At 63.0% G+C, this 115,343-nt stretch carries 98 protein-coding genes and 1 pseudogene (2 of these 99 only partly in view); 37 read left to right on the top strand and 62 right to left on the bottom strand.

Annotated features, from left to right (window positions below; genetic code table 11):
• The 8 genes from P9272_RS07685 to P9272_RS07720 form a co-directional block, all read left to right on the top strand.
• Positions 1 to 17: the 3' end of an amino acid synthesis family protein gene (locus P9272_RS07685; RefSeq protein WP_278160045.1), read on the top strand. The gene continues 571 nt to the left of window position 1, outside the view; the window shows 17 of its 588 coding nt (coding positions 572-588); its start codon lies off the left edge, out of view; it ends in the stop codon at positions 15 to 17.
• Complete coding sequence (locus tag P9272_RS07690; RefSeq protein WP_278160046.1) at positions 10 to 1,818, top strand: alpha/beta fold hydrolase; 1,809 nt, start codon at positions 10 to 12, stop codon at positions 1,816 to 1,818. The genes P9272_RS07685 and P9272_RS07690 overlap by 8 nt, the downstream gene beginning before the upstream one ends.
• A 5-nt stretch (positions 1,819 to 1,823) precedes the next feature.
• Positions 1,824 to 2,876, top strand: coding sequence for an LLM class flavin-dependent oxidoreductase (locus P9272_RS07695; protein WP_128256501.1), 1,053 nt, complete (start codon positions 1,824 to 1,826; stop codon positions 2,874 to 2,876).
• Entirely contained in the window at positions 2,873 to 4,345 is a 1,473-nt protein-coding gene (locus P9272_RS07700; RefSeq protein ID WP_278160047.1) for an aldehyde dehydrogenase, read from the top strand. Before P9272_RS07695 ends, P9272_RS07700 begins: the two co-directional genes overlap by 4 nt.
• Positions 4,346 to 4,410: 65 nt before the next feature.
• Entirely contained in the window at positions 4,411 to 5,415 is a 1,005-nt protein-coding gene (locus P9272_RS07705; RefSeq protein WP_278160048.1) for an ABC transporter substrate-binding protein, read from the top strand.
• A gap of 70 nt (positions 5,416 to 5,485) precedes the next feature.
• The gene (locus P9272_RS07710; RefSeq protein ID WP_278160049.1) at positions 5,486 to 6,346 is read left to right on the top strand and encodes an ABC transporter permease; all 861 of its coding nucleotides are present in this window, start codon (positions 5,486 to 5,488) and stop codon (positions 6,344 to 6,346) included.
• Positions 6,346 to 7,146, top strand: coding sequence for an ABC transporter permease (locus P9272_RS07715; RefSeq protein ID WP_278160050.1), 801 nt, complete (start codon positions 6,346 to 6,348; stop codon positions 7,144 to 7,146). Before P9272_RS07710 ends, P9272_RS07715 begins: the two co-directional genes overlap by 1 nt.
• Complete coding sequence (locus P9272_RS07720; protein ID WP_278160051.1) at positions 7,143 to 8,219, top strand: ABC transporter ATP-binding protein; 1,077 nt, start codon at positions 7,143 to 7,145, stop codon at positions 8,217 to 8,219. Before P9272_RS07715 ends, P9272_RS07720 begins: the two co-directional genes overlap by 4 nt.
• A 9-nt stretch (positions 8,220 to 8,228) precedes the next feature.
• Here the strand turns inward: P9272_RS07720 and otsB are convergent, their stop codons facing one another.
• The 10 genes from otsB to P9272_RS07770 form a co-directional block, all read right to left on the bottom strand.
• Entirely contained in the window at positions 8,229 to 9,023 is a 795-nt protein-coding gene (gene otsB, locus P9272_RS07725) for a trehalose-phosphatase (RefSeq protein WP_128256507.1), read from the bottom strand.
• The gene (locus P9272_RS07730; RefSeq protein ID WP_278160052.1) at positions 9,020 to 10,813 is read right to left on the bottom strand and encodes a trehalose-6-phosphate synthase; all 1,794 of its coding nucleotides are present in this window, start codon (positions 10,811 to 10,813) and stop codon (positions 9,020 to 9,022) included. The genes otsB and P9272_RS07730 overlap by 4 nt, the downstream gene beginning before the upstream one ends.
• A gap of 148 nt (positions 10,814 to 10,961) precedes the next feature.
• Entirely contained in the window at positions 10,962 to 13,124 is a 2,163-nt protein-coding gene (locus P9272_RS07735) for an amylo-alpha-1,6-glucosidase (protein ID WP_278160053.1), read from the bottom strand.
• Between the two features lie 152 nt (positions 13,125 to 13,276).
• A complete protein-coding gene (locus tag P9272_RS07740; RefSeq protein WP_278160054.1) occupies positions 13,277 to 14,335 on the bottom strand; it encodes a glycosyltransferase family 4 protein in 1,059 nt (352 codons plus the stop codon).
• Between the two features lie 215 nt (positions 14,336 to 14,550).
• The gene (locus P9272_RS07745) at positions 14,551 to 15,843 is read right to left on the bottom strand and encodes a sorbosone dehydrogenase family protein (protein WP_278160217.1); all 1,293 of its coding nucleotides are present in this window, start codon (positions 15,841 to 15,843) and stop codon (positions 14,551 to 14,553) included.
• Positions 15,844 to 15,883: 40 nt separating this feature from the next.
• Positions 15,884 to 16,336, bottom strand: coding sequence for a DUF2231 domain-containing protein (locus P9272_RS07750; protein ID WP_278160055.1), 453 nt, complete (start codon positions 16,334 to 16,336; stop codon positions 15,884 to 15,886).
• 167 nt (positions 16,337 to 16,503) lie between these two features.
• Positions 16,504 to 17,337: an S-formylglutathione hydrolase gene (gene fghA / locus P9272_RS07755; RefSeq protein WP_278160056.1), complete on the bottom strand. Its 834-nt coding sequence runs from the start codon at positions 17,335 to 17,337 to the stop codon at positions 16,504 to 16,506.
• A 111-nt stretch (positions 17,338 to 17,448) separates the two neighbouring features.
• Entirely contained in the window at positions 17,449 to 18,597 is a 1,149-nt protein-coding gene (locus tag P9272_RS07760) for an alpha-hydroxy acid oxidase (protein WP_278160057.1), read from the bottom strand.
• 4 nt (positions 18,598 to 18,601) lie between these two features.
• Positions 18,602 to 19,693 carry an isocitrate/isopropylmalate dehydrogenase family protein gene (locus tag P9272_RS07765; protein WP_278160058.1) on the bottom strand — a complete coding sequence of 364 codons (1,092 nt, stop codon included), beginning with the start codon at positions 19,691 to 19,693 and terminating at the stop codon, positions 18,602 to 18,604.
• A gap of 27 nt (positions 19,694 to 19,720) precedes the next feature.
• The gene (locus P9272_RS07770) at positions 19,721 to 20,464 is read right to left on the bottom strand and encodes a glucose 1-dehydrogenase (RefSeq protein ID WP_278160059.1); all 744 of its coding nucleotides are present in this window, start codon (positions 20,462 to 20,464) and stop codon (positions 19,721 to 19,723) included.
• A 142-nt stretch (positions 20,465 to 20,606) separates the two neighbouring features.
• On the opposite strand from P9272_RS07770, the gene P9272_RS07775 reads away from it, so the two are divergent.
• Positions 20,607 to 22,103 (top strand): aldehyde dehydrogenase family protein, encoded by a 1,497-nt coding sequence (locus P9272_RS07775; protein ID WP_278160060.1) that lies wholly within the window; start codon positions 20,607 to 20,609, stop codon positions 22,101 to 22,103.
• Positions 22,104 to 22,173: 70 nt separating this feature from the next.
• Here P9272_RS07775 and P9272_RS07780 read toward each other — a convergent pair whose 3' ends face one another.
• The 9 genes from P9272_RS07780 to P9272_RS07820 all read right to left on the bottom strand — a co-directional run bounded on the left by P9272_RS07780 (position 22,174) and on the right by P9272_RS07820 (position 33,601).
• Positions 22,174 to 23,070, bottom strand: a complete 897-nt coding sequence (locus P9272_RS07780; protein ID WP_128256518.1) for a LysR family transcriptional regulator — start codon at positions 23,068 to 23,070, stop codon at positions 22,174 to 22,176.
• Positions 23,071 to 23,173: 103 nt separating this feature from the next.
• Positions 23,174 to 24,670, bottom strand: a complete 1,497-nt coding sequence (locus P9272_RS07785) for a sugar ABC transporter ATP-binding protein (protein WP_128256519.1) — start codon at positions 24,668 to 24,670, stop codon at positions 23,174 to 23,176.
• 3 nt (positions 24,671 to 24,673) lie between these two features.
• The gene (locus tag P9272_RS07790; protein ID WP_278160061.1) at positions 24,674 to 25,768 is read right to left on the bottom strand and encodes a strictosidine synthase; all 1,095 of its coding nucleotides are present in this window, start codon (positions 25,766 to 25,768) and stop codon (positions 24,674 to 24,676) included.
• Positions 25,765 to 27,882 (bottom strand): SMP-30/gluconolactonase/LRE family protein, encoded by a 2,118-nt coding sequence (locus tag P9272_RS07795; protein ID WP_278160062.1) that lies wholly within the window; start codon positions 27,880 to 27,882, stop codon positions 25,765 to 25,767. Before P9272_RS07795 ends, P9272_RS07790 begins: the two co-directional genes overlap by 4 nt.
• 12 nt (positions 27,883 to 27,894) lie before the next feature.
• On the bottom strand, positions 27,895 to 28,911 hold the full coding sequence (locus P9272_RS07800) for a sugar ABC transporter substrate-binding protein (RefSeq protein WP_042647520.1): 1,017 nt from the start codon (positions 28,909 to 28,911) through the stop codon (positions 27,895 to 27,897).
• A 37-nt stretch (positions 28,912 to 28,948) separates the two neighbouring features.
• Entirely contained in the window at positions 28,949 to 29,947 is a 999-nt protein-coding gene (locus P9272_RS07805) for an ABC transporter permease (RefSeq protein ID WP_278160063.1), read from the bottom strand.
• Between the two features lie 163 nt (positions 29,948 to 30,110).
• Positions 30,111 to 31,172: a maleylacetate reductase gene (locus P9272_RS07810; RefSeq protein ID WP_278160064.1), complete on the bottom strand. Its 1,062-nt coding sequence runs from the start codon at positions 31,170 to 31,172 to the stop codon at positions 30,111 to 30,113.
• Between the two features lie 176 nt (positions 31,173 to 31,348).
• Entirely contained in the window at positions 31,349 to 32,341 is a 993-nt protein-coding gene (gene ftsZ, locus P9272_RS07815; RefSeq protein ID WP_112126948.1) for a cell division protein FtsZ, read from the bottom strand.
• 219 nt (positions 32,342 to 32,560) lie between these two features.
• Positions 32,561 to 33,601 (bottom strand): proline racemase family protein, encoded by a 1,041-nt coding sequence (locus P9272_RS07820; RefSeq protein WP_278160065.1) that lies wholly within the window; start codon positions 33,599 to 33,601, stop codon positions 32,561 to 32,563.
• A 100-nt stretch (positions 33,602 to 33,701) separates the two neighbouring features.
• On the opposite strand from P9272_RS07820, the gene P9272_RS07825 reads away from it, so the two are divergent.
• The 9 genes and pseudogenes from P9272_RS07825 to P9272_RS07865 all read left to right on the top strand — a co-directional run bounded on the left by P9272_RS07825 (position 33,702) and on the right by P9272_RS07865 (position 42,358).
• The gene (locus P9272_RS07825) at positions 33,702 to 34,661 is read left to right on the top strand and encodes a dihydrodipicolinate synthase family protein (RefSeq protein ID WP_278160066.1); all 960 of its coding nucleotides are present in this window, start codon (positions 33,702 to 33,704) and stop codon (positions 34,659 to 34,661) included.
• Entirely contained in the window at positions 34,622 to 34,933 is a 312-nt protein-coding gene (locus P9272_RS07830) for a hypothetical protein (protein WP_278160067.1), read from the top strand. The genes P9272_RS07825 and P9272_RS07830 overlap by 40 nt, the downstream gene beginning before the upstream one ends.
• A 39-nt stretch (positions 34,934 to 34,972) precedes the next feature.
• Complete coding sequence (locus P9272_RS07835; RefSeq protein WP_278160068.1) at positions 34,973 to 35,683, top strand: SDR family oxidoreductase; 711 nt, start codon at positions 34,973 to 34,975, stop codon at positions 35,681 to 35,683.
• An 11-nt stretch (positions 35,684 to 35,694) separates the two neighbouring features.
• Positions 35,695 to 36,444, top strand: coding sequence for an SDR family oxidoreductase (locus P9272_RS07840; protein WP_278160069.1), 750 nt, complete (start codon positions 35,695 to 35,697; stop codon positions 36,442 to 36,444).
• A gap of 80 nt (positions 36,445 to 36,524) precedes the next feature.
• Entirely contained in the window at positions 36,525 to 37,472 is a 948-nt protein-coding gene (locus P9272_RS07845) for a LysR substrate-binding domain-containing protein (RefSeq protein WP_278160070.1), read from the top strand.
• Between the two features lie 177 nt (positions 37,473 to 37,649).
• Positions 37,650 to 39,746, top strand: coding sequence for a hydantoinase/oxoprolinase family protein (locus P9272_RS07850; protein ID WP_278160071.1), 2,097 nt, complete (start codon positions 37,650 to 37,652; stop codon positions 39,744 to 39,746).
• A complete protein-coding gene (locus tag P9272_RS07855; protein ID WP_278160072.1) occupies positions 39,743 to 41,362 on the top strand; it encodes a hydantoinase B/oxoprolinase family protein in 1,620 nt (539 codons plus the stop codon). The genes P9272_RS07850 and P9272_RS07855 overlap by 4 nt, the downstream gene beginning before the upstream one ends.
• A 51-nt stretch (positions 41,363 to 41,413) precedes the next feature.
• Positions 41,414 to 41,539: pseudogene (locus P9272_RS07860) on the top strand (pyridoxal phosphate-dependent aminotransferase); the annotation flags it as partial.
• A gap of 3 nt (positions 41,540 to 41,542) precedes the next feature.
• Positions 41,543 to 42,358: an NAD(P)-dependent oxidoreductase gene (locus tag P9272_RS07865; protein ID WP_278160073.1), complete on the top strand. Its 816-nt coding sequence runs from the start codon at positions 41,543 to 41,545 to the stop codon at positions 42,356 to 42,358.
• Positions 42,359 to 42,366: 8 nt separating this feature from the next.
• Here P9272_RS07865 and P9272_RS07870 read toward each other — a convergent pair whose 3' ends face one another.
• Together P9272_RS07870 and P9272_RS07875 are read right to left on the bottom strand one after the other, a co-directional pair.
• On the bottom strand, positions 42,367 to 43,344 hold the full coding sequence (locus P9272_RS07870; protein WP_278160074.1) for a membrane dipeptidase: 978 nt from the start codon (positions 43,342 to 43,344) through the stop codon (positions 42,367 to 42,369).
• Positions 43,341 to 44,789, bottom strand: coding sequence for an aldehyde dehydrogenase family protein (locus P9272_RS07875; RefSeq protein ID WP_278160075.1), 1,449 nt, complete (start codon positions 44,787 to 44,789; stop codon positions 43,341 to 43,343). Before P9272_RS07875 ends, P9272_RS07870 begins: the two co-directional genes overlap by 4 nt.
• A gap of 100 nt (positions 44,790 to 44,889) precedes the next feature.
• On the opposite strand from P9272_RS07875, the gene P9272_RS07880 reads away from it, so the two are divergent.
• The 6 genes from P9272_RS07880 (at position 44,890) to P9272_RS07905 (ending at position 51,336) form a co-directional block, all read left to right on the top strand.
• A complete protein-coding gene (locus P9272_RS07880) occupies positions 44,890 to 45,798 on the top strand; it encodes a LysR family transcriptional regulator (protein ID WP_128256536.1) in 909 nt (302 codons plus the stop codon).
• A 14-nt stretch (positions 45,799 to 45,812) separates the two neighbouring features.
• On the top strand, positions 45,813 to 46,817 hold the full coding sequence (locus P9272_RS07885) for an Ldh family oxidoreductase (RefSeq protein WP_278160076.1): 1,005 nt from the start codon (positions 45,813 to 45,815) through the stop codon (positions 46,815 to 46,817).
• On the top strand, positions 46,814 to 48,463 hold the full coding sequence (locus P9272_RS07890) for a hypothetical protein (protein ID WP_278160077.1): 1,650 nt from the start codon (positions 46,814 to 46,816) through the stop codon (positions 48,461 to 48,463). The genes P9272_RS07885 and P9272_RS07890 overlap by 4 nt, the downstream gene beginning before the upstream one ends.
• A complete protein-coding gene (locus P9272_RS07895) occupies positions 48,460 to 49,038 on the top strand; it encodes a DUF3726 domain-containing protein (protein ID WP_278160078.1) in 579 nt (192 codons plus the stop codon). The genes P9272_RS07890 and P9272_RS07895 overlap by 4 nt, the downstream gene beginning before the upstream one ends.
• A 15-nt stretch (positions 49,039 to 49,053) precedes the next feature.
• Positions 49,054 to 50,160, top strand: coding sequence for an SAM-dependent methyltransferase (locus tag P9272_RS07900; protein ID WP_278160079.1), 1,107 nt, complete (start codon positions 49,054 to 49,056; stop codon positions 50,158 to 50,160).
• A 153-nt stretch (positions 50,161 to 50,313) separates the two neighbouring features.
• Positions 50,314 to 51,336 (top strand): aminopeptidase, encoded by a 1,023-nt coding sequence (locus tag P9272_RS07905; RefSeq protein ID WP_278160218.1) that lies wholly within the window; start codon positions 50,314 to 50,316, stop codon positions 51,334 to 51,336.
• A 12-nt stretch (positions 51,337 to 51,348) separates the two neighbouring features.
• Here the strand turns inward: P9272_RS07905 and P9272_RS07910 are convergent, their stop codons facing one another.
• A complete protein-coding gene (locus P9272_RS07910; RefSeq protein ID WP_278160080.1) occupies positions 51,349 to 53,421 on the bottom strand; it encodes an NAD(P)-binding protein in 2,073 nt (690 codons plus the stop codon).
• A 221-nt stretch (positions 53,422 to 53,642) separates the two neighbouring features.
• Between P9272_RS07910 and argE the strand changes: the two genes are divergently transcribed.
• Positions 53,643 to 54,800, top strand: coding sequence for an acetylornithine deacetylase (gene argE / locus P9272_RS07915; RefSeq protein ID WP_278160081.1), 1,158 nt, complete (start codon positions 53,643 to 53,645; stop codon positions 54,798 to 54,800).
• A gap of 6 nt (positions 54,801 to 54,806) precedes the next feature.
• Here the strand turns inward: argE and P9272_RS07920 are convergent, their stop codons facing one another.
• Genes P9272_RS07920 through P9272_RS07940 form a run of 5 tightly spaced genes read right to left on the bottom strand, consistent with a single transcriptional unit; the run spans position 54,807 to position 59,704 of the window.
• The gene (locus P9272_RS07920; protein WP_128256542.1) at positions 54,807 to 55,736 is read right to left on the bottom strand and encodes a LysR family transcriptional regulator; all 930 of its coding nucleotides are present in this window, start codon (positions 55,734 to 55,736) and stop codon (positions 54,807 to 54,809) included.
• 50 nt (positions 55,737 to 55,786) lie between these two features.
• Positions 55,787 to 57,277 carry an aldehyde dehydrogenase gene (locus P9272_RS07925; RefSeq protein WP_278160082.1) on the bottom strand — a complete coding sequence of 497 codons (1,491 nt, stop codon included), beginning with the start codon at positions 57,275 to 57,277 and terminating at the stop codon, positions 55,787 to 55,789.
• Positions 57,278 to 57,297: 20 nt separating this feature from the next.
• Entirely contained in the window at positions 57,298 to 57,972 is a 675-nt protein-coding gene (locus P9272_RS07930; RefSeq protein ID WP_278160083.1) for a DUF1028 domain-containing protein, read from the bottom strand.
• 5 nt (positions 57,973 to 57,977) lie between these two features.
• On the bottom strand, positions 57,978 to 58,394 hold the full coding sequence (locus P9272_RS07935) for a RidA family protein (protein WP_127229973.1): 417 nt from the start codon (positions 58,392 to 58,394) through the stop codon (positions 57,978 to 57,980).
• Positions 58,395 to 58,429: 35 nt separating this feature from the next.
• The gene (locus tag P9272_RS07940) at positions 58,430 to 59,704 is read right to left on the bottom strand and encodes an NAD(P)/FAD-dependent oxidoreductase (protein ID WP_278160084.1); all 1,275 of its coding nucleotides are present in this window, start codon (positions 59,702 to 59,704) and stop codon (positions 58,430 to 58,432) included.
• Positions 59,705 to 59,934: 230 nt separating this feature from the next.
• Here P9272_RS07940 and P9272_RS07945 point away from each other — a divergent pair, with 230 nt between their 5' ends.
• The gene (locus P9272_RS07945) at positions 59,935 to 61,554 is read left to right on the top strand and encodes a GMC family oxidoreductase N-terminal domain-containing protein (protein ID WP_278160085.1); all 1,620 of its coding nucleotides are present in this window, start codon (positions 59,935 to 59,937) and stop codon (positions 61,552 to 61,554) included.
• A gap of 80 nt (positions 61,555 to 61,634) precedes the next feature.
• Here the strand turns inward: P9272_RS07945 and P9272_RS07950 are convergent, their stop codons facing one another.
• From P9272_RS07950 to P9272_RS07995, 10 genes are all read right to left on the bottom strand, one after another.
• Positions 61,635 to 62,393, bottom strand: a complete 759-nt coding sequence (locus P9272_RS07950; protein ID WP_278160219.1) for an ABC transporter ATP-binding protein — start codon at positions 62,391 to 62,393, stop codon at positions 61,635 to 61,637.
• Positions 62,394 to 62,515: 122 nt separating this feature from the next.
• Positions 62,516 to 63,319 (bottom strand): ABC transporter permease, encoded by an 804-nt coding sequence (locus P9272_RS07955; RefSeq protein WP_128256548.1) that lies wholly within the window; start codon positions 63,317 to 63,319, stop codon positions 62,516 to 62,518.
• A gap of 88 nt (positions 63,320 to 63,407) precedes the next feature.
• A complete protein-coding gene (locus P9272_RS07960) occupies positions 63,408 to 64,391 on the bottom strand; it encodes an ABC transporter substrate-binding protein (protein ID WP_278160086.1) in 984 nt (327 codons plus the stop codon).
• A 411-nt stretch (positions 64,392 to 64,802) separates the two neighbouring features.
• Positions 64,803 to 65,549, bottom strand: coding sequence for an SDR family NAD(P)-dependent oxidoreductase (locus P9272_RS07965; protein ID WP_128256550.1), 747 nt, complete (start codon positions 65,547 to 65,549; stop codon positions 64,803 to 64,805).
• A 38-nt stretch (positions 65,550 to 65,587) separates the two neighbouring features.
• Positions 65,588 to 66,766: an alanine--glyoxylate aminotransferase family protein gene (locus P9272_RS07970; protein ID WP_278160087.1), complete on the bottom strand. Its 1,179-nt coding sequence runs from the start codon at positions 66,764 to 66,766 to the stop codon at positions 65,588 to 65,590.
• Positions 66,767 to 66,793: 27 nt separating this feature from the next.
• On the bottom strand, positions 66,794 to 67,600 hold the full coding sequence (locus P9272_RS07975) for a 4-pyridoxolactonase (RefSeq protein ID WP_126081813.1): 807 nt from the start codon (positions 67,598 to 67,600) through the stop codon (positions 66,794 to 66,796).
• Between the two features lie 49 nt (positions 67,601 to 67,649).
• A complete protein-coding gene (locus P9272_RS07980; RefSeq protein ID WP_128256552.1) occupies positions 67,650 to 68,585 on the bottom strand; it encodes an ABC transporter permease in 936 nt (311 codons plus the stop codon).
• A gap of 3 nt (positions 68,586 to 68,588) precedes the next feature.
• Positions 68,589 to 69,686 (bottom strand): ABC transporter permease, encoded by a 1,098-nt coding sequence (locus P9272_RS07985; RefSeq protein WP_278160088.1) that lies wholly within the window; start codon positions 69,684 to 69,686, stop codon positions 68,589 to 68,591.
• Positions 69,683 to 71,251, bottom strand: a complete 1,569-nt coding sequence (locus P9272_RS07990; protein ID WP_278160089.1) for an ABC transporter ATP-binding protein — start codon at positions 71,249 to 71,251, stop codon at positions 69,683 to 69,685. Before P9272_RS07990 ends, P9272_RS07985 begins: the two co-directional genes overlap by 4 nt.
• Before the next feature lie 78 nt (positions 71,252 to 71,329).
• A complete protein-coding gene (locus P9272_RS07995) occupies positions 71,330 to 72,358 on the bottom strand; it encodes a BMP family protein (protein ID WP_347404037.1) in 1,029 nt (342 codons plus the stop codon).
• Between the two features lie 101 nt (positions 72,359 to 72,459).
• Between P9272_RS07995 and P9272_RS08000 the strand changes: the two genes are divergently transcribed.
• The gene (locus P9272_RS08000) at positions 72,460 to 72,885 is read left to right on the top strand and encodes a hypothetical protein (protein WP_278160091.1); all 426 of its coding nucleotides are present in this window, start codon (positions 72,460 to 72,462) and stop codon (positions 72,883 to 72,885) included.
• Positions 72,886 to 72,921: 36 nt separating this feature from the next.
• On the opposite strand, the gene P9272_RS08005 is transcribed toward P9272_RS08000, so the two are convergent.
• The 10 genes from P9272_RS08005 to P9272_RS08050 all read right to left on the bottom strand — a co-directional run bounded on the left by P9272_RS08005 (position 72,922) and on the right by P9272_RS08050 (position 82,234).
• The gene (locus P9272_RS08005) at positions 72,922 to 73,932 is read right to left on the bottom strand and encodes an ABC transporter substrate-binding protein (protein ID WP_278160092.1); all 1,011 of its coding nucleotides are present in this window, start codon (positions 73,930 to 73,932) and stop codon (positions 72,922 to 72,924) included.
• A gap of 34 nt (positions 73,933 to 73,966) precedes the next feature.
• Entirely contained in the window at positions 73,967 to 74,782 is an 816-nt protein-coding gene (locus P9272_RS08010; protein WP_278160093.1) for an ABC transporter permease, read from the bottom strand.
• Positions 74,779 to 75,612 (bottom strand): ABC transporter ATP-binding protein, encoded by an 834-nt coding sequence (locus tag P9272_RS08015; protein ID WP_278160094.1) that lies wholly within the window; start codon positions 75,610 to 75,612, stop codon positions 74,779 to 74,781. The genes P9272_RS08010 and P9272_RS08015 overlap by 4 nt, the downstream gene beginning before the upstream one ends.
• Positions 75,613 to 75,673: 61 nt before the next feature.
• A complete protein-coding gene (fhmpcd1, locus tag P9272_RS08020) occupies positions 75,674 to 76,603 on the bottom strand; it encodes a 5-formyl-3-hydroxy-2-methylpyridine 4-carboxylate 5-dehydrogenase (RefSeq protein WP_278160095.1) in 930 nt (309 codons plus the stop codon).
• Entirely contained in the window at positions 76,603 to 78,237 is a 1,635-nt protein-coding gene (locus P9272_RS08025; protein WP_278160096.1) for a choline dehydrogenase, read from the bottom strand. The genes fhmpcd1 and P9272_RS08025 overlap by 1 nt, the downstream gene beginning before the upstream one ends.
• Positions 78,238 to 78,345: 108 nt before the next feature.
• Positions 78,346 to 79,068, bottom strand: coding sequence for a class II aldolase/adducin family protein (locus P9272_RS08030; protein ID WP_278160097.1), 723 nt, complete (start codon positions 79,066 to 79,068; stop codon positions 78,346 to 78,348).
• Positions 79,069 to 79,137: 69 nt separating this feature from the next.
• Complete coding sequence (locus tag P9272_RS08035; RefSeq protein WP_128256562.1) at positions 79,138 to 79,596, bottom strand: YbhB/YbcL family Raf kinase inhibitor-like protein; 459 nt, start codon at positions 79,594 to 79,596, stop codon at positions 79,138 to 79,140.
• A 30-nt stretch (positions 79,597 to 79,626) separates the two neighbouring features.
• Entirely contained in the window at positions 79,627 to 80,217 is a 591-nt protein-coding gene (locus P9272_RS08040; protein WP_128256563.1) for an amino acid synthesis family protein, read from the bottom strand.
• 71 nt (positions 80,218 to 80,288) lie between these two features.
• Positions 80,289 to 81,428, bottom strand: coding sequence for an NAD(P)/FAD-dependent oxidoreductase (locus P9272_RS08045; RefSeq protein ID WP_128256564.1), 1,140 nt, complete (start codon positions 81,426 to 81,428; stop codon positions 80,289 to 80,291).
• Between the two features lie 44 nt (positions 81,429 to 81,472).
• Positions 81,473 to 82,234, bottom strand: a complete 762-nt coding sequence (locus P9272_RS08050) for an alpha/beta hydrolase (RefSeq protein WP_278160220.1) — start codon at positions 82,232 to 82,234, stop codon at positions 81,473 to 81,475.
• Between the two features lie 255 nt (positions 82,235 to 82,489).
• Here P9272_RS08050 and P9272_RS08055 point away from each other — a divergent pair, with 255 nt between their 5' ends.
• Positions 82,490 to 83,161, top strand: a complete 672-nt coding sequence (locus tag P9272_RS08055) for a GntR family transcriptional regulator (protein WP_278160098.1) — start codon at positions 82,490 to 82,492, stop codon at positions 83,159 to 83,161.
• 120 nt (positions 83,162 to 83,281) lie between these two features.
• Positions 83,282 to 84,841 (top strand): GMC family oxidoreductase, encoded by a 1,560-nt coding sequence (locus P9272_RS08060; protein ID WP_278160099.1) that lies wholly within the window; start codon positions 83,282 to 83,284, stop codon positions 84,839 to 84,841.
• Positions 84,842 to 85,240: 399 nt separating this feature from the next.
• Here the strand turns inward: P9272_RS08060 and P9272_RS08065 are convergent, their stop codons facing one another.
• Positions 85,241 to 86,260 carry an NAD-dependent epimerase gene (locus P9272_RS08065; protein ID WP_278160100.1) on the bottom strand — a complete coding sequence of 340 codons (1,020 nt, stop codon included), beginning with the start codon at positions 86,258 to 86,260 and terminating at the stop codon, positions 85,241 to 85,243.
• Between the two features lie 228 nt (positions 86,261 to 86,488).
• Between P9272_RS08065 and P9272_RS08070 the strand changes: the two genes are divergently transcribed.
• The 5 genes from P9272_RS08070 to P9272_RS08090 all read left to right on the top strand — a co-directional run bounded on the left by P9272_RS08070 (position 86,489) and on the right by P9272_RS08090 (position 94,020).
• The gene (locus P9272_RS08070) at positions 86,489 to 89,137 is read left to right on the top strand and encodes an AMP-binding protein (RefSeq protein ID WP_278160101.1); all 2,649 of its coding nucleotides are present in this window, start codon (positions 86,489 to 86,491) and stop codon (positions 89,135 to 89,137) included.
• Entirely contained in the window at positions 89,134 to 90,117 is a 984-nt protein-coding gene (gene nadE / locus P9272_RS08075) for an NAD(+) synthase (RefSeq protein ID WP_278160102.1), read from the top strand. The genes P9272_RS08070 and nadE overlap by 4 nt, the downstream gene beginning before the upstream one ends.
• Before the next feature lie 5 nt (positions 90,118 to 90,122).
• Positions 90,123 to 92,144, top strand: coding sequence for an asparagine synthase (glutamine-hydrolyzing) (gene asnB, locus P9272_RS08080; protein ID WP_278160103.1), 2,022 nt, complete (start codon positions 90,123 to 90,125; stop codon positions 92,142 to 92,144).
• On the top strand, positions 92,141 to 93,694 hold the full coding sequence (locus tag P9272_RS08085; RefSeq protein ID WP_278160104.1) for an AMP-binding protein: 1,554 nt from the start codon (positions 92,141 to 92,143) through the stop codon (positions 93,692 to 93,694). The genes asnB (P9272_RS08080) and P9272_RS08085 overlap by 4 nt, the downstream gene beginning before the upstream one ends.
• Positions 93,695 to 93,756: 62 nt before the next feature.
• Positions 93,757 to 94,020: an acyl carrier protein gene (locus P9272_RS08090; protein ID WP_278160105.1), complete on the top strand. Its 264-nt coding sequence runs from the start codon at positions 93,757 to 93,759 to the stop codon at positions 94,018 to 94,020.
• A gap of 18 nt (positions 94,021 to 94,038) precedes the next feature.
• Here P9272_RS08090 and P9272_RS08095 read toward each other — a convergent pair whose 3' ends face one another.
• The 7 genes from P9272_RS08095 to P9272_RS08125 all read right to left on the bottom strand — a co-directional run bounded on the left by P9272_RS08095 (position 94,039) and on the right by P9272_RS08125 (position 100,938).
• Positions 94,039 to 94,731: a class I SAM-dependent methyltransferase gene (locus P9272_RS08095; protein WP_278160106.1), complete on the bottom strand. Its 693-nt coding sequence runs from the start codon at positions 94,729 to 94,731 to the stop codon at positions 94,039 to 94,041.
• A 54-nt stretch (positions 94,732 to 94,785) separates the two neighbouring features.
• Positions 94,786 to 96,006 carry a polysaccharide biosynthesis/export family protein gene (locus P9272_RS08100; protein WP_278160107.1) on the bottom strand — a complete coding sequence of 407 codons (1,221 nt, stop codon included), beginning with the start codon at positions 96,004 to 96,006 and terminating at the stop codon, positions 94,786 to 94,788.
• 28 nt (positions 96,007 to 96,034) lie between these two features.
• Positions 96,035 to 97,303, bottom strand: coding sequence for a hypothetical protein (locus tag P9272_RS08105; protein ID WP_128256573.1), 1,269 nt, complete (start codon positions 97,301 to 97,303; stop codon positions 96,035 to 96,037).
• Positions 97,300 to 98,304, bottom strand: coding sequence for an SDR family NAD(P)-dependent oxidoreductase (locus P9272_RS08110; protein WP_128256790.1), 1,005 nt, complete (start codon positions 98,302 to 98,304; stop codon positions 97,300 to 97,302). The genes P9272_RS08105 and P9272_RS08110 overlap by 4 nt, the downstream gene beginning before the upstream one ends.
• A 66-nt stretch (positions 98,305 to 98,370) precedes the next feature.
• Entirely contained in the window at positions 98,371 to 99,045 is a 675-nt protein-coding gene (locus P9272_RS08115) for a sugar transferase (RefSeq protein WP_278160108.1), read from the bottom strand.
• On the bottom strand, positions 99,042 to 100,178 hold the full coding sequence (locus P9272_RS08120) for a DegT/DnrJ/EryC1/StrS aminotransferase family protein (RefSeq protein WP_128256575.1): 1,137 nt from the start codon (positions 100,176 to 100,178) through the stop codon (positions 99,042 to 99,044). Before P9272_RS08120 ends, P9272_RS08115 begins: the two co-directional genes overlap by 4 nt.
• Positions 100,179 to 100,215: 37 nt before the next feature.
• Positions 100,216 to 100,938: an NDP-sugar synthase gene (locus P9272_RS08125; protein WP_128256576.1), complete on the bottom strand. Its 723-nt coding sequence runs from the start codon at positions 100,936 to 100,938 to the stop codon at positions 100,216 to 100,218.
• A 417-nt stretch (positions 100,939 to 101,355) separates the two neighbouring features.
• Between P9272_RS08125 and P9272_RS08130 the strand changes: the two genes are divergently transcribed.
• Complete coding sequence (locus P9272_RS08130; protein WP_128256577.1) at positions 101,356 to 102,012, top strand: response regulator transcription factor; 657 nt, start codon at positions 101,356 to 101,358, stop codon at positions 102,010 to 102,012.
• A 1-nt stretch (position 102,013) separates the two neighbouring features.
• Here P9272_RS08130 and P9272_RS08135 read toward each other — a convergent pair whose 3' ends face one another.
• Entirely contained in the window at positions 102,014 to 103,678 is a 1,665-nt protein-coding gene (locus P9272_RS08135) for a PAS domain S-box protein (protein WP_278160109.1), read from the bottom strand.
• Positions 103,679 to 103,912: 234 nt separating this feature from the next.
• On the opposite strand from P9272_RS08135, the gene P9272_RS08140 reads away from it, so the two are divergent.
• Positions 103,913 to 104,611 (top strand): helix-turn-helix transcriptional regulator, encoded by a 699-nt coding sequence (locus P9272_RS08140; RefSeq protein WP_278160110.1) that lies wholly within the window; start codon positions 103,913 to 103,915, stop codon positions 104,609 to 104,611.
• 306 nt (positions 104,612 to 104,917) lie between these two features.
• On the opposite strand, the gene P9272_RS08145 is transcribed toward P9272_RS08140, so the two are convergent.
• From P9272_RS08145 to P9272_RS08155, 3 genes are all read right to left on the bottom strand, one after another.
• The gene (locus tag P9272_RS08145; protein ID WP_278160111.1) at positions 104,918 to 106,024 is read right to left on the bottom strand and encodes a glycosyltransferase family 2 protein; all 1,107 of its coding nucleotides are present in this window, start codon (positions 106,022 to 106,024) and stop codon (positions 104,918 to 104,920) included.
• A complete protein-coding gene (locus P9272_RS08150) occupies positions 106,005 to 107,363 on the bottom strand; it encodes a lipopolysaccharide biosynthesis protein (protein ID WP_278160112.1) in 1,359 nt (452 codons plus the stop codon). Before P9272_RS08150 ends, P9272_RS08145 begins: the two co-directional genes overlap by 20 nt.
• Positions 107,364 to 107,600: 237 nt before the next feature.
• Positions 107,601 to 108,395, bottom strand: coding sequence for an AAA family ATPase (locus P9272_RS08155; protein WP_278160113.1), 795 nt, complete (start codon positions 108,393 to 108,395; stop codon positions 107,601 to 107,603).
• Between the two features lie 777 nt (positions 108,396 to 109,172).
• Here P9272_RS08155 and P9272_RS08160 point away from each other — a divergent pair.
• Positions 109,173 to 110,240 carry a class I SAM-dependent methyltransferase gene (locus tag P9272_RS08160; protein WP_278160114.1) on the top strand — a complete coding sequence of 356 codons (1,068 nt, stop codon included), beginning with the start codon at positions 109,173 to 109,175 and terminating at the stop codon, positions 110,238 to 110,240.
• Positions 110,241 to 110,342: 102 nt separating this feature from the next.
• On the opposite strand, the gene P9272_RS08165 is transcribed toward P9272_RS08160, so the two are convergent.
• The 3 genes from P9272_RS08165 to asnB (P9272_RS08175) form a co-directional block, all read right to left on the bottom strand.
• Positions 110,343 to 111,359: an acyltransferase gene (locus P9272_RS08165; protein WP_278160115.1), complete on the bottom strand. Its 1,017-nt coding sequence runs from the start codon at positions 111,357 to 111,359 to the stop codon at positions 110,343 to 110,345.
• A 146-nt stretch (positions 111,360 to 111,505) separates the two neighbouring features.
• Positions 111,506 to 113,746: an exopolysaccharide transport family protein gene (locus tag P9272_RS08170; protein ID WP_278160116.1), complete on the bottom strand. Its 2,241-nt coding sequence runs from the start codon at positions 113,744 to 113,746 to the stop codon at positions 111,506 to 111,508.
• A 1-nt stretch (position 113,747) separates the two neighbouring features.
• Positions 113,748 to 115,343, bottom strand: the 3' portion of a protein-coding gene (gene asnB / locus P9272_RS08175; protein ID WP_278160117.1) for an asparagine synthase (glutamine-hydrolyzing). 402 nt of this gene lie beyond the right edge of the window; only the last 1,596 of its 1,998 coding nucleotides appear in the window; the start codon falls outside the window, past its right edge — the gene reads right to left on this strand; its stop codon occupies positions 113,748 to 113,750.

Below are 115,343 nucleotides of genomic sequence, written 5' to 3' on the forward strand. Positions count from 1 at the left end.
GAGATCTGCATGGCTGACGCCACGATGGTCCGCAGCAGCGCTCCCGACGGGACCGGTTTCATCCGCGCCGGTTCAGGGACGCCGGTCCTGCTGATCCACGGCGTCGGCATGGATGCGGCCATCTGGCGGCCGCAGATCGTTGTGATGCAGGACCGGTTCGACGTCGTCGCCATGGATATGCTCGGTCATGGCACCTCGCCGCTGCCCCCCGAGACCGCAGGCCTCTCCGACTTTGCCGATCAGGCGATCCGACTGCTCGATCATCTCGACCTCGACCGCGTGGCCGTTGTCGGTCATTCCATGGGGGCGCTGGTCGCGCAGGAGATCGCATTTCGCGCGCCGTCACGCATCGCCTCGCTCGTCTGCCTCAACGCCGTGTTCCGTCGCCCGCCCGAATTGGCACATGCGGTGCGCGAAAGGGCGGCAGCGCTCGGCGGCCCTCACGATCCCTTGGCGATCGCGGCGACAATCGCTCGCTGGTTCGGCGATCCGATCCCGCCGATTTTGCTGGACGCTGCCGCAACGGCCCGCTCGGCACTCGAGAATGTCAATGCCGACGGCTATGCCCGCACCTACCGCCTCTTTGCCCGCGCCGATACCGCGCACGCCGACCGTCTCGGCGACTTGGCAGCGCCCGCGCTGTTCATGACGGGCTCGGAAGACCGTAACTCGACGCCCGCCATGTCGGCTGCGATGGCGCGGCTCGCACCAGCTGGGCAATGTGCTGTGCTCAGCGGCGAAAGGCACATGATGACAATCGCGTCGCCGCAAAAAGTGACTCAGCGCATCATGGCCTTTCTTGACCAGGCGTCGAATGCTTCGACGAACGCCGAGGCCGGACCTCCATTCGACGCCATGGAGTTCCGGCGCGCGCTGGGCTCCTTCCTGACAGGAGTCACCATCGTGACCACAATCGACGATGCTGGCGATCCACGCGGCTTCACCGCCAACTCCTTCACCTCCGTCTCGCTCGATCCGCCGCTGGTGCTGGTATGCATCGCCAAGCGGGCACTGGGGCACCAAGCCTTCTCGACTTCAAGAGGCTTTGCCGTAAACATCCTGGCGGAAGACCAGAAAGCCGCCTCTGGAATCTTCGCCTCGAAAGCCGCGGACAAGTTCGCGTCCGTGGCGTGGCAGCCAGGGCAAACCGGCAATCCGCTGATCGGGGGATCGGTCGCGGTTTTCGATTGCGACCTGGAGCAGTTGGTCGATGCCGGCGATCATTCCATCCTCATCGGCCGGGTTCATGACTTCACCCACAACGGCGCACAGCCGCTCGGCTACTGCCGCGGCGCTTATGTCACGCCAGGCTTGAGCCAGGAGGCGCTTGCGGCTGCCGCTCCACCCGGCACCGAAGTCGGCGTCATTCTCGAGAACGAAGGCCGCGTGCTCTTCTTCGAGACCGCCGAGGGATCGTACCAGTTGCCTGCCGGGCGTGGCCTGGGTTCCGCCAACGAGCCGCGTAGCCTCAAAGGAAAGCTTGCGGCCAAGGCGATCGATGCCGAGCTCGGCTTCCTCTACGCGGTGTGGGACGACGCGGCAGACGCCTCGCGCACCCATGTCTACTATCGCGGCACAGTGGATGCGCCAGTCTCTGGCGACGGCCAGATCCGCTTCATCGATATCGACCGCATCGCGGAGCTGAAGATCGCCGACCCGGCCGTCCGCTCGATGCTCGCCCGCTACGCGCGCGAGCGTGCCGAAGATATGTTCGGGGTCTATGTCGGCAACGAAGTCGAAGGCGAGGTCCGGCCGCTCGCCAAGCCGGCGCCGTCCGCGCCTATCCATTCCGGCCCAATTCATTCCGGCCAACGGTGAGACCGATGAAGTTTTCCCTTTTCGTCCATATGGAGCGCTCGGATCTCGCCAAGCCGCATTCCGAATTGCTGGCGGAATTGGAAGAACTGGTCGTCATGGCGGAGCAGGCTGGTTTCGAGACGGCTTGGATAGGCGAGCATCACGGGATGGAATTCACCATCTCGCCGAACCCGTTCATCAATATCGCCCATCTGGCGGCCAAAACGAAAACCATCCGCCTTGGCACCGGCACCATCATCGCTCCCTTCTGGCATCCGATCAAACTCGCCGGCGAAGCGGCGATGACCGATGTCGTAACCGGCGGCAGGCTGGACCTCGGCATCGCGCGCGGTGCCTACAGCTACGAGTACCAGCGCGTCTTCCCCGGACTGGACGCTTGGGGAGCCGGCCAGCGCATGCGTGAGATGATACCGGCGATACGGGGCCTTTGGGATGGCGATTACGAGCATGCCGGCGAGTTCTGGCAGTTCCCCCCGACCACCTCCTCGCCCAAGCCCGTGCAACAGCCATATCCGCCGATCTGGGTGGCCGCGCGCGACCCGAATTCGCATGACTTCGCAGTGGCCAACAAATGCCAGGTACAAGTAACGCCGCTCGCCTCCGGCGATGGCGAGGTCGCGAGTCTGATGGAGCGGTTCAATGCCGCCTGCCAGGCGCATCCGGATATAGCGCGGCCGCAGATCATGCTTCTGATGCACACTTTCGTGGCCGAGGACGCGGCTGATGCCGATCGCCTGACCCGTGACCTGTCGCAATTCTACTGTCAGTTCGGCGCCTGGTTTCAGAACAAGAAGCCCGTCCGCCAAGGCGTCCTGGAGCCGTTGACCGAGGATGAGATCGGGGCCATGCCGCAATACGCGCCGGACAAGATCCGGCAGAACCTGGTCATCGGCGAGGCCGACGAGGTGATCGGAAGGCTGAAGACCTATGAGGCGCAGGGTTACGACCAATACTCGATCTGGATCGACAGCGGCCTCACGCACGAGCGGAAGAAAAAATCGCTCCAGCTGTTCATTGACAAGGTGATGCCGGCTTTCCAGGAGGCGGGGGTGCGATGAGCTACGCCTTCAAGAACTACATCGATGGCCGGTTCACCGAGCCCAGCTCCACTTTCGACAGCATCGATCCGTCCACAGGCTTGGCTTGGGCGACGATGCCCGCGGCTACCATTACCGATGTCGACCGCGCCGTGGAGGCCGCGCACCGGGCGCTGCGCTCCGGCCCATGGGCGGCCATGACCGCGACTGCGCGTGGGAAGTTGCTGGTGAAGCTCGGCGATCTCGTCGCCGCCAATGCCGGCCGGCTGGCCGAGTTGGAAACGCGCGACACCGGCAAGATCATCCGCGAGACTCGCGCCCAGATCGCTTATGTCGGCGACTACTATCGCTATTATGGCGGGCTGGCCGATAAGAACGAGGGCGCCTTCATCCCGATCGACAAGGCCGATATGGAGGTGACAGTGCGGCCGGAGCCGATCGGCGTCGTCGCTGCCGTCGTGCCGTGGAACTCGCAGCTCTTCCTGTCGGCAGTGAAGGTCGGCCCTGCGCTCGCCGCCGGCTGCACCGTCGTGCTCAAGGCCTCCGAGGATGGCCCGGCCCCGTTGCTCGCTTTCGCCGAGCTTGTCCACGAGGCCGGCTTTCCGGCCGGCAGCGTCAACATCCTCACCGGCTTCGGCCATGATTGCGGGCAGCGCCTGACCAGTCATCCGCTCGTCGCTCGCGTCGCCTTCACCGGCGGCCCTTCGACCGCACGACGGATCGTCGCCAACACCGCCGAGAACCTCGCCTACACAACGCTCGAGCTCGGCGGCAAAAGCCCTGTCGTCGTGTTCGCCGATGCCGATCTCGACAGCGCCGCCAACGCGGTTGTCGCCGGCATATTCGCGGCCACCGGCCAAAGCTGCGTCGCAGGGTCACGACTGCTGGTCGAACGTTCCATCAAGGACGATTTCCTTGGGCGGCTGAAGGGCAAGGCCGAGGCCATCGTCATCGGCGATCCACAGGATCCCGCCACCGAGATGGGACCGCTGGCGACCTCGCGTCAGCGCGAAAAGATCGAGGCGATCATCGCGGAAAGCGTGGCGTCGGGCGGGCGGCTGGTCGCCGGCGGCGCACGGCCGAAAGACATGACTGACGGGTACTACTACGCACCGACCATCATCGAGGCGCAGGACCAATCCCTCGCTTGTGTGCGCGAGGAATTGTTCGGACCGGTGCTGAGCGTGCTTGCCTTCGACAGCGAGGCTGAAGCACTCGCCTTGGCAAATGATACGCCCTTCGGGCTCGCTTCCGGCGTCTTCACGAGCAATCTCGCCAAGGCGCATCGTATGGCGCGCGGCATCCATGCCGGCGTTGTCTGGATCAACACCTACCGCGCCGTGTCGCCGCTGGTGCCCTTCGGCGGCTACGGCCTTTCCGGTCTCGGCCGCGAGGGCGGCCTCGATGCCATCCGCGATTACACGCGCTCGAAATCGGTGTGGATCCGCACCTCGGACGACCCGATCCCCGATCCCTTCGTCATGCGCTGAAACGGCGTGACGAAGGTTGGACTGAAAAGAACAAGAAACGGCACAACCAATCAGAGGAGAACGACATGAAACTGATTTTCGCCGGCATCCTTGCCGGGTTGATGGCGACCACCGCCGCGAAGGCCGACGAGATGGTGTTCACCAGCTGGGGCGGGACGACCCAGGAAGCACAGACCAAGTCCTGGGCTGAGCCGTTCTCCGCCTCGTCGAGCATCAAGGTTCTGCAGGATGGGCCGACCGACTACGGCAAGCTGAAGGCCATGGTCGACGCCAAGAACGTCACCTGGGACGTCGTGGATGTCGAGATGGACTTCGCCATCAAGGCAGCCAAGGACGGCCTGCTCGAGCCAATCGACTTTGCCGTAGTGCCGAAGCATGATCTCGACCCGCGCTTCTCGAACGAGAATGCCGTCGGCAGCTTCTACTATTCCTTCGTGCTGGCCTGGAACAAAGGCGCCGTCTCCGGCGAGCCGGCAAGCTGGGCGGACATGTTCGACACCAAGAAGTTTCCTGGCAAGCGCACCTTTTACAAATGGTCGGCTCCGGGCGTGATCGAGATCGCACTCCTCGCCGACGGGGTGCCGGCCGACAAGCTCTACCCGCTCGACCTCGACCGCGCCTTCAAGAAGCTCGACACAATCAAGTCGGACATCGTCTGGTGGGGCGGCGGCGCGGAATCACAGCAGTTGATCGCATCCGGCGAAGCCGCTTTCGGCCAGCTCTGGAACGGCCGCGTGTTCGCGCTGGAGAAAGACGGTGCCGATGTCGGCGTCTCCTGGAACCAGAACCTCACCGCCGCCGACGTGCTTGTCGTGCCCAAGGGCGCAAAGAACAAGGACGCGGCGATGAAGTTCCTCGCGGCCGCGACCAGCCCGACCGGCCAAGCGAAATTCGCCGAGGCGAGCGGCTATGCGCCCATAAACACCAAAGCCAAGACTGAGATGCCCGCGGACGTAGTCAAGGGCCTGCCCGACGCCCACGTGGACGGCCAGATCAATCTCGACATGAACTATTGGGCCGAGCATCGCGACGAGATCGCCAAGCGCTGGTACGCGTGGCAGGCGAAGTGACGCTTGTAATTCGATGAAACAGATCGGGACGGCCGCGTCCGTCCCGATCGGCAATCCGGGACAACCCCCAATGCCGGTGCAAGCACAGCAAGGAATCGCAAGCCCGCGAACATCGGCAGGCCTGGGCGGCTTGGCTCCAGCGCTGATCCTGATCGGGCTCTTCTTCGTTGTGCCGGTGTTGGCGCTTTTGCTGCGCAGCGTCACCGACCCCGTCGCGGGCCTGCAGAACTATGCGGCTCTTCTCGGCGACGGCACCTATGCGCGAGTGTTCTTCAATACTTTCCTCGTCGCCTTCGTCGTGACCATCGTTACAGTGCTCGTCGCTTTCCCGGTCGCCTGGATGCTGGCAATCATGCCGCCCGCCCTCGCCTCGCTGCTCTTCAGCATCATCATCCTATCCATGTGGACAAACCTCTTGACCCGCACCTACGCGTGGATGGTGCTGTTGCAGCGCACGGGCGTCATCAACCGGGCGCTGATGAGCGTCGGCATCATCGATCAGCCATTGCCTCTCATCAACAATCTCACCGGCGTCACCATCGGCATGGTCTACATCATGCTGCCTTTCATGATCCTGCCGCTGGTCGGCACCTTGCGCGCCATCGATCCGATGACACTGCGCGCTGCAGCGCTTTGCGGCGCAAGCCCTTTCGCGGCCTTCCGACGCATTCTTCTGCCCTTGTCGCTGCCGGGCATCGCTGCCGGCGGCCTGATGGTCTTCGTGATGTCGCTCGGCTATTTCGTCACCCCGGCGTTGCTCGGCGGCACGTCGAACATGATGCTGGCCGAAATGATCGCGCAGATGATCCAGTCCCTGCTCAACTGGGGCCTCGGCAGCGCTGCCGCCTTCATCCTGCTCGTCGTCACAATGGCGCTCTATGCGCTGCAGTTGCGCCTTGTCGGGAACAGCCGGGCTACGGGAGCCGCTTGATGCTGCTCGACTATGACCGCCTCGGCTGGCTGAAGGTCGCGCTGCTTGGCTTCACCATGCTGGTGGCGGCATTCCTGCTCCTGCCGGTGGTCTTCATCGTGCTGCTTTCTTTCGGCTCGTCGCGCTGGCTGGCCTTTCCGCCGCCCGGCTGGACGCTCAAATGGTATGAAGAACTGTTTGCCGATCCCTCGTGGATCGAAGCGGCACTCACGAGCGCCCGCATCGCCACGATGACTGCTATCCTCGCCGTCGCCATCGGCGTGCTGGCCTCCTTCGCGCTGGTTCGCGGTGACTTCCGCGGCCGCGCGATCCTGCGCGGGCTGCTCTTGACGCCGATGGTGCTGCCGGTCGTCGTCTTCGCCATCGCGGTCTATGCCTTCTTCCTGCGGCTTGGCCTGGGCGGCACCACGGCCGGCTTCGTTTTGGCCCACACCGTGCTCGCGCTCCCTTTCGCCATCATCCCGATCGCGACAGCGCTGGAAGGCTTCGACAAATCGATCGAGGATGCGGCCATCGTCTGTGGAGCCAGTCCGTTTCAGGCCAAGCTCCGCATCACTTTGCCGTCGATCCGCATCGGCATCTTCTCCGCCGCGATCTTTTCCTTCCTGGCCTCCTGGGATGAGGTGGTCGTGGCAATCTTCATGGCAAGCCCCACCTTGCAGACCTTGCCGGTCAAGATTTGGGGCAGCCTCCGGTCCGACCTCACGCCCGTCATCGCCGCAGCCTCCAGCCTGCTGGTCGCCCTCACTGTTGGCCTCATGGTCGTGACGGCTCTCCTTCGTCGAAAGTTACAGACATGACCGAACCCTTCCTGTCCATCCGCAAACTGCGCAAGGCATTCGGCGCCTTCACGGCCGTTCGTGACGTGACGCTTGACATCCCCAAGGGCGAGTTCCTGACCTTTCTCGGTCCGTCGGGCTCGGGCAAATCGACGACGCTCTATGCAATCGCGGGCTTCCAGGATCCGACCTCAGGCGATGTGCTGCTCGAGGGCAAGTCGCTGCTGTCGGTACCATCGCACAAGCGCAACATCGGCATGGTCTTCCAGCGCTATACGCTGTTCCCGCATCTGACCGTCGCCGAAAACACCGCCTTCCCGCTTCGGGTCCGCGGTCGGCCGGAGGCTGAAATCAAGCGCAAGGTCGCCGACATGCTATCGCTGGTGCGGCTGGAGAGCTTCGCCCAGCGTCTGCCTGCCGCACTTTCCGGTGGTCAGCAGCAGCGCGTCGCGCTTGCCCGCGCTCTGGCCTACGACCCTCCGATCCTCTTGATGGACGAGCCGCTCTCGGCGCTCGACAAGAAACTGCGTGAGGAAATCCAGGCTGAGATCCGCCGCATCCATCGCGAGACCGGCGTCACCATCCTCTACGTCACCCATGATCAGGAAGAAGCGCTGCATCTATCGGACCGCATCGCTCTCTTTCACAACGGTCGCATCGAGCAGATCGGCACCGGCGAGGACCTTTATCTCAGGCCTGCCACCGACTTCGTCGCGGGCTTCATCGGCAACTCGAATTTCCTTGCCGCCGAGCACTTGGAAACCGCGGCGGGGGCTTCCACGATCCGCCTTGCCGACGGCTCGCTCATCTCCGGCATAAGAGCGAATGGCAGCTTCCAGCATGGACAGAAGACCAGGCTGATGATCAGGCCGGAAGCGTTTGGCCTGGAGCGCAAACCGAAGCACGCGGAACTCTCCGTCGACATTGTCGATGTCGCCTTCTACGGGGAACGCCGGCGTATCGTCGCGCGAACACGCGCGGGACAGGAAATCGACATCAGGCCGACATCGTCGGCAGTGGCTGCCAGCGATGCCTCTCCAGGCAGGCGGCAGGTTTTCTTCGACCCGGCCACGGCATTCCTGTTTCCGGCCTGAGGCCGGCAGTCAATTGCCAGCGCCCACCATTTGCCGCACGCTGCCGGCCTGCTCGTTAGGCTCGCTGAAATTGGCCTTGAGCCATGCGATGGCGCCGGCCACGTCTTCGATGGCGAAGCGGGCAGCCGTCTCGCCCTGCGGCTTCACGCGGATCGAGATTCCCCCCGCCGCATTGACCATGTCGAACCCATTCTCATCGGAAGTGTCATCGCCGAGGAACACCGGACGTCTGCCGGTGAAAGGATCGAGCCGCATGAAGCGCCGGATCGCGGCACCCTTGGCGGCTTCGAGCGGCATCAGCTCGACGCCGGCATTGCCGGCGATCACGCGGTAGCCCTTCGGCAGGCGCTCAAGCGCCGCCTCGACCAGTTCCGTCGCCCGCGCCAGAAGCTGCGGCGCGGCTCTCGTATGGATGGCGAGCACCGGCCCCTTGCGTTCGACATAAACGGCTTGGCTTGCCAGCTCCAGTTCGATCTCGTCGGCGAGTGCCGCCATATCCGCCGGTTCGTCGGCGGTCTCGATCGGTCCCTCCGGGAGAAGCCTGTGCTCCAGCCCGTAGAGGCCGGCGATCCGCAGTTTCAACGGGTTGAACAGATGGTCGACAGCCGCTATCGAGCGCCCCGTTATGAAGGCGAGCGCACCGTCCAACCGACGCTCGATCATCTGCAGAAGAACGCGCAACTCTTCGCTGACCGAGACGGCGTCGGGATGCGCCGCATGCTCCAGCAAGGTGCCGTCGATGTCGAGAAAAAGCGCCCACCGGCCTTCTGGAAGCGGCGGGGTGAGATCTGCCTGGATGTTCATCGGAATCCGACTGCCTGTTTGCGTTCGAACATGGAGACGACATTGTCGCCGGTGGGGCCTGCCGGCCGCTCGTATAAGGCCGTGACTCGATCCAAGTCGCCGCGCTTCCTCAGCCGCGCCGCGTCGAGCAACATGCTGCCTGCCCAGCGATAGACATTGTTGTCGCGCACGATCTCGCGCATGCGCCGCATGCGCTCGCGCTGCTCGTCCGGCCCCATGGTCAGCGCCTGCAGCATCGCCTCGCTCATCATCGCCGCGTCGTAAGGATTGACGATCAGAGCCTCCAGCAGCTCGCGCGAGGCGCCGGCGAAGGTGCTGAGCAGCAGCACGCCCTGTTCGTCGTCGCGCGACGCGACGAACTCCTTGGCGACGAGGTTCATGCCGTCATGCAGGCTGGTGACAAGGCAGATGTCGGCGGCGCGATAGAGTTCATAGACCGCCGCCTGCGAATGATGCTCAGCCACCATGACGACCGGCCGGTAGGTTTCGCTGCCGTAGCGCTGGTTAAGCTCCTCGGCGCAGCGCAGGCATTCGTCATGCAGCTGTTTGTAGGCCGGCAACGTACCCCTGCTCGGCGCCGCCACCTGCAGGAACACGACTTGACCCACCATTTCAGGATGGCGAATGAACAGCTCCTCGAGCGCATGGAAACGATCGAGGATGCCCTTGGTGTAATCGAGACGCTCGACGCCCACGCAAAGCTTGGCATCCGCTGGAATTCTGAACCGCTTGCGAATGCGCGCGCGGCACTCCTCGACTCTGGGCAGGGCTTCCAGGAGATCGACGGGCCACTCGATCGAGATCGGATAGGCATGGACCAGCGTCACCTGGCCGCCATAGGAAATGGCGGCATCAGCTCGCTCGATGCGGCTTTCCATGAAGCGGTCGACGCTCTCGGTGAAGTTATTGGCATGGAACTGGGTGTGGAAACCTACGATCGAGCTGCCGAGCAGTCCGTCCAGGATGCGCTCGCGCCACGGGCAGATGCTGAACACTTCAGAATTCGGCCAGGGGATATGCCAGAAGGTGATGACGATCGCCTCCGGCAGCCGCTCGCGGACCATGCGCGGCAAAAGCGCGAAGTGATAATCCTGGACGAGCACGATCGGCCGCTCGTTGCGAGCCTCGGCAACCACCGTGTCCGCGAATTTGCGGTTGACAGCTTCATAGGCCTGCCAGTCCGACTCTCGAAAAATCGGCCGCGTGAAGGCAATGTGGCAGAGCGGCCACAGGCCTTCATTGGCGAAGCCGAGATAATAACCTTGATACTCGTCGTCGCTCAGCCAAACCCGGCGCAGCGTGTAGGAGGGATGGTCAGGCGGCACTTGCACGCGGTCGTTCCTGTCGACCACCGTCCGGTCGGCGGTGCCGCCGCCATAGGCGATCCAGGTGCCGGCGCAGGCGCGTGTGATCGGCTCCAGCGCAGAGACCAGCCCGCTCGCCGGCACGACGAGCTCGACGCCGCCATCCTGGGTCTCGTTGTGGATATACGGCTCGCGGTTGGAGACGACGATGACCTGCGCATCCGGCAGGTCCTCGGCAAGGATCTTGCGCAGAGTTTCCGGCGACCAGCTCACGAGAGCCGCGTCGACCGACTGCCCATTCTTCTCGAATTCGCGCAGCACCTTCCTTGCCGCCTCGGGGGCGGAATCGTCCCCGGGGCCCGGCATGACCGATGCGCTCGGGTGATTGCGGCGGTGCCGGGATATCGAAATGAAAATCGCTAGTGCGGAAAGTCCAAGGCTTGCGAGAATAAGGGCCAGTAACAGGTCGACGCCGTATTGTGTCATTGAAATGCCAGGTTGCCTCCGGCCGTCCGTTCATTGTTTTCGTTCTTGCCGGCCGCGGACGGGCAGACCGGCTTAGGTCTGCAACGCGCGAACCAGCGATCAGTTCCGACATTTTTCGATGGTTGGACGCGGGGTTGTGGCGCTTTGTTTACGTTCGAACGATGAGCGGAACCTGGCCTTCATGCCGGTCGGACAGAAAGGCGGCGACACGGTCGCCGACCCGTTGGAAGGTGAGATCGATCGCTTTGTCGCCGACCGTCAGGTGCCTGATCATGAGCGTGTCGATGCCAATCGGCAGCCTCGGACGTGTGACGTGCAATTCACCTTGCCAGCCATCGATCTCCAGCCCCAGGCATGCCTGCATCAGCATGAAGGTGGAGCCGGCCGACCAGGCCTGCGGCAGGCAGGCCACGGGATAGGCGATGGGCGCCTCGCCCGGAGCCCGGGCGAAGCCGCAGAACAGTTCAGGGAGCCGCATGTTGAAATGCACGGCCGATTCGAATGTACCGCTCATCAACCGCACCACGCTGTCGCGTTCGCCAAAGCGCGCCATGCCCACGGCGCAAAGCGCCGTATCATGCGGCCAGATCGAGCCGTTGTGATAGGACATCGGGTTGAAGAATACCGCGTCGTCGGCAAGCGTCCGCAACCCCCAGCCCGAATGGAAGGAGGCCGACAGCAACTGGTCTACGACCAGCTTTGCGCGCTCCGGTTGCGGCAATCCGACGAACAGCAGGTGCCCGGCATTTGATGTACGCACCTTGCATGGCTGGCCCTCGCCATCGATGGCCAAGGCATAGAAGTTCATGTCGTCGAGCCAGAAGTCGCGTTCCACGGCGACCCGCATCTCCTCGGCACGGCCCTCCCAGTGCTCGGCGTCCGCAAATTCACCGCGGCGGCGTGCCAGCGCCGCCATTCCGCGGAAGGCGGCGAAGACATAGCCCTGCACCTCAACCAGCGCGATCGGTCCCTTGGGGATGCGGCCGTCGGCATGGAAGACTGAATCGAAACTGTCCTTCCATCCCTGGTTGGCGAGGCCTGATTCGGCGGCGCGCTGATAGGTCACGAAGCCGGTGGCGCGGCTCGCCTCCTCCGTCCATTCGGCGGCAGCCTTCAGCGAAGGCCACAATCTGTCAATGAAAGCCATGTCGCCGGTGCGCTCGGCATAGGCGGAAGCCAGATGGATATAAAGCGGCGTGGTGTCGACGCCGCCATAATAACGCCCGAAGGGAAGCTCGCGCAGTGCCGCCATCTCGCCCTTGCGCGTCTCATGCATGATCTTGCCCGGCTGGGAATCCGAAAAAGGCGACGTTTCGGTCGCCTGGTGCTCGGCCAGAAAAGCCAGCACGCCCCGCGCCAGCCCGGGATTGAGCCAGAGCATCTGCAGGCTCGAGATCACGCCGTCGCGGCCGAATGCCGTCGAGAACCAGGGAATGCCGGCATAGGGATAGGGCCCGGTCGGAAGCTCGGTGGTGAGCAGTGCCACATCGGCGCGGGCACGCTCGACCCAATCGTTGAAGACGCGGCCCGAACTGTGCACCGTGGCGCCATGACGCCGCTTGGCACGCATGCCGAAGCGGGCTCGTGCCGCCGCGGCGCGGAAACGGTCGCGATTGGGAGCCTCGGAAGCTTCCGGTCCGACTTCGACATACAGCACTTTCTGGCTGCGCTTGGTCACCGCGATCAGGAAGTCGGCGCGGTTGTCGCTTAATTTGTCGGGAGCCTGCGAAAAGGAGATCGCCGACAGGCGCGGCAGCCCGTCGAGGCCGTCATAGCCGAGCATGACGGACTCCTTGTCGGTCTTCGCCAGATGCGTCGTGCCACGCTTCACCCGCGTCGAGCCGCGCACCTCGAACATGTCGCGAAAATCAGCGGCGAAATGCAGCGAGACCGTTATGGTGGAATGCTCGCGGCTGTAGTTGGAAAGCGTGATCCGCTCGAACAGCCGGTCCTGCCAGATCAGCCTCACGCGTTCGATATGGATCGCGCCTTGCGGGATGTCGCGGCCAACGGCGCTTTGGATCGGCAGGTTGGTCAGGTTGGACGTGAACAGCACATTGTCCTGGCTGAGCGAAGCGCCGAGCAGCGACATCGGCCTGCCGCCGATGGTCAACCGGAATTCGGACAGCACGCGCGTGTCGTCGCGGAAGAACCCGTCGCCCGCCCCTCTGATGTCGCCATAGGCGTCCGCGACGGCGAAGCAGTCGCCCTGCTTGAGGGCAAAAAGCCGGTGCGGTTCGCGCGGCGCCGTTTCGTCGAGTGAAGAAAGGGCTACGGCAGGATCGAGCTTGCGCTCGTCGAGCTCCGTCATTCGTCACCTCTTCGTTTGCCCCGCCCTAGAGCATGATGCCGAAAAGTGTGAAGCGGCTTTCGGACAACATTATGCTCTATCCCTTTGATTTAGAGCCGGATTGAGATTTCAAGTCGAACAGACCTGAAATCGTCCGGCTCCGGGGATGAAGGTCAGGAGGCCCTGGCCTCCGGTATGCCGGTCAGGCGCATATACGCAGCAAGATAGTCGCTTGCCATTCTTGCCGCCGAGAACCTTTGCTCGAATACCGCCCTCACCTGCCGCCGCTCGAGATCGAGAAGCGCCGGCATCGACGCAACCGCAGCGTCCACACTGTCCACGACGAAGCCGGTGACGCTGTCGTCGACGATTTCCGGCAAGGCGCCTTGGTTCCAGGCGATCACCGGCGTGCCGCAAGCCATGGCCTCAATTGCGACGAGGCCGAACGGCTCCGGCCAATCGATTGGGAACAGCAGGCCTGCCGCATTCCCGAGGAAACCGGCTTTCTCGTCCTCGGTGATCTCGCCGACATACTCGATGCGGTCGCCATCGATGAGGGCCTCGACGTTGTCGCGGAAATAGGCGCGGTCATCGTCGCCGATCTTGGCCGCCAGCTTCAGCTTCAACCCGGACCGTCGCGCGATCTCGATGGCGCGGTCCGGCCGCTTGTCGCGCGACAGGCGGCCGAGGAAGGCGAGATATGGTTCTTCCGCCTGCGGCTCATACGTCGGTCGGTAGGCATCGAGCGGCAATCCGTGATGGATCGTGGCGAGCCAGTTCGCGTCGGGCAGACCGCGCTTCTGGCTGTGCGAAATCGAGATCATCGGGAAACGCGGGAAGCGCTTATAGGCCGGCGCCAGGTCGACATAGTCGAGCCGGCCGTGCGGCGTCGTCACCGTGCGCCCCGCCATCTCTTCAAAGAATGGAAAATGCAGGAGGTGGCTGAGATGGAAATGGATGACGTCGAACTCCTCGGCGCGTGCACGCACATCGGCGAGCATGGCCAGGTGCGCAGCGATCTCCGATTTCTTCGGCCGAGGGTCAAGGCGTATCGCCTGATCGCGGCTGGATACCAGCCTGGCCGACGTCTCGCTGTCGCCACTCGCGAACAAGGTCACGTCGTGGCCGAGTTCGACCAGCGCCTCGGTGATGTAGAACACGATCCGCTCGGTCCCGCCATAGAGTTTCGGCGGCACGGATTCGTAGAGCGGCGCGACATGGGCAATGCGCATCGGGTCCCTCGGTTGTTGACGCGAAGCAAAATGCGTCAGCCGCCAGATCGTTCCTGCCCAACTGGTCGAGGTGCCGTTAGCCGCCGATTTTGCCGCGCCGCGCTTTGCCCCTGGTCCGCGGGATCCACTGTTTCCGGCCGGATTATCGCGCTTCTACGGCACACCGTTCAATTGGTCGGCCAGGCCGGGCGGGAGTAACCGAAGGATGTCTTTCCTCACGAGGATCCCGGCGCCGTTGCCGTCACCCTCCACACCGTGTTGCCGACATCGTCGGCAATCAGCAGCGCGCCGGATTTATCGACGGCAACGCCGACCGGGCGGCCCCTCGCCTCGCCCTTGTCGTTGAGGAAGCCGGTGACGACGTCCCGCGCCATGCCGTTCGGGTGCCCGCCGCTGAACGGCACGAAAACCACCTTGTAGCCATTGAACTGGGAGCGATCCCAGCTGCCATGCTCACCGACAAAGGCGCCGCCGCGATAAGTTTGCGGCAGGTTGCTTGCGGTATAGAAGGCTAGCCCGAGCGGAGCGACATGCGAGCTCAGCGCATAGTCCGGCGGAATGGCCTTGGCCACCATGTCCGGCCGCTGCGGCATCACGCGCGGATCGACATGCTGTCCATAGTAGCTGTAGGGCCAGCCATAGAAGGCGCCGTCCTTCACCGACGTCATGTAATCCGGCACAAGGTTCGGTCCAAGCTCGTCGCGCTCGTTGACCACCGTCCACAGCGCCTTGCTCTCAGGCTCGAACGACAGGCCATTGGGGTTGCGCAGCCCGCTGGCGAAAATGCGCGAGCGGCCGGTGGCGCGATCGACCTCCCAGATCGCGGCGCGATCTTTTTCGGCCTGGATGCCGTTCTCGGTGATGTTGCTGTTCGAGCCGACACCGACATAGAGCAATGAGCCGTCCGGGCTCGCTACGAGGCTCTTCGTCCAGTGGTGATCGATCGGACCGCCCGGCAGTTCCGTCAGCACCTTGCCGGGTGCCGTGATCTTGGTATCGCCTGGATTGTACGGGTAGCGCACGATTGCATCGGTGTCGGCGACATAGAGGTCGTTGCCGACCAGCGCCACGCCGAAGGGTGAGTTGAGGTGGTCTAGGAACACGCCCTGGTAATCCGGCTTGCCGTCGCCATTGGTGTCGCGCAGCAGCGTGATGCGGTTGCTCGGCCCGGTGTCGCCGCCAGAGGTCACCCAGCTTTCGACCAATCCCATGATGATGTCTTTCGGCCGCTTGACCGATGCTTCGTTTGGCGCCTTGGATTCCACCACCAGGATGTCGCCATTGGGCAGCACGTAAAGCGAACGCGGATGCTGAAGTCCCTTGGCCAGCGCCTCGATCTGCAGGCCTTGCGCGACGGCCGGCTTCTCATCGTTTTTCCAGCCGACCACCGAGGCCAGATGCATCGGCGGGAACAGATATTGGTTTATCTCCGGCAGTTTCGGATTCGGGCCGATCTGCGCGCTCGGATCGGTGTTGTCGTCGCTGCAGCCGGCAAGCCCCAAAGCCATTGCGCAGCAAAGCGCCGCGATCGGCCATCTGATTGCGCAGTCAAACCGTCTCATCGGCCACTCCTACATGATGGCGATAGACCAACCCCCAGCCGAGCCAGCCGGTAAAGAGCAGGATGATTACCACCAGCGCCGACAGGATCAGCCCGGTCGGCACGACGGACGTCCAGGCATCGCGCGTATGGATCAGCATGTTGAAGAACGACAGAACGAGCGCGACGAGGTTACCCGCCATGTGCAGCCAAGCCGTCGGCTGAGCGCGTATCCTACGGCCGCCAAGAAAGTCGATAAGCCCCGCTATGGCGGCCAGAATACCGACGATGACACCAACGGTCAGAAGCCAGGTCGAGAAGTTGGCCCAGGTCATTTCGGCCGTCCGCCAATAGGCGATGTCCGTAAGCAAGGTCCCGACGAAACATGCGATCGGGATGGTGACGAGCATGGGATGGATGGGGTGGCCGGCTATACTTGCCGTGGATCGCGGATTGTCCATGCGCAAGCTCCTTTCCGCGCTGCTGCTTGGACTTAACAGCGCGAAAAGGGGAATGTTCCAGGGGACATTTCGCGCTCACCAGAAGGTGAACGCCGAAATCTCTTCAGCCACGGCTGATTCGGAATAGACCGTTCGATTGCGGCGGGGCAGGCATACTGCGGACGGTGTCACTCAAGACGGCAGGCATGCCACTTCAGATGATCGTCCATGAAGGTCGAGATGAAATTGTAGGAATGGTCGTAGTCTTCCTGCATGCGCAGGGTCAGATCGATGCCTGCCTTCTTGCAGGCTTCTTCCAGGAGCCATGGCCGAAGACCCTCCTGCAGAAAACCATCCGCCGTGCCTTGGTCGACGAGTAATTCGGGGAAGCGCTTCTCATCCTCGATCAGAAGCGTCGCGTCATAGGCACGCCAGCTCTTTTCGTCCGCTCCGAGATATTTTTCGAAGGCCGGCCGCGACCATCCGGCTGTCGAGGGCTGCACGATCGGCGCGAAGGCAGAGCAGCTCCGGTAGCGCTCCGGATTCTTCAGCGCGATCGTCAGCGCGCCGTGCCCGCCCATCGAATGGCCGAAGATCGCCTGGCGCGACATGTCGACCGGAAAATTGGCGGCAACGAGCGCCGGCAGTTCCTCGGTGATGTAGGAATACATCCGGTAGTTCTTCGCATAAGGCTCTTGCGTCGCATCGAGGTAGAAGCCGGCGCCGCAGCCGAATTGCCAATTGTCCTTCTCGTCGGGAACGTCAGGCCCACGCGGGCTGGTGTCGGGACACACGATGACGAGCCCAAGCTCGGATGCCAGGCGCCGGTATTCACCCTTGTCCATGACGTTTGCGTGCGTGCAGGTGAGACCCGACAGATACCACAGGACCGGGAGCGGCCCGTCCTTGGCTTGCCGCGGCACGAACACCGCAAAGGTCATGTCACAGGCGCAGACTTCGGAAGGGTGCGAATAGACGCCCTGGACGCCGCCATGCGATTTGGAGGTGGAAACGACCTTCATCGGTTCTGCCTTTCATCAGGAAATTCTGACCCGGCATAACCATCGGCCGGAGCTCGCGCAACCTTGCGCCTCGCAAAACCGGGCCGGCGCAATGAAACAGGGCAGACGTGGTTACCCCGCCGGAGCAATCAGGTCCGGGCCGAGCTGGTGAAACCCCTGCACACCGCAAAGCTTCAGACCCGTTGCGATTTCGTCGAGCAAAATATCCAGGACCCGCTCGACGCCAGCCTGTCCTGCCACCGCGCCGAACAGGGCGGCGCGGCCGATTGCCGAGGCGGCGGCGCCGCGAGCTCTCGCCTTGATCACGTCCATGCCCGTGCGGATGCCGGAATCGATCAGAACCGGAGTCCGGCCGCCAATGGCCGCATGCACGGCCCCGGTCGCATCGATGCTCGCGACTGCTCCGTCGAGCTGTCGGCCGCCGTGGTTGGACACCCAGATCCCGTCCGCGCCCTCCGCGATCAAACGCGCGGCGTCGTCCGGGTGCAGGACGCCCTTGACGATCAGCGGGCCCTTCCACCAGCCGCGGATCGTGCGAAAGTCGTTCCAATCGAAACCCGCATGGAGGTTGCGGCCGACGCGCGCCGCGATCGTCAGCCCCGCGCTGGTGTCGCCGAGATAGCCGCGAACATTCGAGAATTGCGGGAAGCCGCCCCGAAGCAGGCGAAACGACCAGGCCGGATGCACGACCCCTTCGATCATGTGCCGCAGCGAAGGACGCAGCGGAATCGATATCCCGTTCCTCAGATCCTTCTCGCGCTTGCCGCCCGTCTGGAGATCGACGGTCACGACCAGCGCCGAATAGCCGAAGTCTTCTGCCTGTCGCACCAGCCGGCGATTGAAGTCGAAATCCTTCAGCACATAGAGCTGGAACCAGAGCGGGCCCTCGACCGCCCTCGCCATCTGTTCGATGCCGGTCGTCGCCATGGTCGAAAGCGTGTAGGGAATGCCACGCGCCGCCGCTGCTGTGGCAATAGCAATGTCGGCGCCAGGGCGCACGAGCGCGCAGGATCCCATCGGGCTGATCACCAGCGGCGTCGGATAGGTGCGGGACCACAAGGTGGTGGTCAAATCCGGCCGGGACACATCGGTCAGAACACGCGGCAGCAGCCGGATGCGTTCGAATCCGACACGGTTGTCGCGCAAGGTCAGTTCCTGGCCTGCCCCGCCATCGACGAACTCGAAAACCGATTTCGGCAGCCGGCGGCGCGCCAGCTGGCGAAAATCCTCCACCGATACGCAGCGATCGAGCCGCCCCATCGCCTCAGGCCGCGAGCCGGTCGCAGACGTTCCCGGTGATTTCGGCGGTCGATGATTTTCCCTTCAGATCCGCGCTGAGCAGTCCGCCTGCCAGGCACGCTTCCGTCACGCGGCGGATTTGCTCAGCGGCTCGGAGCAACCTTTCGTCGCCATGTCCGCGGCCGAGCCAGTCGAGCATGGCCGCCGCCGACAGGATCGTACCGTAGGGATTGGCGATCCCCTTGCCGGCAATGTCCGGCGCGGAGCCGTGCGCCGCCTGGAAGAAGCCATTTGCGTCGCCGACCTCCGCCGACGGCGCCATGCCCATTCCGCCTACGGTCGCCGCCGCCAGGTCCGAGAGGATGTCGCCGAACATGTTCTCGCTGACGATGACGTTGAAATGGCCGGGCTTCAGAACGAGATGCATGGCCATGGCGTCGACCAGCGCATGTTCCGTTTCGATGTCGGGATAGTCCTTCGCCACCTCGTCGAAGACGGAGCGGAAAAAGGCGTAGCTGCGCAGCACATTGGCCTTGTCGCAGCATGTCACCCGGCGAACGCCGTCGCGCGGCGCGCCGTTCGACTGGCGCGCCAGCTCGAAGGCCCTGCGCACGATCCGCTCGATGCCGGCGCGCGTCTGGACGAGCGTGTCGACCGCCACTTCGCCGCGTAGCAGCGCCCCCGCACCGCGCGCAGCGTAAAGCCCTTCGCTGTTCTCGCGCAGGATGACATAGTCGATATCGCCGGCCTTTACCCCGGTGAGCGGGCTCGTCACCCCTTCGAAGAGCCTGATCGGGCGGATATTGGCGTAGAGGTCGAGCTCGAAACGGAGCCTCAGCGTGAAATCGAGCCCCGCTTCCGTGCCGTCCGGATAGATCACGCCCGGCAGGCCGCCGGCGCCGTGCAGGATCGCGTCCGCCGCCCGGCACGCCTCGAAGGTCGGCTGGGGAAAGCTCTGCCCTGTCTTCAGAAAATGCTCGGCGCCGGCCGGATATTCGGTGAAGCGCAAAGGGCAGCCCGGCCCGAGCGCTGCCTTCACCACCTCGACGGCCGCGGCGCAGACCTCGGGGCCGATGCCGTCGCCATGCACGACCGCGATCTGGTAAACATCCTTCATCGCCAATCCCTCAGGAGCCGCAGATATTCAGATGCATTTGCCGCCGTCGACATTGAGGTCGACGCCGGTGATCATGCTGGCTTCGTCGGAGCACAGGAACGCCGCGGCGTTGCCCATGTCCTGCGGCGTCGACAGCCGGCCGATCGGGATGGTGGCGACCACGCGGGCGCGGTTTTCCTCGCCGGAACCGATGAAGGTGGACAGAAGCGGCGTGTCGCCGGCGACCGGATTGATCGCGTTGACGCGGATGCCGAAGGGCGCGAGCTCCACCGCCATCGCCCGGGTGGCGGCGATCGCCCAGCCCTTGGAAGCGTTGTACCAGGTGAGGTTCGGCCGCGGCGAGACGCCGCCCGTCGAGGCGACATTGAGGATGGCGCCCGACTTGATCGATTTGAAATGCGGCACCACCGCGCGGGCGCCATTGTAGATCGAGCGCATATTGACGTTGGCGATGCGGTCGAACAGGCCTTCGTCCATCGTCTCCAGCGGCAGCGGCGGCTGCGCCACGCCGGCATTGTTGACGAGAATGTCGAGCCCGCCGAAGGCAGCGCGCGCCAGGTCGGCGGCCGCGACAAAACTCTCCAGCGTCGAGACGTCGCCCGCAATCGGCCGCACCTTGCCGCCGGCTTCACGAGCGACGCGGGAAGCCGCGGCATCGTCACGGTCCATCAGCACGACGGACGCGCCTTCCTCGACGAATTTTTTGACGATGCCTTCGCCAAACCCCGACCCGCCACCGGTGACGATGGCGACCTTGCCAGCAAGTCTCATATCTGTTCCTCCGTTGCCGGCAACATCGGGGAAGACGCGCGCCTTGCACAGTCCAATTATCTGAACGCCCTTTTAGCTTTCCTTGTTTGAGGTCGCCCGAAGCGGGAGTAATAGTCGCCTCGGAATTCGTGAGGAGGAGACGATGACGCTGAACTTCGACCCGAGGGCGAAGGCCACGACGCTCTACCACGGCGAATTCCGGCCGATGTTCATAGGCGGCAAGTGGGCCGCGGCGCAGTCCGGCGAGGTCATGCAGGCGCTGAACCCGGCGACGGGCGAGGTGCTGGCGACGGTGCCGCGCGGCGGAGCCGCGGATATCGACGCGGCGGTGGCCGCCGCGCGGGGCGCGTTCGAGGGGCCCTGGTCCAAGTTCTCGCCCTACGAGCGGCAATGCGTGCTGCTGCGGATCGCCGACCTCTTCGAGAAACATTGGGAAGAGCTCAGCGTGTCAGACACGCTCGACATGGGACTGCCGATCACCCGCACGCTGGCCAACCGGCGCCGGGTCATCGGCATGCTGCGATTCTATGGCGGCATGGCGACAGCGCTGCATGGCGAAGCGATCGACAATTCGATCCCCGGCGAGATCGTCACCTTCACCCGGCGCGAGCCGGTCGGCGTCGTCGGCGCGATCATTCCCTGGAATGCGCCCACCGCCGCCTCGGTCTGGAAGATCGCGCCGGCTCTCGCCACCGGCTGCACCATCGTGCTGAAGCCTTCGGAGGACGCATCGCTGACGCCGCTCCTGATCGCGAAGCTGATGCAGGAAGCCGGCGTGCCCGACGGTGTTGTCAACATTGTCACCGGGACCGGCGCCGAGGCCGGAGCGCGGCTCGCCGAGCACCCTGACGTCAACAAGATCGTCTTCACCGGCTCGACGCTGACCGGCCAGGCGATTGCCCGGGCTGGCGTGACCAACCTCAAGCGCGTCTCGCTGGAGCTCGGCGGCAAGTCGCCGATCATCGTCTGCAGCGACGCCGACATTGAAAAGGCCGTGCCGGTCGCGGCGATGGCGGTGTTCGTGCATTCGGGCCAGATCTGCATTGCAGGCTCGCGGCTCTTCGTGGCGCGCGAGATCCATGACGAGTTCGTGCGCCGGGTCGCCGAGTTCGCCGGCAAGCTGCGCATCGGCCACGGCATCGAGGCGGAGACCGAGATCGGCCCGCTGATCAACGCCAGGCAGGCCGGCAAGGTCGAAGGCTACATCAAGGCCGGCAGCGACGAAGGCGCCAGGCTGGTCGCCGGCGGCTCAAGGCTGACGGGCGAGCTCTATGACGGCGGCAACTTCATCGCCCCAACTGTCTTCGGCGCGGTCTCGGACAAGATGACGATCGCTCGGGAAGAGATCTTCGGTCCAGTCATTTCGGCGATGCCTTTTGACACGCTGGACGAGGCCGTCGCGCGTGCCAACGCGACGCCCTACGGCCTGGCGGCCGGCATCTTCACCACCAATCTCGGCACCGCGCACAAGCTCGCGCGCCGCGTCAAGGCCGGCTCGGTCTGGGTCAACATGTATCATGCCATCGACCCAGCCGTTCCCTTCGGCGGCATGAAGATGTCCGGCTACGGCCGCGAGGGCGGCGTCGAGCACCTGCATGAATATCTGGAGACGAAGGCGGTCTGGATCCAGACGGATTGATATTCAGGTGAGGCCGGCCTGCAAATGGCGTTACCAGTGGCTTTCTGCACTAATCCTTAAAGCCCCGTGCTCAGTGCGCCAACTCGCGCAGATTGGTACGGATCAGGTTCATCAGCTGTTCGGAGAAGGAGTGGTGCACATAGCCGCGCGCGGTGATGATGCCGACGGAGCGGTGGGCGTCGCGATGGTCGATCGGCACCACCCGCATGCGTTCGTCATTGCGTGAGATGGCGATGCCCGGTACCACGCAGACGCCCAGCCCCGACGACACCAGCGCCACCGCCGTCTGCGCGCTTTCGACTTCATATTGCGGCTTGAGTTCGATGCCTTCCGCGGCCGTCAGCCGGTCGAGAAGGCCGCGCACCGCCGTCTTTCGGTTGAGCAGGATCAGCGGGAAGCGCTTGAGGTCGGACAGATTGAGCTTCTTCTCGCCGCCATAGATCTCCGTCGGGATGCAGGCCATCAGCGGATCGTCCAGGATCGACTCGAATTCGAAATCGTTGAGGTTCGGCAGTTCCGGGCCGAGATAGAACTCGACCTCCTGCTGCTGCAACAGCGCAAGCGCCGCCTGCGGCGGCGTCTCGATGACCTCGACGATCGAGCGCGGATAGCGCAATTTGAACGTCGCCAATATGTCGCCCAGCCGGCTCGCCGCCAGCGTCGGGGCGCAGGCGATCTGCACCTTGCCCTTGCGTCGCGCGGCGATCTCGATCAGCCGGTCGAGACTGGTCTGCACCTGCGACATCGCATTGGCGATCTCCTCGAACAGAACCTGGCCTTCCGGCGTCAGGCTGGCGCGCTGTGCCGTGCGGATGAAGAGCGAGATGCCGATCTGTTCCTCGAGGTCACGTATCTGCATGGAGACGGCCGACGGCGAGCGGTTGCTTTCTTCGGCCGCGCGCCGGAAGCTGCCGTTTTCAGCAGCAAGCAGGAACGTCTGCAGAAGTTTGAGGTTGATGCTGGACATGTCCGCTCGGGCAGGTGATCTGGCCTCCTGACCTATTCAGACGCGGAAGCGTTTGCAAGGCAATAGGGCCGTTCCGGGCGTTAGCCAGCAAATCTGCTGCTGTTCAATGGACCGCGGCGAACATGACACGTTCTTCGGTTGCGTCCGACAGCATCATCTCCTCGACCACGCGGCCGCGCTTCACGACCAGTATGCGGTCGGAAACCGCAAGGATTTCCGGCAGATAGGACGAGATGACGACGACTGCCATGCCTTGATCGGCAAGATCGCTGATGAGTTGGTGGATCTCGACGATGGCGCCGACGTCGACGCCGCGCGTCGGCTCGTCGAAGATCACCAGCTTGGGCTGTTGGATCAGCGATTTGGCGATCACGACCTTTTGCTGGTTGCCGCCGGAAAGCTCGATCATCCGGGCGCGCTCGCTGATCTGCTTCAGCCTGAGCCTCTCGCCCCATTGCTTGGCGAGCTCCCTGGCGCGTGCCAGGGACACGATCGAGACCGGGTTGGATTTATCGGTCAGTTCGCCGATCTGCAGGTTCTCGCCGGCCGTCATCGTCTCGAAGAACCCGTCGAACTTGCGGTCCTCCGTCACATAGACGATGCCGTCGCGCACCGCCGGCCGCGGCACGCGATAGCGCACCGACTTGCCGAGCAGGCGGATTTCGCCGCCATGGAAGATATTGCGCTTCAACAGCCCGGCGACGACCTTGGCCATCTCGGTGCGGCCGGCGCCGACCAATCCGAACATGCCGGTGACCTGGCCCGAAAAAACGGAGAAGGACGAGTTGCGCACCAGACCGGCGCAGGAGAGGTTCTCGACCGAGAGCACCTTGTCGCCATAGGGGCGCGCGGTGCGCTTGACCTCGCCATGCAGCGTTTCGGTGAGCGTGCGGCCGACCATCGCCTGCACGATCGAGGCGCGGGTGAAGCCCTTGGCCTCGCCCGATGCCACGATCTCGCCGTCGCGCATGACGGTAATGCGGTCGGCGACGGCGAGCGCCTCTTCGAGCGCATGGGTGATGAAGATGATGGCGATGCCTTCCTTCACCAGCCGCTGCAGGAGGTTGAAGAAATGGCGCTTCTCTTCCGGCGTCAGTGTCGCGGTCGGCTCGTCGAAGATGATGACGCGCGCCTTGTGGTGGACGGCGCGCGCGATCTCCACCATCTGCTTGTGCGCGGCGCCCAGCGTGCTCACCTGCGCGGTGGGGTCGACCTGGAAACCCATGCCGGCGAGGAACTGGCGCGCTTGGATGTAGAGGCCGCGCAGCCGGTTGAACATCTTCTCTTCGCCGAGATAGAGGTTCTGCGCTACCGTCATGGCCGGCACCAGGTTGGTCTCCTGGAACACCATGGCAATGCCGGCGCGCAGCGCTTCGGCGGGGGTCGCGAAGGACACCTCCTTGCCGTCGAAGAACAGCTTGCCTTCGGTCAGCTTGAAAACGCCGGCCATGACCTTGGTCAGCGTCGATTTGCCGGCGCCGTTTTCGCCGAGCAGCGCATGAATCTCGCCCTTGCGCAGGTCGAAATTGACGTTCTTGAAAGCCGGGATGCGCGAGAACGCCTTGGTCGCGTCCTTGAGCTCGATGATGTTATCCGACATCGCTTAACCCCGCTTGCCGCTGGCGGCCCTGGCCACGCGCACGATCCTCGACCCGCCGCGCGAGGCGACGAGCAGGTCGTCGTCAGCCTCGCAGGCGCTGATCGTGCCATGCACGGTGCCGTCGGCGCGCGAATGGAAGCTCGACAGCGGTTTCATGTTGTGGTCGCAATGGACCACCAGCCCGTAGGACCTGGTGACCGCGTAGGGCTTCAGCACGTTCATCTGCTTGAGCTGGCTGCCCTGCATCGGCTCGCGGTAGTCGCGCCATGAGCCGAGCGACGGCGCCATCCAGTAGGCTTCCGGTATTTCGGCCAGCATGCGCTTGCGGTAGGTCTCCTCGCGCAGGATGAACTCCACCAGCTGGTTGCGCACCGAATAGAAGGTCAGCCAGTAGCCGGCGTTGAAAGCGGGTGCGATACGCGCCGGATAGGCCGGCAGATGTTCCAGCACCGGCACTGTCGCTTTGCTGGCAAGGTCGATGGCCAGCACGCGATGGCGCCAGGCCTCAGTGACGTAGACGCGGTTTGACCCGGTCGTGGCGATGCCGGCGGGCCAGGCGAGCCCGTCGCGGATCAGCTCCAGCCGGCCGCTTTTCAAGTCGAGGCGCCAGACCGAACCGGAAGCGTTTTTCTGCATCAGATCGCGGCGCCAGGCGCTCGCCGGCAGCGAGGCCGAGCCGTTGGCCACCAGCAAGGTATTGCTGTCGAGGAAGGTGAGAGCAGTGACGCAGGACAGCCTGCGGGCCTCGTCGCCCGTCGCCTCGCGCCCGTCATGCAGGCCGCCGCGGATGATGACGCCCTTGCCGTCAATGGCCAGAGCGGTCATGCCACGGGCATGGGCGAGCGCGGTGATCTCGCCTGGGGACTCCTGCAGAACCTCGGGCTTGCCGTCGGCATCGAACCGCATCAGCAGGTTCGCGCTACTCGCCAGCATGCCCTTTTCGGTCCGCACCAGATTGTCCGCCTCAGCAAGGCCTGCGAAGAGCCCCGCCTCCTCAAGGTCCTGGTTGGGCAGCAAGGGCCCGTCGAGCGTCGGAACGGTCACCGCCCAGTCGCCACGGCCAAGGAAGCGATCGAAAAGCCGACTCACGGCGCTCATGGCTTTTTGCCCCAGTAGGAATCCGAGCTGAACCAGTTGGGGTCGGCCCTCTTCAGCGGCAGCGTCCCCATGCGGTTGTTGAAGATGCCGCAGAGATACAGGATGCCCTTGTGCTCGCGCATCGAGGTGATCATCGGATGCTTCTCTCCGGCCTGGTCCCAAAGGCTCTCGAGGATTTGGCCCTTCTCGTCGAAGCGCAGCACGCAGCCGGTGTTGAGGTTGGGCATCAGCCAGGCATCCTCCGACACGCGCCGCGCCATGCGGCGGCGGAAGCCGGGCATTTCCAGCGACAGGTCGAGCGCCGGCGTGCGCATGCCCATCAGCGCCAGCCAGTAGGTTCCGTCGGAGGCGCGGTTGATGTTGTCGGGATAGCCGGGCAATCCCTCGATGACCCGCTCGATCCTGCCCTTCTTCGGCCCGTCGAAATAGTAACGGCTGATGCGGCAGGCCCAGCTCTCCGCGAACAGCACCGACTGGCCGTCGAAGGCGGTGCAGATGCCATTGGGGAAGACAAGGTTCGACAAGAGCGTGCGGGTCGAACCGGATTTGGGATCGTGGACGATGATGCGCCCGTTGCCGCGGCTCTCCAGCGCGTCCGCGTACCAGTCGTGCATCTCGAAACGGACAGTGGCCTCGGAAAACACGATGCGGCCATCGGGAAGGATGTCACAGTCGTCGGCAAGCTTCATGGTCGAGTCGTCGACCACCGATGTCAGCGAGCGGTTGGTCTCGGCGGTGAGCAGCTTCACCTCGCCTGTCGGCGAGACCTGGTAGAGGCCCATGCCGGCGACGCAGATGACTAGGTTATCGTCGCGGTCGAACGCCATGCCGAGCGGCGAGCCGCCGATGTGGGCGAACACTTCGCTGTCGGTGTAGTGCGGCGGCTGGAAGCGCAATATGTCGCCCTGGCGGCTGCCGGTATAGAGCCGGTCCTGCCGGTCGAAGATGACGTCCTCGGCGCCGTCGAGGAAGCCGAGGCCGATGACGCCGACATCCTTCAGTCGGTCGTTCACCGACATTGGCGCGCCGGGCGCGGTTGAGATCGCCTGCGGCATCTTGGCGAAGGTCGGCGAGATATAGACGCTGCGCAGGATCTTGTGGCGGTTCTTCACCCAGCGCACGTCGAGCATGACCGAGAGCAGCAGGACGAGGCCGAGGATCAGGTAGTTGACCGGGCCAGGCACGGCGAGCGCAAGCAGGCTGTTCGACAGGACGAGCACGAAGATCGTTCCCATCAAAGCTTTGGCGACCGAACCGCGTCCGCCGCCGAGCGAGATGCCCCCGAGCACGGTCGCGGTCAGCACCTGCAGCTCGAGGCCGGTGCCGATATCGGACGCAGCACTTCCGATGCGGGCGGAGAAGAAGAAGCCGGAGAGCGCCACCAGAACCGAGCAGAGCACGTAGGCGCTGAACAGGGTGAAGCGCACATTGATGCCGGCATTGTAGGCGGAACGGCGCGCGCCGCCGACCGCGAACAACCGCCAGCCATAGCGGGCTCGCGACAGCACCAGGTGGATCACGATCGCAATGATCACGAACACCGCGAAGGACGTCGGAACGCCCCAGACCGTGCCGAAGCCCAGAAAATCATAGGTCGGCGAATCCGGGCCACTGGTGACGATCGCTGTCGAGACATGCGGGAAGACGATGTCGAAGGTGGATCGGTAGATGATGAGCGTGACCAGCGTGGTCAGGAACGCCCGCATGCGCAGGAAGCCAACGAGAAAGCCATTGATGGCGCCACAGACGACGCCGAGGCCGAGGCAGGCCAGCAGGCCGGTCCCAAAACTCCACTGCTCGACATTCATGCCGTAGAGCGTGACCAGCACGGCGAGCGCGAAGGTCGAGCCGACCGAGAGATCGATGCCGCCGGACACCATCACGATGGTCATGCCGAGCACGACAAGGCCGAGCTCGGCGGTCTGGCCGCTGAGATTGGTCAGTGTCGTCATGTCGAAGAAGCCCGGCACGATCGCGCCGAAGATCGCACACAGGATCACCAGCGCCGTGAAGGGGATGACGCTGTCGATCCATTTCTTGGTCAGGATCTCCCCGACCACGTGGTCGGGGAGCAGACGGTAGCGCCAGCGCACAAGGCTTTCGGCCATGCTCATCGGAAAGTCCGTTTACTTGATGTCTTCGGGCTTCCAGCAGTTCCGGCCGGTCGCGTTGGTCTTGTCGACGCGGGTGATCGGGCCGAAGAAGATGGTCTTCTCGCTGCCGGCCTTGCGGTCAGGGTGCTGCAAAAGCTCGGAGATCTGTTGGGCGGCGATCTCGCCCTGGATCGGCGCGTTGAAGTTGAAGATCACGTCGAGCAGCCCGTTCTTGATGCTCTCGCAGCCGGTGGCAGCGCCAGCGCCGTTGGTGACGATGGTGACCTGATCCTGCTTGCCTGCAGCCGCCACCGCCGCGCCCGCGCCTACTTCGGCATTGTCCCAGATGCCCATGATGCCGCAGAGATCGGGATGCTGCTGCAGCACCGTCTCGGTGATCTGGCGGGCCTTTTCGCTGATGTAGTCGGCCGGCTGGTCGGAGACGAGCTGCAGCTCTGGATTGGCCTTCAGCACCTCGTCGATGCCGGTGCGCATATAGATGTTGGCGGCGCCCGTCTGGACGCCGGCGAGCCACACCACCTTGTGCGAAACGGCGTTCGGCCCGGTGCAATGCTTGGCCAACTCGCCCATTTCCAGGCGGCCCATCTCGATCCAGTCATTGCCGACATAGCTATCGGTCTGGGTCGCCGACTGCATGTTGACCTGCAGCACCTTGATGCCTGCGGCCTGCGCCTGCTTCAAGAGGCGCGCATAGGTCTGCACGTCCGGGTTCTGCACGATGATCAGGTCGGGCTTCTCGGCGATGGCACCCTGCATGGCGCGGATGCCGGCATTGGTGTCGCCGTTCGGATCGCGCACCTCAAGGGTGAAGCCGTAGCGGGCGGCGTGGCGCTGCCACACCATCACCCAGGCCTGGTTGAGGTCCATGCCCTGCGAGATCGGCACGAAGATGACCTTCTTGCCCTTGACGCCGTCGAGATAGGCGGCTCGTCCCACCTGATCGGTTTCCTGGGCACTTGCGACCTGCGCGACGCCTAGCAGCGCGAGCGCTGCCATGCCCGCCAACAGGCATTTCTTGAATATCTTCATAGGTTTCCTCCCTGATTTGATGGTTCGAGTTCTTGTTTCAGATGTCGCCGCTCTGCGAGGTCTGCTCGTCGCGCGGATTGATGATGGCGTCGATGGCAAGGGCGCCGAGCAGGATCACGCTCTTGATCAGGTTCTGGCTGGTGTAGCTGAAGTTAAGGATCGTCATGCCGTTGGTCAGGATGCCAACCAGGATCGTGCCGGCGATCACGTTGCGCACGCCGCCCTGCCCGCCCGACAGGCCGATGCCGCCCAGCACGACCACCAGCAGCACGTCATAGATCAGGCTCGAATTGTAAAGGCGGGTGTCGATGCCGGTGACGAGACCCGTCATGATGATGCCGGCGGTGAACGCGATAAGCGCGCTGATGACATATTGCGTCACGATGATCGGTCGCGTCGGCAGCCCGGTGGTGCGCGCCGCGTTCGGATTGTCGCCGGTCGCATAGACCAGCCGGCCGAAGCGTGTCTTCCTCAGGAACAGGCCCATCAGAGCGGCCACCGCTCCGAAGATGACGACGGACACCGGTATGCCGAGCACGCTGCCATTGCCGACGAATTTCAGCCAGGCGATGTCCGGCGGGGCATAGAGCACGTCCGAGGCAAAGACGATGCGACCCGAGCCGTAGACCGAGGAGGCGATGGCCAAAGTGGCGAAGATCGGCGGCACTTCCGCGATCGCCACCATGACGCCGGTGAACAGGCCGATGACCGCGACCAGGATGGCGCCGCAGATCACGGCAAGCGTGAAATCGATGCCCCAGCTGGAAATCCAGATGCTGAAGGCGACGCCGACGACCATCACCGCCACCATGGTGAGGTCGATGCCGCGGCCGACGACGATCAAGCCCATGCCGACGGCAAGCGTGCCGAGGATCGACACGTTCTTGAGGATGGCGATTATGTTGCCCTGGCTCAGGAAATTGTTGAGCGTCACCGAGAAGACGACGAACAGCATGACCGAGATCGCGACGACGACGACTTCCTGCGACGCCTTGAAGCCAAGGCGCCTGTCGTCCGATTTGCCCGAACCAGGCATTTTCCTCCTCCCAGGCAGCCGATGGTCAGCGCCTTCCTCAGCGACCAGCCGCTCCGGAATCCTCCCAAGACACCGAGCCGTTCGCCTGGTTCGGACAATTACGGCTGGAGCGTCGGCGGACAATTTCGTTTTTCTGATACGCTGTGCAGTTTGCCCCGAGGTCTCAGGCCCGCGGCGGCTCGCCGGCATAGGCACGCGCGATAAGGGCCCGGATCGGTTCCCGCTCCAACGCCCGCGGGTTCCAGTAGGGATTGGCCAGCGCACGGTCGGTCGCGATGTCGATACCGTCTGGCGGCATGCCGATTTCGGACAGAGCCCGTTTTGCGCCGATCCGGCCCGCAAGATTATAGAGGGCCATGGCAGGATCATCCGTCTTCAGCACGGCCCGCAGGGTTTCCATGGCGCTCGGAACAGCGGGGGCGTTGTAGGCCAGCGCATGCGGCAGCACGATCGTATGGGTGTCCGCATGCGGCAGGTCGAAACTGCCGCCGAGCGTGTGGCAAAGCTTGTGGTGCAGCGCCATGCCGACCGAGCCGAGGCAGATGCCGCAGAGCCAGGCGCCGTAAAGCGCCTCGGAGCGCGCGTCGCGGTCATGCGGGTTCCCGGCAATGACCGGCAGGGCGCTCACCAATGCGCCGATGGCTTCGGTCGCCATCATATTTACCACCGGGTTGCTTTCCCTGGCATAAAGCGCCTCGACCGCATGGGCGATGGCGTTCATGCCGCTTGTTCCCGACAAGGAGGCGGGTAGCGTCATCGTCAGGTCAACGTCGTAGATCACCACCTCCGGCAGCACCCTCGGGCTCGATTGGGTGACCTTCACGCCATCCTTCGTCTCGCCGAGGATCGGCGTCATTTCCGAGCCGGCATAGGTCGTCGGCATGACGATCTGCGGCAGGTCGGTGCGCAACGCGATCGCCTTGGCAAGGCCGGTCGTGGAACCGCCGCCAACGGCGACCAGCCCGTCGGCCTTGAGTTCCGCCACGACCCGCAGCGCGTCCTCGGTCACCGACACCGGCGTATGCATCGTCGCCCCGGCATAGACGCCGGCTGCCCTGTCGCCGAGGGACTCGGCATGGCGCCGGGCATCGGCCTCCCGCGGCGGCGTGGCCAGCACGAGCACGCGTTTCAGCCCCAGACGGTCGATCTCTTCCGGCAACCTTGCGATCGTGCCCGATCCGAAGACAACGCGTGCCGGCTGGGCGTTATAGACGAAGCATCTCATGTGAGCCTCTCCCCGTCAGCCGCGATTATATGCCCACGGCATGAAAGTTAGCGACGAAGAGGCGCGCGCGTAAGTGCGCTAGCCGTCGAATCTGGCTGCCAAGGATTTGTTCGCCGTCGGAAGCTGGCATCAGCCGATTGCGCCGCGCCATCGGCGCGGTCGAGGATCGCGGTGGTTTAGGCGATCCTCTGCTCGAACTGCATCACGCTCGCGCTCTTGCGCAGTCCCGTCGCGACGACCGACACGCGGAACTTGCCCGCCAATGCCTGGTCGAAGATGGCGCCGACGATAATGTCGGCATCGGCGTCGACTTCTTCGCGTATCCTTGTCGCGGCCTCATCGACCTCGAACAGCGTCATGTCCATGCCGCCGCTGATCGACACAAGCAGCCCCCTGGCGCCCGTCATGGACGCTTCGTCGAGCAGCGGATTGGCGATCGCCGCCTCGGCCGCCGTCCTTGCACGTCCTTCCCCCGAGGCCTCGCCGGTTCCCATCATTGCCGGGCCCATGTCCCGCATCACCGACTTCACGTCCGCGAAATCGAGATTGATCAGGCCCTCCTTGACGATAAGGTCCGTGATGCAGCCGACACCGGCATAGAGGACTCGATCGGCCATGGCGAAGGCGTCGGCGAAAGTGGTCTTGGCATCGGCGACCCTGAAAAGGTTCTGGTTCGGGATGACGATCACGGTGTCGGCGCTCTCGCGCAGGCGTTCTATTCCTTCCTCGGCGGCCTGGGTCCTGCGCTTGCCTTCGAAGACGAAAGGCTTGGTGACGACGGCCACCGTCAAAATTCCGGCATCGCGCGCGGCCCGCGCAATCACGGGCGCCGCACCAGTCCCGGTGCCGCCTCCCATGCCGGCGGTGATGAAACACATATGCGTTCCCGCCAGATGATCCATGATCTCATCGATGGATTCCTCCGCGGCCGCACTTCCGACCTGGGGCAGCGATCCGGCGCCCAGACCCTCCGTCACATGCGCGCCCAATTGGATCAGCCGGGACGACTTCGACATGGTGAGCGCCTGAGCGTCGGTGTTGGCGACGACGAACTCGACGCCCTGCAAGCCTTCGGCGATCATGTTGTTGACGGCGTTGCCGCCAGCGCCGCCGACCCCCACAACGGTGATCTTGGGTCTCATCTCCAGGATTTCCGGCTTGGCGGTCATTTCTTCATCTTTCTACGAAAGCGCCTGCTGCTCCGCCACACAGCGATGCGAAACCGAAGCAACGAGCACACGAATCAGGTGATCCCCACCAAGTGCAGGGAATCAGAGCGGGCGCCTCCCTGCAAGGTCCGCCGAGCATATGCAAGCGCGATGCCCCTGCGTTTGAACAAAAAGGTTCCGGGTACCCGAGTGCTCCAAGGCGACCCGTTGCAAGAAATTCTATTGCTTCACCGAGGTCGAGGTGCCCCAGGTGTCCGACAGCACATAGCCTTGGGGATAGGGATCCGTCGGATCGAGATAGTAGTTGTGCTCGCCCGTGATCCAGGCTCGGCCGGTGATCTCGGGAACGATCGCCTTGCGTCCGGCAATTTCGGTCAGGTCCACAATTCTGCCGGTGAAGCGCGAGCCGATGATCGATTCATGGATCAGGACGTCGCCGACGCGCATCAGGCCGCGCGCCTGCAGCACGGCCATGCGGGCCGAGGTGCCGGTCCCCGTCGGGCTGCGGTCGGAACGGCCGGGCGAGACGATGCAGGTGTTGCGCGTGACCTTGCCTGGTCCCTGGAATGGCATGGCGAACTGCACGATCGACACGCCGCGTACGTTGTCGAATTCAGGATGCACGACATCGAGTTGTTCGCGCGCGGCGCGGCGGACCTTCTCGCCGGCCACAGCAATTTCCCGGGCCTCGTTGGGCGTGACCGAGAAGCCGAGCGCGGCCGCGTCGACAATTGCATAGAACATCCCGCCATAGGCGATATCGACCTTCAGAGTTCCCAGCCCCTCGACCTCGATATTCGCGTCGAGGCGTTCGGCGAAGGCGGGTGCGTTGCGAAAGGTGATCGACAGGCATTTGCCGTCGCGGCATTCGGCGCGAACCTCGATGACGCCGCCTGGCATATCCAGCTTGAAGCGCGTCTCCGGCTCCTGCGTCGGCACCATTCCAGTCTCGAGCAGCACGGTGGCGATGCAGATCGTGTTGGAGCCCGACATCGGCGGGTACTCCGTAGGCTCCATGATGATGGCCCCGGCGGCGCAATCCTCGCGCGTCGAGGGCACCAGGAGATTGACATGCCTGGCGACGCTGCCGCGCGGCTCGCAGATCAGCATGCGCCTGATGTGATCGTGGTCGCGCTCCATCGCGATCATCTTTTCCATCATCGTGCGGCCTGCCGGCGGCAGCACGCCGCCGACGATGACGTCGCCGATCTCACCCTCGGCATGGCAGCCGACGACGCGGATGCTGGTCCTGGTACGCATTGTTCTTTTCTCCCTGTCTGCCGCCAATATCGGCTTGGCAAGCGGTGCTGCTTCGGGACAAACTGATCAATCTGCGTGCCAGCCTCAAGGAGAATCCCAGATGACCGCCAACGTTTTTTCCGGCTGCATGCCGGCGCTGATGACACCCTGCACCAATGACCGGCTTCCCGACTTCGACGCCCTGGTGCGCAAGGGGCGCGAATTGATCGCGGCCGGCATGTCTGCGGTGGTCTATTGCGGCTCCATGGGCGACTGGCCGCTGCTGAGCGACGAGCAGCGCATGCAAGGCGTCGAGCGCCTGGTGAAGGCCGGCGTGCCGGTGATCGTCGGCACCGGCGCCGTCAACACGGCCAGCGCCGTGGCGCATGCGGCGCATGCCCAGAAGGTCGGCGCGCGAGGCCTGATGGTGATCCCACGCGTCTTGTCACGCGGTCCGTCGGTCACCGCACAGCGCCACCACTTCAAGGCAATCCTTGCCGCCGCCCCCGACCTGCCCGCTGTTATCTACAACAGCCCCTATTACGGCTTCGCCACGCGCGCCGACCTCTTCTTCGCGCTGCGCGCCGAACATCCGAACCTTGTCGGCTTCAAGGAGTTCGGCGGCCCGTCGGATCTGCGCTACGCGGCGGAAAACATCACCAGCCGCGACGAAGAGGTCGCGCTGATGATCGGCGTCGACACCGCCGTCTTTCACGGCTTCGTCAATTGCGGAGCCTCCGGCGCGATCACCGGCATCGGCAACGTGCTGCCCAAGGAAGTTCTGCACCTGGCAAGCCTCAGCCAGGCCGCGGCGAAGGGCGATGCCGAAGCCCGCCGGCTTGCGCAGGAACTGGACGCCGCGTTCGCGGTCCTGTCCTCCTTCGACGAGGGCCCCGACCTGGTGCTCTATTTCAAGCACATGATGGTGCTGAAGGGTAACCCCGAATACAGGCTGCATTTCAACCCGACGGATGCGCTGAGCGACAGCCAGCGCGGCTTTGCTGAAGCACAGCTCAAGCTGTTCGACACCTGGTACGCCCAGTGGTCGAGGCAGCCCGCAATGGCACGTTACGCGGCCTGAGCGGACCTAAGGCCGCGCGACCTCGCCTTCGCCAGATCAAAGGCCGCTACCGGCGGGTCCACCACGCGATTGCGAAAGCTATGTTTTGGTTTGATCAGCCGGCAGAAGCTTCTCTCCTGCTCGCCGAAAGCATTGTATTTCTTTGCTTTACGCCCTTGAAAATGGCGCAGGTGGTGTGGGACGATGCAAACGCCACAGCAGCTTTCGAAAGTTTATCTTTTCTTTTTGCTGGTTTTCTTGGTTTCGCGGCGCTGGCCCGCGCCGCACACTGAAATCCAGGCAAATGGGAAGCCGCAAATGAGGAAGCCCAAGTGACGACAGCCTTCATCACCGGGGCAACGAGCGGCATAGGACGGGCGATGGCGATCGCGCTGAGCGACGCCGGCTACAACGTTTATGCCGTTGGCCGCAGCCAGGCCGCGCTCAGGGAGTTGCAGGCCGAGCGTCCGGGTATCGTGCCGATTGCCGTCGACGTCACCGACCGCGAGGCGCTGGAATCGGTGCTGGCGGATATCACCATCGATGTGCTGATCAACAATGCCGGCATCATGCCGCCGCTCGGCAATTTCGCCGACATGAAGATCGCCGACATCGACGCAACGCTGGAGGTGAACCTCAGCGCCGCGATCCTGCTTACCCGCCTCGTCGTGCCGCAGATGCGCGAGCGGCAGTCGGGCCATATCCTGTTCACCGGCTCCGTCGCGGGCCACGCGGCATTTTCCAACATCGCCGTCTACGCAGCCACCAAGGCGGCGATCTCCGGCTTTGCCGGCGCGCTGCGCGCCGACCTCTCCCCCTCCGGCATACGCGTCACCGAGATCGTCGCCGGCCGCGTCGAGACGCAGCTCTACCAGGACATCCTCGACGCCAAGGCGCGCGCCGCCATGTACGCCAGCAAGGTGGTGCAGCCCGATGACGTGGCCAGAATGGTCGTCGCCGTGCTCGCGCTGCCGGCATGGGCCGACGTCACCCGTTTCGACATCATGCCGACATGGCCGACCTCGCCGAGCGGCACCAAGTAAGGGATAGTGGATTGAAGGATCTTTCCGTTCTGATCGTTGGCGGCGGCGCCGGCCTTGGCGCCCTCCTGGCCAGGATGGCTGTCGAGGCCGGGGCGGCAAAGATCGGCATCATCGACATCAACCAGCAAGCGGCGGAGAGCGCGCTCGAACCGGCGAAGGCCAAGGGCCTGCCGGTCGCCGCCGCGACTTGCGACATCCAGGTTGGCTCCCAATGCCATGCCGCTTTCGAGGCCATCGTGGTCAAGCTCGGGCGCATCGACACGCTGATCAATTGTGCCGCCATCTATCCGCGCCGCCCGCTCCTCGAAATCACCGACGCCGATTGGGACGCCTCCAACGGCATCAACATCAAGGGCACCTACCACATGATGGTGGCGGCCGTTCGCCACATGCAGGCGCAGGAGCCAAAGGATCATGTGCGCGGCCGCATCGTCAATCTAACCTCAGTGGACGCCTTCAAGGCGCATCCCCAGAACGCCCATTACGCGGCGACCAAGGCAGCCGTCGTCAGCCTGACCCGATCCCTCGCGCATCACGTCGCCAGGGACGGCATCCTGGTGAACTCCGTCGCGCCGGCCGGCATGGCCACGGAGAAGGCAAAGGCCCTCGGCTTCCTGGAAGAACTGGCCAAGGCAAGCCCGCTCGGGCGCGGCGCCGAGCCGAGCGAGATTGCCGAATGGGTGCTGATGACCGGCGGCCCGAAGAACACCTATATGACCGGCGAAAACGTTATTGTTTCAGGTGGTTATATCTATGCCTAGAATCACTTCGGCAGCCAGCGGCTGTTGAGGTTCGGCGGTGCATCATCAACGGGTCTCGAACGGAAGGAGGCGGACTTACGATGAGCGGCAAGCTTCGCCTTCCTTCGCTCAATGCGCTTCGCGTCTTCCACGCCGTCGCGCAGCACAAGAGCTTTAGGCAGGCGGCCGACGAGCTTCTGGTCACGCCGCAGGCCGTGGGCCAGCAGATCAAGCTGTTGGAAGACACGCTGCAGGTGACGCTGTTCGAGCGCAAGGGCCGCTCGATCGAACTGACCGAATCGGCGATCCTTCTTTCGCATTACGTCAAAGCCGGCTTCGACGAATTTTCCGAAGGCGTTCGCCGCGTCACCAAGTCGAACTACCGGGACCGGATCAACCTCAACGCCAGTCCGTACTTCGCCACGCATTATCTGCTGCCAAGGCTGTCGCTGTTCCGCGAGATACTGCCGGGCGCCGACCTGCGCCTGACGACAATGGTCGACCTGCCCGACTTCGGCCGCGACGACATCGACATGACAGTGCAGTGGGGCTACGGCAACTGGGCGGACTACGATGTGACGCTCCTGGTGCCGGACCCGAAGATCATCTGCTGCACGCCGGCGATCGGCGAGAAGATCAAATCGGCGCAGGACCTGACGAAGTTCACGTTGCTCGACACAGTCAAGTCGAAGCGACTGTGGCCAGACATATTGCGGCACCTGGGCGTGGCGCTGACCGACAGCGACCGCAGCGTCAGCTTCGACGACGCGGCTACGATGCGCCGTGCGACCCTGCAAGGCATCGGTGTGGGTCTGGTCTCCGTGATCGACGCCGACGAGGACGTCCGCTCCGGCGCCCTGGTCGCGCCGATCGGCCGCGACGCCATTGCCGATATGCGGCCGGAGGAAGTCCCTGGCTTCCACCTTGTGGTCCCGCGCGGGCATCTGCGCGTCAAGGCGGTGGCTGCGCTTCATCGATGGCTGGCTCAGCAAGACTGGCGAAGCGACCTCAAGATTTCCCTGCCGAAACCGACCCCGTTCTCCGACTGAGAAGCGACTTCGAGACAAGCGTTCTGGCGCGGGAGATAATAAAGAGAAACTTTCGATTGAGCCGCATTTCTTGATTTCGCATCGGCCCGCTGGAATGCAGGTATAAGCCGAAACGCAAGTCCAGTTCGCTTGCCGCTAAGTGCGCTACGCAGCATTCTCTCCCCTGAAGGCCAAGGCATGACCTCCAGATCAGACGACATCCGCCTCGGCGCGGACATCGGCGGCACCTTCACCGACATCGCGCTCGATGTCAGAGGAACGCTGTTCTCGACCAAGGTGCTGACCAATTATGCCGCGCCCGAGCAGGCGATCCTCGACGGCATCGACGCAGTCATCCGCGATGCCGGCATTTCGGCGGCGGAGATCGGCATCATCATCCACGGCACGACGCTTGCCACCAACGCGCTGATCGAGCGGCGCGGGGCGAAAACCGCTCTGATCACGACCGAGGGCTTTCGCGATGTGATCGAGATGCGGACGGAAAACCGCTTCGAGCAATATGATCTCAACCTGCAACTGCCGACGCCGCTGATCCCGCGCGAGGACCGTTTTACCGTCAAGGGCCGCATTGGCGCCGAGGGCCAAGAACTGCAGCCGCTCGACGAAGCTGCCCTAGAGGAGATTGCCGACAATATCGCGGCCAACAATTTCGGCTCGGTCGCGATTGGTTTCATCCATGCCTACGCCAATCCCACCCACGAGCGTCGTGCCCGCGGAATCCTCGGTCGCAAGCTCAGAATCCCGATTTCGATCAGCGCCGAAGTCTCGCCGCAGATGCGCGAGTTCGAGCGCTTCAACACCGTTTCAGCCAACGCCTATGTGCGGCCGCAGATGGCCGATTATCTTGCGCGCCTGCAGACACGCTTGAAGGACATGGGCGCCGAGTGCCCGGTCTTCATGATCCATTCGGGCGGTGGCCTGATCTCGGTGGAGACCGCTTCGGAATTCCCGGTACGGCTGGTCGAGTCCGGCCCGGCGGGTGGCGCCATCTTCGCCGCCGACATCGCCCGTCGCTTCGGCCTGGAAAAGGTCGTCGCCTACGACATGGGCGGCACCACCGCGAAAATCTGCCTCATCGAGGATTTTGTGCCGCGCACGGCGCGGACCTTCGAGGTGGCGCGCACCTATCGCTTCTCGAAAGGCTCGGGCATGCCGATCTCCATCCCGGTAATCGAGATGATCGAGATCGGCGCCGGCGGCGGCTCCATCGCCTGGGTCGATGCCATGGGCCGCATACAGACCGGACCGGAAAGCGCCGGCTCGGAACCCGGCCCGGCCTGCTATGGCCGCGGCGGCAAACGCCCGGCAATCACCGACGCCGATCTCGTGCTCGGCAAGCTCGACCCCGACAAGTTCGCCGGCGGCGCGATCAAGCTCGATGCGGCCGCGTCCGAACAGGCGATCATGCGCGACATCGGCGAGCGCCTGTCGCTCAACGCCATGTCGACCGCCTTCGGCATCTGCGAGGTGGTGGACGAGAACATGGCGAACGCCGCCCGCGTCCACGCCGTCGAGAACGGCAAGAACATTTCCGACAATCTGATGATCGCCTTTGGCGGCGCGGCACCGCTGCACGCGGCAAGGCTCTGCGAAAAGCTCGGCATTGAGCATTGCATCGTTCCGCGCGGCGCCGGCGTGGGTTCCGCGATCGGCTTCCTGAAAGCGCCGTTCGGCTACGAGGCGCTAGCGTCCAAGCTGACACGCCTATCGCGCTTTGAGCCGGCCGAAGTCAATGCCCTGCTCGCCGACCTCAAAGCCTCCGCCGAGGGATTTGTACGCACAGGCGCAAGCGGCAGGATCGTCTGCGAGATCACCGCCTTCATGCGCTATGCCGGCCAGGGCTGGGAAATCCCTGTGCCGCTGGCGGACGAGCCGTTCGGCGAGGATGCCGTTAGCAAGCTCAAGGACCTCTTCGAGACCAGCTATCAACGCTTCTTCGGCCGCGCCATCGAAGGTTTGGAAGGGCTAGAGATCGAGATCGTCACCTGGTCGGTCAAGGCGACCGATATTCGACCCGCCGTTGCGAGGCACGAGCTGACCAAGGGCAAGAAGACAAGCGAGCCGACAACGACGCGCGAGGTCTTTGACCCTGTCAGCGGCGCCTCGCGAACCTATGGCATCATCGAGCGCGACATGCTTTGCACCGGCGACCGCGTCGCGGGGCCCGCCGTCATCGTCGAGCGCGAGACATCGACCGTCGTCACCACCAGCTTCGATGCCGTCATGCAGAGCGACGGCGCCATCCTTCTGATCCGCAAAGGCAGCCAAGCATGAGCGACATCAGCGAAATTCGCATGCAGGTCATGTGGAACCGGTTGATCTCGGTGGTCGAGGAGCAGGCGCTGACCTTGCTGCGCACCGCCTTCTCGACCTCGGTGCGGGAAGCCGGCGACCTGTCGGCCGGCGTGTTCGATCCGCGCGGCCAGATGCTGGCGCAGGCGGTGACCGGCACGCCAGGCCACGTCAACACCATGGCCGAGGCCGTGCTGCACTTCATGGACGCAATCCCGCGCGAGCAGATGTTCGAGGGCGACACCTATCTCACCAACGATCCGTGGCTCGGCACCGGTCACCTGCACGACATCACCATGGTCTCGCCGTCCTTCCTGAACGGGGAGCTCGTCGCGTTCTTCGCCTGCACGGCGCATGTCGTCGATGTCGGCGGGCGCGGCTTCGGGGCCGACGGCAAGTCGGTCTATGAGGAAGGCATCCAGATCCCGATCATGAAGTTCGCGGAAAAGGGCAAGGTCAATCTCGACCTTGTCCGCATCCTGCGCGCCAATGTCCGCGAGCCGAACCAGGTCGTCGGCGATTTCTACTCGCTCGCATCCTGCAACGAGGTCGGCCATCGCCGCCTCGTCGACATGATGAACGAGATCGGCTTTGCCTCGCTGGACGGGCTCGGCGACTTCATCTTCTCGCGCACCCGGGACGCCATGCTCGAACGCATCGAGGCGCTGCCCAAGGGAAGCTGGCCGAACGAGCTGGTGACCGATGGCTATGACGCGCCGGTAAGGCTTGCGGCAACGGTCTCGGTCCGCGACGACCATGTCGAGGTCGACTTCACCGGCACCGATCCGATGAGCCGCTGGGGCATCAACTGCCCGATCATCTACAGCAAGGCCTATGCCTGCTACGCACTGAAATGCGTGGTCGCCCCGGATATTCCGAACAATGCCGCCTCGCTCGCCTTCTTCACGGTGTCCTCTCCGGTCAACATCCTCAACGCGGTGCGGCCGGCGCCGGTGGCGCTGAGGCACATCTTCGGCCACCTGGTTCCGGACCTCGTGCTCGGCGCGATCTCTCAAGCCCTGCCCGGCAAGATCCTTGCGGAAGGCGCCGGCGCCCTTTGGAACATCCACATCTCGGCGCGCCCGGTCGCCGGCGCATCCGGCCGTCGCGCCGAAGTGCTGATGTTCAACTCCGGCGGCATGGGAGCCCGTCCCGAGCTCGACGGGCTGTCGGCGACGGCCTTCCCGTCCGGCGTGCACACGATGCCGATCGAGGCGACCGAGCATACCGGGCCGATCGTCATCTGGCGAAAGGAACTGCGCCCGGATTCCGGCGGCGACGGCGAGTTCCGCGGCGGCCTGGGACAGATCATCGAGATCGCCGCCACCGACGGCCATGAGTTCGACTTCTCGGCGATGTTCGACCGCGTCAATCATCCGGCGCACGGCCGCGAAGGCGGCAAGCCTGGCGTCGCCGGCGTCGTCAAGCTCGACGACGGCACGAAAATGCGCCCCAAGGGCTGGCAGCATGTGCCGGCCGGGCGACGGCTGATCCTGGAACTGCCGGGCGGCGGCGGCTTTGGCGATCCGGCCAGGCGCGGCGCGGCCGCGCGGGCCAATGACCGGTCTAAGGGTTACATCACGGAGAACGACCGATGAGCCATGTTGCCTCGCGCCTGTCGGTGGTGAAGCCCTCCGAATCGATAGCGGGTGGCGTCGGTGCCCGGTGTCGCCTATGGACTGTCACCCTATTTCCGCATCTCGACCGCGACCAGTGAAGAGGTGCTGACCGAGGCGATCGCGCGGCTCATCGCCGCCGTCGCGCAAGTGGAGTAAAGCATGCCGCAATACGAACGTATCCTGATCACGGGCGCCGCCGGCCGGCTCGGCTCACAGCTGCGCAAGGGGCTGGTGCCGCTCGCCAAAACGATCCGCCTGGCGGGCCGCGAGCCCTTCGGCGATCTCGCGCCTCATGAAGAGGAAGCAGTCTTCGATCTCGCCGACATGGAAGCCACGATCGCGGCTACCAAGGATTGCGATGCGATCGTGCATTTCGGTGGCGCGCCGCTCGAATGTGAATGGCAGACCATCTTGGATTCCAGCATCCGCGGCTCCTACCACATCTATGAAGGCGCCCGGAAACACGGGGTGAAGCGCGTCATCTACGCCTCGTCCGTGCACGCGATCGGCTATCACGAGATCGAGGCGCATATCGGCGTCGACGCGCCGGTGCGTCCCGACAGTCTCTATGGCGTGTCGAAGAATTTCGTCGAGAGCCTGAGCCGGCTCTATTGGGACAAGTTCGGCATCGAGACCGCGTGCCTGCGCATCTTCTCGTCTTTCCCCGAGCCGGCCGATCGCCGCATGCTGTGGTCTTATCTCTCCTTCGCCGACTGCGTGCGCTTGGTCGAAGCATCATTGACGGCTCCGCGTGTCGGCCACACGATCTCCTTCGGCATATCGGACAACAAGCTGAAGATGGTCGACAACAGCGGCGCCGACCATCTCGGCTTCATCCCCCAGGACAGCGCCGAGCCGTACCGCGCCACCGTCGAAGCGAAAACCCCTGTTCCCGATCCGAAGAGGCCCTCGGTGAAATTTCTCGGCGGCTGGTTCTGCGAGCTTGGCCACCCGGACGACAAGCCGGCCGAATAGCGCGGCACTCAGCCAGCGGAAGGCATGCTGTCCCGGATGAAGCGATGCCAGGCGCCGCCGAGCACAAGGGATGTTCCCATCTCGTCGAAGCCCGCAGCGAGCAGGCCCTGCGAAAGCCCTGGGAAGTCGAGGTTCGATCCGAACCAAGCCGGCTGAGCCGGGAAGCTTGCAGTGGCTTGGACCTCGCGGGTCCAGCGGCCTTCGCGCATCCAGCGCACGGCGCTGTCGGGCTGGTGCTGGCAGAGATCCGAGCCGATGCCGAGATGCTCCGGCCCCATGATTTCAGCCGCTTCCCTGGCCATGTTGCCAAATTGATCGAGCGTCGTGTCGGAGCCGTTCGGAAGATGCAGCGGATAAAGCGAGAGGCCGAGCAGCCCTTGCTTTTCGCGCAATGCCCGCAAAACGTCCTTGGACACATTGCGATTGCTGTCGCGGAGCCAGCGCGGGTTGGCGTGGCTGATAACCACCGGACGTCGAGAGAGGGCGATGGTTTCGAGCGCCGTCCGCTCGCCCGCATGCGACAGATCGATGATCATGCCGAGCCGGTTCATCTCGGCGACCGCCTCGCGCCCCATCCGCGTCACGCCGCTGTCCTCCTTTTCCATCCAGCCGCAGCCGAGCAAGGACTGGTTGTTGTAGGTGAGCTGCATGAAACGGATGCCGAGATCAAACAGCATCTCGATCAGGCCGATGTCGTCTTCGATCGGCATCGGGTTTTGCAGCCCGAGGAAAATAGCCGTTCGGTTCGTGGCGCTGGCACACTCGATGTCACCGCTGTCGCGCGCCAGAAGGATCAGGTCCTCATTATCGCGGAAGCGTGTGCGCCAATCGACGAGATGGCGCACCGTCTCGCGAAAGCCCTCATGGTAGCCGACGGTGGCGTGGACCGCGGTCAACCCGCCCTCGCGCATCTGTTGAAAGATCTCGCGCGACCAGTTGCAATATTGCAGCCCGTCGATGAGCACTTGCGGCGCGGCGCTGGTCATTCGGGCGCGCCTGCGTGGATGTAGGACGTCTTGACCTGGGTGTAGAACTCGACCGCCGAGCGGCCTTGCTCACGCGGGCCGTAGCTCGAGGCACGAACGCCGCCGAACGGCACGTGATAGTCGGTGCCGGCGGTCGCCAGGTTGACCATGACGCAGCCCGAGCGCGAGGCGTGGCGGAATTTCGTCGCGCGCGCCAACGAGCGCGTGGCGATGCCGGCCGTCAGCCCATAGGGCGTGTCGTTGGCAAGGAAGATCGCCTCGTCGAGATCGTCGGCCGGAATGACGCAGGTGATCGGCGCGAACATCTCCTCCTGGTTGATGCGCATGCGCGAACGTCCGTTGAGGAACACGGCCGGCGCCATGTAGTACCCGTTATGTGCCAGGTCGAGCGCCTCGCCGCCGGTCGCAAGCTCGGCGCCTTCGCTGATGCCCAGCGTCACATAATCGAGATTGGCCGAGAGCTGCTCTGCGCTGACGACCGGCCCCATCTGGACGCCGGCCTCAAGCGCATGGCCGACCTTCAGGGCCCTGGTTTTCGCTAGCAATTTCTCGACGAAGGCGTCATGGATCGGCCGATGCACGATCAGGCGCGACGAGGCCGTGCATTTCTGACCGGTGCCGCCGAAGGCGCCGTTCACGGCCAGGTCGACGGCGCGATCGAGGTCGGCATCGTCCATAACGACAAACGGATTCTTCGATCCCATTTCGAGTTGGAGTTTCACGAACCGCGCGGCGGCGACCGCCGCTATGCCTGAGCCGACTGCGCCCGAACCGGTGAAGCTCAGGCCCTGGATATCGGCGTTGGCGGCAAGCTCGCGCCCGACCGTCGATCCTGATCCCATCACCAGGTTGAACAGGCCTTTCGGGATCGCCTGCCGGCTGATGATCTCGGTCAGTGCCCAGGCGCTCGCGGGCGTAATGTTGGCCGGTTTCCAGACCACCGCATTGCCAAAGGCCAGCGCTGGCGCAATCTTCCAGGATGCGGTGGCGACAGGGAAATTCCAGGGCGAAATGATCGCGACGACGCCCAGCGGCTCGCGCTCGATCAGGACATCCACGCCGGCCCGAACCGAATCGGCCGAGGCGCCGAGATTGCGCAAGGCCTCGGCGGCGAAATAGGTGAAGAACTGTCCGGCGCGATAGACCTCGCCGACACCCTCGGGAAGAGTTTTGCCCTCTTCGCGCGAAAGCATTTCGCCAAGCTCTTTCGAGCGCGCCATCAACTCGCGCCCGATTGCGTCCAGAACGGCGGCCCGCGCCTCCAGCCCCGCCGCCGCCCACTCCCGTTGCGCGCCTTGCGCCGCCGCAGCGGCGTCGTGGACGTCGGAAGGCCGCGCCTGGGCAAAGCGCCCGACGACATCGGTCACGTCCGAGGGATTGATGTCCTCGACCCACTCGGCGCCGTCGCGCCATTCGCCTGCAACAAAATTCCGACCGTTCAGCATCGTGTTCGACCTGCATCAATTCGGTTGACAAGGACCTAACCAATGCTGTGAACTTCAATCAAGCTCAATTTTTGGCACGATTGTTCAGGCAAGCTTAACAGTGACCAAAACCATCAGCCTGACCGGCATGCGCAGCTTCGTCGCGGTTTGCGAGACCGGCGGCGTGCGCGCCGCCGCCGATCAGATCGGCCGCACGCCGTCGGCCGTGTCGATGACCCTGAAGCAACTGGAAGACGACATCGGCGCGCCGCTGTTCGAGAGTGAGCGCAGGGGGGCGCTCTCGCCGGTCGGCCGCATCGTGCTCGATGAGGCGCGCGCCATGATCGCCCATTACGATCGCGCCTGTCTGGCGATGACCAGCTACGCCGCGGACCTGCAGGGACGCTGCGACGTGGCCAGTGTACCTTCGGTCGCGGTCACCTTGCTGCCGCGCGCGATCGCCCAACTCCGCGCCGAAGGCAGCCGGTTCGACATCCACGTCCGCGACAGCGATTCCAACGCGATCGTCGAGGTGGTCGAAAACGGCATGGTGGAGGTGGGCCTCTGCGTGCTTGCCAGCAAGCGGCCGCAGCTCAGTTTCGAGCCTCTGTTCCAAGAGCCGCTCGATTTCGTCTGTCCGGTCGATCATCCTTTGGCGAAATCGAAGCGCCCGTTGAAATGGGCGCAGCTGGAAGGCGAGAGCTTCATCCGCAATGGCGCAGCGGCAGCGCTCGGGCTTGCCGAGACCGAGGCGCTTGCCGCCGGCTCGAAACTCACCGCGACCAATGTGAGCTCCAACCTGGCGATGGTGGAGGCCGGGCTCGGTGTCACCATCCTGCCCCGGCTCTGCCGCTGGAAGTGCAGCCATGCCGTGCGCTTCGTTCCGCTCGCCGATCCGCGCTCGAGCCGGACGGTCGGCTGGATCGCCAAGGAAGGCCGCAACCTGCAGCCCGCGTCGCTGCGCTTCATCGAATGCATTCGCCAGCAGACCCAGGCGAGCGAGGGAGAGTTCGGCTATGCCTCGGCATGATTGGTGGTGACCGGATGACACGCCTGACGCAAGCACGCATCGAAACGCTCGCCCGAGAAGCGCTGACGCGGCACGGCGCAAGCGAGCGGCAGGCGGAGGCACTGGCCGCCGGCATTGCGGCGGCGGAACGCGACGGCCTGAAGTCGCACGGGCTGATGTATCTGCCCACCTATTGCGAGCATTTGACCTGCGGCAAGGTGCTGGGACTGGCCGAGCCGCGCCTGACGCGGCCTGCCCCGGCGGTTCTCGCCGTCAATGCCGGCAATGGCTTTGCCCATGCGGCAATCGCCCTCGGCCTGCCGCCGCTGATCGAAGCGGCGCGCTCCCAAGGTGTCGCCGCGCTCGCCATCCGCAATTCATACAATTGCGGCGCGTTGGGCTATCACACCGAACGCATCGCGCGAGCCGGCCTGGTCGGGCTGGGTTTCACCAACGCGCCGGCCTCGATCGCGCCCTGGGGCGGCCGCAAGGCGGCAGTAGGCACCAATCCCTGGTCGATTGCGGTCCCCGATGGACAGGGCGGCGCGCGCTTCGTCATCGATCAGAGCGCTAGCGTCGTCGCGAAGAGCGAGGTCATCAAGCGCGCCCGCGCCGGGGAGCCCATCCCTTCCAACTGGGCCTTCGACGCGCGCGGTGAAACAACGACCGACGCCTCCGAAGCGTTGAAAGGCACGATGGCGCCCGCTGGCGGCTATAAGGGCGTGGGATCCGCCCTTTTGGTTGAGATCTTCGCCGCCTGCCTGACGGGAGCGAACCCCGGACTTGTCGCCAGCCCCTTCTCAGGCACGGCCGGAGGCCCGCCGGGAACCGGTCAGTTCTTCCTGGCGGTATCGCCCGACGCCACCTCGGGTGGGCTGTTTACGAGCAATCTCGAAACCGTCGCCGGCGCCTTCGTTGGCGACGCGAGGCTTCCGGGCACAAGGCGCTTCGGCGCGCGTGAACACAACACCAGAGATGGTATCGAGGTGGCGGCGGAAACGCTTGCCACCCTAGAAAAACTCGCCGGGATTGCCGCATGACGGCGATCGCGCTGCGTCCGCCAGAGGTCGTCATGCGGCTGCAGCGGCTTGGCGCGGCGCATCCGACGCGGCTCAGCTTCCTGCGCCAGCTGATCCGCCGCGCCACCAGGGAGAAATGGCGTATACGCAACCACCTGTTCGACCTGGACGACAATGGGTTCGGGCGCGCGGTCTATGCGGTCGGGACGCCGGCAAGGATATATAGCCTAGTCGCCTTCTCGACGCCGCTCGCCGATGAGAAGCGCTCGGATCGGGTGATCGCGCAGGCCTGGGACACGAGCTACGTGCTTTACGACGGATTGCCGGACGCCGCCGAAATCGCCCGGCTGGAGGCAAATGCGCCGCGGCAGGAGGCGGGCCGCTACACCAGCCGCGAACTGGTGCTGGCGCGCGCGAACAAGAGTGTCAGGCTTTTTGAGGAGGTCGCCACGGCACTGGCGCAAGGACAACAGCCGGATGAGGAGCAGTTGCTGGGCGTCGGCTATCTGCTTCGCACCACGGCGGTCTACGGCAACGGCAAGTTCGGCATCGCGGATCGCGACGAGATATCCTCACGGCCTGAGCTTGCCGGATCCTTCCAGGCCGAGATGCTCACCGTCTGGCTGATCCGGTCCTTCACTTTCGACCTCGTCGATCACATTGCCCGTCGCCGCAACCCGGTCGGCGCGGCAAGGCTGGCGCCGGACCTGCGCCGGGCGCTCGGGGTGGGTAACGCGACCGGCCTCGGCATGGCGCCCTTCCTCGTTCGCCATCCGCTCTTGACGCATAGCTGGTTCCTGGCCCGCGAAACCGCGCTGGCGCGGGTGCGCGCCGAACCACGTGCCGGCGCGGCGGAACGAGACGCCTTCTCGAACGCGCTCGCCGATCTGCGCCAGCGCGTTGCCCGCTGGCACAGCGACGACAGCCGCCAGGCCGCCGCAACCCGAATACTGGCCGCAGATCTCGGCGCGCTTGCCGAAAACCTCGACCAGCTTCTGGCGAAGCCGCGCCCCTGGGACGCGGTCTATCGCTTCGCCGAAGGCCACTTCTCGCTGGAGGGGCAGGAAGCCTGCGTCTCCCTCATCCTCGAGCCCCACGGCGCCTTGATCGACGAGCTCGGCGACACGATGAAGGCCGACGAGACGCCGGGCCATATTGTCGACGGCGGCATGGACTGCGGCTCGCTGCACCAGGCCCTTCTCGACTGCTATTCCTGGGCGAGGGCAATCGACTTCACTGAGCCGGCCGCCAACGCGCGCTTCTGGTATGTCTCGGCGGAAAAGCTCGAGCCCCGGCTTGGCGAGCGCTTCGAGGAGGATGGAGCCGAGCTCGAACAGCCTCTGGCCACCGTCCGCGACGCGCTCGGCCTGGCGGCCGCGCTGGCGCGAGAGCCGGCCTCGGCCAGTGTCGCCGATTTCCTGCTGCGCCGGCCCGAATGGCGCCATGCGGTGCGGCGCGCCCAGATCGTCGCGAAATTTCCTTATGCCGAGATTCACGACAACCTGATCGGCGCCGAATTGCGGCCCGTCGACATATTGCGCGCCAAACTGGCGTTCTTCGGCGCGCGCAGCTTCGATCCGCGCTCTGACCGCTGGCTACGCATCGCGCTGTTCAGCGGCGAGCCGCTGATCGAGGATGTCGCGACGATGGCGGGAGAGGCCGCGTGATCGACCTGTCGCTCAACGAGGTGGAAACGCTGAGCACCAAGGCGGCGCGGGGCGCCGGATTTTCATGGGGATTGGCCGAGGATATCGGCCGAGCGGCGCGCCGGATCGCGGTCGAGGACGAGAACTGGGGCGTGGCCATGCTGAACCTTGCCGAACACGCACAAAGCTTCGAGCCGCCTAGTCCTGCCCGCGCGGCCCGCTGGCGGAGCGACGAGACCGACCTCGCGACTGGAAGGCCGCTCTGTCCGATCCGGACGGCGGCCCTGCTGCTCGACGAACCGGTTCCGGCGAGCGCCCTGCCGCTGCCAATCCTTGATGTCGGCCTGCCGGTCTGGCTCGACGCCATGCTGCGCCGGTCGGAGATGCGCGTGGCGGGGCGCGTGGGGTTGGCGACGCGCGCCGATGTCGTCATCGAACGCCGCGCCGAAACCGAGCAGCCAGCCACAGGCCGGCGCGGCGCGATTGATGAGCGGACACTTGCGGCGCTCAATTCCTTCGCCGCCAGGACCTATGTGCCGGAAAGCGAAAGGTCGCGCGTGCGCGGTGCCGGCGGCGGCCGGGTGGACGATGAATAACAAGGGGAGAAAGAGATGAGCGCAGCCGACGGCCAGAAGATCGCCATGCGTGGCGCAGGCTACTATTCGGCCAACACCGTCGGCGCCAAATACGTCATCGACAAGGTCGGCGACCTCGTCGTCAAGGCAGTTGCCGGGATGCCCCGATTGGCTGACGGCCTGCCCTTCGCGATCGCCGATTTCGGTGCCGCCGACGGCGGCACCTCCATGGACATGATGCGACGGCTGGTCGGCGCCGTTCGGGAGAGGGAACCGAACCGAGCCATATCGATCACCTACACCGACCTGCCCCACAATGATTTCTCGACTCTGTTCCGGCTGACCCAGGGACTTCTGGGGACCTCCACGGAGGTTCCGCTGGCCGAGACACCCGGCCTCTACATCTTCGGCAGCGGCACCAGCTTCTATCGACAGATCCTGCCGGACGATTCGCTCTCGTTCGGCTTCTCCGCAACAGCGATGCATTGGATCAGCAAGCGGCCGTGCATGATCGCCGATCACGTCCAGGCGGTCGGTGCAAGCAATGCCGAGCGCGAGCAGTTCCGCGCCCGGGCGCTGCGCGACTGGGAGACGATCCTGCTCGCCAGGGCGCGCGAATTACGATCAGGCGGGCGGCTTGCGCTGGCCAATTTCTGCGTCGACGAGGAAGGCCGGTATCTCGGACATACGACGGGCGTCGACATGTTCGACAGCTTCGCGCGCCATTGGCGCGATCTGGTCCGCGCCGGACGGATCAGCGAGACGGAATATGTCAACGCGACCTTCCAGCAATTCTACAAGACTCCCGACGAGTTCGCGGCACCCTTCCGCGATCCCGCTTCGCCTGTGTCGCAAGCCGGACTAAGGCTGGCGACGATGTTCACCATGGTGACGCCCTGCCCCTATGCGGAAGCCTTCCGGACCCATCGCAATGCACAGGATTTCGCCCACGCCTATGTGCCGACGCTTCGCTCCTGGTCCGAGACCGTTTTTGCCAACGCGCTCGATCCCTCGCGACCGCCAAGCGAACGCTCCGCGATCATCGACGATTTCTACGCCGCCTATGAAGCCGACGTTGCGCTAGCTCCCGAAGGCCATCGCATGGACTACGTCCACTGCGTGACGGAAATCGTCAAGTCTTGATGGGACGGCAACCGCCGCGCCGCCGCTCGAGGTCTTGACGAAAACAGGTGCGCCTGTTTGAGACTCGGGAGCAAGGGATATTCGCTCCCGAGGAGATGAGCAGGCGGTGGGCAAGCTTTGAAGCGCGTTTTTCTGTTGCTTGCCGCTGTCATCATGGCTTCCGGCGCGACCGGGTGCACCAGCATTTCCTACTATGCGCAATCGTTCGAGGGCCATGTCGAGATCATGGCGGCGCGCAAGAATGTCGCGAAGCTGATCCGTGATCCGTCGACGCCGGCGCCATTGCGCGCCAAGCTGACGTCGGCCAGCGCCATCCGCCGCTTTGCCACGGAAGAACTGGCGCTGCCCGACAACAACAGCTACCGCAGCTATGTCGATGTCGGTCGCGACGATGTGACCTTGGCGGTCTTTGCCGCGCCGCAATACTCGCTCACCCCGATAACATGGTGCTTTCCTGTGTTCGGCTGCGTTCCCTATAAGGGCTATTTTTCACGCAAGGATGCGCTCGAAAATGCCGCCACGCTGCAGCGGCAGGGGCTGGACGTCTATGTGACAGGGATCACGGCCTATTCCACGCTGGGCTGGTTCAGCGACCCGCTGCTCAGCACCATGCTGCGCCAGAACGACACCTATCTCGCCAGCCTTGTCTTCCATGAACTGGCGCATCAGAAACTCTATGTGAACGGCGACTCCGCGTTCAACGAGGCGTTCGCGGTTACCGTCGAAACCACGGGCACTAGGAAATGGCTCCGGGCCACCGGCAATCGCGCCGGATTGCGCAGCTACGAAGTCGATCGCAAGCGCAAGGCGGATTTTCTCGGACTGATCTCGAAGACCCGGGATGAGCTGAAACAGGTCTATGGAAGTCCCCGCAGCCCGGCGCAGATGGCGGCCGCCAAGGCCGCCACGATCGACACGCTGCGGATGCGCTACCGAAAGATGCGCGACAAGCACTGGGCCGGATACCGCGGATACGACGCTTGGTTCGACAGCCCGATCAACAACGCGAAGCTCGCCGCGACCGCAGTCTACGGCGAAGAGGTTCCGGCATTCCTTCACCTGTTCGACTTGTGCGCACGCGACTATCCGAGGTTCTACGCCGCTGTTCGACGGATCGGAAATTTGCCCGCGCCCTCCCGCGCAGAAGCGCTCAAGGCAGCGGCTACGTGTGATTGACCTGAACCGGCTCTAATCCGCCGTCAGCGCCGCCACTTCCCGCCGGAAAGGCAAGGCATCGCCGATATCGGCCTCGTCCAGCTCGCGGGCGAAGCGGTGGCCGGCATAGGTCGCCCAGGCGATCGGCCCTGGCGCTTCGGCGTCGCCGATGACCTTGACCGACCGGATACCGTTGTCGGCCCATTCATTTTTCCGGGCTTTCAGCGCGCGCCAGACCGCATCGTCCTGATTGCGCGACGTGACCAGGACGACGGCGTCGGCCGCCAGTTCCTGCCGCGCGCCGGTATAGACGCAGGCCGTTACCACGCCGCCCGAAGCGATGCTCGTGACGGTTCTGTTGAGGACGATATCAACCCCCAGCTCCGCCAGACGGCGGTGGATGGCGCCCTGCTCCAGCGTGTTGCGGGTCCAGTCCGAGACATAGGCCGATGGCGTCACCAGGGTGACCCTAGCGCTCCGGCGGGCCATCAGCTCGGCAAGCACGCCGCCCATGTAATAGTGGTCGTCATCGAACAGCACGACATTGCCGCAAGGCACCTTGCCGTCCATCAGATCGTCCGGCGTGTAGACCGGCATGGCCGCGTCGACGCACGGCATCGGCACGACGTGAGCGCGCGCGACGCCATCGCGCCGCCAGGTCGATCCTGTGGAGATGGCGACGTTCTGGAAACCGAAGGACAGGATGTCGTCCGCCGACAGCCGGCTTTCGAAATAGATGTCGACATTCGGCATCTGGCTGATCTGGTATTGGCGATAGTCTCGCACCCTGCCCCAGGCCGAGAGGCCCGGCAGCAGGCACTCGCGCGCCACGCGGCCGCCGAGTTCGGTACCCGCTTCCGCCAAGGCCACCCGATAGCCGCGCAAGCCGAGCGCGCGGGCGGCCTCCAGTCCGGCTGGCCCGGCGCCGACGATCAGCACGCTGTCGCTGTCGCCCTTGGCCTGCATGCGCTCCGGATGCCAGCCCTTGCGCCATTCTTCCATGAAGGTCGGGTTCTGCGTGCAGCGCGAGACCGACATCGTCATGTCCCCGGTGATGCAGATGTTGCAGCCGATGCATTCGCGTATGTCCTCGATGCGTCCCTCCTCGACCTTCCGCGGCAGGAACGGATCGGCGATAGACGGGCGCGCGCAGCCGATGAAGTCGAGCGTGCCCGACTTGATCATCCGCACCATCACGTCCGGCGAGGTGAAGCGGCCGACGCCGACGACCGGCTTCGAGGTCAGCTTCTTGATGCCGGAGACCAGGCTCTCCTGCGCCGCCTCTTCCTTGAAACGCGACGGCCCCGAGCAATCCTCCCAGGCGCCATGGGCAAGGTCCCACAGATCAGGCAGGTCGGCATGCATCTCGATCAAGTCGCGGACTTCCGAATTGGCGAAGCCAAGCTCCCCGATCATCTCATCCAGCGACAGCCTGAGCGTCAGGCCGCAGGTGTCGCCGATCGCGTCGCGCCCTTCCTCGATCAGCTCGCGCATCAGCCGCGAACGGTTCTCCAGTGAGCCACCATATTCGTCTCTGCGCTGGTTGGTGGCGGTGGACAGGAAATGCTGGATGATGCCGAAGCCGTGCGCGCCGTAGAGGCAGACCAAATCGAAACCTGCCTGCCTGGCGCGCTTGAAGGCGTTGCGGTGCCAGCGGCGCAGGTCGCGTATATCCTCTCTGTCCATGGCGCGGGCCTGCACCGGATCGTTGGTGAAGGTGCGGATCGGCAGCGCCGACGGTCCGCGCGGGACCTCCTTGGTGTAGAGGTTGGGACCGTTGATGCCGGAATAGGCGAGCTGGACGCCGGCGAGCGCGCCATATTCGTGCATGGCTTTCGCCATCTTGGCCAAAGCCGGAATGTCGGCGTCGTCCCACAGCCGGAGCTCGATGAAAGGCGTGATCTCGGAGGTGTGATGCATCTCCGTCTGCTCGGTGAAGATGACGCCCCATCCGCCTTCGGACTTCATGCGGCGCATCTCGGCCGCGGCCGACGGATCGCGATAGCCGCCGCCATTGCAGTGCGGAACCTGATAGAAGCGGTTCTTGGCGGTCACCGGACCGATCTTCATCGGCTCGAACAGAATGTCGTAGCGTGGGTCGCGCATGGTACTTCCCTTCCCGTCGGCTGGCGCTGCCGATGCTCCGGAGACTACTCATACGTTGGCGCTGGCGCAGGAAAACTACGGAATTCTTCTGTGCGGATTAGGGCACGCCTAATCGCGCGTCTGGGAATTAGCCTGCGATGAACCGGAGCTGAGCCAAATGCGACTTCAGCGCCGCCGCGCCACGATGCTACACAGCCGATAGCGGCAACGAGGCAACAGACATGGACAGCATAAGGATCCTCGAACAGCTGATCTCCTTCCCGACGGTGAGCCGTGACTCGAACCTCGATCTCATCCGCTATGTGGTGGATCTGCTCGGGGAAAACGGCATAGCCAGCCAACTCATCCACAGCGCCGACGGCCACAAGGCGAACCTCTTTGCCACGATCGGCCCGTCCGACGGGCCCGGCATTATGCTCTCCGGCCATACCGACGTCGTTCCCGTCGATGGCCAGAACTGGACTCTGCCGCCATTCGAAATGACCGCGCGCGACGGCAAGCTTTACGGACGCGGCGCTGCGGACATGAAGGGTTTCGTCGCCTCGGCGCTCGCCGCCTGTCTCAAGGCTTCGAAGATGCCGCTGCGCACGCCCTTGCATGTGGCGCTCTCCTACGACGAGGAGGTCGGCTGCCTCGGCGTGCACGACCTGATCGAAATGCTGAGCGCGGCACCTCGACGCCCGTTGCTCTGCATCGTCGGCGAGCCGACCAACATGCAGGTGGCTACCGGGCACAAGGGCAAGCTCGCGGCGCGCGCCGTCTGCAAGGGACGCGAAGGTCATTCGGCTCTCGCCCCGCTGGCGCTCAATGCCATCCATCTCGGCTGCGATTTCGTGCGCGCCCTGCGCGACGAACAGGACCGGCTTGCCCGCGAAGGCGCCCGCGACGGCGATTACGACATTCCCTACACGACGGTGCATGTCGGAAAGATCAATGCCGGAGTGGCGCTCAACATCGTGCCCAACCTTTGCGTGGTCGATTTCGAGATCCGCAATGTCGCCGCCGACGATGCCGCCGGCATTCTCGACAGGCTGCGCGGCGCCGCGGCGCGCATTGCCGCGGATGCCGCTTCGATCGCTTCCGAGGCCGCAATCGACATCGAGATCACCAACACCTATCCGGGCCTCAACACGCCGACGACGTCCGAAGCCGTCGCCTTCGTCAAATCGCTGACCGGCGCCAACAGCACAATGAAAGTCGCCTTCGGCACGGAAGGCGGATTGTTCAGCCGCGATCTCGGCACGCCTTCCGTCGTCTGCGGACCAGGCTCGATGGCACAGGGACACAAGCCGGACGAATATGTCAGCGTCGAGCAGTTGCGGCGCTGCGACGAGATGCTGGAGCGGCTGCTGTTGCGGCTCGCCGACGGCTGGCCGTGATATCCTTCATTTGACGATGCGTTCGGTGCCGAAGACGCCCTGCTCGACGACGAAGCGGCGGCAGTGGTCGATGAAGGCTTGCACCGTCAGCGTGCGGTGTTCGGCGTTAGGCAGTGCAATGCCCATGGTCAGCGGCCTGATCTCGCCCAGCAGAGGCACGAAGACCAGCAGCTTGCCGTCCGGCGACATGGCGTTGAGCGGCCGCATATTGGCGATGCCGTAGCCGAAGCCGTTGGCCACCATCGAACGCATCACGGCGATGTCGCCGGTGCGCTCGGCGATTTTGGGCCGCAGCCCCTGGAAAGCCGAGAGGAAGTACTCCCGGCTGTAAGGGAGATCGAGCAGCACCATCGGCTCGTCGACCAGTTCCTCGGGCGTGATGCCCGCCCTTCCCGCCAGGCGATGCGCGGCCGGCAGCATCACATAGGCCGGCAAATGCATCAGCGGCTCGAACGTCATGTCCTGTGACAGTTCGAGATCGTAGGTCAGCGCGGCGTCTATTTCGCCGCGCTGCAGCATCTCGAACAATTGTCCCTGGTTGCGCTCGAACTGGCGAACGCGCACATCGGGATAGGCGTCCTCGAATTTCCGGCGCAGCGCCGGCAGCACGATCTGCGCGAAAGTGAGCAGGCAGCCGACCGCCAGCGGCCCGCGCACCTTTTCGGCGATATCGCCGGCAATGTCGTGCAGCGCGTCGGCATCGTTGAGCAGGCGCGCGGCCTCCTTGAGGAACAGGCGCCCGCCCGCGGTCAGCGCCAGCGCATGCGAATGCTTGCGCACGAAGAGCTGGACGCCGAACTCCGCTTCGAGCTGCGCGATCGAGGCCGAGATAGACGGCGGTGAGACGTTCACCTGCTCGGCCGCCTTGGCGATCGAACCGGCTTCGCCAACGGCGACGAAATATTCGAGCTGTCTGAGCGTGAAGCGGAGCGGCATGGGCTGCTATGATGCCCGTTTGGTCGCTGCAATCAAGTCGCGGCCCCTCCTCAGTACTTGATCCAGGTGGTCTTCAGCGCGGTGTATTTGTCGAGCTCGTGCAGCGACAGGTCGCGCCCGAAGCCGGACTGCTTGAAGCCGCCGATGGGCGTCATCGGGCTCAGCGCATCGACTGTGTTCACAGAGACCGTGCCCACGCGCAGCCCCTCGGCAACGCGGTGGGCGCGTGACAGGCTGTCGGTCCACAGGGACGCCGCCAGGCCATAGACGCTGCCATTGGCAAGCCGGATTGCCTCCTCTTCGCTGTCGAAGGCGATCACCGACAGCACCGGACCAAATATCTCGTCGCGGGCGAGCGGATCGTCCGGCGAGACCTCGTCGAAGATCGTCGGCTGCACGAAGCTGCCTCGCCCATCGACCGCCACCCGGTCGCCGCCAGCCACGAGCCGTGCGGACTTCCTGCCGCCATCGATGAAGCGCATGACGGTCGCGGCATGCCGTGCATCGACCATCGCTCCCATTCTAGACACCGGGTCGAGTGGGTCGCCCGGCTGGGTCGCCGCCGCCCGCTCCGCCAGCTTCTCCACCAGCGCATCCTTGATGCTGCGCTCCACCAGCAGCCGGGAATTGGCCGAGCAGACCTGCCCCTGGTTGAAGAAGATGCCGAAGGCAGCCATTTCGGCCGCCACATCGAGATCGGTGCAATCCGCGAACACCAGATTTGGGCTCTTGCCGCCGGTCTCCAGCCATATTTGCTTCATGTTCGATTGGCCGGAATATTGCAGGAACAGCTTGCCAACGGCGGTCGAGCCGGTGAAGGCAAGGCAATCGACATCCATATGCCGGCCAAGCGCCTGGCCGGCGGTCTCGCCGAGACCTGGCACCACATTGAGCACACCGGCGGGCAAGCCCGCCTCCATGGCGAGCTCGGCCAGCCTCAGCGCCGAGAAAGGCGATTGCTCGGCTGGCTTCAGCACAACCGAATTGCCCGCAGCCAATGCGGGCGCGCATTTCCAGGTCGCCATGTCGAGCGGGAAATTCCACGGCACCACGGCGCCCACCACCCCAACGGGCTCGCGCCGCACCAGAGCAAGGTCACCCTGCCCCGTCGGCGCCACCTCGTCATAGACCTTGTCGATGGCTTCGGCATACCATTGGAAGATCGCCGCCGAGCCCGGCACATCGATGGTGGCGGCATCCTTGACCAGCTTGCCCATGTCCAGCGACTCCAGCAGCGCGAGTTCCTGTAGGTTCTCGCGCAACAACGTCGCCAGCCGCAGCAGCACCTCCTTGCGATGCTGAGGACTCGTTCGCGACCAGACGCCGGCCTCGAAGCTGCGTCGGGCTGCGGCGACCGCAAGGTCGACATCCTCTTCACCGCAGGAGGCAACCTCGGCGAGCGTCGCTCCCGTTGCCGGATTGATGCTGGCGAAGGTCCGTCCGGAGCGCGCCGGTATTGCCTTGCCGTCGATGAACGCCTTGTCGCGAAAACGGATCGCCGACGCCTTGCCGATCCACTCCTTGTGGCTGAGTTCGCTCATTCTGGCCCAGACTTCCGGTATTACTCGTCACCGGGAACGCCATAGCTCGGCGCGTCGGATGGGTTGAGGGCGCGGGTGACATAGGCATCGAGCTGGGGCTTGTAGATGTCCCACAGCGCAGCCAGTTGCTCGATCGGGCAATCCTCGGTCCAGTCGCAACGTAGGTCGGCGACGGGCCAGGACACATCGCGTGCCAGCTTCATGCCGGCGGAGCGGACAGGCCCCGCCTCCCCGCCCGCCTTGAGCGCGGCGCGCATCGTGGCGATCAGCCGGTCGCCGAGATCGCCCTCGGACGCGAGGAACGCATCGACCATGGCCTGCGGGATACCATCATTCGCGAGCAGGTTGCCGCCGCAGGCGACGTCCTCGCCGTGCGCCTCGGCCCAGATACCGAGCGCTTTAGGCCCTGAGTGGATCGCACTGCCGCCGGCCGCGTCGACCGCCAGCACCTGACGGTATTCGCTGAAGGTCGCCGTGCGCTTGATGATCGCGACGGCCTCGGCGGCGGTAGCGCCACGCGCCATGAGCTCCAAAGCCTGGACTCCGAGCGTCGGGTCGGTAACGTTCTGGCTGGCAACCGCACCAACGCCCGCCTGCGCGTAGGCGCAGCGCGCCGCGACGGCAGGCGAGGACGAAGAGACCGCTACCCCGAACATGCCTGTCCGCCGGCACCGCGCCACAATGGAGAATGTCATGACGCTCAGTCCGGAATGACGGCCGTGCCGTCGATCTCAACCAGCCATTCCGGCCGCGCGAGGGCCGATACGACCAAGCCGGTCGAAACCGGATGCACGCCCTTGATGTATTCGCCCATCGTCCGGTAGACGGCCTCGCGGTGGCGGACGTCAGTGATGTAGACCACCACCTTCACCAGATGCTCCATTCTGCCGCCGCACTCCTCAATGAGCTGCCTGATATTCTGCATGACCTTATGGGTCTGCTCGACCGGATCATGGCTGTCGATATTCTTGGCCGTGTCGAGATCCTGCGGGCACTGGCCGCGCAGATAGACGGTGCGGCCGCCGCGCGTGACGACCGCCTGGCAGAGGTCGTTGTCGAGCTTCTGCTCGGGATAGGTGTCCTTGGTGTTGAATTTGCGAATTCGCGTATGCGCCATCTTGGTCTCCAATTGAATCGGGCTCGCAGCTTTGGTCAGGCGTCCACGGTCTCGCGCTTCGCGGCGGCATGGTAGGCCAGATATTTGCGCTGCGTCGAAATGCGATCTGCCACATGCTTGGCATCATGCCAGACGCCCCAGATGAAACTCGACCCTCGGCGCGATTGCCAGGGCAGGCCCAGGAAATAGATCCCCGGCTCGGTCGAAACGCCGCGCTGATGCCTTGGCCGGCCCTTCTCGTCGAAGGCATCGACCTTCAGCCAGCTGTAGTCGACGGCGAAGCCCGTCGCCCAGATGATCGTCGCGATCCCGGCCTTGGCCAGATCGAGCTCGAGGATCGGATTGGTCAAGCAGTCCGGGTCCGGACCTATTTTGCGGAGAGCGGGCTCTTCCGGGAGGTCGAGTCCGTTGCGAGCGACATAGGCGTCGGCCTCGTCCAGCAGCGACTTCAGATTGGCGTCGCCTCGCGCGATATTTTGGGCAAGATCGGGCGCGAAACTCATCACGCCGTCCTGGTATGCCTTTGTCATACCGACGAGCGTCAGCCCTTGCGCGGCCAGACGGCGGAAATCGATCGTCTCGCCGCCGCGCGCGCCGCTGACCGCGATCGTGACATGTTCCGTGGCAGGCCCTGGCGTTTCGAGGTCCCATTTGCCGAGGACGCCGAGCCACCAGCAGAAGTCGCGCCCGCGATAGGAACGCGGCGGACGATCATGCGGGCCGACCGAGAGATAGACGCGCCTTCCGACGCGCTGGAGCTCATCGGCAATTTGCACGCCCGAAGATCCCGCGCCGACCACCAGCACGGCGCCTTTCGGCAATTGCGCCGGATTGCGGTAGGCGCTGGAGTGGATTTGCAGGAGGCCGGCATCAGCAGGTACGAGAGAGGGGATGACGGGGACCTGGAAAGGTCCGGTCGCGGCGACGACGCTGTTGGCTTCGATCACGCCATCCGACGTTTCGACGCGGAATCCCGGACGGCCGACATTCCTCTGCACGAGCTTGACCTCGACGCCGCAGCGGATCGGCGCGTTGATCTGCTTGGCGTAGGCGACGAAATAGTCCGCGACCTCCTCCTTGGACGGAAAGCCGTCGGGACCCGTCACGGGAAACTCCATGCCCGGGAAACGGTCGTGCCAGGCCGGGCCGTTGGCGACCAGCGAATCCCAGCGCTGCGAGCGCCAGCGCTCGGCAATCCGGCCGCGCTCGAGGACGAGATGGGGCACCCCGCATTTGCTCAGGTGCTCGCTCATGGCCACCCCCGCCTGGCCGCCGCCAACGACAAGCGTGTCTATCGTCTCAACCGACATGCTCAGTCCTTTTTTGATCATCCGACAGCTCTCGCCGCGCGGGATGAAACCGACCTTGGGCCACGGGCGGATGCAGACAGGCTGCGCCATCCGACCGCTTCTGGCGCTCACAAGTAGCAGCACGTACCAGCGCGAGCCCATAACGAATCTCCGAAGTCACGCGTAACCATTTCCGAATTTCTCGCGCCGAGAGACGCACCTAGAGTTTCGGCATTCCCGAGGGGTTGGGCATGCAGACTGAAAGCTTTGACTACATTGTCGTCGGAGCCGGCTCGGCCGGTTGCGTGGTGGCCAATCGGCTGAGCGCCGATCCGTCAATCAGCGTGTGCCTGATCGAGGCCGGCGGCAGCGACAACAGCCTTCGGGTCAAGGTGCCGGCCGGCATCCTCTCGCTCTACGGCAATCCGAACTACGACTATTGTTTCGTCGGCGTGCCGCAGCCCCATCTCAACGACCGCAGGATTCCGGTCAACCGCGGCAAGGCGCTGGGCGGATCCAGCTCGATCAACTCGATGGTCTATATTCGCGGCGCCGCCGAGGACTATGACGAATGGGCCGCACTCGGCTGCGCCGGCTGGGCTTACCGGGACGTGCTGCCCGTGTTCAGGAAGCTGGAGCGCAATCTGCTCGGCCAGGATCCGCGCTATCACGGCACTAGCGGCGAGCTGCTGGTCGACAATCCGCGCGATCCGAACGTGCTTTCAAGCATGTTCGTCAAGGCCGGCAAGAACGCCGGCCTGCCCGCCAACACCGACTTCAACGCCGAAAGCCAGTTCGGCCTCGGCATCTACAACGTCACGCAGGATCGCGGTCAACGCTTCAGCAGCTTCAGCGCCTTCATGCGTCCGGTGCTCGACCGCAGGAACCTGACTTTGCTCAGCGAATGCGAGGTGATCGATCTGGTCATCGCCGAGAGCCGCGCCACCGGGATGCGCGTGCGGCACGAGGGTCAGCAGAAGACGCTCTCGGCCGCCCGCGAGATCGTGCTTTCGGCCGGCGCCATCAACTCGCCCAGGATATTGATGGCCTCAGGCATCGGACCGGCAGCCGAGCTGAAGCAGATCGGTATCACGCCGGTCCTCGACCTGCCGGGCGTCGGCAAGAACCTGCAGGACCATGTCGACGGCATGATCACCGTGCGCTCCAGGAGCACCAGGACGCTCGGCCTGTCGATAGCCAACCTGCCGCGCATCGCCGCCGCGCCGCTCCAGTATTTCGTACGCCGCAAGGGCATGCTCACAACCAACTATGTCGAAGCCGGCGGCTTTGCGAAGACCAGGCACTCGAACGGGCTTCCCGACATCCAGTTCCACTTCGTGCCGGGCTATCGCAGCCATCGCGGCAGGCTGATCGAATACGGTCACGGCTACGCCGTTCACACCTGCGTGCTCAGGCCGAAAAGCGTGGGCGAGATCAGGCTGTCGCGGGACAGCGCTCGCCGGGATGTTCTGATCGACCACCGCTTCCTCGCGAATGAGGACGACGCCATGGTGCTGGTCGAAGGCATCAAGATCGCGCGCCGGATTTTTGCCTCGTCCGAATTCGACACGGTGCGCGGCAAGGAGATGCTTCCGGGCAAGGATATAAGCAGCGATGACGAGATCCTCGCCTATCTGCGCGCCGAAGCGCTGACCGTCTATCACCCGGTCGGGACTTGCAAGATGGGAACGGACGACATGGCCGTCGTCGATCCCGCTACGCTGAAGGTTCGCGGCGTGGACGGGCTTCGAGTTGCGGATGCCTCCGTCATGCCGAAGCTGATCGGCGGCAACACCAACGCGCCAAGCATGATGATCGGGCAGAAGGCTTCGGAGATGATCCTCGGCGCGGCGCGCTACGGCGAAACGTGAAGGCCGGCTCGTCTTTCAACATTGAGGCAGATCCGCGAGCGACGCTGCTGGTCCGCCCCAACTATCATTTGATATTGCTCTCAGTGATCTTCGTCGATCTCGTCGTGCAGGAGGCCCAGGATACGGCGCTTGAGTGCGATGAAGTCGGGTTCGAGGATCACGTCCATCGAGCGCGGCCGCGGGATGTCGACCTTGATCTCGGCCTTGATCTTGCCAGGCCGCGCCGTCATCACCAGGACGCGATCGCCCAGAACGAGCGCTTCGTCGATGTCGTGGGTGACGAACAGCACCGTCTTCTGCTGCCGCTCCCACACGCGAAGCAGCAGCTTCTGCATGGTGCCGCGCGTCTGGCTGTCGAGAGCGCCGAACGGTTCGTCCATCAGCAGCACGGCCGGGTCGTTGGCAAGGGCGCGGGCGATCGCCACGCGCTGCTTCATGCCGCCGGAAAGCTGCGCGGGATAATGGTCCGCAAACGGCGCGAGGCCGACCTCGTTCAGATACTGGTCGACGATCCGCTTGCGCTGTTCTGCCGGCAAGCCCTTGCGCTTGGGTCCATACTCTATGTTGGCGCGCACCGTGAGCCAGGGAAACAGGGTGTAGCTCTGGAACACCATGCCCCTGTCGGGTCCGGGCTCGATCACTTCCCTGCCGTCCACCTTGATGCTGCCCGAGGTCGCGTCGTTGAGGCCGGCGGCGAGATAAAGCAGGCTGGATTTGCCGCATCCTGACGGACCGACGATAACGCAGAATTCGTTCTTGGCGACCTGCAGCGACACATCGTCCAGCGCCAGCACGCCATTGGCGTCGCCATAGCGCAATGTCACGTCCTCGATGGCCATCGTGGTACCGGCCGAAAGCCGATCGCCGGCTGGATGGGCGGTTGCGGCCGGATTGTTCGCCTTGACGGTTTCGGTCATCACTACCCTTGATCCGGCTGCGGTTTGCGAGGAGGCGTTCATGATCAAGGCGCCCATGGCGCGACCCTCGCCCGGAGAATGCGGAATGCCGTGTCGGTGATGAGACCAAGAAGCCCGATCGCGGCGATCGCCATGAAGATCACATCGACCTGGAAGCCGCGCATCGCCTTGAGGCTGATATAGCCGAGACCACTCGACGCCGCCACGAGCTCGGCCACAACGAGATATGTCCAGGCCCAGCCCATGGTGACGCGAAGCGTGTCGAGGATCGCGGGAAGCGCGGCGGGGAAAATGACGTGCCACACTGCTTCCGAGCGCTTGGTGCCCAATGTGTAGGAGGCGTTGACCAGATCCCGGGAGACGCTGCGCGCGCAGTCGGAGATCATCACGAGCTGCTGGAAGAAGGTGCCGAAGAAGATGACCGCGATGCGCTGCTCGATGCCGATGCCGATCCACAGGATGAACAGCGGCACGAAGGAGGTCACCGGCAGGTAGCGGATGAAGTTGACCAGCGGCTCCAACGGCGCCTGCACCGCCCGATAGGTGCCCATCCACAGCCCCAGCGGCACCGCGATCAGCGAGGATACGACGAAGCCCAGGATCACCACCTTGGCGCTGGTGAACGTGTGATAGAAAAGACTGCCGTCGAGCGACATGCGATAGGCCGTCTGCAGCACGGTTCCGGGCGTCGGCAGGAACATGTTCGGCACGACTCGGCCGTAGGACAGAAGAGCCCAGCCGCCGATCACGGCTATCCACATTGCCAATGCGAGCGTGGTTGCGGTGCTGGCGGGAATGTTGGCGAATGGGGTCGTCAGGCGTGTCCACGCCGTTCGCCTCTGTGCCATAAGATGGCCTCCGTTGATCTGGGCGCGAAACTCTGGCTTTCGAGAAATCAGGGTCGGCCCGAGGGACCGACCCTGTCAGTTTCGAAGCTCACTGTTCCTTGATGAAATCGGTATCGAGGATGGTCTTCGCGTCGATCGTCATCTTGAGCTTGCCGGCCTTGCCCCAGACATCCTGGGCGAAGTTCACCAGGTCGGACGCCTCGCTCTTGTCCGGAGTGCCGAAGAACTCCAGGTTGCGGGCGCGGTCGTAGTAGCGCACGCCTTGGGCGCCGGCCGCGAAATCCTCGGGCTTCTCGAGATAGCCACCAATGCCCTTGGCCATGATCTCATAGGCCTTGTCCGGATTGGTCTTGATGTAGTCGACCGCCTTGTAATAGCCCTTGATCAAAGCCTTCACATCCTCGGGATGCTTCTCGATCAGGTCGCATTTGAGCGCGATCACGTCGACGATCAGGCCAGGCGTCGTCGTGGAGTCGATCAGCACCTTTCCCTTGCCGCCCTTGCGGACTTCGGTGAGGTGAGGCTCCCAGGTCACCGCGGCGGGAACCTGGCCGGCGATGAAGGCCGTCGCGGCGTCGTCAGCGGTCATGTTGGTGACGCTGACATCGTCCTCGGTCATGCCTTCCTTCTTCAGGAGAACATTGAACCAGAATTCGGAAACGGAGCCCTCGTTCAGGGCGACGGGCTGGCCCTTCAAATCCTTGAGCGACTTGACGTCCGCCTGCGTGACGACGCCGTCGCCGCCGTGGCTGTCGTCAAGCGCCACGACATATTTGAAGCAGAGGTCGTCGGAGCGGTACTTCATCAGTTCGTCGACTGTGGATGCCGCGCCATCGAGATCACCGCCGGCGACCGCCGCCATATAGAGCGCCGATTCTTCGATCACTTTCAGCTCGACGTCGACGCCGGCTTCCTTGAAGTAGCCGAGGTCGCGGGCAAGAAACAGCGGCCCGTAGCCCACCCAGGTGGTCATGCCGAGGCGAATGGCGCCGGCGTCGGCGGGAGCGGCAAGCCCCAAGCCCAGCAGGCCTGCACTGACCGCGGTCATCAGGCAATTGCGGAATGTCTTCATTGTCGTGGTTCCCCATGGCTGTTACCGGCATCGACCTCATTCGAGTGGCGTATGCCAGGCTGTCGTTTCGGCAGCCGCTCTCTTGTTATGCGTCGCCCTCCCAGGCGGGCCTTGTTCTAGGTCCCGCAAGAGAGCATCCGGGCCGGGTCGCCTAAAGAAGTCTTTTTCTGTCCTTTGCTTCGCCGAAACCGAAGCAGCGGCCCCTTCCTTGTCGACGAACTCGAATCGACGGCGCCGGGCGATGACGGTTCCGGCGGATGTGCCAGTGGCCGTGGGCCGGTGCCGCCTGGAAGACGTGATGGCGCCGGGATCGGGGACAAACCCAGCTACAGGGCGGATGTCGTTGGCTGCCTCAACGGCAGCCCGAGCAGCTTCAGCTACGTGGTCGTCGGAATTTTCAGCCTCAGGTGGCTAATGCCTGACCATCCCGGCGTCGACATTCAGCGTCTGGCCGGTGATCCAGCGGGCGTCCTCGCTCGCCAGGAAGGACACGACGTCGGCGATATGCTCGGGCTGGCCCTTGCCCTTCATCGCCTGCAGCATCTCGACGAAGCCGAACGCCTCGTTGTGCGGGCTCGCCTTGACGCCATCGCTCTCGATCAGGCCGGGCGTCACCGCATTCGCCGTGATGTTGTATTTGCCAAGTTCCGTGGCCAGCGCCCGGGTGAAGCCGATGACGCCGCCCTTGGCCGCGACATAGGCCGCCATGTTGGGGGTCCCCGCAAAGAAGGTGTTGGAGGCGATGCTGATCACTCGTCCTGCCTTGTTTGCCGCCCGCATCTGGTCAGTGGCCGCACGGGTGACGATGAAGGTGCCTGTCAGATTTACGTCGATGATCTTGCGCCAATGGTCGAGATCGACATCGTCCCAGGCGATGAAGGGCACGATGCTGGCATTGTTGACCAGTATGTCGACGCCACCGGTCAGTGCCTGGATTTCAGCGAAAAGCGCTTTGACGGATGCCGGATCGGAGATATCGGCGGCGATAGCCTTCGCTTTCCCGCCGATCGACGCGGCGGCCGCCTTGGCGCCATCGGCGTTGATGTCGCTGACGATGACGATCGCGCCATCGGCCGCCAGCCGCGCCGCGATCGCTTTGCCGATACCCTGCGCCGCCCCTGTCACGAGGGCCGTCTTTCCCGCAAGCCGTCCAGTCATGAAATTTCTCCCTCGATCCGTGATCCGATGATGTCCGTTCAGGCGTCAGCGTCGATGACGGCCACTGCCGCGTCGATGCCTTTGCCGATTGCCAGTTTCTGGCCGGCCGCGTTCATGGCGCCGCCAAGCGCCGTCAGCGCCGCGATCGCGTAGATCGGCTGGGCGGTCGGTCCCATGTGGCCGATGCGCGTCAGCTTACCCAGCGTTTCGCCGCGACCTGATGAAAACACCACGCCGTAGCGGGCGCGGGCTGCCTGGCGAAGCGCCTTCTCGTCGACACCTTCGGGGGTGCGAACCGCGGTGGTGGTTGGCGACGCGATCCCGTCGCTGGCTGCCCAGATCGACAAGCCCATCGCCGCGACGCCCGCGCGCATGGCCCTGGCTGTAAGCGCGTGGCGCGCCCACACCGCCTCCGGCCCCTCGTTGAGATAGAGGTCGAGCGCGACATCGAGCCCGTTGATCTCCGAGACCGAAGGCGTGAACGGAAACGGCTTGTCGCTCGACCAGGCATCTTCCCAGTCGACGATGCTCAGCATCGATGCGCGCGGCGCCAGCGGATTGGCCTTCATCTTGGCCCAGGCCCGCTCGCTGACACCCATCATGGTGAGGCCGGGAGGAGCGCCCAGGCATTTGTTGGGACCGGTGACATAGATATCGGCCTTGCAATCCTCGGGATGCGTCTTCATGCCGCCAAAGGAAGAAACCGCGTCGACGATGAGGTAGGCGCCATGCGCAGAGACCAGCGCGCCGATGGCGTCGATCGGATTGATGGTGCCGGAGGGCGTGTCGTGGTGACAGACGGAAACGACGGTGATCTCCGGATGCGCCTTAAGCATATCGGCGACCGCCTGCGGGTCGATCGCCTCATTGTAAGGCACTTCGATTTCGAGCAGATGCGGCGAATGGCGTTTCGCCCAATAGCCGAACCCCTTGCCGTAAACTCCGGACGCAAGGTTGAGCACGACGTCGTCAGGGGCGGTTAGGGAAGCTGCCGCGGCCTCGAGGCCGAGCACCGGCTCGCCATGCAGGATGACCGGCTTGTTCGACAGCCGCATAGCCTTCTGCGCCTTGTCGGCCACCTTTTCGTAGAAGAGCTGGAACGCCGGGTCATAGTCGTAGAGCACGGTACGGCCGAGGCCACGCAGCACTTCGGCATAGGCGTTGACGGGCCCGGCAGTCAGGGTGATGACCGGATCGGCATGATCGGAATAGCGCATGGGCGTGGTTCTCCGGATTGGCGGCGTTCAGCCGTAGAACTGGGTGCCGGTCTTGTAGGTCTTGAAGTTTTCCATGTCGTGCGAGTACATCAGCTCGGCGCCGTGATCCTCGGCCAGCTTCTTCACCTTGCGCATCGAATTGACGCCCGCGACCGGGTCGATATGGAAGGCCGCCTGGCAGAGGGTCTCCAGGCTCTTCTGTGTGTAGGCGGCGTCGATGGTGAACATGATCGGCTTGCGCTTGGGAAACTCGACCAGCAGGCTGTAGTGGCCGATCGAATGGCCGGGCGTCGAGATCAGCTTCACGCCCCTGGCGAGATCGACATCGCCCTCGATGCCCTCGAAGGTCGAATTGGCGCGCGTCGTGCCCTCCAGCAGCTGCGCGGTGGCACCACGGGCTTCCGCTGCCTCGGCCGAAAAGCTCAGGTCCGAATAGCCGAGATGTTCGAAAGGCTGCGGATTGCAGGCCTGTGGCACCTCCGAGCGATGGCAGATCTTCTTTGCGTGCGGAAAATACTTGTTGCCGCCGCAATGGTCGAAATGGAAATGCGAGTTGACGACGACGTCGATGTCCTTGGGCTCGAGCCCGAGCAAGGCAAGCGCGCCGGGAATGGTCTGGTGCTTTTCCTGGATCGGCTTCTCGAAAGGCAGCACTTTCATGACATGGTCGTAGTCGTAGCCGGTGTCGATGAGGAACCGGCCCTCGGCATGCTCGATCAGGATCGAATAGACGGGAAAGCGCACTTCGCCGCCGGGACCGCGATTCCAGAACACATGATAACCGTCGAGAACGAGCGAGCCGCCGTCGAGCAGGTAGACCTTGGTATCCGACATTTGTCGTCTCCTATCTTGGCGCGGGTCCCGTCCGCGCATCTGGTTTCTGTCAGCGCGCGCCGCGCTCATATGCAATGCCAAGTGCTGCAGGCAGGCTGGCGCGCCGCCCGAAAAGCACCAGCATGATCATCACCGCCAGGAACGGCAGCATTTGGATGATGTCGGTCGGGATGTTGATGCCCGCCACCTGCATGGCCGTGGTCAGCGACAGGCACACGCCGAACAGCAGAGCGCCGAACAGCACCCAGACCGGACGGCCGCGCGCCAGCATGGCCAGCACGATGCCGAGGAAGCCGGCGCCATTGGTGATGAAGGGAATGAACAGGCCCGCCCCGACATTGGCGAGGTAGGCGCCGCCGAGCCCGGCCAGCGCGCCCGTCGTCAGCACCGCGATGGTGCGGGTCCTGATGACGTCGATGCCGGCGACGTCGAGCGCGGCCGGCTTGTCGCCGGCGGCCTGCAGGTTGAGGCCGAGCTGCGTGCGCCGGTAGAGATAGCCCATGGCGAACACCAGCGCGACCGCCAGATAGACGATCAGGTGATGCTTGAAGAAGGCAGGCCCGACGACGGGAATGTCCGACAGCAGCGGAATAACGGTCGCGTCCGCCGCCGGCAGGCGGGGATAGCTGCGCGAGAACTGGAAATGATGAAGCAGCGCCGTCAGGCCTTCCAGCCCCAGCGTCAGCGCGATGCCGATGACGATCTGGTTCAGCCCGATGCGCACGCAAAGCAGCGCCATGATCAGCGCCACCGCGATGCCGCCCGCGGCGCCGGTGAGGAAGCCGAGCCAAAGCGACCCCGAATAGAAGGCGCCCAAGAATCCGAGATAGGCGCCGGCTAGCATCATGCCCTCGATGCCGATGTTGAGCACGCCAGCCTTTTCCGACAACTGCTCGCCGAGCCCGGCAAGCAGCAGCGGGACGGCAGCGGTCACTGCGCCGAACAACAGCGCGCCGAGAAAAACTTCGCTGAAGAGCCCGGTCATGTCTCAGGCCTTTCTCGACTGATTGTAGCGGTGGTCGATATACTCGGCGAGCGCGAGCACGATCAGCATGATCGAGACCAGCACCAGGGTGAAGTGATTGGGCACGCCAAGCCGCCTCGCCGCGCTCTCGCCGCCGATCGAAAGCACCGAAAGCAGGAATACGAAGCCAATCGCGGCAAAGCCGTTCATCCGCGCAAGGAACACCGCCGGAATGACCGCCAGGCCGTAGGCAGGGTTCCAGTCGGCGCGGACATTGCCTTGCACCCCGATGATGTCGACGGCGCCGGCAAGGCCTGCAAGCCCAGCCGAAATGGCAAAGACGGCAACGGTCAGCCTAGGCACGCCAAGCCCGGCATGAACCGCCGCGCGCGGGTTGGCGCCGACGATCCTCAATTTCAATCCGAACGCCGTCCGCGTCATCACCAGATGCACGATGATGATCGCCGCAAGTCCGAGCACAAGGCCGCTAGTGATGGTCGTATCGAAGAGCCGCGGCAGCCTGTCTTCGACCGGCAAGGTACGCGTCTGCGGCACGGTCGTGCCGGGGTCGCGGAACACGAGCTTGACCAGCACGTTGGCGAGCGAGGTGCCGAGAAACGTCATCATCAGCGTGGTGATGATCTCGTTCACGCCCTGATAGGCGCGCAGAAGCGCAGGCAGCAGCGACCAGGCCATTGCCACGACCATGGAGATCAGGAACGAACAGGTCAGCGCCAGCCAGGCAGGCATGACCTGCACCAGGACGGGAGCGCTGGCGGCCGCCGTGACCGCTCCGAGCAGGAACTGGCCGTCGCCGCCCAAGTTCCACATGCCGGCGCGAAAGGCCACGATCAGGCCCGCGGCGAGGAACAAAAGCGGCGCCATGCGCGTCAGCGTCTGCTGGATGCCCAGCGGCGAGAACAACCCTTTCTCCAGCACGTAGCCGTAATAGGCGAGCGGGTCGACGCCGACGACAAGCAGGATGCAGCCGGCAATGATAAGAGCGGCAAGGATAGGTCCGAGCGTCATCAGCAGCCGGTGCAGTATATCGCGGCCGGTGGCGGCGCCGCTTGTGGCGTCGAGTGCATTGGCGCTGGCGCCGGGTGCGGTATCGATGCTCATGCGGCCAGTCCAATCATCAGGCGGCCGACCTTGGTGCGCGCGTCGTCGGCATTGGCGACCGTGCCGACCAAAGAGCCGTTGGCGATGACGGCAATGCGGTCGCACATGCTGATCAATTCCTCGAGGTCGGTGGAGATCAGCAGCACGGCGAGCCCGCGCGCCGCCGTGTCACGGATGCGCTGGCGCGAGGCAAGCGTGTTGGCGAGATCGAGTCCATAAGTCGGCTTGTTGAAGATCACCGCCCTGGCGCCTTCGGCCAGCTCACGCGCTATGAGCACCTTCTGGATATTGCCTCCCGAGAGCCGGGCGACAGGCGTCTTCAGGCTCGGCGTGCGTACATCGTATTCGCGCACCAGCTGGGCTGCGCGCCTGTCGATCTCGGCGCGTTGCTCGACGCCGCCGCGCCAGAAGGGCGAGGCGCCGACCTGCTTGAGGAAGAAGTTGATGGAGACCGGGAAGGCGCCTACCGTGCCTTCGCCGAGCCGGTCGTCGGTAAGGTAACGAAGGCCGCGCCGGCGGCGTTCGCCCACGCTCAGCGCCTCGATGGCAGTGCCTTCCAACCGCACCGAGCCACCGGTCGCCGCACGCTGGCCGGCCAAGGCCTCCGCCAATTGTTTCTGGCCGTTGCCGTCGATGCCGGCGATACCCAGGATCTCACCCGGGCGGATGTCGAAGGAGATCGACGACAGGCCCGGCGCGTTTTCGGTGGGCGCGACGGCGAGGTCGGCGACCTGAAGCAGCGGCCCGGCGTCGGCACGGACCGTGCGGGTGGGCCGCTCGGCGGCCTCCGGATCGTCCTTCTGTTTGCCGAACATCAGCTCCACGATTTCGGAGATGATCTCCTGTTCGCTGAGCGTGCGAAAACGCTCGGGTGGAATTTCGCCGACCTTGCGGCCGAGCTTCAGCACTGAGATACGGTCACCGAAGGCCGCCGCCTCCTTGAGCTTGTGTGTGATGAAGACGATCGCCAACCCCTGTCCGACGAGGCGGCGCATCAAGGCACCGAGTTCCTCGATGCCTTTCGGCGTCAGCATCGAGGTGGATTCGTCGAGGATCAGAAGCCGGCTATTGCGCACCATCGCGCGCAGGATCTCGACCTGCTGCTGTTCGCCGAGCGAAAGCTCCGACACCTTTGCATGCAGCTTGACGCTGATGCTGAGGCTGCGTGTGATCTCAGCGACGCGCGCCTCCAGCTCCTCGGTCCTGGGGCGCTGCCACCAGGGCCCGCCGAGCAACAGGTTTTCGGCCACCGTCAGCGTCGGCACCAGCATCATGTGCTGAAACACCGTGCCGATGCCCAGCGCCAGCGCATGGCGCGGCGAAGTGATCGGCGTCGGCTTGCCGTCGACCAGGATGCGTCCCTCATCCGGCTGCTGCAATCCCGACAGCATGCCGATCAAGGTGGATTTTCCCGCGCCGTTCTCGCCGAGCAGCACATGCACCTCGCCGGGGCGGATCGACAGGTCGATACCGTCATTGGCGACAATGCCGGGAAAGCGTTTGGTCACGCCTTCGAGCGCGACGATGTCGCGCTTGTCGGCGGGCAATGAAGAAAAACTGCTCATGAAAGCCCAGCACTGGAAAAACGGGAAATATCCGGAGGGGCAACCGGTCGCCCCTCCGGAAGCTGATTGCTGGCCGCCTTACTGGGCGACGCTCGTCATCAGCGCCCTGACGGCGGCGGCGTCATAGACCGGATCGACCTTGATCTTGCCGGAGATGACGTCTTCCCGCAGCGCCTGGATCTCGGACCATACCTTGTCCGGGATCGCAGCGGTCTTCAAAAGCTTCACCGAATCGTCCTTGAGGCCGATCGAATAATGCTGGGTGCCGAACGTGTCCGACTTGATGTCGGCGATCATCGCGGCGTAGACCGGCTCGATGTTCCACACCACCGACGACAGCAGGAAGCCCTTGTCGATGGGCGACTTGTCGCCGATGACGTCGATGAAATAGACCTTCCCGCCATCCGCGGCCTTGGTGGTCTCGACAGCCTGCAACATGCCGAAGCTGGAGCCGTTGCCCTGGCCGAAGATGATGTCGGCGCCAGAGGCGATCACGCTTTCGGTCACGCGCTTGCCACCCGCCGCGTCGCTGTAGGCGGCGGGGCCGATCACCGCATAGGTGATCTTGACGTCGGGATTCTCAGCCTTCACGCCCTGCGCGAACGCCGCCGACTGCGAGTTCCATGATGGAGGTTCGCCAGATACGACGATGCCCACCGACTTCGAGCGCGACATCTTGGCGGCAAGACGGCCGGCGAGATAAGCGCCCTGGTGGCCGCTTAGCGTGTAGTCGGCGACGAGACCTTTCTCCAAGCCGTTCGGCGTGTCGACGATCGCCACCGGAACCTTCAACTCCTTGGCGATTTCAGGCGCCGAAGTGTTGTAGCCGCTGGCATGGGCGATCAGCAGGCTGGCGCCGTCGGACGCGAGTTCCCGCAACGTCGGACGAACGTCGCCATAGCCCAGACCCTGGGCCACGACCACTTCGACGCCGGCGGCCTTGCCCGCCGCGTTGGCGGCATCGATGCCCTGCTGGTTCCAGCCGTAGTCGGTGCCCTCTTCAGGCGTCAGGATAGCGATCGACTTTACTTCGCCAGCAAGCGCGCCACCAAGAAAGACGCCACTCAGTATAATTGCACTCACACTGCACTTAAGAAGCTTTAACATGTTACCCTCTCTGTTTGATTCACCAATCAATATTCTTGTTGTTATTGCGCGGAAGCGAGATAGACTGCCTGAGAAAAATTTACCCATGGAGTTCAGGCAAAGTGAAGATTCGTTATGTCCTTCCGGTGATGCTGGCGTTCACATCCTTCGCCAGCGCGGTCGAGTTGCACCATGTCATCGTCCGCAAAGGCACAGACGGGCTCGACAAGGTGCCGTTGACGATCTCGAATGCGGGCAATGAACGGCTGTCGTGCAATGCCGACTTCGCCCACTGGTATTCAGCCGGGATTGCGACGGTCGAGCCGGGCAAGAGCGGCCGCCTCGAACTGTGGTTCGACTCCAAGACGGGCACGTTCACCATCCTCAACGACAAGCGCGAGAACCTGCCCATCGAGCGGCTGTGGTGCGGCCTGTCGGGCCGTGCATATGCCACGCGGGCACAGATCACGCTCGACCGTGCCGACGCGGCCGGAGGGAAGCGCGCCGTGTCCTGCCGCGTGGAGCAGGACAGGCTCGCGTGCCGGTAGGCGCCTATCGATCCGTCGGCCTGCGACATGGCGCGCCTATTCCTTCGCCAGGAACTTGTCGGTGAAGACGTCGTCCGCCGACAGGGCCGCCTTGAGCACGCCCTGATCTGTGAGCGTCTTCAGCGTCTCCTCCCACTGCGTCTTCGTCATCCAGCCGAGGCCGTGTTCCTTGGTGTCCGGGCTGGTGAAGGTCGACGCGATGTCGGCGTTGATCTGCGCCAGCAGCACATCCTTCTTGTCCGCATAGCCGGGAGCCGCCTTGGCCGTGATTTCGGCGGCCTCTTCCGGATGGGCGACGACATAGTCGAAGGCTTCCCGGTAGGCTTTGACGAAGCGGGCGACGACACCCGGCTTGTGCTTGATCATCTTCTCCGAGGTAAACAGACCGGAGCCGTAGGCCTTCCAGCCATGGTCCGCGCCCATCATGATGCTGAGCGAGCCGGGACCGCCGGCCTTGGCCTCCAGCTCGGGAACCTCGGCGTCGACATAGCCGACCACAGTCTGGACCCGACCGAGGAGAAGATAGCTTTCATAGGGCGGCGAGACGCTGTTCAGCGTCATGTCTTTCTCGGTCAGGCCATTGGCCGCCAGGAAGCCCTTGAAGAAGATGTAGGTCGAGCCGGCCGGATGAATGCCTATGGTGAGCCCTTTGAGATCGGCCGGCTTGGTGAGCTTCATCGTCTTTGCGAGCGAGATGATCGCCAGAGGCGAGTGCTGATTGACTGCCGCGACCGCGACGACTGGGACGTTCTGCGACCGGGCCACGGCGAGCGTGGGAAGATCGCCAAAACCGAAATCCGCGTTTTCATTGCCGACCAGCCGCATGGCGTCGGGCGAGCCGGAGCCCTTGCGGATCTCGGCGACGTCGATGTCGTTCTTGGCGAAGAAGCCTTTTTCCTTGCCGACGAAGAACATGGCGTGGTTGCCGCGCACCACCCAGTCGAGCTGGACATTGACCTTGTCGGCCGCCAAGGCCACGCTCGAGAAGCCGAGTGTCCCGGCAAACGCCGCAAGCGCGGCTGCCTTGATGAGTGAGCGTCTGAGCATTTTTGTTCCCTTTGTCATTGGTTTGAGAGCGGACCTACCAGCGGCTGAATTTCGGCGCCCACGGCACCACGATGCGTTCGAGAATCTCGGCAGCGTAGTAGAAGGCGATGCCCAGCACCGAAACGAGCAGCAGCGCCGCGAAGACAAGCGCTGTGTCGAGCTGTGTCGAGGCGAACTGGATGACGTAACCCAGCCCATCCGAGGCGCCGGCGAATTCGCCGACGATGGCGCCGATGACGCTCAGCGTGGCGGCTATCTTGGTCCCGGCCATCAGGTTCGGCAGCGAATGCGGAACGCGTATCCTGAACAGGATCTGCGTCGGGCTGGCGCCGACAGAATTCATCAGCGACAGCAGCGAGCGGTCGACCGCCTGCATTCCCGCCAGCATCGACAATGTCACCGGGAAGAAGGCGATGACCAGGATCAGACCGATCTTGGGCGCGAGCCCGTAGCCAAACCAGAGGATGAAGATTGGCGCCAGCGCCACCTTGGGCACGTTCTGAAACAGCACGACTAGCGGATAAAGCGCCCGCCCCAGCCAGTCGAAGCGCACGATGACCAGCGCGATGGCAATGCCGACCACGACGGAGACGAGGAATCCGAACAGGATCTCGCCTGCGGTCACCAGCGTCGCCTGCATTAGCGTCGCCCATTGCGCGATCAGCGATTGCGCGATCTCGGACGGGGCGGGAATGATGAAGGCGGAGATGGCGAAGACCCGCACCACGGCTTCCCACACCGCGATCGTCGCCAGCAGAAGGATGACCGCTGGAAGCCAGCTGCCTGTCGCCTGACTCCAACTCGAGGCAAACCGCGACTCCGAGAGATTGGTGATGGGTTGATCGCTCATGACGCGCCTCCCGGTTGATGGCTGGCGCGCAGCATGGTGCGCAGTTGAACCACCAGCCTGACGAACTCGGGATCTTCCGTCACCGACAGATCGCGCGGATAGGGCAGCCCGATGTCGAGGCTTTCGGTGATCCGCCCCGGCTTGATGCCCAGGACGTGGACATGGCGGGACAGATGAATGGCCTCGTCGATGGAGTGGGTGACGAGCACGATGGTCTTGCCGGTGCGCTGCCATATCTCCAGCAGCGACTGGCCCATCTGGTCGCGGGTAATGGCGTCGAGGGCGCCGAACGGCTCATCCATCAGCAGCACCGCCGGATCGAGCGCGAGCGCCCGCGCGATTGCGACGCGCTGGCGCATGCCGCCGGACAATTCATTGGGGCGCTTGTGGGCGCTGTCGCCCAACCCCACCAGCTCCAGCATCTCCTGGCCGCGCGCCCGCAAATCGGCGCGCGAGAGCGACTTGTCGGCAATGCCGAGCAGCATCGACGCGTTGTCGACGGCATTCTTCCAGGGAAGCAGGTTGGCGTCCTGGAAGACGAGGCCGATCATGCGCTTGCGCGCCGCCTCGACTGGCGAGAGCCCGGCGATCGAAACGCTGCCGCTTGTCGGATTGACGAGCCCGGCCAGAACCTTGAGCAAGGTGCTCTTGCCGCAACCGGAAGGACCGATGAGGGAGACGAACGAGCCCTTGGGTATCGAAAGATCGATATTTTGCAGAACCAGTTGCCTGGCCAGCGTCACCGACACGCTCTTGGCGGAAATCAGGTCGTCATGGTGGCGAATATGGGCTGGCCGGCCGCCTGCTGGTCGAATGGATTCAATGCGCATGGCTTGCCCCTCCATGCGGCACCCAAACCCGGCCGGCCTTCTGAGCATGATGGGCCATCGGCTACTCCCGGCCTTCCAGGATGCGCCGCACCGCGACGAGCTTGCGCGCCCGTTCGCCTTGCAGCGCCCTGATCTGCTCGGGCGTGTAGGAGAACATCCCCTCGCCCGACTTGATGCCGAGCTTCGACGCGTTGGTCTTTTCCAGCACCATCGGCGCGACGTCGTCGCGGTTGGAAAGATCGGCGTTGAGGAAGGACGAAACGGACTTATAGATATCGAGGCCTGCCATATCGAGCAGCGCCATCGGCCCGACCACGGCGATCTTGTAGCCGATGCCCCAGGACACGCAGGTGTCGAGGTCTTCCGGCTCGATGACGCCGCGCTCGACGAGGTCGACCGCCTCGCGCAGCAACGCATAGAGCACGCGGTTCTCGACGAAGCCCGGAACGTCCTTCTTCACCACCACCGGCAGCAGGCCGATCGAACGGATCAGGTCGCGAATAACAGCCACGGTTTGCGGCGCGGTCTTCTCGCCGGCGATCACCTCGATCATCGGAATGATGTGCGGCGGGTTCGACCAGTGCATGCCCACCATCCGCTGCGGATGCGAGATATGCGCCTGCAGCTTGGTGATCGGGATGCCGGACGTGTCGGACGCCACGATCGTGTCCGCCGCTATTAGCCCATCGATGGCGCGATAGACATCGGCCTTGACCGAAATGTTCTCGGGAACGTTCTCGATGACGAGGTCGGCACCCGATACCGCGTCGGCTATGTCGTCCGTGAAGCGAACCGTTCCCGCTCCGGCCGGGGGCGGCGCGATGCCCAGGGAATCGAGCACGATTTCGGCCACGCTGAGCATGGTTCCACCCCGCTCGATCGCCGCCGGAGCGACATCGTAGGCCACGACCTGAAGGCCGCCTCTGGCGAGCCGAGCGGCCATGCCAGGCCCCATCGTGCCCAGCCCAATGATGGCGATACGTTGGATCATCACGCTGCCCTGCTTTCAGTTGCTGCTTTTGTTGCCGCGACAAGGTCGGCGGCCTTCTCGGCAATCATGATCACTGCCGCGTTGATGTTTCCGCAGACGAGGTCGGGCATGACGGAAGCATCCACCACGCGCAGGCCGTCAACGCCGCGAACTCGCAATTGCGGGTCGACAACCGAGGCCGCGTCCGCTCCCATCCGGCAGGTGCCGGCCGGATGATGCACGGTGATGGAGGTCTTGCGGATATGCCCATCGATCTCGTCATCGCTCTGGCACTTGGGACCGGGGAAGAACTCCGCCTCGATGAAAGGCTGCATGGAAGGTTGCGCCGCGAGATCCCTTGCCACCCGGAAGCCGGCCCGCAGCGATTGCCAGTCCTTCGGCGAGGCCAGGAAATTCTGGTGGATGAGGGGCGCCGCGGAAGCATCGGCCGAGGCCAGTTTCACCGCGCCGCGACTCTCGGGCTGCGTGGCCACCACGCGCGTTGCGAAACCGTCGGGAAACGGTGCCTTGAACGGCTTGAAATAGGGCCATGCCGCGAGTGGAGCTGCCGTGAAGAGCAGTTGCACATCAGGCAACAGCCGCTCCGGACCGCTCTTCAGGAAGGCGACGACCCCGCCGGGCACATCGCCCGAAAAACCGCGCCCCGTAAGGTAGGTCTTGGCGAAATCCAGCCCGATGCGATCGGCGCGCATGTTGTGCAGGAACGGCCCCGAGCCGCGGCGTCTGTACATGAGAATGACCGAGACGTGATCCTGCAGGTTCTTGCCGACCGCGGGCAGGTTGACCCGTGTCTGGATGCCGTGCGCGGCAAGCTCGTCCGGCGCCCCGATGCCGGACAGCATCATGAGTTGCGGCGTGTTGATCACCCCGCCGGAAAGCAGCACCTCCTTGCGCGCGATGACCGTCCGTTCGCTGCCGCGATGGTTTATCGCCACGCCGGTGGCGCGCGCGCCTTCCAGGATGATCTTCGTCGCCATCGCTTCGGTAAGAACGGTAAGATTGGGCCGCCGCAGGACCGGCCGAAGATAGGCCGACGCCGTCGAGCTGCGCCGCCCCTTGGAGATCGTCATCTGGAGGCGGCCGAAGCCTTCCTGCCGCTCGCCATTGTAGTCGTCGGTCTGCGGGTAGCCCGCCTGCACGCTGGCCTGCGCAAACGCATCGATCAGCGTGTCCTTGTAGCGGCAGAACTGCGTATTCACCGGACCGGAACCGCCGCGAAAGCGGCTCTCGCCCCGTTCCCAGCTTTCCTGCTTCCGGAAATAGGGCAGGACCTTGTCATACGACCAGTCGCTTAGCCCGCTGGCGGCCCAGCGGTCGTAGTCGCCGCGATTTCCGCGCACATAGGCCATGGCGTTGGTCGACGACGATCCGCCGATGACCTTGCCGCGCGCGCACTCGACCTTGCGCCCGCCGACATTGTCCTCCGGCTCGCAGAAATACATCCAGTCGTGCCGGCGCTCAGTCAGGATCTTGCCCCATCCAAGCGGTATGTGGATCATGGGGTCGCGGTCCCAGCCGCCGGCCTCAAGCAACAGCACCGAGCATCCCGGATCGGCGCTCAGCCGGTTGGCGAGCACGCAACCGGCCGATCCGGCCCCAACGATGACATAGTCGTAACTTTGCGCGTGCTGCATGTTTCATTGCCTTCGTCCGGCGCCCGAGCGCCAGGGAACTATTGAAACCGAGCCTGGAAATCCCGGCACGGACCGGGACCACCTAGCCATTCCACAAGACGACCGGCACTAGAGCAGGCCAGCCTCTCTCAGGCGCTGCGACCAGTGGTTCCACCCGCGGTCGATCTGGGCGCCAACGAGCTTTCCCGCCGTCTTGATCTCGCCCGGCGACAGATACTTGATCTTGCCGATCTGCAGGCCGGCCGTGAGCGCCTTCGCTTCCTGCTCGAGATAGAAGGCGCGGAAGACGACCTCGCGCACGGAGTTGCCGACATTGACGACGCCATGACGCGCCATGAGGACCACGGTGCTGCCGCCGAGGCTTTCGGCAATGTCCGCGCAGACACCGGGGCTGCCGCCGAAGAGGTCCGTGTCGTCGCCGTGCTTGTCGCGGATCTCGTAGACCGGGACGGACTCGCCGATGAAGGCCCCCATATGGGTGACCGGCCGCAGCGGCGTGTCGACAAAGCAATAGGGCAAGACGGCCGGTGAGTGTGTGTGGAGCACGCACTGGACGTCCGGCCGCGCCTTGTAGATCTCGCTGTGAATATAGCGCTCCAGGTAGGAGGGCCGGTTGTCCGACGTCTCGCCGTCGAGATTGAAGCGCTGGATATCGTCGACGGTTATCAGGCTCGGCGCGAGCTTCTGAGCCAGAAAGAAGCTTTCGGGGTCCTCGGGGTCACGGGCGCTGATGTGCCCGAACGTATCGAGGATGCCCTCATTCAGAAGTATCTTCGTCGCCGTGACCAGCTCTTCGAAGACCTTCCGGCGCACTAAGCTGTTGTCTTTCATTTCAATTCTCCCATTACGCGGCGATGGCGGCCATTTTTGTTATTGTTATCGGCCGCCGCGCCCCGGATTTCACTTGTTCTCGTAGATGCCGACGATCCGATTCTGCTCGATGATGTTCCCAGCATATTTCTGCAGGAACTCTTCCCTGGTGGGGATGCCTTCGACCTTTGTGTTGAGGGCATAGATCCAGAAGTAGTAATGATGCTCGCCATGGCCGGCGGGAGGCTGCGGCCCGTAATACTGCCTGTGGCCGGCGCCGTTGGGCCCGACGCGAAACTTCTCCTGCGCGTCCGAAAGGTCGGTGGTCGAGGGATCGATCCCGTAGACGACCCAATGCGTGAAACCATTCGCCAGGGGCGCGTCCGGATCATGGCAGATCAGCGCCAGTTCCATTGTTCCTGCAGGAACGCCGCTGATCCTGAGCCTGGGCACCACGTTTCCCTTGTCGCCTGCGTGTTCGTCGCGAAGTCTTCCGAGCGGCTGGAAATCCGCCGACGTAATCTTGAGGTCCTTGATGTTCAGGGGCATTGAATCTCGTCCTTCAGCAATTCGATCGAACTAGACACCGGCCTTGAGGTCGGCGACGGATTTACCCCCGACGCGCTGATGCACGCGCGGGCCCGATGCGACCGCAACGCAGATCAGGAGTTCGTCCGGGCGCGGCGCATCCGGCACGGAAAAAGTGACGGCGTCGTAATGGGAGCGGATATAGAGCTCGTCCTTGTGGGCAAGCGGAATATCGATGGTGGTGCCGGCCACGGCGACCTTGCTGACAGACGAGATCCAGGCTTTGCCGCCGCCGACCTGCTGGCGCAGCGGATCGCCGAATACGGTGGTGATGCAGGCGACTACATGTTCCTGCTCTCCGGCCGTGCCCGCGATACCGCCCTTGCCATAGCTCTCGACCGGCCTGTTGCCGAGCAGCGCCACGGCACGTTCGCCAAGCGCATGGCCGATAGCCGAACTGGGATTGGTAAGATCAGACAATTCGGCGACGAATTTTCCGGCGAACGGATTGCGTATGACAACCCCAGTCGCGACCTTGACGAGGGTCTCGCCAGGCGTGCCGCCGTCATGCCGGCTTTCCTGGACCGAGGCGTACCATCCCCTGACATCGTAATCCCGCTCGACTTCACTGGAATAATTCATCTTTATCTCCTGAAGGGAGCGCGCATCTTTCGCGCGCCCCGATTAATCCGTTGACCGGGTCTGCCAGAGCCCTATTGCGGCCACGAGTAGACACGGCGCAGCGGGTCGAAGCGCGCGGCCTCGAGCGCGGCCGGCGTGAACATGTTTCCCTTGGAAAGCGAGCGGTTCGCCGCATAGTCGCCCGACAGGGCCTGGCAGCGATCGGTAATCGGGCGAATACGCGTCTCCCAGGCGACGAGCGCATCCTCGACCGAAGCGCTCTCCTCCAGGTCCTGCGACAGGCTGAAAGCATTGACCATCGCGCAACCGGCGCCCTGGGCAAGAGCCGGGCACATCGCATGCGCGGCGTCGCCCACCAGCGCCACCTTGCCTCTTGTCCAGCTATCCAGCTTGTTCGTCTGATACGTGTCGTACCGCGCAGTCTCGAGCTTCGCGGCTTCGACCAGGCACGGTTCGAGGAAAGGGAACATCTCGACCCAGACCTCGAGGTCGAGCGGAACTTTCGACCCACGCGGATCGGCCGCCGGCGCCATCAGACCCAGATACAGTTCGTTCTCGTTGCAGGGCGAGTAAAGGATACGTTGGACGCGCGGCCAGAAGTTCCACATGTCGATGGTGTTGTCCCACTCGCCGTGGCCGAGTTCCTTCTTCTTGCGCGGGACGATCAGCCGGATAATTCCGTCCTTCGACGTCCAGCGGTCCTGCTTAAATCCTATGGAGTCCCTGACCTTGGAGCCTACGCCGTCCGCTCCGACGATCAGGTCGGCTTCCAGAACCTCGCCGGTCTGGAGGGTCAGCCGGCCTTCCGGGTCGGCGGCGACCGCCTCGGAATCGATGCGAATATCGATCCCCAGGGCACGAGCGCGGCTGACGAGAGCATTGTGCAAATGGCTGCGCGTCATGATACGCCAGGGAAGCCCGTTGAACGTCTCCTTGGAGATCGACTTGTTGTGCATCCAGGTTTCGTAGGTCGGAGGCGTGTGCGATCCCTGGAGAACATCGTCCAAGGCGCCCAGCCCTTCGAGCACGCGAAGGCCGTTGTGCCAGAGATAGATGCCCGCGCCGAATGCCCGGAGCTCCGAGCTTTTTTCGTGCAACCTGACGTCCCAGCCGTTCTGCTTGAGAGCGATGGCGGCCGTCAGGCCGGCAAAGCCCCCACCGGCGACCTCCGCACGACGCGTCTTGCCCGGAGTTCTGTTTACATTGGCCATTTTTTGTCCTGATGCTGCGTACAAGAAGACGACGCGACGAGCCGTCAGGCGTCGATGAAATTCGTGATGGCTTTCAGCGTGACCTCGGGACACACTTCGTTGACGTAGTGGTCGGCTCCCGGGACGACGACCACGGGCAGATCGGGCCGTAGCCGACTGGTCTTTGCCAGCGCCGCCGCCGAAACCAGCTTGCTCTCTTCGCCGCGGACGATGAGGACGGGCTTCGCCACGTCGCGCCACGCCTGCGTCAGGTCCGCGCGAAGGCCCTTGGCGGTCTGAGCCATTGCCGAGGGCGACGCCAGCGGACGCAGGCCGCCTTCGACCTGCCGATAGCCGCTCTCGGCTCTGATCCTGATGGCGCCGGCGGGAATATTCGGATAGCGGCCCGCGAGATATGCCTGGACGGCCTCGACATCGCTGAAAATCCGATCTCCGGCGTTCACCCGACTCTCCAGCGCATCGAGCGCTTCGGTCTCGATATAGGGGGTGAAGTCGATCGCGATCACGGACCGCACCAGCTCCGGATTTCTCGCCGCCGCGGTGACGGAGTTCCTGGCGCCGAGCGAATGTCCGACGAGGATGGCGGGGCCCCGGCCGAGCGTGCGTATCAGGCTGGCAATGTCGTCCGCGTAGTCATTCGCCTCGTAGCCGCTTTCGGGCTTGTCGCTGAGGCCATGCCCTCTCTGGTCGACAGCTACGGTCGTGAAGCGGGCCGAGAGCTGCGCCATCAACGGCGCGAAGACCGCGGAGTTGGAAGTGATCCCGTGGAAGAACAGCATCAACGGACCGGTACCGCTCTCGCGCACGTTCAAGACGATCCGATTGGTGTTCACGCGTCGCGAACCAACCTGGCTGGAAAGTACGTCTGCCACCACGTTTATGATCCCCGACGCTGCCGCTTTCTCGCGTAAGAGGATCATACAACCACGAGGGCGTCAACCTGGATTGTCTGACATTCTTGCAATCTTAAAAGTTGACAATCTGGCTGTTCCCGCTGTCCAATGCTCGCGGCCTCGCATATGATGCGTCAGATTCCGACCCTGAGCCATGAGACGTAACCGATGCTGCCCGAACTGAATTTGCGGATTTCGCCACGAACAGTGCAGCAAGAGACTGTCGACAAGCTGCGGCTCGCGATCCTGTCCGGCCTGTTCCAGCCAGGAAGCCGCCTTATTGAAAGCCAGTTGTGCACACAACTCGGCGTCAGTCGCCCCTCGCTGAGGGAGGCATTGCGCAGCCTTGAGGCCGAACGCCTGATCGAGATCGTGCCCAATCGCGGGCCGTCGATACCGGCGCTTTCATGGAGCGAGGCAACCGCAATCTACGAGGTTCGAGAGCTGCTGGAAGTGGAGGCCGCCGGACGATGCGCGTCAAGAATTCACGCCGAACAGTTGCGTGAGCTTGAGAAATCGCTTCTCGCGTTTGAAGAGGCCGCTTCGAGCAATGACAGCTTGGCCCAGGTCATGACCGCGGCCGACTTCTATTCAATCATACTCGCCAATTGCGGCAATCCCATCCTCGAGGAGGTCCATCGCGGTCTGGTGGCCAGGATCAGCTTTTTTCGGGGACGCTCGATGTCTTTGGAGGGCAGAGCACAAAGCAGCCTGGCGGAGATGCGGGAGATATTCGAATCCATTGCCGCCGGCGACGAGAAGGCTGCCCGCAAAGCCTCGAAACGGCACCTTTTGAAGGCAAAGGCGGCGGCAAAGATGTCCATGAGCAGCGAGAGCTGAGGCCTCGGAGACGACGTTCCGCTGAAGTCTCGAAATCCTGTGTTTCGGATCGCGCGTTTGCGGCACTGCTGGGCGCGGAACCGTTGAGGTCTCTCGTTAATACGGAAGTTGGGAGTGGAGATGACCAAGGGGACTGGCGGGCGCAATCCGGATGCCGATGTTGTCATCGTGGGCGCTGGCTCGGCAGGCTCGCTGCTTGCGGCGCGGCTGAGCGAAGAGCCGGCCCGTCGCGTTCTGCTGATCGAGGCAGGCGAGGAGGCGACCGACCCCGACATCCGGAATCCGGCTGCCTGGCCGACGCTTCAGGGCCGCAGCTACGACTGGGACTATCGTACGGAGCCGCAAGCCGGCACGGCGGGCCGCGTGCACCATTGGGCGCGCGGACGGCTGATCGGCGGCTCGAGTTGCCTGCACGCCATGGGCTACATGCGCGGCCATCCCTCCGACTTCCAGGCCTGGGCCGACGCGGCTGGCGATCACCGATGGAGTTGGAATGAACTGCTGCCGGTTTTCCAGGCCATCGAAAACCACCCGCTTGGCGGCGACGGCATTCACGGCAAGGGCGGGCCGTTGCCGGTCTATTTGCCGACGGACGAAGTAAGTCCGCTTGCCCGCGCCTTCATCGAGGCAGGCGCGTCGTTGGGTCTGCCTCGCCTCGAGGGTCACAACAGCGGAGAGATGATCGGCGTCACCCCGAACTCTCTGAACATTCGAGACGGGCAGCGGGTCACGGTGGCCGACGCCTGGCTCACGCCGTCTGTTCGAAGCCGCGGAAATCTAACCATCCTGAGGGGATCCCGTGTACGACGGCTGATCTTGGACGGCAATCGGATGCGCAATCTCGAAGTTGTGGGGCGACAGGGCAGCCTTTTGGAAGTCTTTGCGGATCAAGTGGTGCTCTGCGCCGGCGCGCTGGAAAGTCCGGCTTTGCTGATGCGCTCAGGCATCGGCCCGCACGATATTCTGCAGGCCGCCGGCGTTGGCTGTTTGATCGATATGCCGGAAATCGGTCGAAACCTTCAGGACCATCTGCTTGGTGCCGGCAATGTTTATGCGGCCCGCAAGCCGGTCCCGCCGTCGCGCCTCCAGCATTCCGAGTCGATGGCCTATATGCGAGCCGCCGGGTTCTCCGGGACCGGACAGCCCGAAATCGTCGTGGGCTGTGGCGTGGCGCCGATCGTGTCCGAACGCTTTCAGGCGCCCGCCCCCGGCACGGCATATTCGTTGCTGTTCGGAATCACGCACCCCACGAGCCGCGGCGGCATGCGTATAAGCGGGCCAGAGCTCGATGATCGCTTGATCATCGACCCCGCATACCTGCAAACCAGCCAGGATCAAAAACTGTTTCGACAGGCTCTTGGGGCGGCACGAGAGATCGGCCATCGAGACGAACTCGCCGATTGGCGAGAGCGCGAGCTTCTGCCAGCCGCGCCGAACGGTGAAGCGGAGATCGACGGTTTCATAGCGCAGTCGGTGATTACACACCACCATCCCTGCGGCACCTGCAGGATGGGCAAGGACGTGGACGCCGTCGTCGACGCGAATCTACGGCTCAAGGCGGTTGACAATCTTTTTGTCGTGGACGCGTCGATTATGCCCAGTCTCACCGCGGGACCGATTCATGCTGCGGTTCTCGCGATCGCCGAGACTTTCGCGCGATGGCACCGGACATCGCTATGAGCTTGCCAGAACTGATCTCCCTGGCCGGTTAGCCCGTCATTTCTCCCGCGGGCCCGCAGATCCATTCCTTCGGTACAGATTGCCTTGTGTTCGGCATACAGGCACGGGAGATGCGCGCGACTGTTGGCGGCCATACCATCCAGGCTATAGCGATTCTTCAGCGCGTTCTTCTTCGATCTCGCCGCCGGTTCGTTTAAAACTGGAACAGCGACAGCGAATCGAGGGCTTCCAGGGCCCGAGACATCCTCAACTTCCTGTCAAACTTCCCTATAAGGCACCGATAAACAAGGATAATCCTAGGCTCCGAGGACACGTTGAAGCGATTGATTTCATCGCGAGAGCGCACCTTCAGCCGGAGTCTCCAACTGCGACTGCGTTGCTATGTCGAAACAGTCCGGTTCAGACTTGATAAAACTCCCGATACCAGTCCACGAAACGGCGGACCCCGATCTCGATCGGGATCCTAGGCCGGAAGCCGGTCGCTTGCTCAAGTGAGCTGACATCGGCACAGGTCGCGGGCACGTCACCCGGCTGGAGCGGCATGCAGTTGCGTTTCGCTTTTTTTCCCAGCGCGTCTTCCAGAAGTTCGATCAAACGGTTCAACTCAACCGGCGAACTGCCGCCGATGTTGTGGATCCTGAACGGCGCATTGCTGGTCGCGGGGTCAGGCGCGGCACTGCTCCAGTCCTTGTCGGGTGTGGCAGGCAGTTGCATTATGCGGATTACGCCCTCGATGACATCATCGATATAGGTGAAGTCTCGCTGCATGTTGCCATGGTTGAAGACGTCGATGGGCTCTCCTGCGAGTATGGCCTTGGTAAAGATAAACAGGGCCATGTCGGGGCGACCCCATGGACCGTAGACGGTGAAGAACCGCAAACCAGTCGTCGGCAGCCGGAGAAGATGGCTGTAGCTATGGGCCATCAACTCGTTGGCCCTCTTGCTGGCGGCGTAGAGACTGAGCGGGTGATCCGCGGAGTCGTGAACGGAGAACGGCATTCGCGTGCTGCCGCCATAAATCGAGCTCGAGGACGCATAGACCAGGTGGCCGACCGAGGCGTGGCGGCATCCTTCCAGGACATTGAGGAATCCGCTCAGATTGCTCTCGCCATAGGCATATGGATTGGTGAGCGAATGACGAACGCCGGCCTGGGCTGCGAGATTGACGACGATTTCCGGATCAACCGAGGCAATGAGCGCCGAAACGCGGTCACGATCGGCGAGATCGACATGCTCGAACCGGAAATGCGGAAATTCCTCCAATTGATCGAGGCGGGCCCGCTTCAGGCTGACGTCATAATATTCACTCATGGAATCGAGACCTACAACTTGCCAACCATCGCTAAGCAATCTCCGGCATAGATGAAAGCCGATGAAACCCGCTGCCCCGGTGACAAGAACAGGCCTATTTGATGTCACGGCATATCCCCAACGTTAAGCTGTGACCCGATTCACACCCGTTTCCACCCTCGCCTCTCTTTGTCCCCGGAAGCATCATCAGAATGATCGATGAAACATCTGCTCAGCGGAGCCATAACCAAACTTCACCTCTAGCTCAGGCAAGCCATGCTCCCGGCATATGTGAAGGCACAAGCAGCGGATCTTGATGAGGCCCCTGTTCCGCAAAGCCCGCCCGGATGGGTAGAGGTGCGTAATTATCCTCTGGACCGGGGCGGACCTGCGTTGCGGTCCTTTCAGCCCTTGCCAACCGCGTTTGCGGATATGGGGATCGGTCCTCGACTGGAAGCCGTGGTAAGGCAATATCCGCACAAGATCGCCATCAACGACGGCGCGGATGAACTCTCCTATTCGGCGCTCGGCGCCGCCGTTGCAATTCTATCCCGCCGCGTTGCGAATGCCGTTCCCGAAGGCAGGCCGGTCGGAATCTGCCAGCCATGCTCCGTCTGGAGCCTCGTCGCCATGCTCGCCACGATGGCAGCCGGACGGATTTCGATTCCGCTTAATGCGAGAGATCCCGGTCCCCGAATCCGCGAGATTGTGTCAGCAGCCAAGCTCTCGGCCATGCTGGGCATGGGCAACAGGCCCAGCAATCTGCCTACGGAGATTCAGTGGATCGACATGGGCGTAAGTTCGGCCTCCGAGCTAGAGCGTTTAGCCAAGTCCTTGCCGCATCCTTCGGTCGATGCGCCGGCCATAATTCTCTATACCTCGGGTAGCACAGGGCGCCCTAAGGGCATCGTCAACAGCCAGCGCAGCTTGCTGTGGCGTGTGCAACAATATGTCGAAGCGTGTCACATCAATTCGGACGATGTTTTTCTCCCCTTGGCAGGCTTGGCTACGATAGCCGGCTGCCGCGAGATCCTGGCGGCCCTCCTCACTGGGGCCACCGTGCAGCTCGTTGAACTGGAGGCAGTCGGGCTGCGCGGTGTCCGCGCACGGATGCAGGACCAGGGCACGACCATCACATACATCGTGCCCGCCTTGCTTCGAACGCTGATGGCGGATGCCTGCTCCGATACGTTCAGATCACTCCGGATCGTCCGCGTCGGCGGCGAGAAAGTGCTGTGGTCCGACATTGCCCTTCTGCGCAAAGTCGTCCCGCCGCATTGCCTCATCCAGATCGGCTATTCGTCCACGGAAACGACAGGATCGCAATGGTTCGTGCCATTGGCCCCTCAGAACACCGAGCCCGACGTGCCGGTTGGTCGGCTTTTGCCGGGGATCGCGTTCTCGATTGTCGATGACGAAGGACACATCGTTGTGCCGGGCGAAACGGGGGAGCTCGTGATCAAGAGCCCCTATGTGCTGCTTGGGCATTGGGAAAATGGCGCCGTGATCCCTGTCGATGCCGACCCCGAAGACCCGCATGTGCGAATTTTTCCGACCGGCGATCTGGTACGGTTGGACAATGATGGGTTGCTGAGGATCATCGGCCGGAAGGGGCGGCAGATAAAGGTCAACGGGCGACGCATCGAACCGGCTGAGCTCGAAAGAGTGCTGCGATCCGCTGCATCGGTTAAGGACGCTGTGGCGATCGTAACGGAGGCAGCCGAACTGGTCGCATTCGCCGTTCCAGGCGATGTCGCCGGCCCGGACTTCGTGGAGGATCTGCGCCGGCTGATTGCCGACACGCTCCCTCCAGCGCTGCGGCCCCTGCGGCTTCACCGCGTGAGCGAGATCCCCTGCCTGGACGGCGGAAAGATCGACCTCGTCAAACTTGGTAAAATGGATCTGCTCGCCAAGAGGCCGGTCGTCACCGCCGATCCGCCCGGTTCGGACGCCGATTCCGCGGTGACGAAGGCGGTACAAAAGGCGTGGGGGAAGGTTCTCAACACCCCTGCGGCTACGGGCAGGTGGGACGAGGCAGGGGGAGACTCGCTGAAGCTGCTGCACTGTGTGATGGAGATCGAGAATCTCATCGGCCAGGATCTCGGCCTTGAGAGTTTCACCGTCGAGATGAGCGCGGGCGAGATGGTGAAAGCTGTCCTCACGGCGCAGGCAGCTGCATCCGGCAAAGCCGCACCCGAGCATAACCCGCCGCCGCTTTTCCTGTTTCCCGGATCCGTCGGCTACGGTCCAAGCCTTGCCGCCTTTGCCTCCGCCATGGGAAAAACCGCGAAGGTGGTTCCAATCAGGTACCCCGGCCTCACTCTCATCCTTGGCGGACAGAGCGATCTCGCCAGCATGGCAGACGCCGCGATCCAGCAAATCAACCGCGTTCAGCTGTCGGGCCATGTCAGGCTTCTAGGCCACTCGCTCGGCGGAGCCGTGGCGCTGGAAGTAGCCGTGCGCCTGATCAAGGCTGGGCGGTCTGTCAAGTTCATCGGCATCCTCGATACAAGCCTTGAGGGCGAGCGCAGCCGTCTGTGGGACACCATAACCCGTACAGTGCGCCGGCTGCGGTCCAACCGCATCTCGTTCCATCGCGTAGCCTGCCGTGCCCTGGCGAAGATCGCGGTCAGATTGGGTTACGAAACCCGTCTGGCACGCGCCATCGACCGTTACACCGAAGGCCAGTTCAACGGAGCCTGCTTCCGCGTCAGGCTTGAACTGCAGGAGGTTTTGCGGGCTCGCGCATTTTTCCGATGGCTGGAGGAACCCAAGCCAGCGCTTGCTGTCCAAGGGACCCTGTTTCGCTGCGCTCGCCCTGGTATGTCCCGCGCCATCGGGTGGGATCAAGTGTTTCGCGACCTGCAGGTGGTTCCGATTGTCGGCACACACATTGATCTTGTCGTGGAGCCTCACGTCGCAACCAACCGTCCGCTGATCGAGAAAGCCGTTTTGCAAACATATACGACGGCCGAAACCCTGCAATTGGAGGTTCGCGCGGCGTGATCTCGGGATTCACCAAGGAAGCACTGGCATTGGACGCAGCCGCGGAGGCGGACCGCATTGTGTCTTCGACGCGCGAGCAGGTTCTGGTCACGCTCCGGCGGCGCGGCGTGGTGGTCGGGCTGTCGGGTGGCATCGACAGCTCCGTGGTCGCATCCTTGTGCGTGCGCGCCTTCGGGAAGGACAAGGTGCTGGGCATTTTCATGCCGGAGCGAGACTCCTCGGGAGACTCGCTGAGGCTCGGACGTGTGATCGCGGCTCAGCTGGGCATCGACACTCTCGTTGAAGACATCGCCCCGGCGCTGGATGCCATCGGCGCCTATCGCCGGCAGATCGAGGCGATCCGCGCCGTTGTTCCGGAGTATGGCGAAGGTTGGAAATGCAAGCTGGTGCTGACCTCGGTTCTGGAGAGCCAAGGCCTCAACATCACCCGTCTTACGGTTCAGGCTCCCGACGGCCAGACCAACACGGTTCGGCTGCCCTTGACAGCCTATCTGCAGATCGTCGCCGCGACCAATTACAAGCAGCGCATCCGCAAGATGACCGAATATTATCACGCGGACCGCCTCGGCTATGCTGTTGCCGGAACGCCGAACCGGCTCGAATACGACCAGGGTTTCTTCGTCAAGCAAGGCGACGGCATCGCCGATGTCATGCCGATCGTGCACCTGTACAAAACACAGGTCTACCAATTGGCTGACTATCTCGGTGTGGACGAAGAAATCCGCCGCAGGCCGCCGACCACCGACACATTCTCCATGGCGCAAAGCCAGGAGGAATTCTACTTCGCGCTGCCTTACCACCTGACGGACCTATGCCTCTATGGGATCAACCACGGGTTGTGCGCCGACGAGGTCGCAGCCGTCGCGGGCCTCACCGGCGGCCAGGTAGAGAAGGTCTTCAAGGACATCGAAGCGAAGCGTCGGGCAGCAAGGTATCTGCATGCGCGGCCCTTACCGTCCGTACCGATGGATGTGGACTGACGACGATGTGCGGGATCGCCGGGATACTGGCGCTGAACGCCACCGCGGAACCACCTTCGCGCGAAGCATTGTTGCGCATGGCTGGCGCGCTTGCGCATCGCGGTCCCGACGAGCGGGGGCTCTACCGCGACAGACGCGCCGGGCTGGCGCATGCCCGCTTGTCGGTCGTCGATCTTCAACACGGGCAGCAGCCCCTTGCCGACCCCGATGGCCCGGCTTGGATCGTCTTCAATGGCGAGATTTTCAATTATCTCGAACTGCGCGACAGGCTGTTTGCCCTCGGCCATCGGTTCCACACCCGCAGCGATACCGAAGTCGTCCTGCACGCCTATCGGGAGTGGGGCCAGGCAGCCTTCGAGCGTATGAACGGCCAATGGGCGCTGGCGATCTGGGACCCGGCTGCAGGCCGACTCGTGTTGTCGCGCGATCGCTACGGCATTTGCCCGCTGCATTTTTGCGAGCATGGCGGCCGCCTGTTCTTTGCAAGCGAAGTCAAAGCGATTTTCGCCGCCGAGATCGCAATCCCGCGCGCGTTCGATCCGGCCGGCATCGATCAGACCTTCACCATGTGGACGGCTGTTGCTCCGCAGAACGTGTTCCAGGGCATCCGGGAACTCCCGCCCGGACACGTGCGCCTCTACGACAAAGGCGCGCCGCGAGAACACCCATTCTGGCAACCGCGCTTTCCGGAAATCCAGGATCAGGACCGGGGCCGGTTTGGCGGCTCCCGAGACGAGGCGGTGGAGGAAGTGCGGCTGATGCTGGAAGGCGCCACGGCCTTGCGAATCGTGCAGGCCGACGTACCGGTTGGCTGCTATCTGTCAGGCGGCCTCGACAGCTCTCTAGTCGCCACGCTCGGAAGGCGCTTCGCCGGCGAGCGTTTCCAGACCTTCTCGCTGCGTTTTGCCGATGCAGAATATGACGAGACCGAATTCCAGCGGCTTGTCGCGGATGCGACGGGCAGCGAGCATCACGAATTAGTTGTTTCCCGCGGCGATATAGCCGCAGTCTTTCCCGAGGTGATCCGTCACACCGAGCGGCCAATCCTCAGGACCGCGCCGGCGCCGCTCTTCCTGCTGTCAAGGCTCGTGCGGGAACGCGGCATCAAAGTCGTGCTGACCGGGGAAGGCGCCGATGAAATGTTTGCTGGTTATGATCTGTTCCGCGAGGGGAAAGTCCGCCGCTTCTGGGGACGCCAGCCGGCATCGACAAGGCGCGCCCGCTTGCTTGAGCGGCTTTATCCTTACCTCTCGCGCTCGCCGGTTCATCAGCAGGGACTGGCCCGCCAGTTCTTCGGCCGCAACATTGAGGCCCACGCCTCGGCCGGATTTGCCCACGACACGCGCTGGCGCACGACCAGCGCCATCAAGCGCCTATTCTGCCCCGATATGCGGGCTGCCTCCGAACGCCGCGATGCGGTGAGCGAACTGATCTCGACGCTGCCGGCCGAATTTCTACGCTGGAGCCCCCTCGCCCAGGATCAGTATATCGAGATCCGAACCCTGATGTCGGGCTACCTGCTATCCTCGCAAGGCGACAGAATGCTGATGGCTCACTCCGTCGAGGGCCGCTTTCCCTTCCTCGATGACAATGTCGTGTCGTTGGCGAACGCGCTCCCCGACGCTTACAAGCTGCGCGGCCTAGACGAGAAGCACGTGCTGAAGCGCGTCGCGGCGCCGATCCTGCCGCCTGAGGTTGTCGCCCGGAAGAAGCAGCCCTACCGGGCGCCCAATGCGATGAGTTTCTTTGCCGACGACGCGCCGGCCTACATTGCTGATGCCCTGTCCGAGACGGCAGTGCGGGCGGCCGGCGTCTTCGACCCCGAGTCGGTGAGCCGGCTGGTTGGAAAGTGCCAAGCTCGAACCGGCGGCGGCGACATGTCGAATTCCGACAACATGGCCCTGGTCGGCGTGCTGTCGACGCAGCTTCTCCATCAGCAGTTTGTTGCGACCCGCCCGGCCGGCGTGACGAGCCCAGATCTCAGCATCGACGTCGACTACGAGCGCCGGGAAAGGGTGCCAGCATGATCCACGGCGCCGTACCGCTCCTGCATGATTATCTGACCCACTCCGCCGGCCGGCTCGGCGACAAGGTGGCGTTGGTCTGCAACAGGCAGCGCTACACCTATGCCGAAATCGACGAGCGTTCGAATGGAATCGCGCAGTGCCTGGTGAGCGCCGGCGTGCAACGTGGCGATCGCGTGATGATCTTCGCCGACAACACGATTGAGACAGTCGTCAACTTCTGGGCGGTGCTCAAGGCAAACGCCGTCGTGTGCGTCGTCAATCCACTCACCAAAAGCGACAAGCTCGATTATCTGCTGAATGATTGCCGGCCGGCGGCGCTAATCACCGATCAGCATCTGCGCTCGGTGTTCGATGGACCGGTGCACAATTGCGGTTGGCTGCGACAGCTGATCGTCTCGGGGCGGATCGAGGACGACGAGCTCAGCCGGCTGCCGCACGCGATAGCCTGGGAGGCCGCCGCCGAGAGAACGCCGGCCGCGCCGAAACGCAAATCAATCGACATCGATCTCGCCGCCATCATCTACACGTCAGGGTCCACAGGTGAGCCCAAAGGCGTGATGCTGACCCACCGCAACATGACGACGGCATGTACTTCGATCGCGTCATATCTGGAGCTTCGCGAGGACGAGGTGATCCTCAACGTCCTGCCCCTCGCCTTCGACTACGGTCTTTATCAGATGCTAATGGCATTCCGCACCGGCGCTCGGCTCGTTCTAGAACGCTCCTTCGCCTTCCCGGCGCAGATCCTTCAGATCATCAAGCACGAGAGGATCACAGGCTTCCCCGGCGTGCCCACCATCTTCGCCTCGCTGGCGGAGCTCAAGTCGCTGAAGGATGACGACTTCTCGAGCATCCGCTATGTAACCAACACCGCCGCCGCCTTGCCGCTCAAGCACATCGCCATGCTCAAGGACCTGTTTAAGGGCGCCCGAATCTATTCGATGTACGGGCTCACCGAATGCAAGCGCTGCACCTATCTGCCGCCGGCAGATCTCGAACGAAAACCGCTGAGCGTCGGGATCGCGATCCCGAACACCGAGATGTGGATCGTCGACGACAACGACCAGCGGGTCGAGCCTGGGACTGTCGGCCAGCTTGTCATCCGCGGCGCGACAGTGATGAAGGGCTACTGGGGCAAACCGGAAGCGACCGCCAGGAGGCTCAAGCCCGGCCCCTTGCCGGGCGAGCAGGTACTCTACACCGGCGACTACTGCCGGATGGATGAGGAGGGCTACCTCTATTTCATCGGCCGCAGCGACGAGATCATAAAATCCCGGGGCGAGAAGGTCGCGCCCAAGGAAGTTGAGAACGTGCTGGTGAACATCCCGGGCGTCAAGGAGGCTGCGGTGGTCGGCGTGGCCGACGAGCTTCTCGGCCAGGCCGTGAAGGCTTTCGTCGTGATCGAGCAAGGCCACATTGTCGGCGAGCGGCAGCTTCAGATGGAATGCCAAAGGCGGCTGGAGAACTTCATGGTCCCGAAGTCCATCGTCATCGTACCCAGCCTGCCGAGGACGGATACAGGGAAACTCAAGAAGGTGGCTCTTTCGTAGCGCCTGTTGAACGGCGCGGACCGTATTCAGTTTTTGTCGGAGGGTGATCTATGGATACGTTTATGGCAACGAAGCCCGCGGGCGACATTTACACCAAACAAATTCGCGATTTCCTGGCTTCGAACTTCTACATCGCCGACGTGAAATCGCTGAGCGCCACGGAATCGCTGCTCGATCAGGGCATCGTGGATTCCACCGGCGTGCTCGAGGTCATCGGCTTTATAGAAGAGACCTTTGGCGTCACTGTCGAAGACAGTGAGCTGCTCCCGGAGAACCTCGATTCCATCCAGGGCATAGCGCAGTTCATCGCTCGCAAGAGGGGATGAGTTCCATCTGGGAAGCCCTCAGGTCTGTGGCTTAGCGTATCCGAGCACGACACGCGCCTCGCCGGCACGGTTGGTGACAGAACGGATGCCCTCATAGCTCCTGCTGCGATCCAACAGGCTTGCGACCTGGCGGTCCTGGCCAAGTCCAACCTCGAACAGGAGAGCGCCGCTGGGCCGTAAATACCGCAAAGCATCCTTCACCACGCGCATGTGGATGGCGATGCCGTAAGGTCCGGCCGCAAAAGCCTCGCGCGGCTCAAGAGCGACCAGATGAGAGCGATCCCCCTCAAGCCGTTTCTCCGAGATGTAGGGCGGATTGCAAACTATGACGTCGATCGAGCCCTGAGGCACCAGCGTCGAGAGAGCTTCGAACAGATCGCCCTGGTGAACCGACACCCGATCGACCAGCCCATGGTGGGCGACATTCCGGCACGCCACCTCGACGCATCCGTCGGTAAGATCGCTTGCCCAGACCCGCGCCGTCGGAACCTGGTGGGCGATCGCACAAGCGAGATTGCCGGCCCCGCAGCACATGTCGATCACGCGGGGCGCCGGCAGGCTCATTTGATGCAACACGTCGACGGCGGTCGAGCCCAACAACTCCGTCTCCGGCCTTGGAACAAGCGCACCGGAGGCGACAAGCATCTCCATTCCCATGAAGACCGCGCTGCCTCTGCTATAGGCGCCCGCGACATCGATGTCCTGGCTCAAGACTTGCCTCCACAACCGGATCAGCGCTTGCCCAATGGTGCAGAAGCGCCGGCGCTATTGTGCCGCCGCGCTTTCCAATTCGTTGCTGAACCTGACCTCGATCGTATCTCCCGGCACGACCTCGGCGTCCTCGTCGGCGGCCTGCTTGCGCCATTGCCCGTCGACATTGCGAACAATCGTCATCTGGGCTCGAACGGTCTCGCCGGCAATGGAAAGAGGCGCGGCGGTAGCACCCAGCGGCTGCAACTTCTGGCTCGCCGCGCGAAGCCTCGTGCCGATATCGGCCAGCCGCACCTCGGTGTCCCGCAATTCGTTCAGCAGGCCGATGCGCCTTTGGTTCTCGTTGCGCTCGAGCTGCCTGGCAAAGTCTTCCCGCTGGCGCTGCGTTCTCATCAGCTCGACCGATGTTTCCAGCGCCCGGCTGGAGGAAAGCAGGACGGCGCGCCGGACATCTGCGAGCCTGTTGTTGGTCAGGTTTCCAGCCTTGAACGCCTTGGTGACCTGCTCCAGGTCGTCTTCATCGGCCTTGACGCCAGCCGCTTCATCCTGCGCGCGTTTCATCAGCGTCTCGATCTGCGCCGCGGCATCGTTGGCGCCCTTCTCGACAAAACTCTGCTCTTGCTGAAAATTATCCAGGGAGAGCTTGAGCGCTTCCGCTTCAGCCTTCGCTATGCCCGCCGCGAGCGATGGCGAAAGCGGCGATCCTTGCGGGGGCTGCGCGTCGAAGCTTTCCTGCTTGTCGAGCTCGGCCCGCAGGCGCGCGCTGTGGAAATAATCCCTGGTGTATTCTCCCCAGATCATCTCGTAATCGCGTCGCAGGTCCGTCGGATCCGGACCTGCCTGGTTGGTTCGCGCCCGCAAGAGGCTGAAACCGCCGGCCACGGCGATCGCCTGGCGCACGGTCATTAGTGGACGGTAGACCTGCTGTCCGGGGGTGAGCACATCGCCGGTCACATAGATCGGGCGATACTCGGCGATAATCGCCGTGACGTCGCTAGGCCTTACGACGGCAATCTGTTCGCGGCCATCGGGCATGCGGATGTGAAAGATCTTGGTCGGCAGGATCGCTTGCATACGGCTCTGCAATTCGGGTGGCGTCAGACCGCCGACCGAGACCGTGCCGGCCTCGGGCAGCACGATCGTGCCATCCATCTGGACCACGGCACGCTGCGTTCGGTCGGGAATGGAGATTATTCCGATTTCGACCGTGTCGCCCGGCGAAATCCGATAAGGTGTTGACGGATCGGCTGCCGCGGCCATCGGCAGAGCGCTCATCAGAGCAAGCGCCGCGAGAAGAGATCGGTTAAGGTTGACCATTCGCAACAACCTCCTTCGGGTCGCGTTGTTCGGGCCAGTCAAGTCGAGTGACGAACTCGTAAACCGGCCCCCCCGGCACGCCCCAATTGCTTGACCAGATTACCTGTGAGCCATCCGGAGAGGGCGAGGCGTGTGTTTCGCTCCAATAGTCGAATGGAACATTTCGTGTCTGCGCAATGCGCCGAACGGCACCGCTTCCATCGATGCGAAGTGCAACGATCTCGCGAGCATAGGGGGCCCAGGTTGGATTGGCCGCTATCTCCTCCGGATCGCCGCCGTAGCTTACGAATGCCCATCCTGGCCTGTTCAGCGCGCGCGTCGATACATGCTCGGCCAGGCCGTACGCGGTAAGGGAGGTGACTTTCCCGTCCGACAGCCTGCGCTTGATTGTGTGATACTTGTCTGGATCTGATTTGCTGATCCCGACCAAGACTTCGTTTCCGTCGTCGTCGAGCGTGATGTCACCGTGACCGGGCCGATGATGGTCTGTCCATCTCTGAAGCAAGGTGCCGTCGACGGCAAAAATTACCCTCTGTTCTGTGTCGTCAATAAGGTTCGGGGAGCACACAATACTCGTTCCGAGTGGAGAGATCGTGCAGGAACTGGTCGTTCCGGGGACTTGAGCAAGGTCGATGTCCGGAAATTTCTGCCGCTGATTCAGATCATACGCAAAAACGACGTCCGCGCCGTCCTTGCGGATCGCGCGGACCGCGATGCGGCTACCGTCCCGGCTGGGATTGCCCTTCGATGGACCGAACTGCAGGTCGTGGTAGTCCGCGGATGTGAAAAGGATGTCTTCGTGGTTGGTCCGTGGCGCCCAGGTCGAGACCGCCCGGTCCTGAACACAGATCATCAATTCGGCATTTCGGGGATGCCACTCGCACTCGCCTCCTCGTTTGCGCCAAAACAGCGCCTCGTAGGTGTGCCCGTCGAGAAAGCACATTCCGTTGCAGCCGTTGTCGAGCAGGAGCAATGTCTGGTCCGCGTTCCAGGCCTGAGCGCTGGAATAGCGATGGCTGCAATATTTGGGCCCGCAAACGACCCCATTTCCAAGAGGGCCAGGCTTGGAGATGCGCACAACACTCGTGCCTAATGCGGGATCGGTGGCGGGACGAAGATAGTCAGGCAGATCCATCGCCACCGGAGCCACAAAGCCGGCCGACGTGTCGCTCGCCTGACCCCCGCTCGCCCGCAGGCCGACAATTGCGGCAAGGCAAACCAGCAGCACTGCAGCGGAAAGCGCGGGAAACCTCATGTCATGTAGCTCATCTCGTGACGGACTCGCCCTTCGCTCAGCCGCGCGCGCCACCACGCGATCGTCCGTCTCAGACCTTCGCGCAAGTCGGTTTGCGCCCTCCATCCCGTTGCGCTCTCGAGCCGGGATGAATCCGCCAGCAGAGCCCGAACCTCCGAATTTTGCGGGCGCAGCCGGCTCTCGTCACGATGGACCGGCTTGTTGGAACCGCTCAACTCCAGCACCAGGTCCAGGACGTCGGATATGGTCACGGCGCGCTGGCTTCCGGCATTGTAGGCATGGCCGAATTCGAGGACGGCGGAGCCTGCACTGAGAAACGCCGAGGCCGTGTCTTCGACGAAGGTAAGGTCGCGAACCGGGCTCGTATCCCCTACCATGATGGCTTGGCATTTTGGGTCGAGGGCCTGCCTGATGAGTGTCGGAACAATCGCGCGTTCGCTTTGCCGTGGCCCGAATGTATTGAAGGGACGAAGCACCACGACCGGAACGTCGAACGAACGGGCGTAAGATTCCGCCATCATGTCGGCTCCGATCTTGGAAGCTGAGTAGGGCGACTGGCCCTGCAGCGGGTGGGTCTCGCTGATCGGCATCGTCAAAGCTGTGCCATACACCTCACTTGTCGAGGTGTGCACGATGCGCTCGGTATCCCACTGACGGGCTGCTTCGAGCACATTCACGGTGCCCAGGACGTTGGTCTCCACATAGGACTGGGCGGCTGCATAGGAGTACGGGATGGCGATCAATGCTGCGAGATGAAACACGACGGCTTGGCCGCGTACGATCCGGTTAAGGAAGGCACTGTCGCGAACATCGCCGCGGACGAGCTTGAGTTGGCTTCGAATCTCGTCCGGCAGATCATCCAGCCACCCATGGCTGTCGAACGAATTGTAGAGCGCCAACGCCGTGACATCGGCCCCGCCGCGAACCAGCGCTTCAGTCAGATGCGACCCTATGAAGCCATCAGCCCCGGTGACCAATACCCTCTTTCCCTTGTAGGTCATGTCCTGACAGTCCTCGCGCTCCTTGACCTCAACCCGGTAAATGCTGCGATCGACCATTTGAACGGCTCAAGCGCCGGCCGAATGGTCCGCCGCCCTGCCGAGAACTATGAAAACACCTCGAATGATAAGCGCCGTGTCCGAAAGGATGGTCCGGCGGCCATAATATGAAAGGTCGATCCTCGCCTTTGCCGGAAACAGGACCTCCTTGTAGTAGACTGTTGGCTCGACATCTCGAGGATAGAAATGAGCCTCATGGCGGAATATGATCTGAGCGGGACCGAACAGACCTGGCTTGTATTGCAGGACAGCTTCGTAACCGTCCCTGAAGCACTCAGCGAATGACAAACTCTCGGGGCGTGGACCCACCAGCGCCATTTCGCCCTTCAGAACGTTCCACAACTGCGGCAGTTCATCCATTTTGCTAAACGCGAGAAACCTGCCCACCCGCGTCATGCGCTGGTCATTGGCAAGCGTCAGTGCAAGCCCCCCCGCATCGCAGCGCGGATAGAATTTCCGGAACTTGTACATGCGGAAAAGCTGACCGCCGGCGCCAATCCGCGGTTGAACAAAGAGCACCGGGCGCCCGCCTTCCAGCAGCAGCGCCACTGCAACGAGCAGCATCAGCGGCGACAGCACAATCAGGCCGGCCAACGAGGCTATGATGTCCATGGCGCGTCGGCCAAATCCATGGCTTACGCAACGCATTGCAAGCCGGCCAATGGGCATGTCGAACGCGTTCATGCTGCTGTCCCTGCCCGGGCGCTGCTGTTGAGCGCGGATGCCAGGGCGTCAACGACTGCTTCCGCCACGGGAGATGTTATCTGCGGATGCAGCGGAATGGTCAGTTCACGGTCGGCGAAGTCCTCGGTGCGCGGCAGGTGAACTCCGGGGAAAAGCTCCCGGTAGAGCGTCATTTGATGCACAGGCGGATAGTGAATTGTCGTCTGTATGCCCTGCTCCCGCAGATCATCGATGACCTCTTGCCTGTTGACGTAGCGGGGCAAGAGGATCGGCATGATGTGGTAGGCAGAACGGCGCGGCTCGGCAAATGGTATCGAAACGGCCGGACAGCGCATGGCGATGAGACGTCGATACAATGTGACAAGGACACGCCTGATCTCATTCCATTCCTGTAAATTCCGAAGCTGAACCAAGCCGATGGCAGCGCGCATTTCATCCATGCGATAGTTGAAGCCCAGCATGGTCACATCGTATTGCGGCGTGCGGCTGTTCAATCTCTGCCGCGTGCCGGTGGTCATGCCGTGGCCACGCGCCTGGCGAACCTTCTCCCGCAGGTCCGGATCACGCGTTATGACCACGCCGCCTTCGGCGGTGGTCATGTTCTTGTTGCCGTAGAAGCTGAATGCCGCCCCCGCACCAAATGTCCCAACCTCTTTCAGGCCAGGCGCGTGCGCGGCGTCCTCGATAATGTAAAGCCCTCGCACGCTTGCGAATGTCTGCCACTCCTGTCTGTTTGCCAGATAGCCTGCGAAATGGACAAGGATTACAGCCCTGGTGCGGGAGGTGCAGCTTGCCTCCGCATCTTCGACCGACATCAAAGGCACGTCATCGGATTCGATATCGACGAAGACCGGCTTGGCGCCTACGTACAAGACTGCGCTCACGGTCGCCACGAATGTCAATGAAGGCACCAGAACCTCGTCGCCGGGTCCGATCCCAAGTCCATGGAGAATAAGATGGAGGGCTGCGGTGCAGGAACTGACGGCGACACAATCGTCGGCTCCGTGCATCGCGGCGAACGCTTCTTCGAATGCCCTGACGCGTTCACCCATCGTCAGCCAGCCGCTGTCGATTACTTTCGACAAAGCGGCCTTCTCCGGCACACCTAATAGGGGAGCACTAACCAAGAGCATCCCAACCTCCCGGTGACTCTCGCGACTGGAAATCGGCTCAGGCTGCAGCCGCTGCGACCTCTATCGAGGCTGACTGCTCCTCCCAGGAAATCGCCTGCGCCTTCTGGAAGTCTTCTACGCGGCCAATGTCCAGCCAAAGCCCCTCGTGCTTGTAGACGTGCACAACCTGCCCATCCTGGAGCATTTGCAGCATGAGATCGTCGAAGCCGAAGGGAATGCCCGACGGAATGAACTGCAGAACCGCCGGATTCATGCAGTAGATTCCCATGCTCACCAGATGCGTGAGCGCAGGCTTTTCGCGAAACACCTGAACGGTGTCATTGACTTCGTCGATGACGCCAAAGTCCATTTTGGTGACGCGCGCCGCCGTCGCGATCGTAACCAGATCCGTGTGCGCCCGATGCGTCGCCACGAAACGGCTGAGGCTCAGATCGGTGAGCACATCGCCGTTCAGGACCAGAAACGGTTCATCCAGCTCGTCCCTGATCAGGGAGAGCGGGCCTATGGTCCCGAGCGGTTCCATTTCCTGCGTATAGCGTATCTTGAGGTTCCATTGCGAGCCGTCGCCACACACGCTGCGGATCAGATGGCCCAGGTAGCCGGTTGTAACGTACACGTTCTCGATGCCATTGCGCCGCAACCATTTAAGCAGCAATTCAAGCACCGGCCGGGCACCGATAGGCATCAGAGGCTTTGGCAGAACCGATGTGAACGGGCGCAGACGCATGCCCATTCCACCGCATTGGATAACCGCTTTCATTTGATACTCCCTGCGCACACGGCCGACACAGGCCAACAAGCAAGCTCAGCGTCCGGAAACCTCCATCGTTCGGCTCCTGCCACCGATCTGCCGGATGTGCTCCGAATTGAGCGAGAAATACGCTGAGCCTGTAGACCTGTCGTCGTGCGTTCGAATGGCGCACCCAGCTGAGCAACACCAGGACGGCAGGCGGCGTTGGAGCGGACGCCGGGCGTGAACGCGGTCACGGCAGGGACCAAGGTCCGACTTTGCATTATGGTAAACGAAGAGTAGCTTTTTCTATCGGAAGAGGCGCATTCTGTTGGGTTCCGGCTTGGCGGACAGGTCCCGCATCGTCACAGAATTGGTCCTGTAGACAAAAAACGTTCTGGACGCGTGCCATAGTCCCCGGGCCGAAAGTGTGTGCGTTGGGGTAGAATGTACAAAATTGTCATCGCCGATGATCACGGTCTGTACAGGCGTGGCTTACGGTTGGCGCTGACTGCTGGCATTGAGGGCGTCGAAATATTTGAAGCCGCGTGCTTCGATGCCGTGGTTGGCCTTCTTGCCGAACACCCGTGCGTCAGCTTGGCGATGCTCGACCTGAACATGCCGGGGCTGTTCACTCAGGAGGTGATTGGCGATGTTTTGGCCGCGTACCCGGACACGCGCTTTGCGATTGTTTCGGGAAACGATTCACGCTCCGAAATCCTGACCGCTCTCAATGTGGGGTTGCACGGCTACATCGTGAAATCGCAAAGTGACGAAGAGGTTGTGCTGGCGGTCAAGGAAATCCTGTCAGGCCGCATCTACGTACCGGCGCTCCTTTCCCGACATTTGCGAGCACACGATCAGGTGCTCGAGATCCGTCATGGCAGCAGCGCCGGCGCTGGCGCTCTCGAAAGGCTCACATCCCGGCAAAAGGACGTACTAAGGCTGATGGCGGAAGGATATTCCAACAAAGAGATAGCGCGAGATCTCGATATCGCCGAGGCTACGACGAAGATCCATGCGGCGGCAATCATGCGGGAATTGGGGGTTCGAAACCGAACGGAAGCGGCAGTTCTGATAAAGACCTGGCTGGGGACAGTATGAGCTAAGCTTGAATTTCCGTTGGCGACAGACGGAGGGAGTAGCGCAATCCATCCTCCCTGACTTCGAATTGCGAGGAATGACCGACAAGTGGTGTTCCGTCGATCCCAAGAACCATCGATCCGAAACCCTGCCGCTTGATCGGAGCCGCGCGTCGGCGGCCCGTTTCTATCCAGTCAAAAGCGATCTCATCGCCTGCCCCGCCTGAAGCGAAAGCCCAACGTGCTTCAACCTTGCCCCGGGCGTCGCCGAGCACGCCATGCTTGATCGAATTGGTGGTGAGTTCGTGGATGATCATTGCAAAGCTCTCCGCGGCTCCGCCCGAGATCTTGATGTCGGGCCCGGTGATTGTTGTCCTGCCGTCTTTCGAAAAGGGCTGGAGTTCCTGAACGAGCAGATCGCGAATGGTGGACGATTGATCCGCGCTGCGCGTGAGCAGCATATGCGTTGCCTCGAGCGCGCGAATGCGCTCGACGAGGGCATCCTTGAATTTGACGATGTTGCCTCCTGGCGCATCCTGCATCTTCACAATCGCGGTGATGACAGGGAACAGGTTGCTCAGCCTATGGCGCAGTTCAAGCATCAGGTTTTCTTGCTTTCTTACCGCCGCGCGCAGCAGCGTCGTTTGACGTCGCTCGGTCAAATCCGCGGCGATGCCGATACGCTGGTCTCGGCCATCATGGTTTTCCTCGCGTCCCCGCAAGGCGATCCAACGGACTTGGCCGTCGGGTCGCCTGAGACGAATTTCCACGTCGTAATTGGCCCCTCGCCGCTCCTTTCCTAAAGGCGGTGCAAGCTTACCCCAGTCCGATGGGTGGACGATAGAAGACAGATCGGACAGTGGGCGGAATGCCATCGGGGACAATCCAAGAATCTCCCAAAACTGACGTGAGCCCGAGATGACGTCCTGGCCGTAGTCTATGCGCCAGGTGCCCAACCGGCCGGCAGACAGTGCAAGGTCGAGCCATTCGTTTTGAGCTATGAGCGCTTCGCGGGCGGCTCTTCGCTCGGTTATGTCATCTACGACCACAAACAGGCTGTCCGACGGCACCGTGTCGGACGCAGATAGAGAAAGCGTCAACCAGGCCCAAAGTGTGCTGCCGTCCCTTCTGACGAGGCGTATTTCCGCGCCGAACCACGGCGCTTCGGATGTCAATGCGGCGAGCGAATTTTTGAGCATCGCGCGATCGTCTTGATGGACAAGGTCATCTATGCGCCGCCCGACAAGATCGTCTTCCAGGTAGCCGAGCAGAGCACTGAGGCGTTTGTTCAGCCGTAGCAATTCTCCTTTGTCGTTCGCAGTCGCAAAGCCCAGCGCAGCTCGTTCGAAAGCGCGGCGGTAACGCGACTCTGCAGCTTCGACGGCAGCGAGCTTAATGTCCAGAGCGGCCTGTAAGCTCTGCCTGGAGCGATCGAAAAGAAAGGCAATCATCCCCCCCGCAAGCACAAGCAGAATGGCGCGTACCCACTCATCGGCGAGAGGCTGACGATGCGAAATTATCCGGGCCACCAAGCCGGCGGCGGCCATCAAGAGCGTTGATCCGACTGCGATCCGGCGGCTTTCCAAGAAGGCGATGACAACTATTGCTGGAATGAATTCGAGGAAGGCTGGGTCTACCGCACCCGACAGGGAAACGCTTGCCTCGTAGAGCAGCGTAGCGACCAGCACAGCCGTCGACGCCAGATGAGTTCGCGACAGGATTGTACCTCCTCGGCACCTCGAGAAACCTAACTACAACTTTCGGTCTAGTTCGTCGAGGTTAGACCATCTAGCGGACAACTAGTACGTCTGCCCGCTTCCGGATCGCCAAAAATCAGGGCCTTATGAAAACCAGCACCCAATCTTGTGGCTGCCGATCGTAAAGCACGGAAGGCAAAGACAGAGAACGAGGACGGATGACCCATGACCCTGATCAGCGGGCGGAATGACGCGAGGCCGATCGCAAGGCCCGGCATGGTGGCGGCCGGTGCCGGCAGCAGAACAACGACCACCTTCGCGCGAAGCGCCTCTCGCAAAGCCATCAGGCCGATCACAGCTGGCACATGCGTGCGGCCGTGCCTGAACTCCATAACCGGCATGCTTGAGCGCATTGGCTGCGGATGGCTTGTGCTGAGCGAGGCAAAAAGAGTGCTCGAATGGAATGCGGCTGCCGAAACCATTCTCAAGGCCTGCGAGGATTCTCTGGATTCGCCCGGCGATCTATCTGCGGCATTAAGGAGCCTGATAGCTGGCGTGCCTGCTCATTTTGCTGCCGGATCGTTGTCGTGGATCGTCATCCGCAGCGGTGGCGACCGGCCCGTGGTCATAAGTGAAGAAGGCGTTGTCACCCCCGATGGGTCGATCATTGTCGCACTCCTCGATCGCCAGCCGAGAACGGGGCCTAATCCGGAAACGCTGCGGAAGATGTTCGGATTGACCGGCGCCGAAACGCAGTTGGCGTTGCGTTTGGCGAGTGGCGACGCTCCGTTGGAGATTGCCGAGCGCAACCGGCTTAGCCGAACCACAATCCGCACTCAACTCGCCTCGCTGTTTGCCAAGACGGAGACGAGGCGCCAAGCGGAATTGGTCGCTCTTCTAGGACGAATCTCGGTGCTGCCGTAGAACCGGGACCTTCCTGTCATATGGCGCGCCCGGGTTTTCCGAGAGCGCGCCACCTGCTTTTTAAGTCTGCCTCCGCGTTTCCCGGCTTTGCGAACGACTCCGTTCTTTTTGTATTGATGCAATTCCGGACGGAAACCGTTCATCCTTTTCTTGAATTTGTCCACCCAAATGACTGCGTCGCCTTGTTCCTACGTCGTCAGCGGAATCCGATAACGCCTAACGGCTCGCGCATGGCGCGGTATCGAGCTGGCCCGCGGCTACGAACAAAATTCCACGGGCAGGCCTCAGCACCTGAAGAGCGTATTGTCAGCGTTTACGGGTCTGCAGCGCGCCGAGTTTCGGTCGGATCCTGAACAGGTATTCCAGGGCATACTGGTTCGCGATCTTCATTACGGAAGGCCGAAGGATCTGCACGGCGTCTCGCATCGTCGTTCGCCAGGACTGATGTCTGAACCTGGCCGGGATGCGAGCGACCCGCAGCGCACGCAAAAGCGGCTCGGGTTTCGGGAGGCCCCTCCTATCCTCGATCAGATTCCAATTGAGCTGTTTGACGGCAAGCGTGACTTCATCCACGTCCTCGTAGCTCTTCGACGTTGTTATGCTCGGATGATGTGTCGCATCATAGAAGATCAGCCCTTCGTTGATTGCCACCATTTCGCCGTAACGGGCCAGATCGACGAAGAACAATTGATCGACGCCAGCCGGGATGCATTTGTGCGCGCGCATCTGGCATCCGGCGTTGATCACGGCGGCGTTGATCAGCAGCGTCGAAGGGATGATGCCGAGGTTCCTGGTCACTCGGACCAGATAGAGGTCCGTCAGGCACTCCTGGCTAGAATAGAGTGAGACCCGGTTCTGCTCCGGCGGGTCAGACCGCATCACGATCCGGTTTTCCTCAACGACATGCGCTGCGCAGGTCATGAACGCTGCCGACGGATATTTTACCGAGATCTCGGCAAACCGCTTCAGAGCTCCCGGGGCAAGCCAGTCGTCGTCATGCAGCAATTTGATCCACTTGCCTTTGCAGGCAAGCATGGCGTTGTTGGTGTTCTCCACCTGCCCCCGGCCCCTGTGATTTTCGACGATCCGGATGCGCGGGTCGCGTCGCGCGTAATCTTCCAAGATAGGCCAACTCGATCCATTTGGTCCTTCGTCGTCGCTGATGACAAGTTCCCAGTTGGAAAAGTCCTGCCCCACAATGCTGTCGATAGTACGCCTGATGGTGTCAGGCCGGCGAAACGTCGGAACGGCAACGGAAATGAATGGGCGCGCGGGCGATGCGTCGGCAGCATGCGCGACATTGGCCACGGGGCCAAGCGCCGACAGATTTGCCTCACCTTTGCCGCCGGCCGCCGGCTCTAGCGGCGGCACAGATCCCTCAGAACGCGCGTCGCTATTCAACAGGAGCTTCATCGTGCTGTTTCCTCGCGATTGGATACGGACTGGACAATGTTGCCTGTGCCGGTTCGATGTCCCGCTTCAGAAGGTAAAGTGAGGCCGCGGTTCTGATGGCAAACCCGGCCATCCCGCCAACAGCCATGAGATAGATGACGTCGATAGGTTTCCACCCAGCCTTGGCGCCGGCGAGCAGAGGACCGAAGACAAGCACCATTCGCGCCGTGTCGACGACCAGCCGCACCTCCTGCCGTCGCAACAAGGCGGGAACTTCACTGAGCGGTGTCGACAAGGCTTGCACCGCGCCCATGAATGCCAAGGCAGTCATGATGTGTGACGTCGGTATCCAGGTCTCGCCCAGGAGCGGGACAACGAGGTACGGAGCAGCCAGCCCAAGCGCCAAGATGGGCAACGCAGCGAGGCCCGTGACAAGAATCAGGAGGCCACGCGCGACGCCGAGCATGTGTCGACGATCGCTGCTCTTGTTCGCCTCGGCGACAAATACGTTGCTCAGCGGGGTGGCTATCAGCACGATGGGCCCTGTCACCAGCCGCGTCGCGACACCGAGGTAACCGGCGAAGGCCGGGCCGAAGAAAGAGCCCACGAGAATCGCAGGAAGATTGTTGATGGCGTAGCTGCCGAGCGTCGCGGGGATGTCGAACAACGGGAACTTGTATTCCCTGGCTGCCTTGGCGAGGGCACTTCTCCACGACGCTCGATAGATGCCACGCAGGTCGTCCCAATCCAGAATCCGAAACCCCAGAAAGGCGAGAAAAATGAACTGGCTGAGGACATGCGCATGCACCATCGTTTCGCCACCGAGATGGGCGAGGCCAAAAACCAATTGCAGCAGCGCCATGGTGGCCGGCAGGATCAGCCGGCCGAGAGCGAAATCGCGCAGCAGGCCTGCACGCAAGGCCCAGCAATTCATCGTTTCAACGAGCGCAGCACCGCTCATCCCAATCGGAACGAGCCAGAAAAGATGTCTGAGCTGGGCCGGCGCAAAGTTCAAAAGGATCTGCCCGACCGCAAAGGCCAGGATACCTGTCGTCATTACCGCCAGGATGATGAGCTTTACGGTGACGTAGGTCTGCTCGGTTTCCTTCACCCCGTAGAGCGAGGGCTCGAAACGTAGCGCTGCGGCCGCTCCGAGTATGTTCACGGTTGAGAGATAGATGGTGAACACGCCGAAGTCGGCTGGGGAATAGAGGCGGGCCAATATCGGAATGGTGGCGACCAGGGTGAGTTGCCCTGCAATCGCCATTGCCGAAACGCCGCCCGCCGCGCGGACGATCTTGCCGATCGGGCTTGCTTTTATCCGGCCCTCCCTGGATCGCAGAAAGTCGCTGTAGGACATTGGCTCGCGATTCCGAGAAGCTGCTGACAATTGCAGTGCGAGCGTACGGGCGCTGCCGCATCGCGCCATCATTCACCTGAATGATGGCGTATATCCAATGCCGGTTCCATCTCCGGCGCGGGAAATGACAACAAAGCGGATGAATAAAACCCGGCGGGCGACCAAGGGGCCCGTCAGCGCATCAATTGCATTTTCTGCGGTTTGGATCAGCGGTTGGGATCGTCACAAAACGGCGGTCTATGGCACGTGGAGCCCCACTGCTTCAGATTGCGGCTCGACCCGCCGGCGCTCACCATCATTTGTGCCCAGAATGTATCTGGCGATGATCGCCCGCTCGAGTACTTGCGTACTTTTCATCGTCGAACGTCGGCTTGACGTCTTCGCGCAAACAACGTCTCGCCCTGACACGGCAAGTATGTCGCTTATCGTTTCAAAAACGCTGAGGGAACGCATATTGACTTCGAAATCGGCCTCGAAGAGCCGCTCTGCCGGGGGCTCACGCTCCATGCGTCCGCGAAGACGAGCCGCGACCATCGCTCGCGGCGCCAGAACTCTGATTGTGAGATCCGCGACCGGCACATCGCCCAGCAGCGTCTCCAGAGCGGACCTGTCAGCGTTCCCGTTGAGCAACGCCAACGATCCGACCGCCTGAACATAACCCTCGTCGAAGATAAGAATATCCTGGGCCGTCTTTGCTCGATCCCAGGCGTGCGACAGCTTTAGTATTTGCTGCCAAATCCGGGCACGCCAGATCGGCTTTTTCGGCGGCATCGCTCTGAGCATCAGCAATGATTGCGATAAGCTTGCCCCTCCGTTCCCCCGTGAACAAATGACCCCAGCCGTTGAAATGATCGCCGAGACGATCCTCGAGACGAAGAGAAGGACGCCCAGATCAAGCGCGCCGGATCTGATCGCGGGTCGATAGCTGCGGACAACCTCGGCACGATATCCGTCTTCGCGCAATCGTATGGCAAGAACGTGGGCCAAGGTTGTCTTGCCCGAACCTGGCGGACCGAAGAGCTCGACGATCACGGTTCAACACTCGACATAGCGCCTCGGGGTCAAACGCACGGCATTGGCGAAAGCAAGAAGTCCCCGCTGTCATCGAACCGGTACTGGAGTGACGTTCCAGATTGGCCCGGGTAAGGACGGCTCCGATGGGGATTGACATCAAGAACTTTCTTGCGATCTTCCAGCGCCTTGACCTGACCTCGGCAGGTGCTCACCTGCGTCTCAACGCTCGCCAGGCTCTGCTGGATCTCGTTTTCGATCGTCGCGCTGCGATCCGTCTCCGCCGGCGCGCTAGCCTCGCGAGCCGCAGGACCGGCCGGGTCGGAGTATCTATGATTTCGGCAAGCGAGGCGATTGGCGCACCCTGTTTGCGCGGATCCTGGGTATGTTGGAAGCATGCCGCCATGGCCAGTCGGGCTCAGCGACACGTTGATGATTGTGCTCTCGACCCGGCGAACCATGTCGGATCTCAGAACGTCGCTGGCCCTATCTGACATGAGTTCGCGCCTCCAAGAGGCATGATCTTCGCGGCCTAGGGAACTTACGATGGGCTTCGACCGTCACCATCATCCATCTGAATGACAGGATTGGCGGCTGGATTGCTGCCCTACGTGAGGTGAGCCGTCGGAAGGCGCGGCTCTCAAACTCCGGGATTTACCGTCTCGCGGCGTGGAGATTTATTGCGCCACCGCTCCGCGATGTCATTCAGATGGATGATGGTGACGATCGGTGCCCGCCATAAGCTTGCGGCAGTTCGAAATCGCACGTTCATTCGGTCAGGCTTTAGGGACGAGCGTGATGACCATCTGTCCGGCGTGTCGCAGCAAATCGACTGCGAAATTGTTCCAAGTGACAGCCGACGAGGCCTCTCGACACTTCCTCAATCCGCGACAAGACCCGGAGCGCTTTCGAAACCTGAAGAGCCACTTGTCGGATCTCTGGGACAGCGCCACCTGCGATATCCGAAGATGCGCAGATTGCGGATTCGGTTTCGCAGATCCCTTCGTCGCGGGCGGCGTCGAATTTTACAACCTGGCCTGGGCGAGTCCTTCCTATCCAACCATGAGATGGGAATATGCAAGAACCATCGAAGAACTCGCGGGCTTGAGGACTGACGGAAAAACTGTCATCGACGTGGGCGCCGGTTTCGGGTACTTTCTCGATTGTGTCAAAAATAAATTCTTCAAGATTTCGGATATCTCCGCAGTCGATTATAACGAAACGTCGCAGTCTGTATTGTCATCCAAGGGCTTCAAGACGTTTTCATGCGATATTCGCGGAGAGAATTTCGATAGACTGGAAGAGTCGTTCGACTTCATATGCCTGTTTCAGGTCTTCGAGCACATGGACAATGTGGACGATGTTTTCTCTCGATTGAAGTTTCTGCTTAGACCGCATGGGTCTGTCTTCATTGCCGTACCAAACGAAAACAGAACCTACTATATGGAGTCTCATGGATCCCTCATAGACATGCCACCCAATCACATCGGTCGATGGACGAGACAAGCGTTCGATGCGATTTGCCGGCGGCACGGCTTGCAACTGGCCAAATGTGAGCGGGAACCATTCACTCTGCTTAGTTTCCTCAAACATGACATCGTAAACAGCTATCTGCGTAAGGGAGAAAAGCCTGGCAGCCTAACTGAGTTCGTCCGCGCCCTGCCCCGAAGCAGAGCTCAACAGATCGCGCAAGGCTTGACCGCCTTGGCGATTTCGCCATCACGGCTACCGGCATGGACATATGCGGTCAGCAACGCATCGACGTTGGGCGGGAACGCGCTCTGGGCGAGGATCGACAAAGTCTCCTCACCGATGGGACCAGGCGTTCTCGCCGAGCCACCGAGCCATCAAGCTAGCCTGCAATGAACGGGCGTCGTGCCAGCTGTTCTAATGCCTTTCGCCAGGCGAACCAAGGAACGCTTGAAACGGCCTTTTGTCACCGGCCGCCCGCCCTGAACAGCAAAGCCATCAAACGTCAGCAGGACGAAGCACCGAAGCCGATCCCAAGCGTTCGAGCTGGTTGTTGATATAGCGACGCGCCGGTCGTTCGACTACAAAGTAACTCAACACCGACAGTGCGATGGCGGCCCCAAGACCGAGAAGCCTTCCAGCTATCCCCGGAAACTGAGCAAAGGGTTGCTGCCACAGATACAATGAGAAAGACAGCATGCCGACAGATGCCAGGGGTTTCGAACCGAGCAGGCGGAGGAAGGCGGCGTAGGCTTGTCCGAGATAGACCAAGGTCAGGGCAAGAAGGACACTTCCCACCCCGTATTTGAGCGGGTCGGGAACGAGTTCGACGTTGAAAAGGACTGCGGTAACCCCGAGGGCAATCGGCGCCCAGGACGGTACCTTATATGACCGGAACAAAAGATAGACACCGGCGGCCATCAGGATTGAGGCGGCACGTACGTCGGTACGCCAGTAGACATCGTAGTAGCCCCCGCCAAGCATCGTTCGGATAGCGCCGTCGCTCCATGCAAGCGCCGCAAGCGACAGACACAGGATGCCCCCGGTCACCTGGGACCTGCCGCTAATCGCGGCAATGGCCGCCAGGATCACGTAGGTGTGCTCTTCGACGCATAGCGACCATATGTGGTCGAGGAAAGCGGTGCGCCCAGCCTCGAGCACATAGTAGTTGTAGGTAAACGTCGATGCGCTGAGCAGATGTTGCCAGTCTGCTGGCCAAAGGCCGGCGCCACCGGCCACCGCCATCGCAGACAGGAACGCAAAGAGGGCGGGGTAGACACGCGCTATCCGCCGACCAAAGAATTTCGGCAGGACCATCTGTCTCACAAACAGGATGTCTGACATCAGCAGTCCACTGAGAACGAAGAACATCTCCACACCAAAGCGGCCTGGATTAATAAAGCGGGATGCGAGATAGTGATCCAGCAAGACACCCATGACTGCTACGGCCCGCCAACCGTCCAGGTAGGACAAATGCGGCAGACCCTGTGACGGGCCATTTGCTTTATTCGACACGGCATCCCTCTCGGGTGCTGGCTGATATTGTTCTATCTGCTCTGACTAAAGCCGCCGTGGTGCGAACGGCCGAAGGCACGCTGGAGGTGCTCGCAAAGAGCTGGCGATACTCTCGTTGGCATGGCCAGAGCACGAGCCTGCGGTCCTCAAGTCACTTTCTCCCGCAGGAGATCGGCGCTGTCGCCGAGCCGGTATCCGGCATGCTTTCTGAGATTCACCCGCGTGAGAACGCTCCCGACGGGCACCGGAACAGAACCATCCCCCTGAAGCATTTCCAACACACCGCGAGCGACATGGCGTCGCGTCTTGGCCCACCGGACGGCGAAAAGCACCACGTCCGCCCATTCGGTGAGGAACCTGGCTTCCGGCCTGCCAAGCCCCGATGGGCCATTCAAGATGACGACGCTATAAACCGAGTGTAGATCCTCCATAACTTCGGACCCGTTTCCGCGCGACAACAGGGTCAGCAGATCCTCGGAAGGGCCGAGGGTCATCAGGTCGATGCCTACTTCAGGTATTCCGGTGATAGCATCCCCCAAGGTGCACCGGTCGCAAACATAGTCCGCGAAGGAATGGCGAGCCTTAGACCCACCATACTGGTTCAGAAACTCAAGGGTGAGTCGAGCGCCCTTGGGTTCGAGATCGACCACGAGGACCCGGCCGCCCAGACGCGTCGCAACCAACGCCAAGCTCCAGGCGAGCTCGGTTGCCCCATCCTCGGGCGTGCTGGACGTCACAAGCATGATCTGCGAGGAGCGAGCGCTCAATTGACTTGGTGCCGCTGCTACAAGCAGCGACGTGACGGCACGGCTGTATCCGGACTCCTGCTGGCCTAGCACCAGCTGCTTCAGCCGCTTGGCGTGCGTGTTGGCAGCCTGCGGGATGAGCGCCAGGCACGGAACCCCGAGTGCAGCTTCGGCTTCAGCCTCGCCGCGCAAAGTGCGATCGAAGTGTCGGCGGAGAAGCAAGAGAATTCCTCCGATCAGGCCGAACACGATCATGCCCGGCGGAACGAGGAAAATCGGCGGGAGGGTTGTTGGGTTGACAGGCGGCCACGCCGCGGAAAGAATTCCGACACCGGGGGATGGATTTGCAATCCGCCGCTCCAGATCCTGCTGACGGCTCAACAGGTCATTGTATCGCTGCGTCAAGATGCTCACCTGCGGCTCGAGCGCTCGCAATCCGGAGAGCCGACCGGCTGTATCGGCCACAACCGCATCGAGAACTTTCTTGCGATCTTCAAGGGCCTCGACTTGAGCGCGATAGATGTCGACCTCAGCAACCACACGAGCGAGACCTTGCTCTACCGCACTGTCGATCGCTTTGTTCGGGCCCTTGTCCGCCGGCGCGCCGGCCTGGCGAGTCGCAAGATCGGCCAACTCAGGCGTGCCGATTGCCTGGGCCAGCGATGCAATTGGCGCGTTCTGCTTGCGAAGGTCCTGAATGCGGTGAAGACGGGTTTGCTGCGCGGCGAGGTCAGCTTTGGACATCGAGATCTGCTGGGTGAGTTCGGCTGCCTCTCTGGCCGCGTTGTCCGCCGCACCTTGATCTACTGCGCCATGGCTCAACCGATACTTTTCCAGACGATCCGTCGCTTCCGCAAGATTGTCTCGTATAGCCGGTAACCCTGCAACTATTGAATCGAGTTCCTGTTCGTCCGCAGCCTGATTTCTCCTTGCAAGATCGGCGATATATACTTGGACAAACGTGTTGGCCACAAGAGCGGCTCGCGCCGGGTCCTTGTCGGTAAAGCCGACGCTGATCACTCGAGACCTCAATTCCTGCCCAATCCTTATGCCCTCGCGCAGCAGCTTCAGTTCAGCTGCCTCTGGATCCGCCGGCGTGCTTCGAGGCCAGATTTTCGTCAGCAGACCGTCTAGAGCCGAGCGTAATTTCGGTGGCTCGACGCGAGTTGGATCGGGAGGGGAGGTTGCAGTCGCGGCATCGGCTCGTTGTGTGGCGTCGGAGGCTCCAGCAACATTGCCGGCATCGACTTTGCGCAACTCAGCCACCACGCTTCGCAGATGGCTCTGCGACGAGAGCATGGTTATATGGTCGTCAATGCTGGATTCCAGCAAATCCTGGGCGGAACTCAAACCGCCGGCCGGAGCCGCCCTGCTGGGCGCGTCAACGAGCACCTGTGTAGTGGCCTCGTACAAGGCTGGCCGCGCAAGACCCAAAGCCGCGGCAAGGACACCGCCTGCGAGGATCATGGCAAGCAGGAACCATTTTTTTCGTTGCAGGGTCGTGACGAGCTGATGGAGCGGCGTTTGCGTGTCTATCTGCTCTTCCAGCGGCCGTCTTATGCGAGGGTTGATTTCGCGCACGGGAGGAGGCACTTCGGTGGCATGCGGAAGATGGATGCGGCTAACTTTGGACCCTTCCATCTTATACTCCTGTAAGTTCGGGCACTTGAGAGAGCCCCGCTTCTGAGACCGGCGACCTGCTCGCCTCTTCGTGCCAACCCTGGAACATGAGGGCCGGCCATAACTCGCGCGAATGGTCGTGCTTGCCCTCGAGGTGGTCGCGCCAGCATGCATCCACCTTCGCAAGGTCGAATATGCGGTCTCCGGAATTGCGCATGCCGGCGATAAGGTCGTTCGCCCACATGCGCAGCGGGCCCCTCAGCCAGGCCGCAATGGGCACATCGAAACCTTGCTTCGGCCTGTCGATCAGCCGCTCCGGAAGATAGCGATGCAGCAAGTGACGAAGGATCCACTTGCCGCCCCCATCGCGAACCTTCAGGTTGGAAGGAAGGCGCCACGCAAATTCGACAACCCGATGATCGAGCAGTGGGCACCGTCCCTCGAGGCCATTGGCCATAGTGGCACGATCGAGCTTCACCAGTATGTCGCCCGGTAGGTAGCCCGCCATGTCGTGGTACAAGAGGCGCGACAGCAACCCGTCGAGCTGCGGTGTACCGTCGCTCGATGCGGGGAGCTTCTGCAAGGCGAGGTATTCGGTCGCCGATCCAGTCAGCCTCTGATACAGCTCGTCTTCACTGGTTGCGGCGAGCAGCGGAGCAAGCCGATCGAGCCGGTCGCTCCGTAACGCATGCCGCACATTCGCCGAAAGCGGCAAGTCTCCAACGATGTCGTAGCGGACCGCGCGGGCAAGCAACCGTGCCCCGGCCGCCAACGCCCGGCGCAGTTGTATAGGCAGCCCCTGCTGCCGCTTCAGCCTCTCGGCCATGAAATGGCGACCATACCCCGCGAAGCATTCATCACCACCGTCACCCGACAGCGCCACGGTCACATGCTGTCGGGCCAGCCGTGCCACCAGCAACGTTGGGATCTGCGATTCGTCAGCGAAAGGCTCGTCCCAGATACGAGGCAATTCTGGAATGACCTCGCGTGCGGCGGTCGGTGAAAGGTGAAGTTCTGTGTGATTGGTCCCCAGGTGCCTTGCTACTTCGGCCGCATAAGGGGCCTCGTCGAAGCCACCCTCGGCGAAGGCCACCGTGAATGTGCGCACCGGACTTCTGGATTGGGCCTGCATCAGCGCCACGACAGTGGAGCTGTCGACACCACCCGATAAAAAGCCACCCAACGGCACGTCAGCGATCATCCGTTCGCGAACGGCGAGCCGAAGCAGGCTGTCCAGTTCGTCGATCAGATCCTCGTCGCTGCCGACGACTTGGTTCTCCCGGCCTTTGGCGGCGATCCCGGCCAGAGACCACCATTGTTTAACCTGCCGGCGAAGAGCGTCGGCGCCACCGGATTCGGCAAGATCGGTGGGTTTGACCGAGAGCAGGGAGCCGGGAGGCAGCTTGAACACGCCCTGCCAGATGCATCTTTGGTCCGGCACCCACCCTCTCGAAAGCATGGCAGCGGTCGCATCAAGATCGAGTTCCGGAGAAAAGGTCGGAAAGCACCGGATCGCCTTGAGTTCGGACGCAAAGACAAGAGCAGGCCCCACCAATGCGACATAAAGCGGCTTTTTGCCCATCCGATCTCGTGCGAGATGTAGGGTTCTGGTCTTCAG

It is taken from the genome of Mesorhizobium sp. WSM4976 (assembly GCF_029625685.1).
Classification (GTDB): Bacteria; Pseudomonadota; Alphaproteobacteria; order Rhizobiales; family Rhizobiaceae; genus Mesorhizobium.

Excerpts from the sequence above, each read along its gene's own strand:
- P9272_RS07690 (WP_278160046.1), top strand. The coding sequence starts at position 10 with ATGGCTGACGCCACGATGGTCCGCAGCAGCGCTCCCGACGGGACCGGT.
- P9272_RS07695 (WP_128256501.1), top strand. The coding sequence starts at position 1,824 with ATGAAGTTTTCCCTTTTCGTCCATATGGAGCGCTCGGATCTCGCCAAG.
- P9272_RS07700 (WP_278160047.1), top strand. The coding sequence starts at position 2,873 with ATGAGCTACGCCTTCAAGAACTACATCGATGGCCGGTTCACCGAGCCC.
- P9272_RS07705 (WP_278160048.1), top strand. The coding sequence starts at position 4,411 with ATGAAACTGATTTTCGCCGGCATCCTTGCCGGGTTGATGGCGACCACC.
- P9272_RS07710 (WP_278160049.1), top strand. The coding sequence starts at position 5,486 with ATGCCGGTGCAAGCACAGCAAGGAATCGCAAGCCCGCGAACATCGGCA.
- P9272_RS07715 (WP_278160050.1), top strand. The coding sequence starts at position 6,346 with ATGCTGCTCGACTATGACCGCCTCGGCTGGCTGAAGGTCGCGCTGCTT.
- P9272_RS07720 (WP_278160051.1), top strand. The coding sequence starts at position 7,143 with ATGACCGAACCCTTCCTGTCCATCCGCAAACTGCGCAAGGCATTCGGC.
- otsB (WP_128256507.1), bottom strand. The coding sequence starts at position 9,023 with ATGAACATCCAGGCAGATCTCACCCCGCCGCTTCCAGAAGGCCGGTGG.
- P9272_RS07730 (WP_278160052.1), bottom strand. The coding sequence starts at position 10,813 with ATGACACAATACGGCGTCGACCTGTTACTGGCCCTTATTCTCGCAAGC.
- P9272_RS07735 (WP_278160053.1), bottom strand. The coding sequence starts at position 13,124 with ATGACGGAGCTCGACGAGCGCAAGCTCGATCCTGCCGTAGCCCTTTCT.
- P9272_RS07740 (WP_278160054.1), bottom strand. The coding sequence starts at position 14,335 with ATGCGCATTGCCCATGTCGCGCCGCTCTACGAATCCGTGCCGCCGAAA.
- P9272_RS07745 (WP_278160217.1), bottom strand. The coding sequence starts at position 15,843 with ATGGCTTTGGGGCTTGCCGGCTGCAGCGACGACAACACCGATCCGAGC.
- P9272_RS07750 (WP_278160055.1), bottom strand. The coding sequence starts at position 16,336 with ATGGACAATCCGCGATCCACGGCAAGTATAGCCGGCCACCCCATCCAT.
- fghA (WP_278160056.1), bottom strand. The coding sequence starts at position 17,337 with ATGAAGGTCGTTTCCACCTCCAAATCGCATGGCGGCGTCCAGGGCGTC.
- P9272_RS07760 (WP_278160057.1), bottom strand. The coding sequence starts at position 18,597 with ATGGGGCGGCTCGATCGCTGCGTATCGGTGGAGGATTTTCGCCAGCTG.
- P9272_RS07765 (WP_278160058.1), bottom strand. The coding sequence starts at position 19,693 with ATGAAGGATGTTTACCAGATCGCGGTCGTGCATGGCGACGGCATCGGC.
- P9272_RS07770 (WP_278160059.1), bottom strand. The coding sequence starts at position 20,464 with ATGAGACTTGCTGGCAAGGTCGCCATCGTCACCGGTGGCGGGTCGGGG.
- P9272_RS07775 (WP_278160060.1), top strand. The coding sequence starts at position 20,607 with ATGACGCTGAACTTCGACCCGAGGGCGAAGGCCACGACGCTCTACCAC.
- P9272_RS07780 (WP_128256518.1), bottom strand. The coding sequence starts at position 23,070 with ATGTCCAGCATCAACCTCAAACTTCTGCAGACGTTCCTGCTTGCTGCT.
- P9272_RS07785 (WP_128256519.1), bottom strand. The coding sequence starts at position 24,670 with ATGTCGGATAACATCATCGAGCTCAAGGACGCGACCAAGGCGTTCTCG.
- P9272_RS07790 (WP_278160061.1), bottom strand. The coding sequence starts at position 25,768 with ATGAGCGCCGTGAGTCGGCTTTTCGATCGCTTCCTTGGCCGTGGCGAC.
- P9272_RS07795 (WP_278160062.1), bottom strand. The coding sequence starts at position 27,882 with ATGAGCATGGCCGAAAGCCTTGTGCGCTGGCGCTACCGTCTGCTCCCC.
- P9272_RS07800 (WP_042647520.1), bottom strand. The coding sequence starts at position 28,911 with ATGAAGATATTCAAGAAATGCCTGTTGGCGGGCATGGCAGCGCTCGCG.
- P9272_RS07805 (WP_278160063.1), bottom strand. The coding sequence starts at position 29,947 with ATGCCTGGTTCGGGCAAATCGGACGACAGGCGCCTTGGCTTCAAGGCG.
- P9272_RS07810 (WP_278160064.1), bottom strand. The coding sequence starts at position 31,172 with ATGAGATGCTTCGTCTATAACGCCCAGCCGGCACGCGTTGTCTTCGGA.
- ftsZ (WP_112126948.1), bottom strand. The coding sequence starts at position 32,341 with ATGACCGCCAAGCCGGAAATCCTGGAGATGAGACCCAAGATCACCGTT.
- P9272_RS07820 (WP_278160065.1), bottom strand. The coding sequence starts at position 33,601 with ATGCGTACCAGGACCAGCATCCGCGTCGTCGGCTGCCATGCCGAGGGT.
- P9272_RS07825 (WP_278160066.1), top strand. The coding sequence starts at position 33,702 with ATGACCGCCAACGTTTTTTCCGGCTGCATGCCGGCGCTGATGACACCC.
- P9272_RS07845 (WP_278160070.1), top strand. The coding sequence starts at position 36,525 with ATGAGCGGCAAGCTTCGCCTTCCTTCGCTCAATGCGCTTCGCGTCTTC.
- P9272_RS07850 (WP_278160071.1), top strand. The coding sequence starts at position 37,650 with ATGACCTCCAGATCAGACGACATCCGCCTCGGCGCGGACATCGGCGGC.
- P9272_RS07855 (WP_278160072.1), top strand. The coding sequence starts at position 39,743 with ATGAGCGACATCAGCGAAATTCGCATGCAGGTCATGTGGAACCGGTTG.
- P9272_RS07865 (WP_278160073.1), top strand. The coding sequence starts at position 41,543 with ATGCCGCAATACGAACGTATCCTGATCACGGGCGCCGCCGGCCGGCTC.
- P9272_RS07870 (WP_278160074.1), bottom strand. The coding sequence starts at position 43,344 with ATGACCAGCGCCGCGCCGCAAGTGCTCATCGACGGGCTGCAATATTGC.
- P9272_RS07875 (WP_278160075.1), bottom strand. The coding sequence starts at position 44,789 with ATGCTGAACGGTCGGAATTTTGTTGCAGGCGAATGGCGCGACGGCGCC.
- P9272_RS07885 (WP_278160076.1), top strand. The coding sequence starts at position 45,813 with ATGACACGCCTGACGCAAGCACGCATCGAAACGCTCGCCCGAGAAGCG.
- P9272_RS07890 (WP_278160077.1), top strand. The coding sequence starts at position 46,814 with ATGACGGCGATCGCGCTGCGTCCGCCAGAGGTCGTCATGCGGCTGCAG.
- P9272_RS07900 (WP_278160079.1), top strand. The coding sequence starts at position 49,054 with ATGAGCGCAGCCGACGGCCAGAAGATCGCCATGCGTGGCGCAGGCTAC.
- P9272_RS07905 (WP_278160218.1), top strand. The coding sequence starts at position 50,314 with ATGGCTTCCGGCGCGACCGGGTGCACCAGCATTTCCTACTATGCGCAA.
- P9272_RS07910 (WP_278160080.1), bottom strand. The coding sequence starts at position 53,421 with ATGCGCGACCCACGCTACGACATTCTGTTCGAGCCGATGAAGATCGGT.
- argE (WP_278160081.1), top strand. The coding sequence starts at position 53,643 with ATGGACAGCATAAGGATCCTCGAACAGCTGATCTCCTTCCCGACGGTG.
- P9272_RS07920 (WP_128256542.1), bottom strand. The coding sequence starts at position 55,736 with ATGCCGCTCCGCTTCACGCTCAGACAGCTCGAATATTTCGTCGCCGTT.
- P9272_RS07925 (WP_278160082.1), bottom strand. The coding sequence starts at position 57,277 with ATGAGCGAACTCAGCCACAAGGAGTGGATCGGCAAGGCGTCGGCGATC.
- P9272_RS07930 (WP_278160083.1), bottom strand. The coding sequence starts at position 57,972 with ATGACATTCTCCATTGTGGCGCGGTGCCGGCGGACAGGCATGTTCGGG.
- P9272_RS07935 (WP_127229973.1), bottom strand. The coding sequence starts at position 58,394 with ATGGCGCATACGCGAATTCGCAAATTCAACACCAAGGACACCTATCCC.
- P9272_RS07940 (WP_278160084.1), bottom strand. The coding sequence starts at position 59,704 with ATGTCGGTTGAGACGATAGACACGCTTGTCGTTGGCGGCGGCCAGGCG.
- P9272_RS07945 (WP_278160085.1), top strand. The coding sequence starts at position 59,935 with ATGCAGACTGAAAGCTTTGACTACATTGTCGTCGGAGCCGGCTCGGCC.
- P9272_RS07950 (WP_278160219.1), bottom strand. The coding sequence starts at position 62,393 with ATGGCCATCGAGGACGTGACATTGCGCTATGGCGACGCCAATGGCGTG.
- P9272_RS07955 (WP_128256548.1), bottom strand. The coding sequence starts at position 63,319 with ATGGCACAGAGGCGAACGGCGTGGACACGCCTGACGACCCCATTCGCC.
- P9272_RS07960 (WP_278160086.1), bottom strand. The coding sequence starts at position 64,391 with ATGAAGACATTCCGCAATTGCCTGATGACCGCGGTCAGTGCAGGCCTG.
- P9272_RS07965 (WP_128256550.1), bottom strand. The coding sequence starts at position 65,549 with ATGACTGGACGGCTTGCGGGAAAGACGGCCCTCGTGACAGGGGCGGCG.
- P9272_RS07970 (WP_278160087.1), bottom strand. The coding sequence starts at position 66,766 with ATGCGCTATTCCGATCATGCCGATCCGGTCATCACCCTGACTGCCGGG.
- P9272_RS07975 (WP_126081813.1), bottom strand. The coding sequence starts at position 67,600 with ATGTCGGATACCAAGGTCTACCTGCTCGACGGCGGCTCGCTCGTTCTC.
- P9272_RS07980 (WP_128256552.1), bottom strand. The coding sequence starts at position 68,585 with ATGACCGGGCTCTTCAGCGAAGTTTTTCTCGGCGCGCTGTTGTTCGGC.
- P9272_RS07985 (WP_278160088.1), bottom strand. The coding sequence starts at position 69,686 with ATGAGCATCGATACCGCACCCGGCGCCAGCGCCAATGCACTCGACGCC.
- P9272_RS07990 (WP_278160089.1), bottom strand. The coding sequence starts at position 71,251 with ATGAGCAGTTTTTCTTCATTGCCCGCCGACAAGCGCGACATCGTCGCG.
- P9272_RS07995 (WP_347404037.1), bottom strand. The coding sequence starts at position 72,358 with ATGTTAAAGCTTCTTAAGTGCAGTGTGAGTGCAATTATACTGAGTGGC.
- P9272_RS08005 (WP_278160092.1), bottom strand. The coding sequence starts at position 73,932 with ATGCTCAGACGCTCACTCATCAAGGCAGCCGCGCTTGCGGCGTTTGCC.
- P9272_RS08010 (WP_278160093.1), bottom strand. The coding sequence starts at position 74,782 with ATGAGCGATCAACCCATCACCAATCTCTCGGAGTCGCGGTTTGCCTCG.
- P9272_RS08015 (WP_278160094.1), bottom strand. The coding sequence starts at position 75,612 with ATGCGCATTGAATCCATTCGACCAGCAGGCGGCCGGCCAGCCCATATT.
- fhmpcd1 (WP_278160095.1), bottom strand. The coding sequence starts at position 76,603 with ATGATCCAACGTATCGCCATCATTGGGCTGGGCACGATGGGGCCTGGC.
- P9272_RS08025 (WP_278160096.1), bottom strand. The coding sequence starts at position 78,237 with ATGCAGCACGCGCAAAGTTACGACTATGTCATCGTTGGGGCCGGATCG.
- P9272_RS08030 (WP_278160097.1), bottom strand. The coding sequence starts at position 79,068 with ATGAAAGACAACAGCTTAGTGCGCCGGAAGGTCTTCGAAGAGCTGGTC.
- P9272_RS08035 (WP_128256562.1), bottom strand. The coding sequence starts at position 79,596 with ATGCCCCTGAACATCAAGGACCTCAAGATTACGTCGGCGGATTTCCAG.
- P9272_RS08040 (WP_128256563.1), bottom strand. The coding sequence starts at position 80,217 with ATGAATTATTCCAGTGAAGTCGAGCGGGATTACGATGTCAGGGGATGG.
- P9272_RS08045 (WP_128256564.1), bottom strand. The coding sequence starts at position 81,428 with ATGGCCAATGTAAACAGAACTCCGGGCAAGACGCGTCGTGCGGAGGTC.
- P9272_RS08055 (WP_278160098.1), top strand. The coding sequence starts at position 82,490 with ATGCTGCCCGAACTGAATTTGCGGATTTCGCCACGAACAGTGCAGCAA.
- P9272_RS08060 (WP_278160099.1), top strand. The coding sequence starts at position 83,282 with ATGACCAAGGGGACTGGCGGGCGCAATCCGGATGCCGATGTTGTCATC.
- asnB (WP_278160103.1), top strand. The coding sequence starts at position 90,123 with ATGTGCGGGATCGCCGGGATACTGGCGCTGAACGCCACCGCGGAACCA.
- P9272_RS08085 (WP_278160104.1), top strand. The coding sequence starts at position 92,141 with ATGATCCACGGCGCCGTACCGCTCCTGCATGATTATCTGACCCACTCC.
- P9272_RS08090 (WP_278160105.1), top strand. The coding sequence starts at position 93,757 with ATGGCAACGAAGCCCGCGGGCGACATTTACACCAAACAAATTCGCGAT.
- P9272_RS08100 (WP_278160107.1), bottom strand. The coding sequence starts at position 96,006 with ATGAGCGCTCTGCCGATGGCCGCGGCAGCCGATCCGTCAACACCTTAT.
- P9272_RS08105 (WP_128256573.1), bottom strand. The coding sequence starts at position 97,303 with ATGAGGTTTCCCGCGCTTTCCGCTGCAGTGCTGCTGGTTTGCCTTGCC.
- P9272_RS08110 (WP_128256790.1), bottom strand. The coding sequence starts at position 98,304 with ATGACCTACAAGGGAAAGAGGGTATTGGTCACCGGGGCTGATGGCTTC.
- P9272_RS08115 (WP_278160108.1), bottom strand. The coding sequence starts at position 99,045 with ATGAACGCGTTCGACATGCCCATTGGCCGGCTTGCAATGCGTTGCGTA.
- P9272_RS08120 (WP_128256575.1), bottom strand. The coding sequence starts at position 100,178 with ATGCTCTTGGTTAGTGCTCCCCTATTAGGTGTGCCGGAGAAGGCCGCT.
- P9272_RS08125 (WP_128256576.1), bottom strand. The coding sequence starts at position 100,938 with ATGAAAGCGGTTATCCAATGCGGTGGAATGGGCATGCGTCTGCGCCCG.
- P9272_RS08130 (WP_128256577.1), top strand. The coding sequence starts at position 101,356 with ATGTACAAAATTGTCATCGCCGATGATCACGGTCTGTACAGGCGTGGC.
- P9272_RS08140 (WP_278160110.1), top strand. The coding sequence starts at position 103,913 with ATGACCCTGATCAGCGGGCGGAATGACGCGAGGCCGATCGCAAGGCCC.
- P9272_RS08145 (WP_278160111.1), bottom strand. The coding sequence starts at position 106,024 with ATGAAGCTCCTGTTGAATAGCGACGCGCGTTCTGAGGGATCTGTGCCG.
- P9272_RS08150 (WP_278160112.1), bottom strand. The coding sequence starts at position 107,363 with ATGTCCTACAGCGACTTTCTGCGATCCAGGGAGGGCCGGATAAAAGCA.
- P9272_RS08160 (WP_278160114.1), top strand. The coding sequence starts at position 109,173 with ATGACCATCTGTCCGGCGTGTCGCAGCAAATCGACTGCGAAATTGTTC.
- P9272_RS08170 (WP_278160116.1), bottom strand. The coding sequence starts at position 113,746 with ATGGAAGGGTCCAAAGTTAGCCGCATCCATCTTCCGCATGCCACCGAA.